Annotated in this window: 113 protein-coding genes, 3 tRNA genes and 2 pseudogenes (1 of these 118 running past the window's edge); 60 read left to right on the top strand and 58 right to left on the bottom strand. The window is 63.2% G+C overall.

From position 1 onward, the window contains the following. Positions 1 to 1151 carry the final stretch of an efflux RND transporter permease subunit gene (locus EHH60_RS00615; protein WP_124157607.1) on the top strand. 2002 nt of this gene lie to the left of the window's left edge, so only the last 1151 of its 3153 coding nucleotides appear in the window; its start codon lies beyond the left edge, outside the window; it ends in the stop codon at positions 1149 to 1151. A gap of 989 nt (positions 1152 to 2140) precedes the next feature. On the opposite strand, the gene EHH60_RS00610 is transcribed toward EHH60_RS00615, so the two are convergent. From EHH60_RS00610 to EHH60_RS00580, 7 genes are read right to left on the bottom strand one after another with little or no spacing between them, the layout of a single operon-like run. Next, positions 2141 to 3178, bottom strand: coding sequence for a tagatose 1,6-diphosphate aldolase (locus EHH60_RS00610; protein ID WP_124157606.1), 1038 nt, complete (start codon positions 3176 to 3178; stop codon positions 2141 to 2143). Then, a complete protein-coding gene (locus EHH60_RS00605; RefSeq protein ID WP_124157605.1) occupies positions 3175 to 4134 on the bottom strand; it encodes a sugar kinase in 960 nt (319 codons plus the stop codon). The genes EHH60_RS00610 and EHH60_RS00605 overlap by 4 nt, the downstream gene beginning before the upstream one ends. Beyond that, positions 4131 to 5204 carry an ABC transporter ATP-binding protein gene (locus EHH60_RS00600; protein WP_124157604.1) on the bottom strand — a complete coding sequence of 358 codons (1074 nt, stop codon included), beginning with the start codon at positions 5202 to 5204 and terminating at the stop codon, positions 4131 to 4133. The genes EHH60_RS00605 and EHH60_RS00600 overlap by 4 nt, the downstream gene beginning before the upstream one ends. Before the next feature lie 6 nt (positions 5205 to 5210). Beyond that, positions 5211 to 6215, bottom strand: a complete 1005-nt coding sequence (locus EHH60_RS00595) for a zinc-dependent alcohol dehydrogenase family protein (RefSeq protein ID WP_124157603.1) — start codon at positions 6213 to 6215, stop codon at positions 5211 to 5213. A 4-nt stretch (positions 6216 to 6219) separates the two neighbouring features. Next, on the bottom strand, positions 6220 to 7047 hold the full coding sequence (locus tag EHH60_RS00590) for a carbohydrate ABC transporter permease (protein ID WP_124157602.1): 828 nt from the start codon (positions 7045 to 7047) through the stop codon (positions 6220 to 6222). A 4-nt stretch (positions 7048 to 7051) separates the two neighbouring features. After that, positions 7052 to 7939, bottom strand: a complete 888-nt coding sequence (locus EHH60_RS00585; RefSeq protein WP_124157601.1) for a carbohydrate ABC transporter permease — start codon at positions 7937 to 7939, stop codon at positions 7052 to 7054. Positions 7940 to 7998: 59 nt separating this feature from the next. Continuing rightward, the gene (locus EHH60_RS00580; RefSeq protein ID WP_199751241.1) at positions 7999 to 9297 is read right to left on the bottom strand and encodes an ABC transporter substrate-binding protein; all 1299 of its coding nucleotides are present in this window, start codon (positions 9295 to 9297) and stop codon (positions 7999 to 8001) included. Between the two features lie 192 nt (positions 9298 to 9489). On the opposite strand from EHH60_RS00580, the gene EHH60_RS00575 reads away from it, so the two are divergent. From EHH60_RS00575 to EHH60_RS00530, 10 genes are all read left to right on the top strand, one after another. Next, positions 9490 to 10530, top strand: a complete 1041-nt coding sequence (locus EHH60_RS00575) for a LacI family DNA-binding transcriptional regulator (protein ID WP_199751240.1) — start codon at positions 9490 to 9492, stop codon at positions 10528 to 10530. A gap of 10 nt (positions 10531 to 10540) precedes the next feature. Next, the gene (locus tag EHH60_RS00570; protein ID WP_124157598.1) at positions 10541 to 11275 is read left to right on the top strand and encodes an SDR family NAD(P)-dependent oxidoreductase; all 735 of its coding nucleotides are present in this window, start codon (positions 10541 to 10543) and stop codon (positions 11273 to 11275) included. 222 nt (positions 11276 to 11497) lie between these two features. After that, positions 11498 to 12892: an ABC transporter substrate-binding protein gene (locus tag EHH60_RS00565; protein WP_158626697.1), complete on the top strand. Its 1395-nt coding sequence runs from the start codon at positions 11498 to 11500 to the stop codon at positions 12890 to 12892. 3 nt (positions 12893 to 12895) lie between these two features. Further along, positions 12896 to 13831: a carbohydrate ABC transporter permease gene (locus EHH60_RS00560; protein ID WP_124157596.1), complete on the top strand. Its 936-nt coding sequence runs from the start codon at positions 12896 to 12898 to the stop codon at positions 13829 to 13831. Then, entirely contained in the window at positions 13828 to 14667 is an 840-nt protein-coding gene (locus EHH60_RS00555) for a carbohydrate ABC transporter permease (protein ID WP_124157595.1), read from the top strand. The genes EHH60_RS00560 and EHH60_RS00555 overlap by 4 nt, the downstream gene beginning before the upstream one ends. Beyond that, positions 14664 to 15716, top strand: a complete 1053-nt coding sequence (locus EHH60_RS00550; protein WP_124157594.1) for an ABC transporter ATP-binding protein — start codon at positions 14664 to 14666, stop codon at positions 15714 to 15716. The genes EHH60_RS00555 and EHH60_RS00550 overlap by 4 nt, the downstream gene beginning before the upstream one ends. Beyond that, positions 15613 to 16494 carry a GntR family transcriptional regulator gene (locus EHH60_RS00545; RefSeq protein WP_124157593.1) on the top strand — a complete coding sequence of 294 codons (882 nt, stop codon included), beginning with the start codon at positions 15613 to 15615 and terminating at the stop codon, positions 16492 to 16494. Before EHH60_RS00550 ends, EHH60_RS00545 begins: the two co-directional genes overlap by 104 nt. A 31-nt stretch (positions 16495 to 16525) precedes the next feature. Further along, positions 16526 to 18169 (top strand): arylsulfatase, encoded by a 1644-nt coding sequence (locus tag EHH60_RS00540; protein WP_124157592.1) that lies wholly within the window; start codon positions 16526 to 16528, stop codon positions 18167 to 18169. Between the two features lie 3 nt (positions 18170 to 18172). Continuing rightward, on the top strand, positions 18173 to 19147 hold the full coding sequence (locus tag EHH60_RS00535; protein WP_124157591.1) for a formylglycine-generating enzyme family protein: 975 nt from the start codon (positions 18173 to 18175) through the stop codon (positions 19145 to 19147). A 1-nt stretch (position 19148) separates the two neighbouring features. Beyond that, complete coding sequence (locus EHH60_RS00530; RefSeq protein ID WP_124157590.1) at positions 19149 to 20939, top strand: chloride channel protein; 1791 nt, start codon at positions 19149 to 19151, stop codon at positions 20937 to 20939. Between the two features lie 6 nt (positions 20940 to 20945). Here the strand turns inward: EHH60_RS00530 and EHH60_RS00525 are convergent, their stop codons facing one another. Genes EHH60_RS00525 through EHH60_RS00515 form a run of 3 tightly spaced genes read right to left on the bottom strand, consistent with a single transcriptional unit; the run spans position 20946 to position 24329 of the window. Then, entirely contained in the window at positions 20946 to 21668 is a 723-nt protein-coding gene (locus EHH60_RS00525; protein WP_124157589.1) for a GntR family transcriptional regulator, read from the bottom strand. Between the two features lie 28 nt (positions 21669 to 21696). Further along, on the bottom strand, positions 21697 to 23292 hold the full coding sequence (locus tag EHH60_RS00520) for a GMC family oxidoreductase (RefSeq protein WP_124157588.1): 1596 nt from the start codon (positions 23290 to 23292) through the stop codon (positions 21697 to 21699). Continuing rightward, positions 23292 to 24329, bottom strand: coding sequence for a mandelate racemase/muconate lactonizing enzyme family protein (locus tag EHH60_RS00515; protein ID WP_349629047.1), 1038 nt, complete (start codon positions 24327 to 24329; stop codon positions 23292 to 23294). Before EHH60_RS00515 ends, EHH60_RS00520 begins: the two co-directional genes overlap by 1 nt. 210 nt (positions 24330 to 24539) lie before the next feature. Between EHH60_RS00515 and EHH60_RS00510 the strand changes: the two genes are divergently transcribed. The 5 genes and pseudogenes from EHH60_RS00510 (at position 24540) to EHH60_RS00490 (ending at position 28252) form a co-directional block, all read left to right on the top strand. Next, positions 24540 to 25295: an ABC transporter permease gene (locus EHH60_RS00510; RefSeq protein ID WP_502697391.1), complete on the top strand. Its 756-nt coding sequence runs from the start codon at positions 24540 to 24542 to the stop codon at positions 25293 to 25295. Next, positions 25292 to 26101, top strand: coding sequence for an ABC transporter ATP-binding protein (locus EHH60_RS00505; protein WP_124157585.1), 810 nt, complete (start codon positions 25292 to 25294; stop codon positions 26099 to 26101). Before EHH60_RS00510 ends, EHH60_RS00505 begins: the two co-directional genes overlap by 4 nt. A 22-nt stretch (positions 26102 to 26123) precedes the next feature. Then, positions 26124 to 27119: an ABC transporter substrate-binding protein gene (locus tag EHH60_RS00500; RefSeq protein WP_124157584.1), complete on the top strand. Its 996-nt coding sequence runs from the start codon at positions 26124 to 26126 to the stop codon at positions 27117 to 27119. Positions 27120 to 27508: 389 nt separating this feature from the next. After that, a pseudogene (locus EHH60_RS00495) lies at positions 27509 to 27800 on the top strand (transposase); the annotation flags it as partial. A 50-nt stretch (positions 27801 to 27850) separates the two neighbouring features. After that, the gene (locus EHH60_RS00490; RefSeq protein ID WP_124157583.1) at positions 27851 to 28252 is read left to right on the top strand and encodes a hypothetical protein; all 402 of its coding nucleotides are present in this window, start codon (positions 27851 to 27853) and stop codon (positions 28250 to 28252) included. Between the two features lie 1085 nt (positions 28253 to 29337). Here the strand turns inward: EHH60_RS00490 and EHH60_RS00485 are convergent. From EHH60_RS00485 to EHH60_RS00480, 3 genes are all read right to left on the bottom strand, one after another. Then, positions 29338 to 29919 carry a hypothetical protein gene (locus EHH60_RS00485; protein WP_124157582.1) on the bottom strand — a complete coding sequence of 194 codons (582 nt, stop codon included), beginning with the start codon at positions 29917 to 29919 and terminating at the stop codon, positions 29338 to 29340. A gap of 62 nt (positions 29920 to 29981) precedes the next feature. Beyond that, on the bottom strand, positions 29982 to 30152 hold the full coding sequence (locus tag EHH60_RS37020) for a hypothetical protein (RefSeq protein WP_158626695.1): 171 nt from the start codon (positions 30150 to 30152) through the stop codon (positions 29982 to 29984). A gap of 961 nt (positions 30153 to 31113) precedes the next feature. Further along, complete coding sequence (locus EHH60_RS00480) at positions 31114 to 31368, bottom strand: hypothetical protein (RefSeq protein ID WP_124157581.1); 255 nt, start codon at positions 31366 to 31368, stop codon at positions 31114 to 31116. A 454-nt stretch (positions 31369 to 31822) separates the two neighbouring features. On the opposite strand from EHH60_RS00480, the gene EHH60_RS00475 reads away from it, so the two are divergent. Then, positions 31823 to 32380, top strand: coding sequence for a hypothetical protein (locus EHH60_RS00475; protein WP_124157580.1), 558 nt, complete (start codon positions 31823 to 31825; stop codon positions 32378 to 32380). Positions 32381 to 33758: 1378 nt separating this feature from the next. On the opposite strand, the gene EHH60_RS00465 is transcribed toward EHH60_RS00475, so the two are convergent. Both EHH60_RS00465 and EHH60_RS00460 read right to left on the bottom strand, forming a co-directional pair. Next, complete coding sequence (locus tag EHH60_RS00465; protein WP_124157579.1) at positions 33759 to 35339, bottom strand: recombinase family protein; 1581 nt, start codon at positions 35337 to 35339, stop codon at positions 33759 to 33761. A gap of 36 nt (positions 35340 to 35375) precedes the next feature. Further along, positions 35376 to 35594, bottom strand: coding sequence for a hypothetical protein (locus EHH60_RS00460; RefSeq protein WP_124157578.1), 219 nt, complete (start codon positions 35592 to 35594; stop codon positions 35376 to 35378). 718 nt (positions 35595 to 36312) lie between these two features. On the opposite strand from EHH60_RS00460, the pseudogene EHH60_RS37925 reads away from it, so the two are divergent. The 3 genes and pseudogenes from EHH60_RS37925 to EHH60_RS00440 all read left to right on the top strand — a co-directional run bounded on the left by EHH60_RS37925 (position 36313) and on the right by EHH60_RS00440 (position 37642). Continuing rightward, positions 36313 to 36682 (top strand): annotated as a pseudogene (locus EHH60_RS37925) (hypothetical protein). Positions 36683 to 36713: 31 nt separating this feature from the next. Continuing rightward, positions 36714 to 37376, top strand: coding sequence for an SOS response-associated peptidase (locus EHH60_RS00445; RefSeq protein WP_124157576.1), 663 nt, complete (start codon positions 36714 to 36716; stop codon positions 37374 to 37376). Further along, positions 37373 to 37642, top strand: a complete 270-nt coding sequence (locus tag EHH60_RS00440) for a hypothetical protein (protein WP_124157575.1) — start codon at positions 37373 to 37375, stop codon at positions 37640 to 37642. Before EHH60_RS00445 ends, EHH60_RS00440 begins: the two co-directional genes overlap by 4 nt. Positions 37643 to 38072: 430 nt before the next feature. Here the strand turns inward: EHH60_RS00440 and EHH60_RS00435 are convergent, their stop codons facing one another. After that, on the bottom strand, positions 38073 to 38390 hold the full coding sequence (locus EHH60_RS00435) for a DUF3303 domain-containing protein (RefSeq protein ID WP_124157574.1): 318 nt from the start codon (positions 38388 to 38390) through the stop codon (positions 38073 to 38075). Positions 38391 to 38815: 425 nt separating this feature from the next. Here EHH60_RS00435 and EHH60_RS00430 point away from each other — a divergent pair, with 425 nt between their 5' ends. From EHH60_RS00430 to EHH60_RS00405, 6 genes are all read left to right on the top strand, one after another. Next, positions 38816 to 39292, top strand: coding sequence for a hypothetical protein (locus EHH60_RS00430; protein WP_124157573.1), 477 nt, complete (start codon positions 38816 to 38818; stop codon positions 39290 to 39292). 359 nt (positions 39293 to 39651) lie between these two features. Then, positions 39652 to 40206 (top strand): hypothetical protein, encoded by a 555-nt coding sequence (locus EHH60_RS00425; RefSeq protein WP_124157572.1) that lies wholly within the window; start codon positions 39652 to 39654, stop codon positions 40204 to 40206. 249 nt (positions 40207 to 40455) lie between these two features. Next, positions 40456 to 41478 carry an ABC transporter substrate-binding protein gene (locus EHH60_RS00420; protein ID WP_124157571.1) on the top strand — a complete coding sequence of 341 codons (1023 nt, stop codon included), beginning with the start codon at positions 40456 to 40458 and terminating at the stop codon, positions 41476 to 41478. 893 nt (positions 41479 to 42371) lie between these two features. Continuing rightward, positions 42372 to 42740 carry a hypothetical protein gene (locus tag EHH60_RS00415; RefSeq protein ID WP_124157570.1) on the top strand — a complete coding sequence of 123 codons (369 nt, stop codon included), beginning with the start codon at positions 42372 to 42374 and terminating at the stop codon, positions 42738 to 42740. Positions 42741 to 42833: 93 nt separating this feature from the next. After that, positions 42834 to 43124 (top strand): hypothetical protein, encoded by a 291-nt coding sequence (locus tag EHH60_RS00410; protein WP_124157569.1) that lies wholly within the window; start codon positions 42834 to 42836, stop codon positions 43122 to 43124. A gap of 698 nt (positions 43125 to 43822) precedes the next feature. Next, complete coding sequence (locus EHH60_RS00405; RefSeq protein WP_124157568.1) at positions 43823 to 44275, top strand: universal stress protein; 453 nt, start codon at positions 43823 to 43825, stop codon at positions 44273 to 44275. A 164-nt stretch (positions 44276 to 44439) separates the two neighbouring features. On the opposite strand, the gene sigJ is transcribed toward EHH60_RS00405, so the two are convergent. Next, positions 44440 to 45351, bottom strand: coding sequence for an RNA polymerase sigma factor SigJ (sigJ, locus tag EHH60_RS00400; protein ID WP_245454358.1), 912 nt, complete (start codon positions 45349 to 45351; stop codon positions 44440 to 44442). 201 nt (positions 45352 to 45552) lie between these two features. On the opposite strand from sigJ, the gene EHH60_RS00395 reads away from it, so the two are divergent. From EHH60_RS00395 to EHH60_RS00385, 3 genes are all read left to right on the top strand, one after another. After that, complete coding sequence (locus EHH60_RS00395) at positions 45553 to 46008, top strand: carboxymuconolactone decarboxylase family protein (RefSeq protein ID WP_124157567.1); 456 nt, start codon at positions 45553 to 45555, stop codon at positions 46006 to 46008. Between the two features lie 667 nt (positions 46009 to 46675). After that, positions 46676 to 47596 carry a non-homologous end-joining DNA ligase gene (gene ligD, locus EHH60_RS00390; RefSeq protein WP_124157566.1) on the top strand — a complete coding sequence of 307 codons (921 nt, stop codon included), beginning with the start codon at positions 46676 to 46678 and terminating at the stop codon, positions 47594 to 47596. A gap of 3 nt (positions 47597 to 47599) precedes the next feature. Continuing rightward, a complete protein-coding gene (locus tag EHH60_RS00385; protein WP_124157565.1) occupies positions 47600 to 47815 on the top strand; it encodes a hypothetical protein in 216 nt (71 codons plus the stop codon). A gap of 14 nt (positions 47816 to 47829) precedes the next feature. On the opposite strand, the gene EHH60_RS00380 is transcribed toward EHH60_RS00385, so the two are convergent. The 7 genes from EHH60_RS00380 to EHH60_RS00350 form a co-directional block, all read right to left on the bottom strand. Next, on the bottom strand, positions 47830 to 48738 hold the full coding sequence (locus tag EHH60_RS00380; protein ID WP_124157564.1) for a hypothetical protein: 909 nt from the start codon (positions 48736 to 48738) through the stop codon (positions 47830 to 47832). A 209-nt stretch (positions 48739 to 48947) separates the two neighbouring features. Continuing rightward, positions 48948 to 49166: a cold shock domain-containing protein gene (locus EHH60_RS00375; RefSeq protein WP_124157563.1), complete on the bottom strand. Its 219-nt coding sequence runs from the start codon at positions 49164 to 49166 to the stop codon at positions 48948 to 48950. Further along, a complete protein-coding gene (locus EHH60_RS00370; protein WP_124157562.1) occupies positions 49163 to 49342 on the bottom strand; it encodes a hypothetical protein in 180 nt (59 codons plus the stop codon). Before EHH60_RS00370 ends, EHH60_RS00375 begins: the two co-directional genes overlap by 4 nt. Before the next feature lie 6 nt (positions 49343 to 49348). Next, positions 49349 to 50218 carry a hypothetical protein gene (locus EHH60_RS00365; protein WP_124157561.1) on the bottom strand — a complete coding sequence of 290 codons (870 nt, stop codon included), beginning with the start codon at positions 50216 to 50218 and terminating at the stop codon, positions 49349 to 49351. Between the two features lie 234 nt (positions 50219 to 50452). Beyond that, positions 50453 to 50761, bottom strand: a complete 309-nt coding sequence (locus tag EHH60_RS00360) for a hypothetical protein (protein ID WP_124157560.1) — start codon at positions 50759 to 50761, stop codon at positions 50453 to 50455. Between the two features lie 503 nt (positions 50762 to 51264). Then, the gene (locus tag EHH60_RS00355) at positions 51265 to 51495 is read right to left on the bottom strand and encodes a hypothetical protein (RefSeq protein ID WP_124157559.1); all 231 of its coding nucleotides are present in this window, start codon (positions 51493 to 51495) and stop codon (positions 51265 to 51267) included. Between the two features lie 86 nt (positions 51496 to 51581). Then, entirely contained in the window at positions 51582 to 52043 is a 462-nt protein-coding gene (locus EHH60_RS00350; protein WP_124157558.1) for a hypothetical protein, read from the bottom strand. Positions 52044 to 52594: 551 nt separating this feature from the next. On the opposite strand from EHH60_RS00350, the gene EHH60_RS00340 reads away from it, so the two are divergent. Further along, positions 52595 to 52804: a hypothetical protein gene (locus tag EHH60_RS00340; protein WP_124157557.1), complete on the top strand. Its 210-nt coding sequence runs from the start codon at positions 52595 to 52597 to the stop codon at positions 52802 to 52804. Beyond that, complete coding sequence (locus EHH60_RS00335; protein ID WP_124157556.1) at positions 52801 to 54057, top strand: site-specific integrase; 1257 nt, start codon at positions 52801 to 52803, stop codon at positions 54055 to 54057. The genes EHH60_RS00340 and EHH60_RS00335 overlap by 4 nt, the downstream gene beginning before the upstream one ends. A gap of 57 nt (positions 54058 to 54114) precedes the next feature. On the opposite strand, the gene EHH60_RS00330 is transcribed toward EHH60_RS00335, so the two are convergent. The 3 genes from EHH60_RS00330 to EHH60_RS00320 all read right to left on the bottom strand — a co-directional run bounded on the left by EHH60_RS00330 (position 54115) and on the right by EHH60_RS00320 (position 54950). Beyond that, a tRNA-Gly gene (locus EHH60_RS00330) sits at positions 54115 to 54188 on the bottom strand. 344 nt (positions 54189 to 54532) lie between these two features. Next, entirely contained in the window at positions 54533 to 54736 is a 204-nt protein-coding gene (locus EHH60_RS00325) for a hypothetical protein (RefSeq protein ID WP_124157555.1), read from the bottom strand. Positions 54737 to 54764: 28 nt separating this feature from the next. Then, a complete protein-coding gene (locus EHH60_RS00320) occupies positions 54765 to 54950 on the bottom strand; it encodes a hypothetical protein (protein WP_124157554.1) in 186 nt (61 codons plus the stop codon). Between the two features lie 199 nt (positions 54951 to 55149). On the opposite strand from EHH60_RS00320, the gene EHH60_RS00315 reads away from it, so the two are divergent. Continuing rightward, the gene (locus tag EHH60_RS00315; RefSeq protein ID WP_124157553.1) at positions 55150 to 55530 is read left to right on the top strand and encodes a YciI family protein; all 381 of its coding nucleotides are present in this window, start codon (positions 55150 to 55152) and stop codon (positions 55528 to 55530) included. 3 nt (positions 55531 to 55533) lie between these two features. On the opposite strand, the gene EHH60_RS00310 is transcribed toward EHH60_RS00315, so the two are convergent. Continuing rightward, complete coding sequence (locus EHH60_RS00310; RefSeq protein WP_124157552.1) at positions 55534 to 56124, bottom strand: TMEM175 family protein; 591 nt, start codon at positions 56122 to 56124, stop codon at positions 55534 to 55536. 126 nt (positions 56125 to 56250) lie between these two features. On the opposite strand from EHH60_RS00310, the gene EHH60_RS00305 reads away from it, so the two are divergent. From EHH60_RS00305 to EHH60_RS00295, 3 genes are all read left to right on the top strand, one after another. Beyond that, a complete protein-coding gene (locus EHH60_RS00305) occupies positions 56251 to 58308 on the top strand; it encodes an ATP-dependent helicase (protein WP_124157551.1) in 2058 nt (685 codons plus the stop codon). Between the two features lie 56 nt (positions 58309 to 58364). Further along, on the top strand, positions 58365 to 59345 hold the full coding sequence (locus EHH60_RS00300; RefSeq protein WP_124157550.1) for an NADPH:quinone oxidoreductase family protein: 981 nt from the start codon (positions 58365 to 58367) through the stop codon (positions 59343 to 59345). 95 nt (positions 59346 to 59440) lie between these two features. Next, the gene (locus tag EHH60_RS00295) at positions 59441 to 60472 is read left to right on the top strand and encodes an LLM class flavin-dependent oxidoreductase (RefSeq protein ID WP_124157549.1); all 1032 of its coding nucleotides are present in this window, start codon (positions 59441 to 59443) and stop codon (positions 60470 to 60472) included. Positions 60473 to 60599: 127 nt separating this feature from the next. Here the strand turns inward: EHH60_RS00295 and EHH60_RS00290 are convergent. Then, positions 60600 to 60685, bottom strand: a tRNA-Tyr gene (locus EHH60_RS00290). 207 nt (positions 60686 to 60892) lie between these two features. Here EHH60_RS00290 and rlmB point away from each other — a divergent pair. After that, positions 60893 to 61723, top strand: a complete 831-nt coding sequence (gene rlmB / locus EHH60_RS00285; protein ID WP_199751239.1) for a 23S rRNA (guanosine(2251)-2'-O)-methyltransferase RlmB — start codon at positions 60893 to 60895, stop codon at positions 61721 to 61723. A 62-nt stretch (positions 61724 to 61785) separates the two neighbouring features. On the opposite strand, the gene EHH60_RS00280 is transcribed toward rlmB, so the two are convergent. Beyond that, complete coding sequence (locus EHH60_RS00280) at positions 61786 to 62304, bottom strand: hypothetical protein (protein WP_124157547.1); 519 nt, start codon at positions 62302 to 62304, stop codon at positions 61786 to 61788. Between the two features lie 41 nt (positions 62305 to 62345). Next, positions 62346 to 62825 carry a hypothetical protein gene (locus EHH60_RS00275; RefSeq protein ID WP_124157546.1) on the bottom strand — a complete coding sequence of 160 codons (480 nt, stop codon included), beginning with the start codon at positions 62823 to 62825 and terminating at the stop codon, positions 62346 to 62348. A gap of 282 nt (positions 62826 to 63107) precedes the next feature. Here EHH60_RS00275 and EHH60_RS00270 point away from each other — a divergent pair, with 282 nt between their 5' ends. Next, positions 63108 to 63581: a hypothetical protein gene (locus tag EHH60_RS00270; protein WP_124157545.1), complete on the top strand. Its 474-nt coding sequence runs from the start codon at positions 63108 to 63110 to the stop codon at positions 63579 to 63581. Between the two features lie 161 nt (positions 63582 to 63742). Next, positions 63743 to 63817: transfer RNA gene (locus EHH60_RS00265), tRNA-Thr, on the top strand. A gap of 507 nt (positions 63818 to 64324) precedes the next feature. On the opposite strand, the gene EHH60_RS00255 is transcribed toward EHH60_RS00265, so the two are convergent. Together EHH60_RS00255 and EHH60_RS00250 are read right to left on the bottom strand one after the other, a co-directional pair. Then, entirely contained in the window at positions 64325 to 65011 is a 687-nt protein-coding gene (locus EHH60_RS00255) for a class I SAM-dependent methyltransferase (protein WP_124157544.1), read from the bottom strand. Positions 65012 to 65084: 73 nt separating this feature from the next. Beyond that, positions 65085 to 65804, bottom strand: coding sequence for a class I SAM-dependent methyltransferase (locus tag EHH60_RS00250; RefSeq protein ID WP_124158308.1), 720 nt, complete (start codon positions 65802 to 65804; stop codon positions 65085 to 65087). Positions 65805 to 66168: 364 nt separating this feature from the next. On the opposite strand from EHH60_RS00250, the gene EHH60_RS00245 reads away from it, so the two are divergent. From EHH60_RS00245 to EHH60_RS00230, 3 genes are all read left to right on the top strand, one after another. Beyond that, positions 66169 to 66396, top strand: a complete 228-nt coding sequence (locus EHH60_RS00245; protein ID WP_124157543.1) for a hypothetical protein — start codon at positions 66169 to 66171, stop codon at positions 66394 to 66396. Between the two features lie 118 nt (positions 66397 to 66514). Beyond that, positions 66515 to 67039 (top strand): hypothetical protein, encoded by a 525-nt coding sequence (locus EHH60_RS00235; protein ID WP_349629040.1) that lies wholly within the window; start codon positions 66515 to 66517, stop codon positions 67037 to 67039. A gap of 300 nt (positions 67040 to 67339) precedes the next feature. Beyond that, complete coding sequence (locus EHH60_RS00230; protein ID WP_124157540.1) at positions 67340 to 67594, top strand: hypothetical protein; 255 nt, start codon at positions 67340 to 67342, stop codon at positions 67592 to 67594. A gap of 24 nt (positions 67595 to 67618) precedes the next feature. On the opposite strand, the gene EHH60_RS38650 is transcribed toward EHH60_RS00230, so the two are convergent. From EHH60_RS38650 to EHH60_RS00210, 4 genes are all read right to left on the bottom strand, one after another. Next, positions 67619 to 67861: a DUF6719 family protein gene (locus tag EHH60_RS38650; protein WP_124157539.1), complete on the bottom strand. Its 243-nt coding sequence runs from the start codon at positions 67859 to 67861 to the stop codon at positions 67619 to 67621. A 249-nt stretch (positions 67862 to 68110) separates the two neighbouring features. Continuing rightward, complete coding sequence (locus EHH60_RS00220) at positions 68111 to 68818, bottom strand: outer membrane protein (protein WP_199751238.1); 708 nt, start codon at positions 68816 to 68818, stop codon at positions 68111 to 68113. A gap of 285 nt (positions 68819 to 69103) precedes the next feature. After that, positions 69104 to 69499, bottom strand: coding sequence for a hypothetical protein (locus tag EHH60_RS00215; protein WP_124158307.1), 396 nt, complete (start codon positions 69497 to 69499; stop codon positions 69104 to 69106). A gap of 231 nt (positions 69500 to 69730) precedes the next feature. Beyond that, positions 69731 to 70099, bottom strand: a complete 369-nt coding sequence (locus EHH60_RS00210; RefSeq protein ID WP_124157537.1) for a His-rich protein BRANT — start codon at positions 70097 to 70099, stop codon at positions 69731 to 69733. Positions 70100 to 70358: 259 nt separating this feature from the next. On the opposite strand from EHH60_RS00210, the gene EHH60_RS00205 reads away from it, so the two are divergent. Both EHH60_RS00205 and EHH60_RS00200 read left to right on the top strand, forming a co-directional pair. Beyond that, positions 70359 to 70901, top strand: a complete 543-nt coding sequence (locus EHH60_RS00205) for a tetratricopeptide repeat protein (protein WP_124157536.1) — start codon at positions 70359 to 70361, stop codon at positions 70899 to 70901. Positions 70902 to 71006: 105 nt separating this feature from the next. Continuing rightward, positions 71007 to 72389 (top strand): serine hydrolase domain-containing protein, encoded by a 1383-nt coding sequence (locus EHH60_RS00200; RefSeq protein WP_199751236.1) that lies wholly within the window; start codon positions 71007 to 71009, stop codon positions 72387 to 72389. 50 nt (positions 72390 to 72439) lie between these two features. Here EHH60_RS00200 and EHH60_RS00195 read toward each other — a convergent pair whose 3' ends face one another. Then, complete coding sequence (locus EHH60_RS00195) at positions 72440 to 74008, bottom strand: S10 family peptidase (RefSeq protein WP_124157534.1); 1569 nt, start codon at positions 74006 to 74008, stop codon at positions 72440 to 72442. Between the two features lie 257 nt (positions 74009 to 74265). On the opposite strand from EHH60_RS00195, the gene EHH60_RS00190 reads away from it, so the two are divergent. The 3 genes from EHH60_RS00190 to EHH60_RS00180 all read left to right on the top strand — a co-directional run bounded on the left by EHH60_RS00190 (position 74266) and on the right by EHH60_RS00180 (position 76297). Beyond that, on the top strand, positions 74266 to 75045 hold the full coding sequence (locus EHH60_RS00190; RefSeq protein WP_124157533.1) for an NAD kinase: 780 nt from the start codon (positions 74266 to 74268) through the stop codon (positions 75043 to 75045). A gap of 99 nt (positions 75046 to 75144) precedes the next feature. Then, entirely contained in the window at positions 75145 to 75690 is a 546-nt protein-coding gene (locus tag EHH60_RS00185) for a response regulator (RefSeq protein ID WP_011088265.1), read from the top strand. A 28-nt stretch (positions 75691 to 75718) separates the two neighbouring features. Continuing rightward, a complete protein-coding gene (locus EHH60_RS00180; RefSeq protein WP_124157532.1) occupies positions 75719 to 76297 on the top strand; it encodes an Hpt domain-containing protein in 579 nt (192 codons plus the stop codon). Positions 76298 to 76411: 114 nt separating this feature from the next. On the opposite strand, the gene EHH60_RS00175 is transcribed toward EHH60_RS00180, so the two are convergent. The 4 genes from EHH60_RS00175 to folE form a co-directional block, all read right to left on the bottom strand. Beyond that, entirely contained in the window at positions 76412 to 77587 is a 1176-nt protein-coding gene (locus tag EHH60_RS00175; protein ID WP_124157531.1) for a DUF2336 domain-containing protein, read from the bottom strand. 274 nt (positions 77588 to 77861) lie between these two features. Continuing rightward, a complete protein-coding gene (locus EHH60_RS00170) occupies positions 77862 to 78860 on the bottom strand; it encodes a lytic transglycosylase domain-containing protein (RefSeq protein WP_245454356.1) in 999 nt (332 codons plus the stop codon). Between the two features lie 189 nt (positions 78861 to 79049). Further along, positions 79050 to 79472 carry a phosphoribosyl-AMP cyclohydrolase gene (gene hisI, locus EHH60_RS00165; RefSeq protein WP_124157529.1) on the bottom strand — a complete coding sequence of 141 codons (423 nt, stop codon included), beginning with the start codon at positions 79470 to 79472 and terminating at the stop codon, positions 79050 to 79052. Between the two features lie 27 nt (positions 79473 to 79499). Next, on the bottom strand, positions 79500 to 80192 hold the full coding sequence (gene folE, locus EHH60_RS00160) for a GTP cyclohydrolase I FolE (protein ID WP_124157528.1): 693 nt from the start codon (positions 80190 to 80192) through the stop codon (positions 79500 to 79502). A 253-nt stretch (positions 80193 to 80445) separates the two neighbouring features. Between folE and EHH60_RS00155 the strand changes: the two genes are divergently transcribed. Continuing rightward, a complete protein-coding gene (locus EHH60_RS00155; protein WP_124157527.1) occupies positions 80446 to 80901 on the top strand; it encodes an iron-sulfur cluster assembly scaffold protein in 456 nt (151 codons plus the stop codon). A 115-nt stretch (positions 80902 to 81016) separates the two neighbouring features. Here EHH60_RS00155 and EHH60_RS00150 read toward each other — a convergent pair whose 3' ends face one another. After that, complete coding sequence (locus EHH60_RS00150) at positions 81017 to 81910, bottom strand: COG3904 family protein (RefSeq protein WP_199751235.1); 894 nt, start codon at positions 81908 to 81910, stop codon at positions 81017 to 81019. Between the two features lie 240 nt (positions 81911 to 82150). On the opposite strand from EHH60_RS00150, the gene yidD reads away from it, so the two are divergent. Together yidD and EHH60_RS00140 are read left to right on the top strand one after the other, a co-directional pair. Then, positions 82151 to 82489, top strand: a complete 339-nt coding sequence (gene yidD / locus EHH60_RS00145; protein ID WP_124157526.1) for a membrane protein insertion efficiency factor YidD — start codon at positions 82151 to 82153, stop codon at positions 82487 to 82489. Between the two features lie 91 nt (positions 82490 to 82580). Next, the gene (locus tag EHH60_RS00140) at positions 82581 to 82787 is read left to right on the top strand and encodes a hypothetical protein (RefSeq protein WP_124157525.1); all 207 of its coding nucleotides are present in this window, start codon (positions 82581 to 82583) and stop codon (positions 82785 to 82787) included. A 1-nt stretch (position 82788) separates the two neighbouring features. Here EHH60_RS00140 and EHH60_RS00135 read toward each other — a convergent pair whose 3' ends face one another. The 3 genes from EHH60_RS00135 to EHH60_RS00125 are packed head-to-tail and all read right to left on the bottom strand — an operon-like array spanning position 82789 to position 85632. Next, on the bottom strand, positions 82789 to 83745 hold the full coding sequence (locus tag EHH60_RS00135; RefSeq protein ID WP_124157524.1) for a PDR/VanB family oxidoreductase: 957 nt from the start codon (positions 83743 to 83745) through the stop codon (positions 82789 to 82791). Next, positions 83742 to 84263: an MOSC domain-containing protein gene (locus EHH60_RS00130; RefSeq protein WP_124157523.1), complete on the bottom strand. Its 522-nt coding sequence runs from the start codon at positions 84261 to 84263 to the stop codon at positions 83742 to 83744. The genes EHH60_RS00135 and EHH60_RS00130 overlap by 4 nt, the downstream gene beginning before the upstream one ends. Before the next feature lie 55 nt (positions 84264 to 84318). Continuing rightward, on the bottom strand, positions 84319 to 85632 hold the full coding sequence (locus tag EHH60_RS00125) for an MFS transporter (protein ID WP_124157522.1): 1314 nt from the start codon (positions 85630 to 85632) through the stop codon (positions 84319 to 84321). Between the two features lie 357 nt (positions 85633 to 85989). On the opposite strand from EHH60_RS00125, the gene EHH60_RS00120 reads away from it, so the two are divergent. Then, complete coding sequence (locus EHH60_RS00120) at positions 85990 to 86547, top strand: helix-turn-helix domain-containing protein (RefSeq protein WP_124157521.1); 558 nt, start codon at positions 85990 to 85992, stop codon at positions 86545 to 86547. Positions 86548 to 86669: 122 nt separating this feature from the next. Here the strand turns inward: EHH60_RS00120 and EHH60_RS00115 are convergent, their stop codons facing one another. Continuing rightward, entirely contained in the window at positions 86670 to 87884 is a 1215-nt protein-coding gene (locus tag EHH60_RS00115; RefSeq protein WP_124157520.1) for a hypothetical protein, read from the bottom strand. 2 nt (positions 87885 to 87886) lie between these two features. Next, positions 87887 to 89254 carry an APC family permease gene (locus EHH60_RS00110; protein ID WP_124157519.1) on the bottom strand — a complete coding sequence of 456 codons (1368 nt, stop codon included), beginning with the start codon at positions 89252 to 89254 and terminating at the stop codon, positions 87887 to 87889. Positions 89255 to 89566: 312 nt separating this feature from the next. Between EHH60_RS00110 and EHH60_RS00105 the strand changes: the two genes are divergently transcribed. Further along, positions 89567 to 90880, top strand: coding sequence for an alpha/beta hydrolase family protein (locus EHH60_RS00105; RefSeq protein ID WP_199751234.1), 1314 nt, complete (start codon positions 89567 to 89569; stop codon positions 90878 to 90880). Between the two features lie 50 nt (positions 90881 to 90930). Here EHH60_RS00105 and EHH60_RS00100 read toward each other — a convergent pair whose 3' ends face one another. Together EHH60_RS00100 and EHH60_RS00095 are read right to left on the bottom strand one after the other, a co-directional pair. Next, a complete protein-coding gene (locus tag EHH60_RS00100; RefSeq protein WP_124157517.1) occupies positions 90931 to 91299 on the bottom strand; it encodes a hypothetical protein in 369 nt (122 codons plus the stop codon). Between the two features lie 90 nt (positions 91300 to 91389). Further along, complete coding sequence (locus tag EHH60_RS00095) at positions 91390 to 92562, bottom strand: MFS transporter (RefSeq protein ID WP_124157516.1); 1173 nt, start codon at positions 92560 to 92562, stop codon at positions 91390 to 91392. A gap of 185 nt (positions 92563 to 92747) precedes the next feature. On the opposite strand from EHH60_RS00095, the gene thrS reads away from it, so the two are divergent. The 3 genes from thrS to EHH60_RS00080 all read left to right on the top strand — a co-directional run bounded on the left by thrS (position 92748) and on the right by EHH60_RS00080 (position 96776). Continuing rightward, positions 92748 to 94790, top strand: a complete 2043-nt coding sequence (gene thrS / locus EHH60_RS00090; protein WP_124157515.1) for a threonine--tRNA ligase — start codon at positions 92748 to 92750, stop codon at positions 94788 to 94790. A 93-nt stretch (positions 94791 to 94883) separates the two neighbouring features. Next, positions 94884 to 95447, top strand: a complete 564-nt coding sequence (locus tag EHH60_RS00085; protein WP_199751233.1) for a nitroreductase family protein — start codon at positions 94884 to 94886, stop codon at positions 95445 to 95447. Positions 95448 to 95510: 63 nt separating this feature from the next. After that, on the top strand, positions 95511 to 96776 hold the full coding sequence (locus EHH60_RS00080; protein ID WP_124157513.1) for a serine hydrolase domain-containing protein: 1266 nt from the start codon (positions 95511 to 95513) through the stop codon (positions 96774 to 96776). On the opposite strand, the gene EHH60_RS00075 is transcribed toward EHH60_RS00080, so the two are convergent. From EHH60_RS00075 to EHH60_RS00060, 3 genes are all read right to left on the bottom strand, one after another. Beyond that, a complete protein-coding gene (locus EHH60_RS00075; RefSeq protein WP_124157512.1) occupies positions 96762 to 99224 on the bottom strand; it encodes a putative bifunctional diguanylate cyclase/phosphodiesterase in 2463 nt (820 codons plus the stop codon). The two genes, EHH60_RS00080 and EHH60_RS00075, sit on opposite strands and share 15 nt — an antisense overlap. A gap of 134 nt (positions 99225 to 99358) precedes the next feature. After that, positions 99359 to 99742: a hypothetical protein gene (locus EHH60_RS00070; protein ID WP_124157511.1), complete on the bottom strand. Its 384-nt coding sequence runs from the start codon at positions 99740 to 99742 to the stop codon at positions 99359 to 99361. Between the two features lie 460 nt (positions 99743 to 100202). Then, positions 100203 to 101063 carry a LysR family transcriptional regulator gene (locus EHH60_RS00060; RefSeq protein ID WP_124157510.1) on the bottom strand — a complete coding sequence of 287 codons (861 nt, stop codon included), beginning with the start codon at positions 101061 to 101063 and terminating at the stop codon, positions 100203 to 100205. Between the two features lie 100 nt (positions 101064 to 101163). Between EHH60_RS00060 and EHH60_RS00055 the strand changes: the two genes are divergently transcribed. Next, on the top strand, positions 101164 to 102156 hold the full coding sequence (locus EHH60_RS00055; protein ID WP_199751232.1) for a zinc-dependent alcohol dehydrogenase family protein: 993 nt from the start codon (positions 101164 to 101166) through the stop codon (positions 102154 to 102156). A gap of 139 nt (positions 102157 to 102295) precedes the next feature. Here the strand turns inward: EHH60_RS00055 and EHH60_RS37355 are convergent, their stop codons facing one another. After that, positions 102296 to 102535 (bottom strand): hypothetical protein, encoded by a 240-nt coding sequence (locus EHH60_RS37355; RefSeq protein WP_245454354.1) that lies wholly within the window; start codon positions 102533 to 102535, stop codon positions 102296 to 102298. Between the two features lie 323 nt (positions 102536 to 102858). Beyond that, on the bottom strand, positions 102859 to 103932 hold the full coding sequence (locus EHH60_RS00045; RefSeq protein ID WP_124157509.1) for an RgsD C-terminal domain-containing protein: 1074 nt from the start codon (positions 103930 to 103932) through the stop codon (positions 102859 to 102861). A gap of 248 nt (positions 103933 to 104180) precedes the next feature. Here EHH60_RS00045 and EHH60_RS00040 point away from each other — a divergent pair, with 248 nt between their 5' ends. After that, positions 104181 to 105200 carry a patatin-like phospholipase family protein gene (locus tag EHH60_RS00040; protein WP_124157508.1) on the top strand — a complete coding sequence of 340 codons (1020 nt, stop codon included), beginning with the start codon at positions 104181 to 104183 and terminating at the stop codon, positions 105198 to 105200. An 18-nt stretch (positions 105201 to 105218) separates the two neighbouring features. Here the strand turns inward: EHH60_RS00040 and EHH60_RS00035 are convergent, their stop codons facing one another. Together EHH60_RS00035 and EHH60_RS00030 are read right to left on the bottom strand one after the other, a co-directional pair. After that, a complete protein-coding gene (locus tag EHH60_RS00035) occupies positions 105219 to 105647 on the bottom strand; it encodes a CBS domain-containing protein (RefSeq protein ID WP_124157507.1) in 429 nt (142 codons plus the stop codon). Positions 105648 to 105838: 191 nt separating this feature from the next. Next, positions 105839 to 106615: a rhomboid family intramembrane serine protease gene (locus EHH60_RS00030; RefSeq protein ID WP_245454353.1), complete on the bottom strand. Its 777-nt coding sequence runs from the start codon at positions 106613 to 106615 to the stop codon at positions 105839 to 105841. Positions 106616 to 107099: 484 nt separating this feature from the next. On the opposite strand from EHH60_RS00030, the gene EHH60_RS00025 reads away from it, so the two are divergent. Then, positions 107100 to 107654 (top strand): PAS domain-containing protein, encoded by a 555-nt coding sequence (locus tag EHH60_RS00025; RefSeq protein WP_124157506.1) that lies wholly within the window; start codon positions 107100 to 107102, stop codon positions 107652 to 107654. Between the two features lie 128 nt (positions 107655 to 107782). After that, the gene (locus EHH60_RS00020) at positions 107783 to 108916 is read left to right on the top strand and encodes a DJ-1/PfpI family protein (RefSeq protein ID WP_124157505.1); all 1134 of its coding nucleotides are present in this window, start codon (positions 107783 to 107785) and stop codon (positions 108914 to 108916) included. A gap of 64 nt (positions 108917 to 108980) precedes the next feature. Here EHH60_RS00020 and EHH60_RS00015 read toward each other — a convergent pair whose 3' ends face one another. After that, the gene (locus EHH60_RS00015) at positions 108981 to 109367 is read right to left on the bottom strand and encodes a COG4315 family predicted lipoprotein (protein ID WP_199751230.1); all 387 of its coding nucleotides are present in this window, start codon (positions 109365 to 109367) and stop codon (positions 108981 to 108983) included. Positions 109368 to 109511: 144 nt separating this feature from the next. Here EHH60_RS00015 and EHH60_RS00010 point away from each other — a divergent pair, with 144 nt between their 5' ends. Together EHH60_RS00010 and EHH60_RS00005 are read left to right on the top strand one after the other, a co-directional pair. Next, positions 109512 to 110018 carry a GNAT family N-acetyltransferase gene (locus tag EHH60_RS00010; protein WP_124157503.1) on the top strand — a complete coding sequence of 169 codons (507 nt, stop codon included), beginning with the start codon at positions 109512 to 109514 and terminating at the stop codon, positions 110016 to 110018. A 129-nt stretch (positions 110019 to 110147) separates the two neighbouring features. Then, the coding region (locus EHH60_RS00005; RefSeq protein WP_124157502.1) for a hypothetical protein at positions 110148 to 110405 on the top strand (258 nt) is incomplete at its 3' end.

Raw genomic sequence — 110405 nt, 5'->3', positions numbered from 1 at the left:
TCATCGGCCTCTCCACCGGCGGGGGATTCGAGTACCAGCTTCAAGCTCTGGAAGGACAGAGCCCAGCCGCGATCTCCAGCGTGAGCAACGCTCTGATCGGCGCCGCCAACGCCGATCCGCGGCTCACGCGCGTGTTCTCGACTTTCACCGCGACCAACCCGTCGCTCCATCTCGACGTCGACCGCCGCAAGGCCCAAGCGCTGCGCGTCGGAGTCAATGACATCTTCACTGCGCTGCAGGCGACGCTCGGCGGCGTCTACGTCAACAACTTCAACCTGTTCGGACGCACCTGGCAGGTCAACGTTCAGGGCGAGGCATCCGATCGCGCCGACGTCTCGGATATCTGGCGGATCTACGTGCGCAACAACAGCGGCGAGATGGTGCCTATGCGGGCGCTGGCCGACATCCGGGTCGTGACCGGGCCGCAAGTCATCACCCGCTACAACAATCATCGTTCCGTGACGGTGAACGGCAGCCCTGCGCCGGGGACCTCCTCGGGCACCGCACTGTCCGCGATGGCGCAGATCTCCGACGCCGTGCTGCCGTCCGGCTACGACTTCGCCTGGACCGGCACCGCCTTTCAGGAGCAGGGAGCGGCAGGTCAGACCGGAATCGTGCTCGCGCTGGCCGTGTTGTTCGCCTATCTGTTCCTGGTCGCACTTTACGAGAGCACGGTGATCCCGATCCCGGTGCTGCTGTCAGTGGTCGTCGGTGTGCTCGGATCCTATCTCGGCATCATGATTGCGCGCCTCAATCTCGATCTTTATGGCCAGATCGGGCTCGTGGTGCTGATCGCTCTTGCCGCCAAGAATGGCATCCTGATTGTGGAGTTTGCCAAGGATCAGCGCGAGAGCGGAGTGGCGATTGGCGAAGCCGCGGTTCAGGCAGCCCATATGCGCTTTCGTGCGGTCATGATGACGTCACTTGCGTTCATCCTCGGCCTTCTGCCGCTGGTCTTTGCAACCGGAGCTGCCGCGCTCAGCCGCAGAGCAGTGGGCACCGCTGTCTTCGCCGGTATGCTCGCAGCAAGCTCGATCGGGATATTCCTGGTGCCAATGCTCTACGCCACCTTCCAACGCATGCGCGAGCGCGTGAAGGCGGCGTTCAAGCCAGGCCAGCGGCTGCCTCCGACCGACCGCAGCGAGACCTAAGACTGGCATCCGCAAGGGCTGGTTGGATCGGATTCTCTTGAGCAGAATGCACTCAATGAGGGCTGGCGAAAGCACCGGGACTCACGCAGACACAGCTCGTAAAACCGCTGGGCCGCTAACGATTCTTATGCGGCGATGAGTGAGGGCGACGAAGTTGTTTTTGAACTCTCGCTCCAATCCATCATGAGCAAGCGTCAGGTAGGTCCAGGCATTGTAAACCAACGCAACGAGCGTCGACCGATCATTATCCCTTATCGGCAAAGCTCTACTTTGGCCGGGGGTGAGAACGTCAAGGAAAAGTGAGAGTTATCCTCTACTCCGATCTCACTAGACCTTCGGAGTTTTTCGCCTCCCTCAACTGTCCCAGCACGCCTTATGTTTTCCTTATCTTCTGTTGAGTTCTTACCGAACGCCATGATTGGATAGTGCAGCGCTTTCTCAATGCCTGCCATTCCTCTCTGGTCGACTTCAACTCCACGGAGGCAGAAGGAGATCGAAGATGCCTCGCTCGGAACCTATTGCCTTGAGACGAACTATCCGGCGGCATCACCTGCGCGAGATGATTCCCACTCTATTAGTTGGAACGACATTTCGTCGTTGATTTGCAAGCAGATTTTTCAGGGCTGACGGACAAATGCCTCCAGCCTTGTGCTCTTGAATTCACAGAACAATTTGAGCCGATTGCGCTTTCGCAGATTTTCCCACCTGTCGAAGTCAATCGAGTGATCTGCGCTCCCGGCATCGTCAAGACTGCGTCAGCGCCCGAGTAGGGCGGATATTGAAATGCCGTCAGAGATTAGGAGCGCACTCGTCCGGTGGTTCGATGGCCTGCGAGATCAGGTTTTGCGGATGGCCGCAAATTCCACCCATTGCCTCCTAACGACCCTGCCGAGATCGAGCCGAGCGCTAGCGCGGCCAGAAGTTCGGTGGGGCGCCTGTATCTCGGGCCCGGCAATCTCGTCCGCAACCGAAGTGGAGCCGCCATCATCTTAGTAGGAACGCGCGAAGTCACCTTCCTGCTTGATGTCGGTAAACACCGGAAAGCGCGCCTTCCACGGCGTGCCCTTGGCGGTGGTCAGCCTGTTGAGGTGCTCCAGCACGCCGAGGCCATCCTTGCGCAGGCTCGCCGACACTGCCGCGCGGTCCGGGAAATTGTTCAGGACGGCGTCCAGCCAGATGGTGCGCCCGGCGAGAAAACCGCTTGCGCCTGCGGCGTAGGAGTACTCGAGGACGCGTTCAAACCTCTCCGGCGTGGCGCCGCCCGACAGCAGCACCCATGGAATGCTACGTTCGCGGCAGATGGCGCCGATCGCATCGAATTCCCTCTGCGCAGCCTCGGCTTCCGCGCTGCCATCGCGGGCCGGCAAGCTGTTGGCCGCGAGAGGGCTTTCCAGCTTGAGGAGGTCGACGCCATACTCCGGCTTGGCGAATTCGCGCACGCTGTCGATCACGAGGGCGGGCAGCTTGCCGGGCGATTCCACGTAGTCGGCAGTGTGGTTGACGCTGCCGAGGAACGGATAGACCAGCAGTTCGAGGACGTAGGGAATGTCGTGGCGGGCACAGTCCTCGCCGATCTCGCGCACGAATTTCTTCTGGTGCTCGTTCACCGCGGCATCGGCGTCCGGCCGGTACCAGGCCAGCACCTTGACGGCATCGCCGCCCATGGCGCGGATCTTGTCCACGCTCCAGTTGCTGATCGCACGCGACTTGCGGCCACCCGCGGTCTCCTCGACGCGGTGCTCTTCCAGCGTCATGATCAGGCCGCACCGTGGCGGCAGCAGATCGATTGCGGCGGGCACCGCAAAGTTCGGATCGAACAGCATCGAGCTGCAATGCGGCGCGAGATTCTCGACCAGGAGGCGCTTCGCCGCCGTCACATCGGAATATTCGACCTGGTCCCACGTGATGCCTTTCGCTTTGGCGATGGCATCGAACAAGGGCGGCCGCTGGTCCAGCGCGACCATGCGAAAGTGGCCATCCGCGTCAGCAAGCCGTGCCAGGCCGCGGTTCTTTCCAATCGTTCTCATGGCTTCGTCCTCATGAATACAAGACACTCGTTGATGGTGGGGATTCCATTGCGGCCGCCGGCGTGGCGGCATTTCATGGCGGCCGTGGCCGCCGAAAACGCCATGGCGGCGCGCACGTCGAGACCGGCGCCGATCGCCAGCGCATAGGCACCGTGGAAGACGTCGCCCGCGCCCGTGGTGTCGACGACGTCGACGGCATAGGCGGCCTGCCGATGCAGCTCGCGGTTCTCATACCAGCTCACACCGCCCTCGCCGCGCGTCACCGCGATGACGCGGCAGCCGAAGCGCGCGAGCGCTGCGAGAGATTCATCCTTGGCCGAACCGGCAAAGGCGGTGAGCGCGGGCTCGGAAAAGATCGCGTGGTCGGTCAACGGCAGCAGCCGCTCGAACACCTCGGCGTCGGCCATGTCGCCATCGAGCACCGTCGCAATGCCCTGCGCCCGCGCTTCGCGGAACAGCGTTGCGGCACCCTCGACCCAGCGTGGATCGGCCAGCACGGAGGACGCGCGCGCGACGGTTTTGAGCGGAAGCCAATCCGCGCCTTCGGGATAGAGGCCGCGGAAGTTGACGATCTGCCGTTCGCCACTGCTATCGACGATGATCCCGGAGACGGACGAGCGGCCCTCGGCAAACAGCCGGAAGTTCTCGACATCGACGCCTGCGGCGGTGAAGGCCGACTTCATCTCATGGCCGGCGGCGTCATTCCCGGCCCGCCCCCAGAATGCGACCGACGCGCCAAGCTTGGCCACCGCCACACTCGCATTGGCCGCCATGCCACCGCCGAGCGTGCCGTACTCGACAGCCTTGATCTTCTCGCTTCCACCCGCGAACGGCCGATCGACCCGCCAGACCTGGTCGAGCGCGGACAGTCCCAGGCAGATCACCTGCACAGGCTTCGCCCTGGATGCGACATCCGCCAGTGCCGAGAGATCGGCAATGTTGACCGGCGCGCTCACCGCAACACCTGTCCGTTGGCGGCATCGAACAGATGCGTCTTGCCGGGCTGCGGACGCAGATTGATGCGATCGCCGACCTTCGGCCGGAGCGACGGATCGACCCGCGCGATGGCCGAGACGCCGGCGAGATCGAAATGGATCAGCGTGTCCGAACCGAGCGGCTCGACCAGCCTGACGCTGATCGCGATGCCATCGGCGGCATCGGTCGCGACGGCAAAATGTTCGGGACGAATGCCCAGCACGGCATTGCCGGCCTTGCTCAGGCGGGTTGCGGGCTCGCCGTCCAGCGGCACCACCGTTCCACCTTGCGAGAGGACGGCACGCTTCTGGCGCCATTCGACCGGAAAGAAGTTCATGGCAGGCGAACCGATGAAGCCGGCGACGAACTGGTTGGCAGGCCGTTCGTAGACCGTCTCCGGAGTGTCGTATTGCTGGATCGTGCCGCTCTGGAGCACCACGATCCGGTCGGCCATGGTCATGGCCTCGATCTGGTCGTGGGTGACGAAGACCATGGTGGTCTTCAGCTCCTGCGACAGCGCCTTGATCTCGGCGCGAACCTGTCCGCGCAGCTTCGCGTCCAAGTTGGACAGCGGCTCGTCGAACAAAAAGGCCTTGGGATTGCGCACGATGGCGCGGCCCATGGCGACGCGCTGGCGCTGGCCGCCGGAGAGCTCCTTCGGCTTGCGATCGAGATAGGCCTCGATGTGCAGCAGCGCGGCGGCGCGCTTCACCCGGGCGTCGATCTCGGCCTTCGGCGTGCCCCGCAATTCCAGCGCAAATGACATGTTGTCGTAGACCTTCATGTGCGGATAGAGCGCGTAGTCCTGGAACACCATGGCGATGTCACGTTGCGCGGCCTGCACGCCATTGACGCGCTTGTCGCCGATGTAGAGGTCTCCCGACGAGATCGGCTCGAGGCCGGCGATGATGCGCAGCAAGGTCGACTTGCCGCAGCCGGACGGACCGACGAAGACGACGAATTCATGGTCCGCGATCTCGAGATTGAGATCGGGGATCACGGTGAAATTGCCATAGCGCTTAGTGAGATTGCGGATTGAGATCGAGGCCATGATCGCTCAGTCCAGCGCCAGCACGGGCTTGATCAGCTCGCCCTTGGCGAAACGGGCGAAATTATCAGGGAGAGCCGCCAGGCCGAATTCGCCGTCGACGAGGACGCGGTATTCGTCCTTGTACTTGCGCAGCAGCTCGACATTCGGCTCGAAATCCGAGACCGGGAAGTAGAAGGTCCGGATCATGTAGAAGTCCTTGCGGCGGAAGACCTTGCCTTCCTCGATGGTCCAGGGCGCGGCATTCTCGCCGACCAGCACCAAGGCGCCGCGCGGCAGCACGAGCTCGATACCGAGATTGCGCGCCACATGGGCGCCGGAGCATTCCATGATCAGCCCGAAGCGCTTCGAGGTATCGCCGACGGGGTGGGCCTTCGCGCCCAAGGATTGCGCGATTTCGAGCCGCGCCGCATTGGGATCGGCGACATGGACGTCGTCATAGCCGAGCGCGCGGAGCGCCAGCACGACACCGAGACCGACGGGCCCTGCCCCCATCACGAGCACCGGGCCGGATTCGCGTGGGGGGACGACGCGACTGACGAAGCGCACGGCGTGGCCCGAGGTGCCGATGGTGTCGAGCAGCAGCGGCGCGAGACTGTCCTCGATATCATCGGGCACCGGCAGCAGGCAGTTTTCCGGCACCGGCACATATTCGGCATAGCCGCCCGGCCTGTTCCAGCCGATCAAGCTGGAGACTTCCAGGCACATCTGGGTGTCGCCGCGCTTACATGCCGCGCAGCGGTCGCAATGCAGGGGGATGTAGACGGCGCAGCGGCGACCGTGCAGCCTGTGACCGGGCTGTTCGACGACACCGAAGATTTCGTGGCCGGCGGTAAACTCGGCGCCCTTGTGCCAGAGCTTGAAGTCCGAACCGCACAGAGCGGTGCGCGAGACGCGCACCAGCACCTCGCCGGTGCCAGTCTCGGGAATCGCCACGCGCTCGATGGTGATGCGGTCGTTGCCGTGGAAGACCGCGGCCTGCATGATCGAATTTGGACGGGAGAATACGTTCATCGGATCAGCCTTTCACCGCGCCGAGCGTCAGTCCGGACACCAGCCAGCGCTGAACCAGGGCCGCCAGCACTAGCGGCGGCAATGCGATCAGCGTCGCCGCGGCCATAAGAGCGCCCCATTGCGTCGAGCCTTCGCCTATGAAGTTGAAGGCCGCCGCGATCAGCGTCTTGGTGTCGCCGTTGGAGAGCACCAGCGCAAACAGGAAGTAGTTCCACGAAAACACGAAGGCGAGGATCGCCGAGACCGCGATCCCGGACGCGACCAGCGGCATCGCGATGCGCCAGAGGATCCGCGTGACGCTGCACCCATCGACCTGCGCGGCCTCGAAGACACTGCGCGGAATGGCGTCGAACGACGGCAACAGCACCCAGATCACGATCGGCAACGTGATTACGGCGTGGCTGAGGATCAGCGCGGTGTAGGAGCCGATCATGCCGATCTGCCGGAACATGACGTACCACGGCAGCAGGAACAGCGTGCCCGGCGCCATGCGCGCGGCGAGCGTCAGGATCGCCGGCCACGTGATCCTCGTCCAGGAAACGGCGAACGCGGCGGGAATTCCGAACAGAAGCCCGAGCGCGGTCGAGCCGACGGTGACGATGAGGCTGTTGAGCGCGTAGCTCAGGAACGGCGTGGTCCTGGTCAGCTCGACATAGTTCTCGAGCGTCGGCGAGAAGATCAAAGTCGGCGGATAGGCGGTGACCTCGAAGGACGGCTTGAACGACGACAACACCATCCACACCGTCGGCGCCATGATGAGCACGCCGGCGAGCACGAGCTGCAGCGTGTTGAGCCAGCGGATCCAGCGATCGGTGTTGGCGGCATCGCTCATGAGATCACCACGCCACCGCGCCGCGCAGGCGGTTGAAGGCGAGCACGGCGCCGAACACGATCGCCGTCAGCGTCAGCATCAGCGCGCTCGCATAACCGATGTTGAAGAACTCGAACCCAACCCGGAAGCCGTAGATGTTGAGCGTGTTCGAGGCGTTGCCGGGGCCGCCCTGGGTGGTGATATAGATGATGTCGAAGAAGCGCAGGAGATCGACGCTGCGCAGGATCGCCGCGGTGACGATGGTCGGCAGCAGCAAGGGCAATGTGATGCGCTGGAAGGTCTTGAACGCCGATGCACCATCGATCTGCGCGGCTTCGTAGACGCTCGGCGGCAGCGACTGCAGGCCGCCAAGCACGATCAGTGCGACGTAAGGCGTCCACTGCCAGCTATCGATCAGCGCCACGGTCGGAATCACCCATGTCGGCGAGGCCAGCCAGTCCGAGGGCGGCAGGCCGCACGATTGCAGGATGTAGTTGGCCGCGCCCAGCGAAGGGTCGAGGATCACCAGCCACATCATGCCGGCCACGACGGGCGGCATCATGAAGGGCGAAATGAACAGCGAGCGCACGATGCCCGGCAGCCGCTTGGCATGGAACAGCACCAGCGCGAGCCAGACGCCGAACACGAGCTGCAGCACGAGCGACAGTACGAACAGCGCGATCGTGATCCACAGCCCGTGCCAGAACTCGACGTCGGAGATCAGCTTGGAATAATTGGCGAGGCCTGCGAACGACTGCTTGCCCGTCGAGGTGAACGTCTGGAAGCCGAGCCAGATCGTATAGACGACTGGAAACGCGATCATCGCGACCGTGAACAGCACGGCCGGCGCCGAAAGCGCCGCCATCTCCAGCTTCTGCCGGTCCTGCGTGAGTGTCGCAGCCGCGTCCGACATGCGTCCTTGTCCCTGGGAGTGAAGAGCCGGCAGGCCGCAAGCCTGCCGGCGTGAGGCCGTTACTTCTGGGCGATCAACGCATCGAGCGCCTTGTCGGCGTCGGCGCAGGCCTGATCGATCGGCTTCTGCTTCAGGATGAGGTCCTGCACCGCCTGGCCGATGAATTCCCGCGATTCCGGATTGGCGACGATGGGATAACCGACCTCGGAGGACCCCTTGGTGGCGAGCACGTCGAGCGCGGCTTGCCATTCCTTGCGGACCGGCTCCTCGTCGATCCACTTGCGGTACTCCGCGTCTTTCGCCACCGATGGGCGCGGCGGGGCAATGCCCTGGAGCGCCATCTTCTTCTGCACCTCGGGACTCGTCGCCCACTGCACGAAATACCACGCCGCCTCGGGCTGCTTGCTGTGCGAGGACACCGCCATGCCCCAGCCGATCGTGGTCGGCACCTGACCGGCCTCACCCGCCGGGAACGGCAGCAGGCCGGTATCCTTCAGCCGCGCACCGCCGTCCATCACGGTGCGCAGCTCGTTGGAGGATTCGAAGGCCATGGCGGCACGGCCGCTGCGATATAGCGCCGAAATCTGCTGGAAGCTGTAATTGACGACGCCGGGCGGGCCGAAGTCGCGCAGCAGCCGGCTATAGGTGTCGAGCGCTTCCTTGCCCTTGGCCGAGCAGAGATTCGACTTGCCATTGGCGATGTACGCGCCGCCGAAATTGTGCAGCATGTTGCTGAACGTATAGGCCACCGCGGGCTTGAGGCCGCGCGAGACGAACGGCGTCACCGCGCTGTCGCAGGTCTTGATCTTCTCGGCGGCGACTTCGACGTCCTTGATAGTCTTGGGTGCTTCGAGGCCGCACTTCTTGAAAATATCGGTGCGGTAGTAGAAGATCGGGCCCTCGATGTTCATCGGCATGCTGGTCAGCTTGCCGCCGAAGGTCGCGGCCTTGAGCAAGGCCTGGCTCAGTCCGCTCGGATCATAGTCCTTGGCGACCTCGTTCTTGGCCATCGCGGTGAGATCGCCATACCACCCTGCAGCGGCGAACTGCTCGCCCTCGCGCGAGGGCAGCGTCATGAAGACGTCGACCTCGTCGCTGTTCGCGTTCATGACCGTGACCAGACGCTGGCGCATCTGCTGTTCCTGATAGGCGTCGACCTTCAGGGTCATGCCGGTCAGCTTCTCGAAATCGGCCTTGTAGGTCAGCAGCGCCTGGGACACCGGATTGTTGTTGGCGAGAAAGGTGACGGTCTTGCCCTTGAACTTCATCCAGTCGAAATCGGCAGCCTGCGCCTGCGCGCTGACGGCAATGACGAGAACGGGCAGCGCGACATGGGTCGCGAGCATCCTGGTCTTCATCGAACTCTCCTCCCGGCTGGCCGCCTTAAGCTGGCGGACCATTTTGAACGCGTTTGAGCACCACTTGAAAACGGTTACAAAATAGGCCTCACATCGGCCGTGTCAAGCGATGGACAAGTCGCACAATCTGCGGCAGATTTGCGATCTTATCGCTACCACGCCGCTCGCAGCACAGGATGTAACGTTACATTCATGGGGTTGACCAACGCCAAGTTTGTGAAACAGGGCATCCGCGCCGTGGCGGCCCGCGCCGGGGTCTCGACGGCATCGGTCTCGCGTGCGCTCAATAATCCCGATGCGGTGAGCCCGTCCTTGCGCGCGCGCATCGAGCAGGCCATCGACGCGCTCGGCTATATCCCGCATGCGCCGGCGCGCATCCTCTCGTCGCGCCGTTCACGTACCCTTGGCGCCATCGTGCCGACGATCGACAACACGATGTTTGCGCGCGGCATTGCCTCGCTCCAGCAATATCTGTCGTCGGTCGGATACATGCTGTTCCTCACCACCAGCGGTTACGATCTCGACGTCGAATTGCAGCAGGCGCGCAATCTGATCAGCCGCGGCGTAGACGGCCTGGTGCTGCGCGGCGATTGCCATCACGACGGATTGCGCAAGCTACTCGCGGACAACGCGGTGCCCTTCATCAATGTCGGCATCTACCAGCCTGACCGTCCTTACCCTTGCGTCGGCACCGACAACGAAGCGGCCGCCCATCGCGCCGCCGCGCATGTCATCGAGCTCGGTCATCGCCACATCGGGATCGTCTCGGCGCTCCAGCGCAACAATGATCGCGCCAGCGCCCGCGTCGCAGGCTTTCGGCGCGCGCTCGCAGAGAACGGGCTCGAGCTGCCACCGCAATGGCATGTCGAGGTGCCCTATACGCTGGACGACGCGCGCGAGGCGGCCCGCCATCTCCTCAACCTCAAGGACCGCCCGACGGCCGTGGTGTGCGGAAATGACGTCATCGCCTATGGCGTGCTGCTGGAGGCGGAGCGCGATGGCTTCTCCGTGCCGCGCGACCTGTCGGTGGTCGGCTTCGACGACCTCGACTGGAGCCGGCATCTGCGGCCGAGCCTGACCACGATCCACGTTCCGACCGGCGAGACCTGGCAGCGCGCCGGCGAATATCTGGTGCGCAGCCTGGCCGGCGAGCAGACCATCATGCACCGCGAGATCGATTTCTCGCTGGTGGTCCGTGAATCGACCGCCCCGCCGCCGAAATCCCTGCAGTGAGACAATCCCAATGACTTCGAATTTCTACCTCGCGCCCGGCTTTCATGCCGTCGTGATCGGCGGAGCCGGCGACATCGGCGCGGCGATCAGCAACCAGTTTTGCGACCTCGGCGCGACGGTCACGGCAACAGGCGCCAATGAGGTCGATCTCGCCCGCACCCTGCTCAAGCCGCGCGCTGGCCTCACGCTTGCGACTCTTGATGTCACCGACGATGCGGCGATCACGTCATTCGTCGGACAGCATAAGCGTGTCGACGCGCTGGTCAATTGCGCTGGCATTCTTGTACGCGACAAGGAATTCGAGATCGAGATCTTCATGAAGGTACTCGACGTCAACCTCACCGGCACGTTCCGGACCTGCAGGGCGTTCCATGCGCTGCTCGCGGAGACGAAGGGCTCGATCGTCAACATCGCCTCGATGAACGCGACGCTGGCGCTACCGCGAATCCCCGCCTATTGCGCGAGCAAGGGCGGGGTCGTGATGCTGACCAAGGCGCTGGCCTTGAAATGGGCCGAGGACGGCATTCGCGTCAATGCGGTTGCGCCCGGCTATATCGAAACCGCGATCAACGCCGCGGGCCGCACCGACCTTGCGCATTACCAGCGGATCGCCGACCGCACCGCGTTCAAGCGTTGGGGACGCCCGGAAGACATCGCCGGCGCGGTTGCGTTCCTCTGTATGCCGGCGTCGCAATATGCGACCGGCACTGTCGTTGCTGTCGATGGTGGATTTCTTGCCGGCTGACGTCGCGCGATCATCCGCGGCTGTAAGTCGGCTCACGCCTAGCGACGAATCGTCACCTTCGAACCACCCTCGTCGGGAACGCGCGCCCCGAGTTCCGGGCCTGCGCGATGACGCGTTCCAATGGCACGACGCGCGGCGACTTTGCCGCGGTTGACTTGTTATAACATTTCGGCAAATGTCCTAACTAACCGGAGCCAGAATCCGGATTTTCGGGAGGACAGCATGACGTCATTCAAGCCGACGCGACGAACGCTACTCAAAACCGGAACCGCAGCCGCGGCTCTGGCGACGTTTGGGCCTGGCATCCTGCGGCACGCGTCCGCACAGGACGCCGACCTCGCACCCTACAAATCCGCGCAAATCGACTGGCAGCAGGTCTCCGGCGAGACCATCACGGTTGCGGTCATCCCGGCGAGCTATTTCGAAAACCTGATCACGCTGGCGCCGCAGTTCAAGGCGCTCACCGGCGTCGACGTCCGTTTCGAGAAGATTCCGCCTGCGCAGATCCGGCAGAAGAGCGTCATCGACCTGACCTCGAAGACCGGCACCTACGCGACCCACGCCGCGGACCCCATGTATTACGCGCTCTACGCCGCGAACAAATGGGTCGAGCCGCTCGACACCTATCTCAACGACAAGACGCTGACCGATCAGGCCTGGTTCAAGCTCGACGACATCATCCCGGCCTGGCGCAGCGCCAACGGCATCGACGGCAAGCTCTACGGCATGCCCTATGATGGCGAAGTCACCATCCAGGTTTATCGCAAGGACCTCTACGACGCGAAGGGCCTGAAGCCGGCCGACACTTTAGAGGCCTATATGGCAAACGCTGCGGCGCTGAACGCGCCGAATGATCGCGTCTGGGGCGCAGCACTTCGCGGCGTCGCCGGCGCCGGCCAGAACATGTACATCTATCCGTCGATCTTCCGCGAGTTCGGCGGCGAGTGGATGAAGGGCGGCAAGCTCACCGTTAACGGCCCCGAGGCAAAGGCGGCGCTCGCCTGGTACGTCGACATCATGAAGAAGTACGCGCCGACGGCGGCAGCCAACTGGAACTGGCCGGATATCGCCGACGCATTCTCGCAAGGCACCGTCGCCAGCTACATCGACGCACACTCGTCGGCTTCGGTCATCAACAATCCCGAGAAGTCCAAAGTGATCGGCAAGGTCGCCTATGCGCGCTGGCCCAAGGGCCCCTCGGGCAAGCGCACCACGTCGATCTGGAACTGGGGCTTCCCGATCAATTCCGCGCTGCCAGAGAAGAAGCGGAAAGCGACCTGGCTGTTCATCCAGTGGGCCGCGAGCGCCGAGACCCAGGCGCGCACCGCGCACAAGTTCGCCGGTCCCACCAAACGCTCGGGCGTCAACCGAACCTCGGTGTGGAAGGATCCCGACTACATCAAGCTGATGAACGGCTTCGGCGAGAACTTCGTCGAGGCGACGATGGGCGCCCTGCAGGAGGACACCGACGTCGACTGGCGTCCGCGCGTGCCGCAATGGCCGGCGATCGGCGACACCATGGCGACCGCGATCCAGTCGGCCCTCTCCGGCCAGGCCACGGTCAAGGCCGCACTGGACGATGCGCAGCGCCGCATCGAACCCATGATGCGCGGCTGAGCCATGGCGACGACAGCGGTGACATCGGCCGGGATCGCGAGCGAGGCGCCTCGCAGCGATTTCGGCCGCGTCCTGGCGCAGCGCGAACGCCGGTTTGCAGCGGCCCTGCTTGCACCGGCGTTTCTCGCGCTGCTCGCCACGACGACGTTTCCGCTGCTCTTCCTGGTCTATACCAGCGCATTCCGGATGGACCTGGCGATGCCGTTCACCAACGGCTTCGTCGGATTCGAGAACTACCAGGTGCTCCTCTCCGACGAGCGCTTCTGGACCTCGCTGCTGGTGAGCCTCGTCTACACCGGCTCGACCGTCGCGCTGCAGGTCATCATTGGCCTCGCGCTCGCCTTGCTGGTCATGGACATGAAGCGCGGCCAGGGCTGCTTCAGGGTCATCGCCATCCTGCCCGTGGTGCTGTCGCCGGCCGTTGTGGGCATGATCTGGCGTACCTTCATGCTGGCACCGGAATTCGGCATCGTCGATTTCCTCGCCATCAACGCCGGCCTCGGCAGCAAGAACTGGCTCGGCGATCCCACGCTTGCGATGGTCTCGGTGATCGCGATCCACACCTGGCAGTGGACGCCGTTCGCGTTCATGGTGCTGCTAGCCTCGCTGGCCTCCTTGCCCGAGGACATCTACGAGGCCGCGCGGCTCGACCGCGCCTCGGCCTGGCAGCGCTTCCGCCGCATCACCCTGCCCCTGCTGCGCCCGGCGATCGTCATGGTCATCATCATGCGGACCATGGTGGCGCTAACCGCGTTCGCAGCGATCTTCACCGTCACCGCCGGCGGTCCCGGCACCGCGACCGAGATCCTCAATCTCTATGCCTACCGGAAATCCTTCACCGAATTGTCGATCGGCTACGGCTCGGCGCTCGCGGTCGCCCTCCTGATCGTGACCATCATCATTTCCGGCATCCTGTTCGCGATGCGGAGGGCGAAATGACCGCAAAGCGTCTTCGCATCTTCGCCCTGCTGGCGATCTCCATGATGTTCCTGCTAGCCTGGGCATTCCCGATCATCTGGAGCGTTTTGAACTCGCTCAAGACCGATTCCGACGTGCTGGCCTATCCGCCCAAGCTGGTGTTCGCGCCGACCCTGGAAGCCTATCGCGACGTGCTGTTCGGCTCCGGATCGATCCTGCCGAACCTCCTCTCCAGCGTCATCATCTCCGTGGGCACTACCATCGTCACGATGCTGATGGCGGTGCCCGCGGCCTACGCACTGGCGCGCCTGCGCTTTCGCGGCAAGAAGTTCGCGGGCTTCTACGTGCTCGCAACGCAGATGCTGCCGCCGGTCGGCATCATCATCCCCTACTTCCTGGTGCTGCGGAACATCGGCTGGATCGACACCTATCAGGGCATCATCTTGATCTATCTGTCGTTCTCCCTACCCTTTGCGATCTGGTTGCTGGTCTCCTATTTCGAGGACATTCCCTTCGAGATGGAGGAGGCCGCCTATCTCGACGGCGCCAGCCGGCTCAAAACCCTTTGGCGCATCATCATTCCGCAGGTCCGCGGCGGCATTGCCGTGACCGTGGTGTTCGTGTTCCTCAATGCGTGGAACGAATTCTTGTTCGCCGTAGTGCTCAGCGGCAACACAGTGCGTCCGGTTACGGTCGCCATGTTCAATTTCGTCTCCGTAGAGCAGACGCTGTGGGCCAAGCTCGCCGCGGTCTCGGTTCTCGCCATGCTTCCTGTCGTCGTCCTCGGCGTAGTCGCGCAGAAGCATATCGTGAAGGGCCTGACGGTCGGTGCAGTCAAGGGCGGAGGGCGCCGATGAGCAGCCAGGGTCAGGTCAGTTTTCGCAACATCGTCAAGATGCACGGCGAGTTCGCCGCGCTCAAGGGCGTCAATTTCGACATCAAGCCGGGTGAGTTCTTCGCCCTGCTTGGTCCGTCAGGCTCCGGCAAGAGTACGACGCTGCGCATCCTCGCCGGTTTGGACGCGCCGACCGCCGGCCGCGTGCTGATCGACGACAAGGACGTCACCTCGACCGACGCGCGCGACCGCGACATCGCCATGGTATTCCAGAGCTACGCGCTGTACCCGCACATGACGGTGGCCGAGAACATCGCCTTCCCGCTAGAGATGGCCAAGCTGCCGAAGTCCGAGATCGCGCCCACCGTGAAGGAAGCGGCGCGCAAGGTGAAGATCGACCATTTGCTCGATCGCAAGCCAGGCCAGCTCTCGGGCGGCCAGCAGCAGCGCTGCGCGCTGGCCCGCGCCATCGTGCGCAAGGCTCGCCTGTTCCTGCTCGACGAGCCGCTCTCGAACCTCGATGCAAAGCTGCGGCTGGAAACCCGCGCCGAGTTGAAGAAGCTTCAGCGCTCGCTCGGCATCACCGCGGTCTACGTCACCCACGACCAGGAAGAGGCCATGACTCTTGCGGACCGCATGGCGGTGTTCATGTCGGGCGAAATCCAGCAGGTCGGCACGCCCGCGGAGGTGTTCGCCCGCCCGAACTCGATCGACATTGCCGGCTTCATCGGCAATCCCCCGATGAACCTCGTCCCTGCCCGCTACGTGGATGGCGACGTCATCATCGCAGGCCATCGTCTCAAGACGACGGCCACGACCGCGGGTGAGCGCGACGTGGTGGTCGGGCTTCGACCCGGCGCCCTCCGCATGACGGAGGGGGGCCTCGGCGCGCGCGTCGACCTGATCGAGGATCTCGGCGATACCGCCGTGCTCGACCTCGACTGCGCCGGCACCATGATCCGCATGCGTGTCGCCGACGGCAACATTCCCGGCGAGGGCGACACGATCTCGATCACCGCCCGCCCGCAGGATATTCACCTGTTCGACCCAGCGACACGGATGCGGCTCTGACATCATGGCTGTTCAAACGCGCAAGAAGAAGCCCACACCGCTGGGCAGTGATGTGGCCGGGGAAAGCTCTACGCCCCTGCATATCCAGATCCGTGAATCCATCCGCAACCAGGTGCGTGACGGCAAGCTGATCGACGGAACCGGCCGCCTCATGACCGAAGCCGAACTGGGCCGTCATTTCGGCGTCAGCCGGATCACCATACGCAACGCCATCGCCCCCCTCGTGAACGAAGGCATGTTCGACCGCTCGCGCGGCCGCGGAACCTTCCTGCGCTCGAACCAGCCCGAGAACTGGGTCGGCCATCTCATGGGGTTCTCGGAAACCATCCGCGACGCCGGCTACCAAGCTGGCGCAAAAATCCTGCAGCAGGGCATGACCAACCGGCACGACGCCGCCGTCCGCGAGCAGCTTCGTGAACGTGCCGTCTGGCAGCTTCGGCGCCTCCGGCTCGCAGATGACACGCCGATCGCGATCGAGCACGCCTTCTATCCACCGGACATTGGTCTCGAACTGGAAAAGCGCGATCTGGTCTCGATCATCATGTATCGCGTCTTCGAGGACGAGCTTGGCCTCGCCATCAAGGACGCGCAGCAGACCATCAGCGCCGATCTCGCTGATGCCGGCAGCGCCAAGCTGCTCGGCGTGAAAGTCGGTTCGCCCCTGCTCGCCATCGAACGCGTCACCTTCGGCAAGGACGGACGGGCGCTCGAGCTGCTGCGCGCCGTCTATCTGCCGAAATATTTCCGCCTCAGCATCAGCCTGACGCGCCGCCACTAACAACGCCAACGTCAATAACGAGGACACCAGCATGCCGAATGGCGCAAAGACTTCCGACAGCCCCAACATCCTGCTCATCCTCAATGACGACATGGGCTTTTCGGACATCGGCTGTTACGGCGGCGAGATCCAGACGCCGAACCTGGATCGCCTTGCCGCCAATGGCTTACGCTATTCGCAGTTCTACAACACCGCACGCTGCAGCCCCTCGCGCGCCTCGCTGCTGACCGGCCTGCATCCGCACCAGACCGGCATCGGCATCCTCACCTACAGCAACGGCCCCGAGGGCTATGCCGGCAACCTAAACAAGAGCTGCGTGACGATCGCCGAGGCCCTGAAGAGCAAGAACTACACGTCTTACCTCAGCGGCAAATGGCACATCGCCAGCAGCCTGACGGAGCCGACCGACGCATGGCCGATGCAGCGTGGCTTCGATCATTTCTACGGCACCATCATCGGCGCCGGCAGCTTTTACCATCCCAACACGCTCACCCGTGGCAACGACAATATCGAGCACGAGGCGGAGAAGGATCCCTCGTTCTTTTACACCGACGCGATCAGCGACCAGGCCGCGGCCTTCATCCGCCAGCACAAGGCGCAGAAGCCAGACGCCCCGTTCTTCCAGTATGTCGCCTACACGGCGCCGCACTGGCCGCTACATGCCCATGACGAGGATATCGCGAAATACAAGGGCCGCTTCGACGCAGGCTGGGACCGACTGCGCGAAGAGCGCCTCAAGCGCCTCGTCGATGACGGCATCATCCATCCGAACTGGCGCCTGACCGATCGCGATCCGACCCAGCCGCCGTGGACCGACGCGGAGCAACGCGAATGGACGCTGCGCTGCATGGAGGTCTACGCGGCTCAGATCGATCGCATGGACCAGGGCATCGGCCGCATCCTGAAGGCGCTGGAAGAGACCGGCCAGATGGACAACACACTGATCATCTTCCTGTCCGACAACGGCGCCTGCGCCGAGGACATTCCGGCAGGGGTCACCGCGAAGGAATTGGTGGACCAGCTCATGATCGCCAAGGCCAGGACGCGCGACGGCAGGCCGGTGCGCTTCGGCAACGATCCGACGCTGATGCCCGGCGCCGAAGACACTTATCAGAGTTACGGCACGGCCTGGGCCAATCTCTCCAATACGCCGTTCCGGCTCTACAAGCACTGGATCCACGAAGGCGGTATCGCCACGCCGTTCATCGTGCACTGGCCGCGCGGCATCTCCGACAGAGGCGGCCTGCGGCACAACCCAAGCCAGCTCACCGACGTGATGGCGACCATCCTCGACGTCAGCGGCGCGACCTATCCCAAGGAGTATAACGGCAACGCCATCCTGCCCTGCGAAGGCGAGAGCCTGGTGCCGTCATTCGCCTCGGCCTATGGCAGCCGTGGCCCCCTGTTCTGGGAGCACGAGGGCAATGCGGCCGTCCGCGTCGGCAAGTGGAAGCTGGTGCGGAAGTATCCCGGCCCCTGGGAACTCTACGACATGGAGACGGACCGCACTGAGATGAACGATCTCGCCGTGCAACATCCGGACCGCGTCCGCGAGATGACGGCGCAGTATCAACAATGGGCAAATCGCTGCGGCGTGATCCCGCGCGAGAAGATTCTGGAGCTGATGAAGGCGGAAGGCGGCACAGCCTTCTGGGAGGAAGAGAAGCAGAAATAGGACATGACCGGGGATCGCTCACATTGTTGCACCCAGCGCGCCGCCGGCAGCGGGCCGGCGACGGGCGAGGATGCGCAAGCGGCGATCCGTCCCAGTCCAACTCCGATCTTGCGCCGCTGGAGCTCGCTGATCGGCGGAACTTTCCACATGGGATCTGCCGACATCGGCTTCGCCGAAGACGGCGAAGGCCCGGTGCGGCTCGTGACATTGTCGCCGTTTGCCATTGCCTGCCACGCGGTGAGCAATCTGCAATTCGGCGACTTCGTCCGTGCCACGGGCTATACGACGGACGCCGAACGTTACGGCTGGAGCTTTGTCTTCGACGGGCTATTGCCGGAAGAAGCACGTGCGGCCCGCAAGACGCGCGTTCAGGAAACGCCATGGTGGATCCCGGTGACGCGCGCCTATTGGGCGCAACCGGAAGGACCTACGAGCAGCATCCTCGACAGACTCGATCATCCCGTTGTCCACATCTCCTGGAACGACGCACAGGCCTATTGCCGATGGTGCGGTACGCGCCTGCCGACCGAGGCGGAATGGGAGATGGCCGCGCGCGGCGGGCTGGACCGGGCCACCTACCCTTGGGGCAACGAGCTGCAGCCCGGCGGCGAGCATCGCTGCAATATCTGGCAGGGCAACTTTCCCGACCGCAACACCGTCGATGATGGATATTTCGGTACGGCGCCGGTTCACAGTTTCGCGCCCAACGGATATGGCCTGCACAATGTCGCCGGAAACGTCTGGGAATGGTGCGAGGACTATTTTTCGCCGAGCTATCACGGCCTCACGCCATCGCGAGATCCCTTGAACCGCAAGCCTGCTCCCAACCGATCGATGCGCGGCGGATCCTTCCTCTGCCACGAATCCTACTGCAATCGCTACCGCGTCGCGGCGCGAAGCTCCAACACGCCCGACTCCGCGTCGAGCAATATCGGCTTCCGCGTCGTGCGCGCCGAACCGCTGCGAGATCCGGCGTAGGATGGCGCCGGCATCACATCCTGCGAAGCCGGCCGCTTCTCCCGGCATCCGCCTGCTGCCATTGTTCCTGCGCAACTTCGTGCGCAACCGCGAGACCGGCCTTGTGCTTGTCGCCATCGTCGTCGGGCTGCTCAGCGGCGTGCTCGTGGCTGCGATCTCGAGCCTCAGCCAGGTATCACACGCCCTGCTGTTCGACATTCCGTTCGACGCCCACCTCAGTGCCACCGGTGTGATCTCGTGGCAGCGCACGCTGCTGATCCCGGTGCTCGGTGGCCTGGTGCTTGCGCTGATCGGGCTTTTCTTCGCCCGGCGCGTCAAGGGACAGCAGCTCGCCGACGCCATCGAGGCCAATGCGCTCTATGGCGGACGGGTGTCGTTTCGAGGCAGCTTGCTGATCTCGATCCAGACACTGTTGTCCAACGGGTTCGGCGGATCAGTTGGACTGGAAGCCGGCTACACCCAGATCTGCTCGATGTTCGGCTCCCACGTCGGCCAGCGCCTGGCCGCCCGGCGCAACGACATGCGGCTCCTGGTGGCCTGCGGCGCTGCGGGAGCCATCAGCGCCGCGTTTTCGGCGCCGCTGGCAGGTGCCTTCTACGCCTTCGAGGTCGTGCTCGGCGCTTACACCTCTGCCGGTCTCGTGCCGGTCATCGCCAGCGCGGTCACCGCATGGCTCCTCGCGCGGCAATTGACGCATCAGTCCTTTCTGATGGTGCCTGGATTCCCCTCGCCGGTTTCCGTCGAAATGATCGGGCAGACGGTGCTGATCGGCATCATTTGCGCCTTCGTCAGCATTCTCGTCATGCTCGCTGTCGCATTCTCCGAGCGCTGCTTTCAGCGCATCACGGTGCTCAAGGGTTTGCTGCGGCCGATTCTCGGCGGTCTCCTTCTCGGTGGCCTCGCCCTGCTGACGCCGACCGTGCTCGGCGCCGGCCACGGCGCGATGCAGATTCTTCTGGTCAGCAATCCGACCTGGCTCCTGCTCACGACCACCATCGTGTTCAAGATCCTGGCCTCCGCCATCTCGCTCGGCTCGGGCTTTCGCGGCGGCCTGTTCTTCGCCTCGCTCCTGCTCGGCGCGCTGATCGGGCAGCTCTACAGCGTCGTGCTGACCGGCCCTCTTCCCACGATCGCGCTTCAGCCCGGCACTGCCGCGATCGCGGCGCTCGCCGCGCTCGGAACCGGCGTGCTCGGCGCGCCCTTCAGCATGGTCTGTCTCGCGCTCGAGATCACCGGCGATTTCTCGGTCACGGTTGGAGCGGTGGTCGCATCATCGGTCTGCGCGCTGATCGTCCGTGAACTCTTCGGCTACAGCTTCGCGACATGGCGCTTCCATCTGCGCGGCGAAGCGATCCGCGGCCCGCAGGACATCGGCTGGGTCCGGCAGATGAGCGCGGCATCCCTGATGCGCACCGACTTCGAGAATGCGCCGACGACGATGCCGATCGGCGAGGCGCAACGGCAGTTCTCGCCGGCGCTGGTCCGCCAGATCGTATTGCGCGATCCCAATGGCATCTATGCGGGCATCGTGCCCGCCGCCACGCTGCATTCCGTGGCCAGCCGGGACGAGGAGCTGCTCGGGTCGCTGGCGCAGCAACAGGACGAATACCTGCTCCCGACCACGCCGGTTCGCCAAATCCTGAAGGCCTTCGAACGCAGCGAGGCCGACGTGCTCGCGGTTGTCGACCGTCTCGACCATCGCGCCACGATCGGCACCCTCAGCGAAGCTCACGTTCTGCGCACTTACGGTGAAGAGCTCGAACGCCGGAACCAGGAACTGTTCTCGCGTTGATGGCCGCTAGGGCCGCAGATCCATGTCGATCCGCACGAAGTCGCCGCGATAGGTGACTTCGCCGAGATAGATCACGGTGCGGTCCGCGGTCGTGAAAATGCGGCGGACTTCTGCCACCGGAGAGTTCAGCGGCACGCGCAGCAGCCGCGCCGCCTCGATATCCGCGGTACCGATCGTCAGAGTTTGGCGCGCGCTGGCGATGGCGGGATCCCTGAGATCGTTCAGGATCGGGATCACGGTCTCGTTGCGAAAACGCTTCGGCGATCTGCGAAAGATCTTCTCGTCGAGATAGATGGAAATGACGCAGTATGGCTGCTTCTGCCGTGAATGCAGCCGGCGCATGAAGACGTACTTCTCGGCCGGCTTGCCATCGCCGGGAAGCAGCGGCGCATTGGTGCGGCTTTCCGAGATATTGATGATCTCGGGCGAAGTGTCGCGATACATGTCGGCGAGATCGGAGAGCGTCGTCTCGACCTTGAGCCAGCGATCCTGCCGCACGGTCCCCGTGACGAAGGTGCCGCGACCCTGCTGCGCCTCGATCACGCCGTCGCGGGCGAGCAGCTCCACCGCCTGCCTGATTGTGACGCGCGACACGCCGAACTCGGCCGCCAGCTCCTCGTTGGCCGGCAGGCGAAAGCCCTGGGTCCAGACGCCGCGCGCGATGCGCTGCCGGAAGATGTCGGCGATCTGCGCGTATTTGGGGACGTGACTGTCGGAACTCAATTCCATCTCGTCCTCCGGAATTCAGGCCGCGCGATCAGGCCATGACCAGCGCTGCACCGCGTTCGCCGATCATCAGGCTGGTCGCATTGGTGTTGGCCGAGGTGATCTGCGGCATCACCGAGGCATCGATCACACGCAGCCGCTCGACACCGCGCACACGCAGTTGAGGATCGAGCACGGCCTGCGCGTCGCTGCCCATGCGACAGGTCCCGACACAGTGAAATACTGTACCTCCCGTGTTGCGCGCAAAGTCCCACAGCCCGGCATCATCCTTTGCCGCCTCGCCTGGCACCATCTCGACATCCCAGAGCGGGCGAAACGCCTTCTGCTGATAGATCTCGCGCAAAATCTTCAGGCCAGCGATGATGGTCTTGCGGTCGATCTCCTCGGCGAAATAGTTTGGTGCGATCCGCGGCTGCTCGAACGGATCGGTCGAGCTGATCGCGAGCTGTCCGCGCGACTTTCCGTGGCATTGCCAGACCGAAGCGGTGAAGCCGGAATAGCTGTGCAAGGGCTCGCCTGGCTTGTCGACCGAGAGCGGCATCACGTTGAACTGCACGTCCGGCCGGCTGCCGACGGCGTATTCCGTGCAGGCCGCGCCGCCCACCTGCCCCGCGCCGACCGTCAACGGGCCGCTGCCTGCCAGCATCCACTGAAGGCCCATCTTGGCAAGGTCTAGGGGATTGCGGACCTGATCGTTGAGCGAAATTCGCTCCTTCAGGCGGACGATCAACCGGGCCTGATAATGGTCCTGAAGATTGGCGCCGACATCAGGAGAATCGGCAATGACGGGAATGCCGAGCTTGCGCAGCAGCTCGGCCGGACCGACGCCCGAAAGCTGAAGTATCTGCGGCGACTGCAGCGCGCCGCCGGACAGGATGACCTCACGTTCAGCCGTCGCTTTGTGGATCTGCCCCTTGCTGATCCACTCCACGCCGGTGGCGATGCGACCGTCGAAAACGACCCTGCTGACCTGCGCATGGGTGATGATGGTGAGGTTGGGACGGCTGGCAACGGGGCGCAGAAAAGCGGAGGCGGAACTGGTCCGCCAGTGCCGCCCGATGCCGAGCTGGTAGGTACCCACGCCCAGTGTGGTGGCGCCGTTGAAGTCGGGATTGCGCGGCAGGCCGAACTGCACACCCGCCTCGACCCAGGCCTTTGATGCCGGATTGTCGTTGCGCAGATCGGAGACCTCGAACTCCCCGAGCCCGCCATGAAACTGGCTCTCGCCGCCGCGGTAGCGTTCGTACCGCCGGAAATAAGGCAGCAGCTCGCGATAGCTCCAACCATCGGCGCCTAGGCGCTCCCAATCATCAAAGTCCTCGTGCTGGCCCCGGATGAAGATCAGCCCGTTGATCGACGAGGAACCGCCGAGCACGCGGCCACGCGGCCAGACGATGGCACGACCGCCGCTCCCTTTTGAAGGCTCGGTCCTGAACAGGCGCGAGTATCGCTCGTTGTAGATGGTCCGGTAGTAGCCGACCGGAAGCTTCAGCCAGAAATTCCGATCCGATCCGCCGGCCTCCAGCAGCAGAACGCGGCAGGAGGGATCGGCCGACAACCGGTTCGCAACGACGCAGCCGGCCGAGCCCGCGCCGACGATGATGTAGTCGTAGCCGCGTGCTGGCATCAGATCGTCCGGTAGTGTTCGATGGAGGCAAGATCGGGCGTGATGCCGAGGCCAGCCTCGTCACTGAGCGTGATCATGCCGTCGCGGACATCGAGCACGGGACCGCAGAAGCGGTCGCGCAGCGGGTTTTCATTGCAGTCGACTTCGAGCAGTCCGTCGCCGCCGACGCCGGCGAGAAGATGCGCGGATGCCAGAAGCCCGATGCCGGCCCCGAGATAGTGCGGGCAGAACATCTTCCCCGACGTTAGGATGTCGCGGGCAATGCCCGCGCACGCCGACAACCCGCCCCATTTGGCGATGTCGGGCTGGACGACACCGAGACACGGCTCGCGCACCACCTCGGCAAAGCCGGCGTGGCTTGCGATGTTCTCGCCGGCTGCGAGCGGAATGCGGATGGCTTCGAGCAATTGGGTCCATTCCTGGCGGGGGCGATCGGCGCGGATCGGCTCCTCCAGCCAGGCGAGACCGAAGCGCTCGAGCTGCGGTGCAAGTTCCAGCGCCTGCGCAATAGTCCAGCCCTGGTTGACGTCGGCTGCAAGCAAACCTTCGCCCACAAGGAGGCGCAGCGCGGCGAGATTGGCGCGGTCACCGGCCGGATCGAAGCCGATCTTCAGCTTCAACGCTCGGTAGCCGCGGTCCAGGGCCGCTCCGGCCGTCCGTTCGGACCCGACCGGATTGATGCCGCTGGCGTAGACCTTGATCTTCCGCTTCGCCCCACCGAGCAGCCGCCACAGCGCGACGTTCTGGCGGCGGGCGTGGAGATCCCAGACTGCCAGATCGATGCCGGCAATTGACTGCGCAAACGGGCCGGCTTCTCCTGATTGCAGCGCGAGCACAGAGGTTCCTTGCGTCAGACGCTCGAACGCTGCTGACGGCTCCAGCACGGTGAATCCGACAAGAGCCGGCGCAAGTACCTCGTTGACGAGCCGAACACGGTGTTCAGCACCTGGTGCTGGGAAATTGCACCACACTTCCCCCCAGCCAACTTGTCCGTCGGTGTCTTCGACGCGAACGAAGACGGCGGGCCGGTCCGTCATCCGCCCGAAGGACGTGATAACCGGCGTCGTCAACGGGTAGCGATAGCCAAAGGCCTGAACGCTTCGGAGGGTGAAAGGCGGCGGTGTCATGCGGGAAAGCCTGCGACGCCTACGACCAAAGGCGCCACTTGTATGGTCATCCTATTTATAATATGACCATGAAAACATCAACCGCAATGCGGGTGGACGCGTCGAATGAACGGAGCTGGCGTGAGACGCTTTGGTCTCGGATTGCTGCCGTGGCTCGGTGCGATCCTGCTCTGGTACGCGGTACGCTGGAGCGGCTTCGTCAACGTCTCGCTGATCCCAGCGCCCCACCAGGTCGCCGCAAAGTTCTTCGAGCTTCTCACCAGAGAAGGCCTGCTGATCGACATCTTCGCCTCGACCCGGCGCGTCTTTCTCGGCGTCGCGCTCGGCATCCTCGTGGCAGTGCCGGTCGGATTTCTGCTGGGGTGGTACCGCCCCGCCCGAACCTTCGCCGATCCCATGATCAACTTCTTTCGTGCGCTGCCGCCGATCGCACTGATTCCGCTGGTGATCGTCTATTTCGGCGTCGATGAGCTCGCAAAGCTCGTTATCCTGTTCTACGCCTCGTTCTTCTCCGGCGTGATCGTGATGTATGAGGGCGTGTCGCAAATCACGCCGCTCTATATCCGCGTCGCGCAAACGCTCGGAGCCAACCAGGCCGAGATCTTCCGCAAGGTCATCATTCCCCTCACAGTCCCGCACATCCTCACAGCGCTGCGCGTGTCGCTAGGCGTGGCCTGGGCGACCCTGGTCGCATCCGAGTTGATCGCGGCGCAGCGCGGGCTCGGCGCCATGATTCAGAATGCCTCGACCTACTTCCTGCTCGACGTCATCTATGTCGGCATCATCTGCATCGGCCTAATCGCGTTGATCATGGATTTGATCCTGCGCAAGATCACGGCCCGACTGCTGGTCTGGCAAGATCGAGCCATCGCATGAACAAGCGCGCACAGTTCGACAAGGTTTCGCTGTCGTTCGAAACGCCGAAAGGCCGCCTCAACGTCGTCGAGGACGTCAGCTACGACATCAACGACGGCGACTTCATTGCGGTGATCGGCCCGTCCGGCTGCGGCAAGACCACGATGATGAGCATGCTCGCCGGCTTTCAGAAGCCGACGACAGGCAAGGTTCTGTTCGATGGACGTCCCGTCGCCGGCCCCGGCCCCGAACGCGGCGTCATCTTCCAGGAGTATGGCGTATTCCCCTGGTTGACGGTGAAACAGAACATCGCCTTCGGCCTGACGCTCAACGCCAATCATGTCCCGACAGCCGAGCGTAATGCAATCTGCGATCACTATCTTGGCCTGATGGGCCTGTCCGACTTCGCCAATTCCTATCCGAAGCATCTATCCGGCGGCATGCGGCAACGACTTGCGATCGCACGTGCCTATGCGGTGAAGCCCCAATTCCTGCTGATGGACGAGCCGTTCGGCGCACTCGACGCCCAGACCCGCTCCAACATGCAGAATCTGCTGCTCAAGGTGCTGGAGACCGAAGGCAAAACCGTCATGCTGATCACCCATTCCGTTGAGGAGGCGATCTACCTCGCCTCCCGCATCGTGGTGGTGACCGCGCGGCCGGCACGGATCAAAGAGATCATCGACGTGCCGTTCGCCTATCCGCGCGATGAATCGATCCAGGAACGTCCGGAATTCGCCGAACTGCGAAGCCATATCAGGCAGCTCGTGATGGACGAATATCGCGCCCAGCAGGCGCAGATGCGTCCGGTCTCATTCTCGGAATAACAAGCAAAACGGAGGACACATCATGGATCGGCGGCAATTTCTGACGACGACGGCAGGCCTTGCACTCGGCACCGTCCCGGCCTCGGCACCGGCGATCGCGCAAGCGAAAACAAAAGTCCGCGTCGGCTATCTTCACACCGTCGCTGTTGACGGACAAATCTGGACCGGCATGGATCGCGGCTCCTTCGAAAAGCAGGGCCTCGATCTCGAGCTGAGACAGTTCAACACTGGCCTGGAGATCTTCCAGGCACTGATCGGCGGCAGCCTCGACGTGCTGGCGACCGGCGCCGTGCTCTCGAACTTCCCGGCGCGCGGCCAGGGCAAAGTCTTCCTTATCAACGACATCGAGGTCGCCACGGCGCAGCTCTGGGTTCGCGGCGATCAGGGCATCAAATCGTTCGAGGATCTAAAAGGCAAACGCATCGCGACTGCGACCGGCACAACGGCGCATGTATTCCTGGATACCGCGCTCCGTGCCAACAAGGTCGATCCCAAAGAGGTCGAGCTCGTCAACCAGACCATGCCGGCCGCTGTAACCGCCTTTATTTCCGGCGCGGTGCCTGCCGTCGCGCTCTGGGTGCCATTTAACGTGACGGTTCGAGACAAGGTGCTGGGCGCGATCAAGCTGGCCGATGCGTCAGCCTACTATCCAAAGGCGGCGATCATTGGCGGCTGGGCGGCCGCCAATGACTATTATGAGCCCAACAAGGAGACCCTGGCCAAGCTGATCCGCGGCTGGGCGGATGCCAATGACTATATCGTCGCGAACAGCGCTGAAGCGATGGAGAAGCTGCAGAAGAGTCATTACACTCAGACGCCGCTGTCGGACATCAACGAGTCATTCAAGGCCCAGAAGATGTTCACGTCCAAGGACTGGAAGCGGATGTACTCGGACGGGACTGTCACCAACTGGCTGCAGCAGTCGACAGACTTCTTCATGGCCAATGCGGGCATCAAGGACTTCACGCCGGCGAACAAATACTTCGATCCGAGTCTGTATTTGAAGACGATTGCCTAGATACCAAGGCACTGAGGGCCTCGGTGGTCGCGCCGGACGCATCACCTGTGCGGCACGCTCCAGTTGTCTTCATCCCGGCCGATGATCTGCTGACGTACCAAGCATATGTTGAGCACCGAAGCGAACACTCCGTCCCTTCCGCACGCTCAGGTGTGCTGCTGCACTCCCCTATTCCGAGCGTTGTGGATTGCCGCTCCAAACAGGCTAAGCTGGTCTCAGGGTCCTTTGGTCGCAGTCTCCTAGAGGCGAGAGACATCCTAGGACTACGCCATGCTACGCGATAGCTGCCTACAGCACTACTTCCACACCATTGTTCAAAGTGTCGCTATGAGCTGCTGCCGGTTTGATGGACACCGAGATCAGGTGTTTCATGAAGCCGGAGATGGGCGATGAAGAGACGGAAGTTCAGTCGCGAGTTCAAGATCGAGGCGGTCAAGCCGGTTAGGGAGCGTGGGGTGTCGGTGGCGCAGGCCAGGCGCGACCTGGATGTCCATGAGAACGTTCTGCGCAAATGGGTGAAAGAGTTCGGGTCCGATCGGTGCAGGCCTTTCCCGGCCACGGGCAGATGAAGCCGGAGCAGCAGGAGATCGAGCGGTTGCGCCGTGAGGTCGCCAAGTTAAAGGCCGAGCGGGATATCCTAAAAATGGCCGCAGCCTTCTTCGCGAAGCAAGCGAAAGGAAAGTGAACGCTTGTCAGAATGAAAATGCGCGGCTTGCCAGAATGGGAAGGCCTTGACGCGCTATGCCATTGAAATCATTGGAGCGGGTGAAGGGAATCGAACCCTCGTATTCAGCTTGGAAGGCTTTCAGCGGCTGAATACTTCCAATGTCCATTCGGACAAATATCCCCAAAACTCCTCATTGAGCGCAAACGGCTTTCTCTCCCTGTCCGAACACAAGACCGGTGTGGCCCGGGGCTATTTCCTTAAGCTGGGCATCAAGACCAACACATTCACCGCTGCTCGTACCCGAGCAGCACAACGAGCAACGCCCCCCGGTGCAAACGGGAGGCGTTGGAATTTGGGCGTCGAAATCTATGCAGGGTTCGATAATGCCATTCGTGTGCTAACAAATCAAGCGCACCGATCGCTGCCCAGGATAAAGGGGCCTCGATCATGGCCGAAGCATTCGTAGCAGCGCGGCCTAAGTCTGCCGCGCTGAAAATCGGCACACATTCGTCAGCGCCACAGCACTGACCGAGCAATCACGCGTTCGGTCGGCCGTGGCGCCATGTTGTGGTGCTCGGTGGTCCCGCCTCAACAAGCAACCCGGTCAGCCGTTCGCCAGCGACGGGTTTTGATCCTGCCTTTTCCCGTCGTCGGCCGCTGGGCCGCCGATAAACGACAGCACGGTGCCGGTCCTTCCACCGGCAGGTTGTCGATCACTTGGATCGACTAGTCCCACCCCGAGGCGAGCATATCGGGGTGACACGTTCGGCGGGATCTTTCTCCTGGGATCTGGCATCGCGCTCTTGATGCCGGAAGGTGACTCCTCAACTGGGACTTTCCGACCGCGCTTAGGCCGCCAAGCCGAGGCGAAAACCACGGCGCCGGTTAAATCCGGCAGAACCCCGCGACCCCAGCCATTGGGGAGGGAGAACGGCTGGCCCACCATCAAAGGGCACCGTGGCTAAACCGAACGGGAAGTGGGTGTTCTCGAGTCTGTGCCCCCGCTGCGCAGACGTGCCTCTTGGACAGGGAGGGAGGACAAGCGGAAAGCGGAACTATGCCCATTTAGTCCCAGTCTCGCCGCCTCCTCGAAGGCTGGCATTCCTGAAGAGCTCTCCAGCACCACCACAGGATTGGTGGCCGGATTTCTCGACACCGCAGCGATTCGGTGGCGGTCCCAAGCGTTCCCGCCCTATCCCACCGTAGCAAAATGGTAGCAAACCGCTTGCCAGGCGTTCTGCCTTGGGCGGTTCGCTCTATTGGAAATCCGCACGGGAGGAGCTGGATCTCTTGTGCTGCTCCCGATCAAGGGGTGCGCTCCCCTGAGACGCCCGAAAGACGCGGAGGGCGCCAGACACCGGGGAGTTTCCGCAGTGGGGTCTGACAACTACGACCCGCCGAAAGAGGCCGCCAACTGAGACCGGCTTATCCGCAGCACTTGCCGTTCTGCTGGATCGGGGGACAAGGCACAGTGCCGTAGGAGCAGAACACGCAGCGTCGGAGACAGGCCACCGCAGAGGGGAATTAGACAGTTGCGGAATGTGCAGCGCTCTACATCCAGTTGGGGCGGTACTGCTCAAATCTATCCGACATCATGTCGTGCACATTCAGCACTGGTATCCGCAATGCGGTTGCGACTACGTCAAAGCTGATTGTTTCGGCTTCTAGCGCCGTTCGGTATTCCAGACGCTTTTTCTCTGTGCAAAGCACAGCCAATGAACGCCAATAAGCCTTCGATTCCGCTCGGAATTGCGGCGTCAACGGTGCGGCGGGGTCCCCAAACCGGTGCATGAGGGCGTCAAACTGCTCTCTAGTGTGTGTCTTTTCATCTTCTTGGTCAAAGACGTGCATCAGCTCCTTTGCCAGCACCGCACGGCGCCAATGATCTCCCTGCGCACCGTCGCACATGGCTCGCGCCAGAACGATCAAGGCCTCGTTTGCCACCAGCGGAACCGGCCCGCCCTTCGGACCTTCAATATAGAAACCCCGGAGAACGTTTGCGTCTATGACGCCCGACCATTGCTCTTTGATCTTCGCTATATGCGAAAACTCAATAGCTCTTGCTCTCAGCCATTTAGTGCTGATCCTGTCCCCTTGAGTCTGAACTGCTTGATATAAATCGGAAAAAGACATCAAAAAGGCGCCGCATGGATATGGGCGCCTTGTATGACGTTTAGATAAATGCCCGTCAAGGTTTAGTCGGTGACGGTTTCCGTTGCTTCATCTGAATCGGCGAAAAACTTGTTGATTTCGCGCGCCATGTCCTCCGGGGACGCGTCGGCGTTGTGACCCGGGTAGAACTTGACGTTCCGAACCTTGTTATCGTCGAACAGATGCTTTTTTAGAGCTTCCATTTCAACTTGCATATCTCTACCTCCGGACCACCTGTTCCCCTAATTGCCCCGAGCTAACAGGTAGTTCTCTTGTGCTCCCGATCAGATAGGATGGTACCGTGGCGCGACTATGAGGTTCCCCAATTAACTTTTCGTAATAATCGGTTGACTTTTGCCGATTCTTAGGGCAGCGCGCTCGGAATCCATTTCCTCGTTACTTCTCCCTTAAAAGGGCCCTCCAAGTCAATGGCCTTGGGGTCCTGTCAAGAGTATTTGTTCCACTCTAGTTCGCGAAAGCGATATTTTTCGTTCGGCTGTTGCTTAACCGACTCTCCCCTTGGTTGTTCCTGCCTTCTGTATGGTTCAATCCGAGGGTGAGCTTTGACCTCCCTCAATTACTCGGAAGTACCGTTTTACCCCCCGGTCGGTTTTGGCTCTAGCGGCAGCACCGCGTCAATCGTCCAGACTCGATCCGCAACGCCGATCGCAACCGCTGGCGTGGTCCGCAGCGGTGCCTTTCTGGACGCAGCAGGGCGCCGGCGGGCTGCCCGCCCGCCTGGCCTAGCGCGATACTCGGTCCCTCGCCGACTTTAGGTCAGACTTCACCTCTGGGACTATCCCTTGGTCGGCTGGCTCCCGACTTGGCGGACGCTCGTTGAGGTCGCGAGCCCACGGTGCCCCGGACGGGCTCGCTGAAGATGGCTGCTGACTTGCGCATGCGGAGATCAGAAGACCGAGGACGGTCAGCGAGCCTGCCCATGTCATCGCCTGGATACGCATTTCGGTCCAACTGATTACCCCTCCTGATCGTTTCAAAGATGGGCCTCTCGGAGTGCCCAGACTGGCCTGCGCCATCGGCGCCCATGAAAAAAGCCCGGCGCTAGGCCCCTCGGAGGCCGACCGACTACCGCCCCAGTGGCCCGCTGCAACTTAGACAAAGAAAAAGCCCGCCGGCATGACCGACGGGCTCGCATCGCAGTCCAGCCTCGCGGCATCACGAGGCCGAGTCGATCTCCGCTCTACGCTTCGCGATCAGCCAGTCGACGCCTTCAAGACTGTCGTTGTGGCGGATGCCGCGTCCAAGCGGCTGGGGGATGTACCCCCGAGCTTGGCTATGGCGGTCCTCACGAAGGTGCGCCTCCAGCGCCCCCAGACCGGCCTGCGTAGTCGGCGCTGTGTCGACCAATTTCTTCTCAGTATCCAGAACGGCCCGGAGGGCGACCGCCGCCGGATGATCCGAGCCCACCATCCCGCACACCATGTTGCCGTTGAAAGGACAACAAATCTGCCGAGCTTCAACTTCAAGCTTGGCTGGACGGATTTTTCTCGGCTTATAACCTCGTCAGCGACGAACCCGATTTTCTTGCGCCCAAACCACAGCCTATTGCTTATTACGCCTGGATTGACAATTACTGCGCGCAGAACCCGCTCAACCCCGTTGCTCAAGCTGCCTTTGCGCTTCAGAAAGAACTGGTATCCCCCGCGCGGCGATGACGGAGCGACCATGTGAGCCGCCCGCGGCAAATTGAGTTTGTGATTGCCGCCGTGCTGCTTGCCGGTTGGGGGCTTTGTCGCTGGCTTGGCTGAGGAGAGCGCAGTCGCAATGTTGAAAGGCAGCGTCCGAGTCGGCGCTCCCACGGACAGGTCCCGAGATGAAGTCGTTTTCACACCTCCGCGCATTATCTCTGACACATTGAGGGACCATGGACGCACCGCAACAAACACCTGCACCTATATTGGGTTCGAAAGAAGCATTGGAGATGCGAGTTCGCGCGGCAGAGCGTGCTCACGACCAAGAGACTGTCTTCGGTAAGAGCGCAAATGACGCAGCCGTCAAATCGGGAGAAGAAGCCCTTAGAGCCATGATACTGATAAACGGCGGTAGTTCGGTTGCAATGCTGGCCTTCATCGGAACGATGGCTTCAAAGGATCTCGTGGCGCCGACGCAACTGGATATCATCAGTGCGCCGCTGATCTGTTTTGCCGGTGGACTCGTTGCGGCAATGATCGCGACAGCGGGAGCCTATTTCACAAATCTAATGATTGCTGGCTCATCGAATCGAAAGCAGCGTGAGTATGAGCAACCCTTCGTGCGGCCAACTAGATCTTCACGGATCCACAACTGGTTCGGCGAGGTCTTTCGCTACGTAGCGATTTTGGCCGCGGCCGGATCGATTGTCTGCTTTGCCTGGGGAGTAATCAAGGCCAATTCTGCCTTTGGCATGCTCTCGAAACCGAAGTCGGCGCAAGTGAGGTCGTGAGAGTTGGCACTCATAATTGACGAGATGGCTAATCCCCCCGGCGCCGATCGCGTCGTTCTCCGTGGCTTGGGCGTGGTCCGGCTGGTCACCCGACCAAGGCCCCCGAACTAGCGACCCTGTAAGCCGTCGCCCAGCGAGCGATTTACCGCCTCCAAAGGCCCCATTCATGCTGGGGCTACCACCCTAGCCTGGAGTTCGTTCTGACCTCCGCAAACTCTATTAAAATAGGCATTTCAGAGCGCCTCGTCAGCGACCGAGGATGGCGAATTTGCCCCCCCGCTTGCGCACGAAAATCCCCGGGCTGGCTAACGCATCGTGTTTTTGATCGGCCGCTCATCGCTTAGTATGACGCCCGAGCAGCCAGTCACAGTTTACCCGCTGGAGTGGCACCATGACGCATAACCTCGTAGCCGCGTGTGTCGTCGTGGCCTTAATTGTCATGGCCTCGATTGGCTTCGCCCAAAAGCACCATCAATGTTGGAACGGGCACGTGCTCAAAAATTGGCGGCACGGGCACGTGCTCATAACCCGAGAGCCCTGCGGGTCCGTTAGCCCCTCCATATAGAACCGGAACCCTCGGTGCTTTTCCAAACCCACGACGCGCAGTAGCTCGCGCGAGCTCCGAGGCCCAAGGGATTGATAATTTGACTCTCGGCGGTGCTGGGCTTCGATGCCGGCATGCCTCGCCCGATCCGACGCCACACCCCCACGCACGCCGACGGCCGGCCGCTCAAGATCACGTTCGGAGAGATGCGCGCGATGGGTCTGAGCGGTATCTTGGTCTCTTGCCACTGCGGGCACCATGTCGCCTTGGACGGCGCCCCGTGGCCAGACGAGGTGCGGCTGTCCGACATTGAGCCCCGCTTCGTATGTCAGGGCTGCGGCAGTCGAGGCGCCGACGTCCGGCCCGACTTCGATCGCGGAAATCCTCGGCTTGCAATCACGGGCAGCCAAGAGCGGTAGCCATCGCCTAGAGCCGCGGTCAAGGGAACTGCCGAATCGGGCGAACTTCTTCTGGGCGCTCCGTTTATGGATACACGCAGAGAAGAACAAAGCCGGATTGGTTATACTTTCAGTTGTTCTGGGCCGGAGAACGCCCGCTGACATGCAGCTTACCTAAGGGCGGACTAAGCTGGGCGGCAGCTGAGGCCGTTGGGTCTGCTCCGGCTTCAGGGGGGTCTTGGGGTACACCGGAGCAAGAAAGGAATGCGCCAGATTGCCACTTGTTCCCGATCTATAGCGATCGTGAAATCATATCTGCGAGCAGTGCTTGGGCTTATGGCCTCTGCCTAGCCGCCGTGCTCTGCCTCAGATCTCGCTGGATGACGGCTCCAGAAGCGTGCGCCCTACAACGGGGAGCTGTCCGAAAGACAATAACTCAGGCCAGCAAAGCTGCAGCCTTCTCCATGATAGCTCGCAAAACGTCATTCATTGTAGGGCAGCGATAGACGGCGAACCGAGACCGAGACGTCGCCGTGAGACCGATCACATGCCTGGCCATTTCGCTCAACGGTAGGAGGAAGTAGTCAACGACCTCCCTGTTTGTCTCTTTGTCCAAGCGCAGCGCAAGGATAAGCTCGGCCGGCTCGATCGTACGACGATGGACCAACCAACAAGGCGCGTGGCTCTTGCCGGCATAGTAGCGCGCAATCCGCACCGAAAGGGCGAGCTTGCCGGCAACTGTAAGTACCGCCGTTTGCCAATCGAAATGTGCGGTGACGCCACGGATTTTGATTTGAGCGACGAGAGTTTCTACCTGCCTTAGCAACTCAGCTTCCGACTGCTGTCGCGCGTCGGCGTAGTCGTAACTCCGCTCCGGATCAACATAGCCGACGCGACGAAAGGCTTCTCTTAAGCTGCCGAAGCGATGCGCGTACAGCGCAGGACTCGGCATGTCTTCGGTAGCAGTTAGAATTGAAGCACTTAGCTTTCCATTTGCCGAGAGCTTCTCTCGCAACTTCTTCAATAGCAGCTCATTTGATAACCTGCCTTGTCCCTCCTTCAGCATTTCCTGTGCTTTGAGGAAAATGCTCTTATCAACGACGGGCTCAAAAAGACCTGTAGCTCGAATCCATCGCTCCGGCGGATTTTGCTTTCTCGCCTGCTTCAACCGGCACGAACAACGATTGTAGACGCTATTGCCGATATAGGCCTCGTTGCTCAAAACTTGGCGGAGCATGGCATGTGACCAGGGCGCCGCCCTATGATTGGGAATTTGCTCGCTGTTCAGCCAGCGGATGATGGCCCCTCGAGACCGGCGATGAACCACAAACTCGCGGAAGATTCGGGCGACGGTGCGCTGCTCGTTTTCTGATCCAGGTCGGATTACGACCCGATCCGACTGCAGATACTTCCGTTGGCCTCTTAACAAGACCCCCTTCGAATGCCCGCCTTCATCGATCAACTCTCGTTGCAGGCCATACCCTGCGGTGCCGCCTTGCTTGAAGCCAAGGTTCGCGACGCGACATGCGCCGGCATGCACCTTGATCGAGAGTTCTCGTGAATATTCGGCCGCCATAACTCGTTTCAGGTTCTTCACGATGCTGGCGATAACGCTGCCGTCGTTGTCGAACTCCTCTGCACAGTAGCAAACCTTCATGCCGGCCTGACGGCAGGTGAACTCGTAGTAGGCGCTCTCGTCGATGTCCTGAAATCGACCCCAGCGACTCACGTCATAAACGAGAATGTGGTCGAAATCCGCTCGTCCCCTGCGAACGTCGTCGATCAGTTCAATCAGTCCGTCTCGTCGCTCTATACGAAGTCCGCTTCGCCCTTCGTCAGCATAGGTACGAACAATCACGAGGTCGTGCTGCGCGGCATAGACCGCAATGGCGGCCGCCTGGTTTTGCGTAGAGTAACGCTGGTTGTCCGTTGACATCCGGATATATTGCGCGGCCCTTCGCTCACTTGTCGGCGATGACAGATCAGAACCAGGATGAACGATGAGGACATTGGCCATGCGCGCCTCCGCTACAAAGCCGCCTACTCGCTGTGGTCACCAGAAAAATGGAAAGCCCTGCTTGATCAGCCATTCTAGCACTGCAGAGCAAGCGATGGAAAACAGGCCACCCCACAGCCAAGAACGCCCGCGCGCGGCACTGATGGATCTCAGATATAGGAATGCCCCAAGCAGGGTTCCGTAGTTTCTCCTGAAGTCACCGTTGAGCTTGGCGATCTTAGACAGTTCGTTCGGAGCTTCGATTTCATCAGCCATTGCGCTGGTCCTATCTTGACTGGAGCCAGCGCCCTATAAACTCCTGTTTTGCCCGACGGAGCAAGCGAAATTTCGGCATTTCAAAATTCAATTGAAGTTCGACCTGGTAATTTTCGGCTCAAGCGAGACCGAACCGCCATGGTCTTTGCTGCTCAGCAAAATGGCCCCCTTGACGTGCAGCGTTGCCCGGGAACTGTGGAGGGCATAGGTGTCGGGAGATCAGAGGACTGCACAACTACGTTCGTTCGAGCCGGAGTCGCACTGTCAATGGCCATTGCCGTCGTACGCGCGCTATCCAATTGAGCGCGACAGTTTACGTAGGCATCAGTGCCCGGCCGAGCCCCGTAGCCCTGACACTTCTGATCGTCTTTGGCATTGCGTTCCGCAATGAGTTGCTCGTTAGTGAGGCATCCCCCCAACGACAAGCCAAGCGCCAAGATGGCCATAACGCGCATTAAGATTCCCCCAGCCAGAATATCGCTCGCATACAATCGCAACCGCAGAGCGAAATCAACATGCCGCACCGATCAAATATGGTAGGACCGCAGCGCGAACCAGCCGACATCCCGTACGATAGTTGTAGCGGATAGGCTCAGTGTCGCGCTTGACCGAGTTGAGGTGTGCGGCCTCGGCTGCGTCGCGCAAAATCTAGCGGCTTGCCTCTTGGGCCTCTCCGCGGAATCTATCATCGCGAGAGGTCATCTGGGGCGGCCGGATCATGGGCGCGAAGATCCACGCTCAGGGAGCCCGTGAGCGCGCTCAGCAGGCCATCCGCGAGGCCGATCGGGCGGAGGCGGAAGCTTGGTCCGTCCGAATGGAGGGATATGGCGGCCGCGGCCAACCCTCCCCGACAATCGGCCAGTGCTTGAACGGCGGTGCTTGGCTGGCTGGAGGTCGAGTGCGCCCGCTGCAAGACACGCGCGAGCCTGCCACTCGACGCGATCCGCCGCTCTGGAAGCTGGAAGCTTCCCTGAAGTGCCGATCGTGCCGCACACCGCGATATGCGCCGCCCGCCCGCATGATTAAGCTAACCCGAGACGCGGCAGACCACACCTTACAATTGGGTTCATCCAACTGAAGAGCGTTAGGTTCTGCGGAGAATCAGGTTAGTCGGGTGTTATGTGCAATCTTTATTCGATCACTACCAACCAAGCCGCCATCCTGGCGCTGTTCCGTGTCGTGAACCAGTACGTCGGCAATTTAGCGGCGATGCCGTCTGTCTTTCCTGACTACCCGGCACCGGTCGTGCGCAACGCCGCCAATGGTCAACGCGAGTTGATTATGATGCGCTGGGGCATGCCACCGCCGCCGCGGGTCGGCGGGCCTCCGGTGACCAATGTGCGAAATACCAGTTCGCCGCACTGGCGCGCATGGCTGAAGCCGGAGAACCGCTGCCTGGTGCCGGCGAACAGCTTCTCGGAATACGCTCCGGAGCCGAATCCTGCGACCGGGAAGAAAGACGTGGTGTGGTTTGCTCTGGCTGACGAGCGGCCCCTGTTTTCCTTCGCGGGCATTTGGACGACGTTCAACGGTGACCGCGGCACGAAGTCGAAGCCGATCCCAGGGCCGCATCAGGTCTACGGATTCCTCACTACGACGCCAAATGCAGTTGTCGAGCCGATCCATCCCAAGGCCATGCCGGTAATTCTGACCACTGATGAGGAGCGCGATGTCTGGATGCGCGCTCCTTGGGATGAAGCCAAGGCTCTTCAGCGGCCCCTTCCCGACGACGCCCTTAAGATCGTCGCCCGCGGCGACTTGAAGGAAGATCCAGTCGTATGAAACACGTCGAAGGTCGCCCCTGCGCCGACCCGGAAGCCGCGGCGCGGCAGCTCGTCCAGCTCGCGGCGAGCATCGAACCGACCCAAGACGGCCGCATTCACGTCGAGAAGATCAACGCACCGTTTCTTTATACCCTAAGGGGCAGTGGCAGTGAGTTCGGCGCGGGCCTGGCCTGTGCGGTGGAGAAAGGCTGGCTGATGCTCCACGAGAGCGGCACTTATGTGAAGCTGCTGCCCCCAGGCAAGGATCTACTAGCCAATCGATAGGAACCACGCGACAGGCCGCGGCTTTTGCCTTGGTCCCTCCTGACTAGCCGGCGCCCAACTCTCCGAATGGAGGAATGCTCCATGAATTGCATGAACTGCGAAGACAGCGGCTGGGTTTGCGAGAACCATCGCGACCGCCCTTGGGAAGGGCCGCACGCGTGCACCTGGGGTGGTGCCGGCGCTCCTTGCCCCCGATGCAACGTTCCAGACTCCGGGGAGACGCCTCGCACGCCGCCGGGCTTCATTGTCGAGGTCGACGAGAAGACCAAGCTGCACTGATGCAGCCAACGGCGTGCACTCATAATGCCGGCTCCCCAACGTAAGGCGGAAGTCGCCCACCTTGAGCGTGGTCTGCGGCTTGTGACCCGCTGCGGACTTTTGGCTGCCGGGAGGATGCTCCAGGAATGCTCCCCCCGGCTTTTTTATGGGCTCAATTTTTCGACGCGTTTCGCGCCCACTCCAGAGAACCTGCGCCTGTGGCAGCAGCTTCCCTCACATCAATGACAGGAATTACCTCGGCATCATTCCAGTAGGAAAACTTAGAAACGAAAGAGACGATGACTGTTGGATCGTTCGTCTCAACCAACACGTATCCGCCGTCTCCCATCAAGTTAGAGACGAAGGCTTGGATTGTCAGTCCGTCCTCTGGTTTCCATTTACCGAATGCTGTGAGGAGAGCCTCGGCTGCTCCGAAATTCTGCTCGTAATGTTGCCCGTGACGAACCTTGTATTCAATCATGTACTTCATCGGACGCTCCCAATCATATGATTTTCAATATGCTTGTCCGCTGGCGCCGCATCCGGCGTTGCGGTCGCCCATCAGACACCAACGAACAGTAATCAGCAACGGGGAGCCGATCCGGTGCTATGCCATCATTTCAGTTGGGCAGGACTACGCCTTCGTCCCGCAGGTCCGGAAATGGCCCTTAGCCGAACCACGCCGATCCTGTTGTGATGTCGCCCATCGTCGGTACAGCGGACGCGAGGCCGCGCTCGCTTCGACCGCCGCTTGTGACCCAGAGCAGAAGCCGCGAGAGGCTCAATGAGCCGCAAAGCGCTTTTCTGCGTCATGGGGCCGCAGTCCATTCACGCAGAACGTTGCTTCAACGCAAACTCCTGATCATCCCCGTGCTCCTATCTGGCAAGAAATGAGATCAGATCGGAGAAACGTCCATGAATCTTCTGTCCAAGTCGCTCCTTCTCACAGTCGTCGTGCTTGGATTTGGCGGAGGTCTGCCTACCCTTGCTGCTGAGCCGCAGGCCCATGCAGGAGCGGCTGTCGCAATTCAGCTCCAGCTAGACCAGGGCAATAAATGGCAGACAGATGACATCCTGCGGCGCGGCATGAGCGAAATCCGCCTGGCCATGGCGGAGTCGCTGCCCCCCATTCACAACGACTCATTCACGCCTGCGCAATATGAAGCACTGGCGGGGCGTGTCGAGGCGCAGGTCGATTATGTGGTCGGAAACTGCACGCTGTCCGAGCGAGCCGACCAGCAACTCCACGTCGTCCTCGAGCAGATCATCGACGGCAGTGCCGCCATGAAGGCTGGGACCGGCCGCAATCAAGGTGCTGTGAAAATCGTGCAGGCGCTCGCCAAATACGGCGAATATTTCGACCACGCTGGCTGGCAGCCGCTCGAACATTGAACTCCTTTATTGGCAACTGAACTCGCTTGCAGATCAACCCAGAGCGGGGTGATAGCGCCAATTCCCGCGTTTCAGTTCGGGCTGCTGCCGAGCCGGCCTGACGCGTGCGCGAGAGTTGGCGAGACTTGTGCAAATCGAGTTGCAAGGGCTGCGCGGTTTGCTGGCGTCTGCTTCTGGCCATTGCTGGCCTCCGCTCGCGGCCTCGCACTGTCCGCTTCCGAAAGCTGAGCGGAATAGCGTCATGGAGCTGCCGAGCGCAGCCTTTGACCCATGGCGGACATTTTGGTCATCCCGCTGTGAAGAAATTGTAAATGGTGGTTCCGCTAGGGTACCACATCTCCTGCGGGATTCGAAAGAACATGAAGAACATCTTCGCGAAACCGGAAAACGTACTCACATTGTGCGGCCTTGCGCTTGCCGACATGGCGTTGCTCCTGTCGGTGCCGCAGTATGTGCCCACGCTCCATCTCGCCAAGACGTCCTTCTGGAACGGCACGAAAATTAACCAGCTTCGCTTCGGGTCTTATCCCGATGTGGGTTTGACAGAACTGGCGAGAGCCGAAGCCGCCAGGCACGCAGGGACGTGGGATGCTTGGGCCTTTGCCTGCATCGCTCTCCAGCCAAATGAAAAAGAAAAGCCTGTCCTTCTCGTGGATGCGGGAGAAGCGCCGGTCGCGAACAGCGTTCGTATCATCCAAGAGCTTCGCCTGCCCAATGATGGCCTCGGCTTGTACGGCAGACCACGGTTCAGCTTGAACGTCGACGGCCAAACCTTGCCACTGGATGAAGTGGAGACCCCGCGTTGGCATGCCTTCCTCCACAAGGGGATCAGCAAGCTGAAGGCCGCCGCCGAAAACTGGGAACGATGGAGCATCCCGTCATCCGATGAGACGGCGTTGCTTACGCCGAAGTGACGCCAAGGGCGGATATTATCCACCGCAACCCTATCCTCTGGTCTGGCGACGACTTCCGCTTGTGGCCCGTTGCCGACCTGCGCTCGAAGAGCCGAAACGTCGGCTTGCAGGACACGAGCCGAACAAGGTGAAGCAGCCTGCCAAGGGCAGCGTTGACCCAAAGCGGCCCTAGACGCCGTCAAGTTCGTCACGCAGGGGGATCGTGGTAGTCTCTGGTTCCCAACAGGCGTGGTCTTTCAAGGAGGGCACATGCGACGGCGGGATTTCATCGGAGGTTTCGGCGTCATTGGCGCGGCCGCATCAACACAGTTTGGTCGAGGCTCATACGCGCAGTCTGCGCAGAAACGGCCGATCATCGCATGGGCGGGAGCTCCGCCCGCAGGTGCGCCCGCGGGCGCAAACGTACCTCAGTTCATATTGGAGTTGACGTTCGGCAATTTTGTTAAGGGTCTCGCGGAGTTCGGTTACGTGCAAGGTCGGAATGTTGACCTCATCAAGCGATTTGACATGTTTAGTGACCGAGTAGCAACCATGGAAGAGCTGGTAGCTCTGGTCAAACCCGATATCATCGCCGCGCCTGCGACGTTGCAAGCCGTCGAGGCCCGAAAGGCGACATCGACGATACCGATTGTCTGTGGCGCGCTCGCAGACGCGGTTCATCTAGGATTGATTGCCAGCGAAGCTCGACCAGGAGGAAACGTAACGGGCATCGAGCCCTACATCTCGGGATTGCCGACCAAGCAAATTGAACTCGCGCGAGAAATCGCGCCGACGGCAGGGTGCATTGGACTGCTCACCAACATGAACGATCCCAAGGGCCCGCCTCAGGTCGGGGACTTGAAGGCAGCTTGCCAAGCTATAGGCCTCAGCGTCGTCGAAGCGGATGCTAACATGCCCAACGATATTCCGGGCGCGCTCGCTGCGCTTGCGAACGACAAGGCCGATGTCATCGTTGTCCTACAGACGAATCTGCTCCTTGTCCGTAGCGAGCAAATCGGCGCCACTGCTCTTTCAATGCGACTTCCGACCGTCTTCGGATATCGCGAGCATGTCATCCATGGAGGCCTGGTCAGCTACGGAGTCGATTTGCGCTGGTGTTATCGTCGTCTCGGCTACTTTGTGGACAAAATCCTCAGAGGTGCTCGACCGGGTGACCTACCTGTCGAATTTCCAACCGCATTTTGGTTGGCAGCCAATCTCAAGACCGCAAAGGCGCTCGGCGTGATCGTCCCGGCGGGCCTTCTAAGCCGAGCCGACGAGCTAATTGAGTAAGACCCTGTATGCTGCGGTCCATGAGTCCGCTCATGGCCCCATTGGAGAAGTTGCGCCTCGGCGGTCGGAAGTCCGCTAGTTGAGCCAGAGCGGACAGATTTGCTCAACCTGAGTTCTTCGTATTTTGACGCTAAGCTGCCTTCCGCTGCTGCGTTCGAAGGCGTCGGCCTCGTGTGAGGCAATGACCCTGACGTGTTGAAAGCCGATTTTTGGCCGTGGTAGATTACTACTTTATCCCGTTTGCATTGAAGCCGTCCTAGTAGTGCTTTTCTGTTTTGTGGAGGACATTTATGCGAAGCTCTCGCGCAATGCTTTATCTGCAACGACTTGGCGAGCTTGCCTCTCAGCTCTCAGAATTGGAAGATCTTCGAAGTCTAGTCGAAGATGCAGAACGCCTCGCCCGCGGTGCGCCTGCATTGCGCTCGAGACGCCATGCTTCGCGCCACCTTCGAGGTCGCGATCTCGGCGCCCTGTCTGTCCGTCGCCACACGCCACCAAGCAGAAATGCAGGAGGTCTCCGGCCCCCTCAGGACGACAACCAAATCGATTGGACGTTGGTTGAGCCATTTCCCGACAGTTGGTGGGCATCCCCCTAAATGCTCTTCAACGGCTGCTAGTGAAATCAAGTTTTGTCGTCTGCTTGTGGCCCGAAGGCGCCCAGTTCGAAGCTCGTCGAGACGTCGGCTGACGAGTGTAGATCGGAAGGCGCTTGCAGTGGCCCAAACGCCGGTTTTGACCCCAAGCAGACATGACGTCCGCCTTCACGGACTGCTGCGGCGCGGCACGGCGGCCTTGCTGTACCTTTCACGCCGAGGTGACCAAGAAATATATTTCCTGATAACCGGTCCGGTAACATAATGGGACACCGTAGGGCGTGGGTCAGGGGGACTCCAATGCACCGGTTTGTTTCCAAGGCCAACGTAGATCATTTTATCAACCTACTAAATGGCAGCGATCTCACGGCCGACCAGCGAGCGAACATCACCAAGCTATTGATCGATGAGCTCGATAAGCTCGCGCATGATCTTGAGCACCTCGAATTTGCCGAGAGAAAAGTGGCAGACGGGCGTGACCAGGTGAACCGTGTCAGAGACAAGCGAAATAGTCATCCCTTCGGCACTACGGAGCGCGAACAGGCCGAACGGCTCCTCGTAAGCTGCGAAAACTTGCAAACGACACTTGAAGATTTTTGTCATCGCCTGCGCACAAAGGTCTACAACTCGCCGGGCAAAACTATTTCTACAGCTCCGCGGCGAACCTGATATATTGGTTTGATCACTGGCCAGGCTCTGCCCGTAGGCGTCAGTGGCAGAGAGACCAATCGCGCTCCCGCCTGCAAAGAAGGGGAGCGAGCCATGTGGCAATCCGCAACAACGGCACCGTTTGATCGTGATCTGCAATTAGCGGTCATCGATAGCACCGGTGAACACGCGCTCGTCTTCCCCTGTCGAAGAGTGCTTCGTGGTTGGATAAACTCGCAGACAGGTTCACCGGTCCATGTATTCCCGACACATTGGCGCGAGTGGGATGGCCGTATAGAGGAAGCACCGATTGGCGAGCCAGAGCAGGAACGGTTAGCCATTGTCGAAGAGTACGCGGACGATCAGCGAGCGATCATCAAGAAGGATCGTGATGGTTTCAATTAGCCCCAGCTCCGCCCCGTGAGAATGCGCAGACCGCAAAAAAATTGCGGCACGCCAAGTTCTACCGTCTGGACTAGCCGTGAGTTCTGCTCGTGGCCCGTGGCTGACCTCCGCCTCGCACCTTCCGCTTCCAAGGGCTGAGCGGAAAGCCTTACGGAGACGCCGAGGGCAGCCTTTGACCCAGAACCGCTTCTTTAGGGCGCCTGACGATCCCATTACCGTAGCGATCACACGAAGTTCGGCTTCACGGGTCACGATGTCCAACATGAATGAAGTGCACCAGTTCCGCACGCTCGTCGAACTCAATTGACCCAAGCACGGTCATCACGGCTTGAACGCCATTGTCCGCCTCTGTCACCGTGGTGATGTCTCTGGTGTATCCTGATCCCATGCAATTCCGGGCCTGCGAAAGCAGACGCTGACCGTAAACCGCGGCATTCTCATTTCCTCGGTCTTCAGCTCTTGGGCGCGAGTTTGATCGGACATTCGCGCGTTTTTCAAGCTGAGCCTGAACCAATCCGCTATACTACAACCTTCGGTTTCGTGCGACTTTTGCACCTTTGGTGCCCGCCCAGGGCGGACAAATGTGGGCTATTTTCATAAAAGTGCACTGAGATGGCGAGGAGTGCCCGGGAGCGGACGGCCACCACACAACGGATAAAGTCGGTGCGATGATGAGCTCAACCCAAGAGGGATCCACAATGTACACCAATATTCTGTTGAGCACGGACGGTTCGGATGTCGCGGCCAAAGGCGTGAAGCACGGCATTCTCCTGGCGAAGGCCCTCGGCGCCAAGGTCACCATCATCACCGTCACCGAAGAGATGTACATCGACTATGGGAGCGGGCACGCGGGAGCGATTATCCCCTCTCAGGACGAGATGGATCGATTTGTGGCCGCCAACGAGGAGCAGGCCAGGAAGGTCCTCGACGCAGCTCGCGCAATGGCAACGCAACTCGCAGTTCCTGCAGAGCTCTTGCATATTGCAGATTCGCACCCGGCTACCGCGATCATCAACACCGCAGAATCTCGCGGTTGCGATTTGATCGTCATGTCCTCTCACGGTCGCCGCGGCCTCAGAAAGCTGTTCTTGGGAAGCCAGACATCTGAGGTCTTGGCCAGTGGAAGCGTGCCAGTGCTAGTCGTGCCGTAGCCTGAGAGGAGCGGAGAGTGAACGTCGGCTTCTGGCCCTCGGCCGACCATTGAGACCTCGCCCTCCGAGGATAGCTTTTGACCCGGAGCGGACGTCGACCGTGGGCGAGCCTCATATGCGGCCCATCGAACGATTCTCCACGTTGCCGCAGTCACTCGGGCAGTTCATGAAGCTGGCGGTATCGGCGAGATGCGAGCTGGAAAGTCCATTTCTGTCGCTAAGTGCGACAGCTTGTCCGGGTTTTTGACGATGTAGATCGCGGTGATCCCGTCCTCGCGGATGTCGAGCGCAGTCGTCTGCAGAACGCCGCGTCCATCGAGGCTAACGTAGCCTGGCAGGCCGTCGATGGTGACGACACGAAGCAGCTTCGGCGGTACGACGTATTTGCGCCGCTGCCTCGCAAAAAGGCGCAGGGCCCGCTCGACCCCCCGAATGACATTGCGGAAAGCAAGGACCTTGCCGCCGCCATCGGTATGGATCTCGACGTTCCTTGCCAGCAGCCCCGAAAGCGCCGCCACGTCCCCGTCGCGTGCTGCGGCGAAGAAAGCTCGGGTGATCCGATCCGCATCCGCGGGTTCGACGTCAAAGCGGGGACGTGCGGCCTGCACGTGCTTGCGGGCGCGCGCCGCGAGCTGACGAACAGCTGCCGGCTCGCGGCCGAGGGTGATGGCCACTTCGGTCAGCGGCACGTCAAAGACGTCGTGGAGAAGGAAAGCGGCCCGCTCAAGAGGCGACAGGCGCTCAAGGGCCAGCATCAACGTGACCGTGACGTCGTCGGCGACCGTCTCGTTCGGCTCCACGGAACCCACGAGAGGATCTGGCAGCCAGGGTCCGACGTAGGTTTCCCGGCGCGCCCGCGCGGAGCGGCGTCGGTCGAGGCACAGGCGTGTGACAATGCGGGTCAGATAGCCGGGAGGCGAATCGACGCCACCTTCCACCCCGACCCACCGTAGCCATGCGTCCTGAACGACGTCCTCCGCCTCGGTGAGCGAGCCCATCATCCGATAGGCCAGGCGTGTCAGGCGCCTGCGCTCCGCTTCGAACTCGGTGGTCCGCCGATCGTCCATCGCCTCCATCCGCCTAGTTTCCTCGCAGATCATATCCGCTGTCACCGTCGCTCGCGCATCCCGAACCCGAGAATAAGACGATCGGACCTGCCTGGATGTGACATCGGCCGCTTTGAATGGAACCGCCGAGTGCCATGTCACACCCTGACCGCTTGGCCCGTCATGGCTCCGAGCGTCGAATCTCCGGCGTTCCGAACAACGAGGCACGTCATGAGCGAGAACAAGCGGCTGGTCTGGAACGAAGTGGCACCCCACGGTGCAAAGGCGCTCTTCAGCATCCACCACTACATCACCACGGGTACCGACCTGCCCCACGAACTGATCCACCTCGTCTTCCTGCGGGTTTCGCAGATCAACGGCTGTGCGCACTGCATCGACCTGCACACCCGGGACCTCTTGGCCACCATGTCATTTGAAAAAGTCGCCCTCGTTCCGGTCTGGGCCGAGGTGCCCCACCTGTTTCCCGACAAGTACCGCGCTGCCCTCGCGTGGGCGGAGGAAGTCACGCTCGTCAGCGAGACGCACGCCTCCGACGAGGCCTATGCGGCCGCAAGCGCGGCTTTCGCGTCAAAGGATCTCGTGGACCTCACGATCACGATTGCGGCCATGAACGCGTTCAATCGGTTGGGGGCGCCCTTTCGGCTCCCGGTCAAGGCCAAGGCCTGATCCGCTTCTTTCGCATCGTCACGGAATGGCCCCAGGGCCGTTCCGATTCCACCATCAAAATCCAACCCATAGGTGCGAGCGTCGGGCTGCGAGACATTGTCCTAATCCTTCAGTCCACACGCGCTCCGCTGGCGTTATCGGAGAAGCCCGCATCATTCGGTAGGGTTCAGATCGCGTTGTGGCCCATAGCCGATCTTCCGCGATGTCCGTCGATTTGTCCGGTTGTGGCTCGTGGCTGGACCTGCCGCGACGTCCGCCAATCGTCAGCTTTTGGCCCATCTGCGACTTCGGAGGCCAGCTGCTCTTCGACCGATGTTGGCAGCAAACCGGAAGTCCAGGGACGGTTCACTAATGAGAACACGCCTTAGTTCCTTATTCGGAACAAGAATTTACGCGTCGACGACATACTCCTGAAACAAACCGCTGCTTTCATCCTCTTATCCGGGCGCGATGTTTGTATCCTTAGAAGTTTTATCCCGGGGCTGGCTTTGTGGACCTAATCTTTTGACTGGCGAATAGACTTTCCGACAGGGCCGCCGCGAAGGCGGCTCTCTTTTTGGCCGCTAGTGTCGACACCTGCGAGACTGGCCCGCTAGATGGTTCTCCGTCGGAACGATTCATCTTCGAAGGACTCGAATCCACGTGTTTTGTTGCGTGGAGTTGGTCAGTGGCGTTGCAGCGTCGGAAGCGGAAGGCGATCGGGACGAAGGCGCCCTTCCCCGGCTTCATCGAGCCCGTTCTCGCCGAGCAGGTCGAACGCGTGCCCCGTGGCGAGCGCTGGATCCACGAGATCAAATTCGACGGTTACCGCGGCCAGCTCCACATCGCCAACCACGAGGTCAGAATCTACACGCGCCGCGGCCTCGACTGGACCCGCCGCTTCCGCAAGGTGGCGCACGATGCCGACCTGATCAATGCCGGGTCCGCCATCATCGACGGAGAGATCGTGGTGCCCGGCGAAGGCGGCAAGACCGACTTCGCGACCCTGCAGAAGAGCCTCACCGGCAACGCCGACAACCTCGTAATGGTGGCATTCGACCTGCTCTATCACGACGGCCGCGACCTTCGGCAGTTGCCGCTGCTCGAGCGGAAGACCGCCCTCAAGGCGCTGCTCACCGGCACGCCTATCGAATACAGCGAGCATTTTGACCTGGACGGCGCCGAGCTCTATCGGCGCGTCTGCGCCGGCGAGCTCGAGGGTGTGGTCTCCAAGATCGCCGACTCCCCCTATGGCGGCCTGCGCGGCAATTACTGGGTCAAGACAACCTGCGCCCACCGCGAGACGCTGGCGATCGCCGGCTTCAAGATCAAGGACAACCGCTTCGACGGCATCTATGTCGGCCGGCAGCACGGCGACAGGCTGGTCTATGCCGGTAAGGTCGAGCACGGTTTCGAGGACACGGCAGTGAAGGATCTGCAGCGCAGGCTGAGCAAGCTGGTGCGCAAGACCCAGCCGTTCGCCAAGCGCATCCCCAACCGTGGGATCTGGGTCGAGCCGCGCCTCAACGCCGAGGTCGAGTACCGCGCCAAGTCAGCGAATGGCCACCTGCGGCATCCGTTTTTCAAAGGCCTGCGTGAGGATCTCTAGGCCATGGCACAGTTGACCCACGCCGAGCAGATCGAACAAAGCTACAACCTCGCCATGATGGCCCTAGCCGACTATCTCACGCACGAGCGTGATGCGGCGGCGACGGTCGAGAGGCTGATCCGCATCCTCGATCGAGATGCCCTCCGTGACGCGATTACTGAGGTACTCGTCGATTCCTGCGTGCATCCCCGGCCAGCGGCGGACACGCCAATAGCCTGATCGGGCGCAATCTGCTACTGCACCTCATCGCAGCAAGAACTGCGGCGTCTACCCGGTAAGCAGCGAGCGCGCACGATCTCGGCCCCGGTGACGCGCTCGCCGGCTAGGATCTTTGCCTCGAACTTCCGGCGAAGTGCCGGCGACGTCGCCGGAGACGACAGCTCAACCAGAGTCTGCCAACCGGCGTTGAACATCTCTTTCCGCTCGCCGTACAGCCGTGCCACCCTGAGCATCTCCGCGGCTCGCGGTTGCTCAACGTCGAATTGCTGCGCGCGCAATCCGCCGAATTTCTTGTTGCATGGCGTCATGTCACGAAGCGCGACCATCTGCCGGCCCATCTCGATATTTCGCTCGACCTGCGCGAGCCTGGCCGCGGCTGCATGTGCCTTGTGCGCGGCAATGCGCTCTTGCCGGGTTGGAGGCGGCGGCGAGGGCCTTTGCTCTGGGGCGAGGATGCGGCGCAGCTTATGCCTTAAGATCCGCTCCAGCGCGGATTGGGCCTCTTCTTCATAGAAGTATTCCAGCGCGCGCATCTGCTCGACGATGCCGAGCAGCGAGATTTGGTCGAACGCCTCTATGAGGCTGAGACCGCGATCGGTATACGGCCCGATCTCGGCAGAGACGGCCCTGATGTGCAACTCAGAAAGCGCGCCGGAGTTGGCCTCCGATTCCACAATGCACCTTAAGGTCATGACGACGTGCCCGGTGCGATCCTCGTTAAACAGGGTCGCGATATAGAGCTGGCGCTGCAAATAGAACCGCGAGCCCCCGTCGAGTGCGTCAATTTCGAGCGCGTCGAGGATGGCTTGCAGCTTCCCAGGCCACGGCTCGCGCCCCCACGCATGAACAGAGGCGGGTATCGGCCCAGACTCGCGGGCGCCATCGTCCTCGTCGGCGCTCTCCGATCGGCGACACTTTGCCATGACGATACCTCCTCCCCGGTGATGCGGCGGCTACCTACCTAGCCAGAACGTCGATCGGGCCTTCGCAGACACTGCAAAACAAGGGGTCGACAGCGGAGCCATCAGCCGAGGTCTGGCCCCCGGACGCGGTTACATCCGCCGTCGCCCGGGGGCCTTGCCGACAAGCGCGAGCGAGCCAGAAACTGGGAAGCCGACGCCGATCCGCATGGCTACGCTCCATCGCCGCGCGCCGGGAGCAACCGCCCTGCACGTCGGCGGCCGTCTCGCGTCGGCCATGGTTCGACCTGAAGGCGCATTCCTATCTCGGGGATGATACCGATCTGCTTGAAGGTCTTTGCATGGACGAACACATCGGAGCCGCCGTCGTCGGGCCTGATGAAACCGTAGCCCCGCAGGTCGTCGAACATTTTCAGGTTGCCACCGTTCATTTCGTCCTCGCGATGTACTCAATTTGATCAAGCAGCCGGTCGACTCTCTCTTCCGTTTCGAGCGCCATGTGATCTGCGGCGAGCGGATCTGGTGCGCTGGCATCGACATGAAGGCACGCGCGCAGCTCGCGCATTAACTCCCTGCGTAAGCCATCTGGCACCGAGCGCAGCACCATTGCCGCTCATGCGACCACCTCGTCGACCGTCGGCACGAGATGCAGCTCGATCTCGACGGGTCGCTCGCGCGGCTCGCTGGCGATTGCATCGCGCGCCAGCTCGGCAAGCACGGCGGCCGGGTAGTTGCACCTCGTGCCGTCGTACGCGAATCTTGGCCCGTCCGGCTGCGGCAGCCGCATCTGCCAGAGCGACTGCGGGCGCTCGGCCGGCGCGGCCGGATGATATTCAGTCTGCTCGAACAGCGCGAGTCTGCACAACTTCGTGTAGGCGCCCGTACCGATGCGACCGCGGCCCTCCCCACAGTCGGTGACGCTATCTTGGTCGCCGATGAGCATGCCGGTGTCCGCAAGCGTCCAGAGCCATACCCGCTCAGTCGCCAGATCCTTGCGAGCGAGGCCGGCGCGCGTGCGTGCAAGCACGTCCGCGGGCACCAGCGCCTCAAGGTCATCGGGCAGCGCGGCATTGACGGCGGCGTCCTCTGCGGCCGCCTCGGCAACATCGCGGACGAGAGCAAGCAGGATCGCGTTCGCCTTCTTGAGATCGGCCTGGATGCGGGACGCCAGCTTCTCGTTCGCTGCCTTGCGATCGGCATGGCGCTGGCGAAGCGCGGCGGCGTCCGCTGCGACCTTGGCGGCGGCGTCCTCGGCCTCGATCGCGTCGACCAGGGCGGCCAGACGCTCGCGCTCCGCCTGCTTCGCGTCGAAGTCTGCTTTCCACGTTGCGAATGATGCGGCGGTGCGGATCGCTGCGGCCTTGGCGGTGTCAAGTGCCGCCAACTCGGTATCGATCGCGGCTAGATCGGCGCGGGTTTGTTCTATGAGTGTCGGCTCCGACATTCGTTTACTTCCCTTTGAGTTGAGGCGCCGCGCGACCACCTAAGAGGATTCTGTAGGTCGCGCGGCGCAGGCGGGCGGCGGTGAGACCTCACCATCCGCCCGACGACTGATTCATTTCGCATGCTCCAGAAGGGCGGCAACGACGGGGTCTTCGTTGCCGCCCCCAGGTCCCGCAACAGGAGGATGCCGCCGCGTGTCTAATCGCGCCGGCAGTCGAAGAATCGCACGCGAGCGGCCTTTCATCCATCAATGAAACGCGCAAACGCGCATCCATCAGCGCCTGAAACGCGCATTGCCGCGCATTTCGGTGTACCGGACGCGCTCCACGAGCCAGCGCCCTCCTCCCTTCAGGCCAAAGCCGCCGGAGTCGATTGGGTTGAGCTCGCAGTCGCGACGGACCTGGGACTCACTGCGCCCACAGATTGCGGTCGCCTGCTTTGGCGTGATGTACACGGGCTCGTCGTCTGACGCCGTCGTGGCGCGAGCGCGATCACGCGCCCGAGCCTGGAGGTCGGCCTCGAGGATCTCGACCGCCCTGAGATGAACCTGGATTGCCACGACGATGTCGTCATCACTGGTCATCGCTCCTCCTCCCGTGGCGAGAGCTCGAAAACATCGCGGCGACGCTGGGATGAGCCGCGCCGGGCCCGGCCGCATTTCCTCACCTTGCCGGAAAGCACCAAGTGTCGAAGCGCTCGACGGGTTGCGACAACTTCAGACTCGCTCGGAATCCTCCAGCCGGGCCGTACCATCGGGCGGCCATGGCAATACGCGCAGCTCGCGATTTCGGCCGCTGTGAGGCTGGTGCGCTGCCCGAGGATAACGAGAACCGCGCGCCGCAGAGCCTTGGACCTATATGGGAATTTATTCCGGTGACGCGCGCCGTACATCAGGGGACCTCGGCTTGAAAAGAAAAGCTGGATTTCGAGCGGCCCGGCTACGCTGAAGTACTGCGCGCCGTAGGCCCGCGATGCTCAGACCTGCCGAAAGGTACCTTGGAAAAATCGCTCGCAATGCCCGATTGCCGGCCCTGGGGCGTCCCGTGGTGCGTCCGATCGTTTCTCGACAGCGGTGACGGGTACGGCTCATGGAGTCACGCAGCCCCTTGCGTCGAGACTGCCGCGCAGAACGCGAAACAAATCTTCAACTGGGACGCTGGTCGAGCGACCGTTTTTCAGCAGGCGGATTTCGCCTTCCTTTGCGAGTTCATAAAACCGCGTTTGGCCGATTCCCGCCAATTCCTTAAACCGGCGAACCGTTACGTTCGGCGGCAGGCTGTACAGCTTAACGAAGTCGGCAAAAGTCAGATCGGGCATCCGGGCATCTCCGTTGTTCGCCTTCAATCGTGCGAACAGAGATGAACCAAAGCACCGCTTCGAACATGTAATATAAAATCGGGCAGCTAAACTTTTTGCAGAACGATTGGCACCAAGCACCGTTCGCCAAATTCCCGCTCGCCGATGCTGGCAAGCAGATCAAGAAGCGGGGCAATGACCCGCCCGTCCTTCGCTTCAAGTGCATTCTTGCAGGCGGTCACGAGGACTGCGTGATGCAGGGCGTCCGCCTCGCTGATCGGCCGACTGACCTTGGTGATAAAGGCCGCAGCCCGGTTCTGTAGTGGGGTTGGCCCTACCCTGGTAACCCATCCCACGGCCTGAGTATCAGCGGGCTGGCGTCGGCGCCCCTTTTTATGTTCGACCTCGCGTCCGAAAAGACAACACACCGTCAGGTCAAAGGCGTCATTTTGCGAAAGACAAAAAACGATCTCTGCTGCCTGCGCAAATGCAAGGATGTATCGATCCGAATCTTGCTGGTACAGCTTGGGTGGCCGGCCTCGTGGCTTCCCAGTCTTGGGACTAGCCATTATGCGTCCTCGCGACGGAATACGATGCTAAGTTGAAGGGCCGCCACCGGCTCATTTCCCCTTCGCCTTCAGCCCCAGATCGACAAGCCGACGTATGGCTTCGGAACGGGATATATCATGGGTAGCTGCCCAAGCGTCTAGTCTCGCCAAGACGGTTGGCTCTAGCCGCGCGGGGATCGTCTCAGAATACCTCGTCCCGGCGGGTCGCCCGCGGCTTTTTTTGTGTACAGTTTTTGTTTGCTTCGTCATAAATATTTGTGTACATAAAAAGCGAGCCGAGGGGAAGCGGTAACCTTCCGCCCCGAATCCGGAGGCCATCCGGGCCACCTTGCGCTTCCATCGATGGTTCGATGAAATCCCGTCCAGAAGCGGCTCCTCGGAGCTCCAAGCTATTCTGCCATTGCCTCGCCATTGTTTCACTTTGAGTTCAATGGCGACTTCAACCCCGTGGCCAACGGGTAAGTGCGAAACAGATACCCGCTTTCATTGGGCCTCGGTTTCGCGAATTAGCGGACCACGACGCGCTTGTGGCTTGGCCGGCCGAGCGCCCAATGGAGACTGTTCGACTGATGTCCCGCGGCAGCCAGACGTTCAAGAATGGCGTCCTCGCCAAGGCGCTCAAGGAGGCGGCGGACGCAGGGTTGAGCGTCAATCGGTTCGAGATCGATCGTGACGGCAAGATTGTCGTGATCGCCGGCCAGCCGGATAAGAGCCATTCCGCCGGCGAGGAGACGTCGGCCGAGCTCCGGGCGCTGCTATGAGTCCTCCCCGCTCCGCCCTGCCGTTGCCGCGCTATGTCGAGCGCAAGCCGCTTCGCGCTGGTGTCTGGGCGTACTACTTCCATGTCCCGCGCTGGGCCAGGAAGGCCGGCTGTGCCGTCGAGAACAGCCCCCTCGGCACCGACTACGCTGCCGCGGTTGGGCGCGCCGAGAAGGTGCTCCTGCCGGCGTTTGACGCATGGCGCAAGGGCGACAGCTCGCTCGTCGAGTCGCCGGCCACCGTCGCGTTCGGGACGCTGGACTGGATGTTCGCCGAGTACCGCAGCGACCGCCGCTACACCAAGCTTAGCGGTAAGATGAAGCGTCTGCACGAGACGGGCTTCAAACTGGTCGGCGGCTACATCTTGAAGGATGGCAAGCGCCTTGGCGAGAAGCGCCTGACCGCGATCGACACCGCCATCGCGGACGATCTCTATGAAAAGTTGCTGGTGCTCAAGGTGGCCGGCAAAGATGGCGTGGTGGTTGAGCGAGAGCGCCGCACGACGGTCAACCATGCAATGAAGAGCTGTCGACGCGCCTGGAACGTCTGCGCGCGACGCAATCCGGGCAAGGTGCCGCTGGTCAATCCCTTCGCTAAAATGGGTCTGCAGGGCTCGACCCGAGAGACCCCGACCGCGACTTACGAGGAGTTGGTGTCGTTCCGCACGAAGGCCGCTGAGTTGGGCCTGTCGTCGCTGGCAACGGCCGCGTTGATCGCGTGGGAATGGCTACAGCGCGAAACCGACATCTTCGCAACGTTCGATGTCTCGCACTACCGGCCGAAAGAGCATCCGAACATGGTGCGGGTGGTCGACGAAAAGACCCGCGCAGAGAGCTGGATTCCACTCTTCGACGAAGCCGGCGCTGCTCTCTATCCCGAGCTGATGACCGAGCTCGACGCCATCAAGCGTAATCGGATCGGCGGGCTGATGTTGCGCAGGGATTGGGGTGAACGCGGACCGTGGCCGACTTGGCCGAAGCCGGACATGCCGGACTTCACCCATATGTCGCGGAAGACGAAAGAGATCATCCGTGCTGCCGACCTGCGCGAGGAACTGTCATTCGCATCGTTCCGGCATGGCGGTTTAACCGAGACCGGTGACGCTGAGCTAACCGACCGCGAGATCCTGGCGCAGAGTAGGCACACTACGGTCAAGGTGCTGCCGAAGTACGTCAAGCGCACCACGAAGCAGATCGCCACCGGCACCAAGAAGCGACGGGCCGTGCGAACGAAAGCCGGACATGTGTCCGAATGAGCACCAGCCCGCTTGTCCGAATGAAGCGTTTGGAGCACCGCAAGTGATTGAAAACACTGGAGCGGGTGAAGGGAATCGAACCCTCGTATTCAGCTTGGAAGGCTGCTGCTCTACCATTGAGCTACACCCGCATGACGGGCTCCCTAACACGGCCGGGCGGCGGTCTCAACTGCCGAGGAGGTCGCTTTCCCGGCTCTCACAGACTTTGCGGGCCGGCCCGGTTCCTCCGGACCCGTCTCCCCTTAACAGCGACGGCAAGGCTGCCTATATTGATGTTTCCCGAAACCAACGAAAGGAGGTGATCCAGTGTCTTATCCCAAGCGCTGTCACCTCGCTGGGATCGCCCGCTGAGCCTTGACTAAAGGCTTGGCATCGGGGCGCTCTCAGCCCTGGACCAGCGAGCAAGAAATCGGGCGCGACGGGGCCTCCCCGCCGCGCCTTTTCCTTGCGATGTCCTTGTAGCCGGAACGCCGGGTCAGCCGGCGCGAAGCCGCTCGCGCAGCGCGACGGCGGCGATCAGCAGGCCGAAGCACCAGGCCACGACGGCGCGGTGCGGCTCCCCGCCAAGCAGCATCGTGAAGAGGCTCATCCGAAGACACGGCGCGATGGCCTTTCCGGTCCGGCTCATCAGTGCGAGCAGGAACGGCATCGCCGCGATCGATATTTGCAGGACGTTCATTTTGAACGACCGGCTCGTCGAGGGGGGCTCAGACGCCGCAGATGTTCAGCGCGCGCGGCCGTTTGCCGCGCCGGCTCTCCGCGATCCGCTCGCCGCCGTTCTCGGCCGAAGTTCCATAGTAGCGGTGATGGCCGGCCTGGTCATGCAGGTCGGCCGGCTCCGACTGTCCCGCCCGCCGCGCGTCGCAGATGATCTTGATGGTGTGACCCGACATTGCCGCCTCCAGCAAAAAGCTTGTCGTTTGTGGTCCATCAGTCGCGACCAGTTCCGGCGGCGTTCACATGGCAAGGCCGCAATCGGGTTTCAGGACCGTTTCGCCGCTTGCCGGCCACGCAATATTTTGCTTCGGAATTGTCGGCACAGGCTGCCGTGCCACGTCCTTGGGACTTGCGCAGAAAGGAAACGAGGTGACGATGCTGTACGCCATCCTGGCCTATCACGTGGAAGACGAAGTCTTGTCCTGGACGCCGGAGCAGGACGCCGCGGTCGTCGCCAAAGTCATCGAGGTTCAGGCGCCCCTTCGGGCAAGCGGGCAGTTTGGGCCGGCGGCCCGTCTGGATGAGACCCGAAAGGCCCGCACCTTGCGGGGCCCCGGCGCGGGAATGGTGCTGGACGGGCCGTTTGCCGAGACCAAGGAACAGCTTCTGGGCTTCCACCTTATGGAATGCGCCACCGAGAATGAGGCGATCGCGGCGGCCCGAAAGCTGCGTGCCGTCAATCCGACGGCGGTCTACGAAATCCGCCCGGTCAAGCTTTACGTGCCAGCCGATGGGTTCGGCGCGACATCCGGATGAGTCCTACGCGCCCGGCCCGGTCCGCTTGGGAAGGAAGCGTTGGATCACGATGCCGCCGAAAGCGATGAACCACAGGAAGGGTGCGACCTGCGGCGCGAAGGCCGCAACGATCGTGCCCGGAATGAACACCAGCAGCGGAAACAGCGAGGCCATGATTTCGTTGCGCCAGCCGCCGAGGATCGTCCACCACAGCCAGGCGTTGAGGCCGGCGATCGCGGTCAAATGCAGGCCGTAGAGCACGGCGACGGCACTGCTCATGCCGTAATTGGTGTAGAGGCCGTTGGTGACCGGCAGCAGCACGATCGAGAGCAGAAAGAACAGGTTGAGGATCACGTCGCCGCGGCTGCCGACCGGCTGGCGCGCCAGCCGGCGGTGATGGCTGATCCAGAACACGCCGGCGATGATGAAGCTGAGCGCAAAGCCTATCAGCTTGCCCGAATAGACCCGGGCAAGATCGTTCCAGTCCGGCGCGCTGGTGAACACTGCGGCCTTGGGCAGATCATAGGCGAGAAGCGTCATGCCGACACCGAAAATGGTGTTGCTGAGCGATTCCAGCCGCCGCATCTCGAACTGGTCGGGCTTGAGCTCGGTCATGTCGGGAGCACGTTCTCGGGGTGGAACCTTGGACCGTCTTCCCCTAAATCCTAAACTCGCCCCCGTCCAGCTGCATTGCGATTTGCGCCGGGATCGCCGACTCTCACCCTTTCACCGGGGCGATTCGTGGCGACATATCTGGACACGCTCAATGCGGAGCAGCGCCGCGCCGTGGAGCATGGCGTGGCCGAGGGCTCGACCGTGGGCGGCCCCCTGCTCGTCATCGCCGGCGCAGGCTCCGGCAAGACCAACACGCTGGCCCACCGCGTTGCGCATCTGATCGTCGCTGGCAGCGATCCCCGCCGCATCCTGCTGATGACCTTTTCGCGCCGCGCTGCGGCGGAGATGGCCGGCCGCGTCGAGCGCATCTCCCGAAAGGTGCTCGGCGAGACCAACGCCGCGATCATGCGCGATGCCCTCACCTGGGCCGGCACCTTCCACGGCATCGGCGCGCGGCTCCTGCGCGAATATGCCGAGCGGATCGGCCTCGATCCCGCCTTCACCATCCACGACCGCGAGGACTCTGCCGACCTGATGAACCTGGTGCGGCACGAGCGCGGATTGTCGAAGACGGAGTCCCGCTTTCCGGCCAAGGGCACCTGCCTGTCGATCTATTCCCGCTGCGTCAATGCCGAGATGGAGATCGAGAAGGTGCTGGGAGTGCACTATCCCTGGTGCAGCGGCTGGGCGGCCGAGCTGAAGGGCCTGTTTGCCGCTTACGTCGAGGCCAAGCAGGCCCAGCACGTGCTCGATTACGACGATCTGCTGCTCTACTGGTCGCAGATGATGAGCGATGCGCTGATCGCGGAAGAGATCGGCGGCCGCTTCGATCACGTGCTGGTCGACGAATATCAGGACACCAACCGTCTGCAATCCTCGATCCTGCTGGCGCTCAAGCCCGACGGGCGCGGCCTCACCGTGGTCGGCGACGATGCCCAGTCGATCTATTCGTTCCGCGCCGCCACCGTGCGCAACATCCTGGACTTTCCGCAGAGCTTTTCGCCGCGCGCCGAGATGATCACGCTCGACCGCAACTACCGCTCGACGCAGGCGGTGCTGGCGGCGGCGAACGGCGTCATCGGCCTCGCCCGCGAGCGCTTCACGAAAAACCTCTGGACCGACCGCACCTCCGGGCAGAAGCCGCAGCTCGTCACCGTGCACGACGAGGCCGACCAGGCGCGCTACATCGTCGAAGCGGTGCTGGCGAACCGCGAGCAAGGCGCGCTGCTCAAGAAACAGGCGGTGCTGTTCCGCACCTCCTCGCATTCGGGTCCGCTGGAGATCGAGCTCACCCGCCGCAACATTCCCTTCGTCAAGTTCGGCGGGCTGAAATTCCTCGACGCCGCACACGTCAAGGACGTACTGGCCCTGTTGCGCTTTGTCGAAAATCCGCGCGACCGCGTCGCCGGCTTTCGCATACTGCATCTGTTGCCGGGCATCGGCCCCGCGACCGCGCAGCGCGTGCTCGACGGGATGGCGGAGAGCACCGATCCGCTCGCCGTGCTCGGCCGGCTCCCGGTGCCGGCGCGCACCGGCGACGACTGGACCGACTTCGTCCGCACGGTCGAAAATCTGCGCTATTCGGAATGGCCGGTCGACCTCGAACGCGTGCGGCTCTGGTACGAGCCGCATCTCGATCGCATCCATGAGGATTCCGAGACGCGCCGCGCCGATCTGATGCAGCTCGAGCAGATCGCGAGCGGCTATGTCAGCCGCGAGAAATTCCTGACCGAGCTCACGCTCGATCCGCCGGATGCGACCAGCGACAAATCCGGACCACCCCTGCGCGATGAGGACTACCTGATCCTCTCCACCATCCATTCCGCCAAGGGCCAGGAATGGAAATCGGTGTTCGTGCTCAACGTCGTCGACGGCTGCATGCCGTCCGATCTCGGCGCCGGCACCAGCGCCGAGCTCGAGGAGGAGCGCCGCCTGCTCTATGTCGCGATGACCCGTGCCAAGGACGATCTCCACCTGGTCGTACCACAGCGCTTCTTCGTCCACGGCCAGGCCGCCAAAGGCGACCGCCACGTCTACGCCTCGCGCACCCGCTTCATCCCGGAGCAGTTGGTCCACCTGTTCGAGCGCACCGCCTGGCCAAAAGCCGCTGCGGGCAAAGCGCGCACCGCGGCGCAGGGGCCGAAGATCGACATCGGCGCGAAGATGCGCGGGATGTGGCGGTAGACGCAAGAGGCTGGTCGCGGGACCTGTCAGGATAGCTGGAACAGCAGAGGTTCGACATGAAAGCCGTTGTCGTCGAGCAATACGCCCCCATCGATCAGATCGAGTTGAAGGAGGTCCCTCGCCCGGTAGTCGAGCCTGGGCAGCTACGCATCCGGGTGGAAGCTGCCGGGATCGGCTTCGTCGACGGCTTGAAGATCGAAGGACGCTACCAGACCAAGGACCCCCTGCCCTTCATTCCCGGGACCGAGTTCGCGGGCGTGGTGACGGACGCGCCCGGCGCACCCGGCGGTTATCACCCCGGCATGCGCGTGATGGGGATGACGCGCTCGGGCGCGCTTGCCGAGCAGATCGTCGTCAGCCCCGCAGCGCTCCATCCCCTGCCAGACGGCGTCGCGCCCGAGGTCGCCGCCTCGTTTCGCGCCAATTATCTCACCGCGCTCTATGCGCTCAGTGCACGCGCCTCGCTCTGCGCAGGCGAACAACTTCTCGTGCTTGGCGCGGCTGGCGGCACGGGAATCGCTGCCGTCCAGATCGGCAAGCTGCTCGGCGCCCGCGTGATCGCAGCCGCATCGACGCCGGACAAGCGCGAGTTCGCGCTGGCGCACGGCGCCGACGCCGTGATCGACTACACGCAGGCCGGCTGGCGCGACACGTTGAGGGACTTGACCGAAGGACACGGCGCCGACGTAATCTTCGACCCCGTGGGCGGCGATATTTCGGTGCAGGCCTTTCGCTCCATCGCTTGGCGCGGCCGTCATCTCGTGGTCGGGTTTGCCGCCGGCACCATCCCCGCGCTGCCATTCAATCTGCCGCTGCTGAAAGGCGGCGCCCTGCTCGGCGTCGACCTTGCGCAGATTCCAACGCGCGAGCCCGACGTGCAGAAGCGCCTGATGTCACAATTGACGGGCTGGCTCACCGACGGCCAGCTGAAGCCCGTGGTCGGCCAGGTCTTCGCCCTCGAGAATTTTCGCGAGGCATTCAAGACGATGCAGGCGCGCTCTGCGCTGGGCAAGATGGTGGTGCGGATCGCGCAATAGTATCCACAAACGGAAACCGAGCAATTCCGCCCGTGCGCTTGTGACCGGGCCGCGGTCCCTTAGATTTGGCCGATCCTCCCACAGAGACCTGATCGATGACCGCACCGCTTGAATTCGGACTGGATACCTTTGGCGACGTCACGAGAGATGCGTCCGGCGCCATGCTCCCGCATGCGCAGGTGATCCGCAACATCGTGGACGAAGCCGTGCTGGCCGACGAGCTCGGCCTCGACTTCATTGGCCTTGGCGAACACCACCGGGCTGACTTCGCGATTTCCTCGCCCGAGACGGTGCTCGCGGCGATCGCATCGCGCACGAAGCACATCCATCTCGGCTCGGCCGTGACGGTGCTCTCCTCGGACGATCCGATCCGCGTGTTCCAGCGCTTTGCCACGCTGGATGCGCTATCAAATGGTCGCGCCGAGGTGATCCTCGGCCGCGGCTCGTTCACCGAATCCTTTCCGCTGTTCGGCTTCGACCTGCGCAAATATGAGGAGCTGTTCGAGGAGAAGCTCGATTTGTTCGCCGCGCTCTTGTCGCAGCAGCCGGTGAGCTGGGAAGGCAAGCTGCGCCCGCCGCTGCGGGACCAGCTGGTCTATCCGCCGGTCGAGAACGGCACGCTCAAGACCTGGATGGGCGTTGGTGGCAGCCCGCAATCGGTGGTGCGCGCCGCGCATTACGATCTGCCCTTGATGCTCGCCATCATCGGCGGCGATCCCTCGCGCTTTGCGCCTTACGTCGAGCTCTATCATCGCGCATTCAAGGAATTCGGCCGCCCGGCCCAGCCGATCGGCGTGCATTCGCCGGGCTACGTCGCCGAGACCGATGCGCAGGCGCGCGAGGAGCTATGGCCCGACTATAAGGCCATGCGCGACCGCATCGGCAAGGAACGCGGCTGGCCGCCGATGGGACGCGACGAGTTCGTCAGCGAGGCCGAACATGGCTCGCTCTATGTCGGCTCGCCGGAAACGGTGGCGCGGAAGATCGCGAAGACGGCGAAGGCGCTCGGCATTTCACGGTTTCAGTTGAAGTACTCGGCGGGAGCTTTGTCGCATGAGAAGCTGATGCGGAGCATCGAGCTCTATGGGCGGAAGGTGGTGCCGATGGTGCGGGAGATGATGGGGTAGCGTGCTTTTGAGACCGTCTCGGTCCGCCTACGCCCTGCGGGCTACGGCGTGACAGCCTTCGCTCACTTCGCGCCACGAACACCTATTGCTGGCTTGCCAAGCCGAAGCTCGCGAAGCGAGCGAAGGCTGGTGGGGGAGGCAGGACTCGAACCTGCGAAGCCATGAGGCGGCTGATTTACAGTCAGCTCCCTTTGCCACTCGGGACACTCCCCCGCTCGACGGCAGCACAATCGGGCCGGACCTTGCCGGCGGACCGAAGACGGCCATGGAACGTGAAGGCCGCGACAACCCGGATCGGGGCGCGACCGGGCGCGTTTATGGGCGATGCGGTGGGGCAAAGTCAACCGAGGCAAGCAGCTAAAATCGCCCTCGCCGGCATCGAAATTGCCATATTCCGGAACCCGTGACAGAAGCGAGCCCATGAAGGATCGAAAATTCGGCCCCAAGGGGGCTCGCGGCGGAGCTAAGCCATTCAACAGGCCCGGAAAAGCGGCCGGACGCCCGGCTTGGCGCGACCGCGATTCGCAAGGTGACGGCCCCGTCATTCTCTACGGCTGGCACACCGTCACCATGGCCCTGGCCAACCCTCGGCGCCGGATCCGCAAGCTGACGCTGACCGAGAACGCCGCAAGGCGTCTAGCGGAAGAAAACATCGAAACCCGCGTGCCGCCAGAGATCGTGCGGCCGCAGGAGATCGACCGGCTGCTGTCGCCCGACGCGGTGCACCAGGGCCTCCTGGCCGAGGCCGATCCCCTGCCCTCGCCCGACATCGAGACCCTGGCGCAGGAAGGCATGGTGCTGGTGCTCGACCAGATCACCGATCCCCACAATGTCGGCGCCATCCTGCGTTCCGCCGCGGCGTTCGCGGTGAAGGCGATCGTCACCACGGCGCGGCACAGTCCGGAAGCGACCGGCGTTCTGGCCAAGGCCGCTTCGGGCGCGCTCGAGCTGGTCCCGATGGTCACGGTGCAAAACCTCGCCCGTGCGCTGACGGCGCTGAACGAGCGCGGCTTCCAGACCGTCGGCCTCGACAGCGAAGGCAGCGAGGACATCAGCGACGTCGCCTTGCGCCAGCCACTAGCATTGGTGCTGGGAGCCGAAGGCAAGGGCCTCAGGCAATTGACTCGCGAGACCTGCAGCGTCGTGGCCCGGCTCGACATGCCCGGCGAGATCAAGAGTCTCAACGTCTCGAACGCAGCCGTGCTCGCGCTCTATGTCGGCGCGAGCCGACTTGGGCTGATGAAGCGCTAGCACAACAAAACGCCCGCCCGCATCGCGCGGACGGGCGCCTCGTGGCTCTGGCCGATCAGAGATCAGTAATAGCGACGCGGCGCGCGGTGACCGCCATAGTAGTGCGGGGCGTGGCGATGGGCGTAGCCATAGCGCGGACCATGGCCGTAGTGCACGCGCGGCAGATAGCCGTAGCGGGGGCCGTAGCCATAGCGATACGGACGGTAGTACGGGCGGCGATAAGGATAAGCGGCCGGCGGCGCGACTGCAGCGGCACGATAGCCGTAGCCATAGCCGTAATTGGCGGGCGCGACGACCGCATCTTCACGATAGGTCGGATACGGCGCGAAGGCGCCCGGGCCGGTATAGGTCGGGCCCTGGTTGACGTAATAATACTGTGTGGTCGGGTCGGCGAGACGCTCAAAGCCGCCGTAGCCGTAGCCGTAGCCATACCCGTAGCCATAACCGCCGCAGCCGATGTTGCAGCCGGAATAGACCGGCGCAACCGGCGCGCAGGTGGTGAAGCCGCAGGCCGCGGCGGGCACGGTGGCGACGAACGTCACGGCAGCCGCCGCGACCAGTCCCGAAATCATCTGACGCATTACTCTCTCCTGTTGATTTCCGTTTTTTCGATTTACGTTTTTCAACCCGGCGGCCTGCCGGGCAGTTCTGTGTGCGGCAGCGGCCGAGGCGGCCGTGGACGCTCGTTGATCTCGGGCGCGTAGATCACCGGCGGAGGATCGACGGGCGGGTCCATCTGCACCGGCAGCGGCGCGGACGACGCACCCCAGCTCTCGTGGTAGCTCTCGGCTGGCTTCGGCAGTTTGCGGTTCGCGGGCGGCTCGACCTCGAGCCGGCCATAGCCAGGCCGCAAGCCCAGCGTCGGATAATAATGACCAACGTTATCGGGCTGCCGCTCTGCGATATAGCGTCCGCCATAGATCGTGGGCTGCACCTGCTGGTTTTTGCCCAGGCCCCAGACGCCCTCGACCACGGCGTAAGACGCATCGATGTTGTTGATGATGATCGGCACGCCGGGACGGCCCGGAACGACGATTTCGGAGTCGGCAAACGCCGTTGCAGGTAGTCCGATGAGAAAGGCGGCGAGCATCACAGCGCGCATGAGAGGATCCCGGTTGTCCGGCGCCACGCTATCTGATCGCAAAGCAGAGAGGGTTAAGGCCTGCTCACCAATTTCCGGTAAGCCTAATGCGTAAGGGTTGCGCGCCGCTCAAATGCTGCAAAGCAAGCTAGCGAAGTGTTAACGGCGCGGGCTCCGCCGCCGGAACAGCGCCGCCGAACTCACATCCGTTTGACTATCCAGCTGCGAAAATCCCAAGGTTGCATCGGAACGTCCTGCGCCGTCAGCGTTTAGCTCCCGTCAACAAAATGGGAGCGAAGAACCATGAACATCAAGCTTCTCGGGGCCACGGCGATTGCAGCTACCATGCTGGCAGGCTCCGCCATGGCGCAGGCGGTCGTCACCAATCCCGGCCGCTGCTCGGCGCAATTCCCCAACGCCAACTGCCAGAATCTCGGCCCCGGAAACCCCTACACCGATAGTGGCTATCGGCATCGCCGCGTGTCCTATCGCCAGACCAACGGTGATTGGAATAACGACTGGAACAGGAGCCGCACCGGCTTCTGGCCGACCGACGTCGCGGCGGGCGTCGCCGGCGCCGCGATCGGCACCGCCGGCGCGATTGCCACCGCCCCATTCCGCGCCTGGGACAATTCCTACGCCTATGACAATTCGTGGGACCGTGGCTGGAACAATCGTGGATGGGACACCCGCACCTACGCCCAGCGCAACGGCTTCGTCTGCACGCCAGGCACCTGGTTCAAGGGCGAAGACGGCCGCCGGCACATCTGCCAGTAGGGCAACGAAAGTGAGCGCGATGAATCAGGCGGCCTTCGGGCCGCCTGTTTCGTGCCTGCAACAATCATCGCGGGTTCTGGCACTTTCCAACCAAGTCTGATATTGCGACGCGCGGGCGGATAACCGACGCATATGCCGGCCCCGCCCCGCTTTCAAGCGTCGCCGGCTTAGCTCAGCGGTAGAGCAGCGGTTTTGTAAACCGAAGGTCGGGGGTTCAATCCCCTCAGCCGGCACCATGGATTTAGCCGAGACCGTGTCGTGCCCTGACGCAAGAACCAAGTTATCGGTCCGGCGTTATCCTTTGTCCACAGAGCCGTCTCGCGGAGGTCTGGCGATGGACCCGAATGATCGAGCAGCCTTAGCCCTGTCCGCTGTCGCCCTGGCCATCGCCATTGTGGTTGCATCGACAGTCACGTTGGAGCGCGTCAATACCCGTACCGCCAGCAACGACGCACCTCCCGGAACGGTAGGACTTGCGAGGCCTCACCCGCCGCTGGACCGTGCTCCCGGTGAACCGATACAGACAACAGGAACGCCGTCTAACGCAAGGCAGCGTCCCTGACCGAACACAGGCCGCGCCGGCGCCAGCGCTCGATGCTCCTGCCTCAGCCTGAACTCTTGCTGCGCTGCTCTGTTCGAAGTGCTCGACTCCCGAGCCGCCGATCTCGACCCAAGCATGTTTCGATTGCTCGAACACACTCCTTCAGCATACCAAACAGCGCCGCAACTGCATCTGGCATCGATCATCCGACATCCTCCAGCCGCCACAGCCCGAGGCTCTTGTCGCGCCAGCCACCACCGCCCTCCTCGCAGCGCTCGTTGATCAGCGCGTGCGGCGCGGGCCAGTTGAACGGCGCCTTCTCCATGTTGAGCGCCCGCCAGTCGCCGTCCTCGCAATCGCGATTGTCCTCCCATTCGGGAAAGGTGGTGACCAGCAGGAAGCGCGCGCCGCTCATCCGAAATTGCGCGAGGGCGCGACCTATGTTCGCAAGGCTCAGATGCACCAGGCAGTCCCGGCAGAGAATGATATCCGCACGCGGCAGCGCATCGCGCGTGATGTCGGCGACGAGAAACCGGCCCGGCGAGCCACCGCCTGCGACACGCCGGCGGTTGGCTTCGATCAGCGACGGCACGATGTCGATGCCGGTGTAGTCGATATCGAGCTCAAGCCGGCCAATCCATCCGGCATCACCGCAGGGCGCATCCAGCAGCGAGCGCGCGCCGAGCCGTCGCAGCAATGGAGGCAGCGCCTCGCAGACCGCGCTGGTCGCGGGGTCCTCCGAGCCGAGGCCGGACACCGAAGTGGCCGCGCCCCAAAGGTTGGTGCGCGCGATGCGTTCGAATCGTGCGGCAAGATCGAGACCCTCGAAATTCTTACGGTCGGCGAGGAAACGTTGGTGGGCCAGCACGGGAGGACGATTGGAGATCATCGGACGAGCCTCGATCCAAGTCGCGAGCCAGTGTACAGGCGATCCGTCGCCGCCGAAATCGCCTGCCTTACCCTCAAGCCGGCTTCTGCCACTCCATGACGTGGAAGAAGGGCACGCGGCGATGACGGGCGACCTGCTCGGGACTGCCGCCTGTCGGCTGCGGCTCGGCGAACAGACGCAACTGGAGACCGTGATCAAGCAACAGCGTCATGTAGGTGCTGAGCGGACGGTGCCAGTTCTGGATCCGGATGCCGTGCCAGGCGGCCCAGATCGGGCGCTCGTCCATGTAGTGGTCGATCGCGAAGCGCCAGGTGCCCTCCCCGTCACGCGTCCAGCCCTCCGGCTGGCCGGCGGTGTTGAAGCTCGTCAGGTTGGCGATCAGCAGCGTACCGCCGGGGCGCAGCGCCGCCACTATCCTGGCGATCGCCGCATCGAGATCGGGCATGTCGATCAGACTGAGATAACTGACGACCAGATCGAAACGCGCATCAATCTCCATCGTCTCGGCGCGGCCGAGGCGATAATCGCCGTCCGGGTCCAGCTCACGGGCTCGCACGAGCAACGCCTCGGTCGGATCGATACCGATGGTGCGGATGCCGGCGCGCTGCATGATGCGGCAGAAGCGTCCCTCCCCGCAGCCGACATCGAGCGCATTGCGAAAGCCGCGCCCTTCGATGCGCTCCTGCATCGGCGCGTCCAGCACGAAGCGGCGACCATAGTCGCCATCTTGTCCCTGCTCGATGATCCATGCAGCCGCGGACGCAGCCCAGCCGTCGCTGATATCCTCGCTCATAGGCAGATCTTCAGGAATGGATATTGGCCGCGCATCGCGTGGCGCGGCTACTGACCACAGATCGGATCGAAATTCAACATGAGGTAGCATGCGCAGAGGATGCGCTCCATCTCGTTCAAAGAGAAACCAGGATCGCCGCCGGTGCGGTTTCAGCCATCGTGATGACGGCCATGCGTTCGCAATCGAGATGGGATTCTGCTTGCGCCACGGATGGCATCGGCACCGCGGACCCGAGCCGCTGTGCGAGCCATCCAGCGCATGACGACGGTCGGAAATTTCGGACGTCATCGTTCAGGCAGTCGGAGACCGCTGATCCGATCAGGCCGGATCGGAACCAAAGACCTGCGTCACTCGTTCTTGCCCCATGCGGATCAGCGAAGAAAACCGAAATATAGTTCTGCTGGCGACAGTGATGATGTGCTGTGGCGCCGTGGCCGGCACGTTGACGCTGCTTGAGCCGGCGCTGGGGCCAGACCGTGAAGAGCGCGTCGCCGAGAGAGCCGTGATCGACGTTACCCGGACATCGATCCAGACCCAAGTCCGCGTGGTCGGCGCGCCGTTCGAACCCAACGTCAATCCGCGCGAGCGGTAGTGCTCACCGCGGCAAGGCCTCAGTGCCTTCAGCGGGCCGGCCGTGGACACGCGCCAATTCTTCCGCAAACGCGATCACCTCCGCCCGCTTGTCGGGCGGCAGAGACAGGAACGCGCGGATGAGCCTCAGCCCCTCCACTTCGTCCGACCGTTCTTCTTCTACAACCATTCGCTTAATGTCGGGCGATCGGGAAAAATATGCAATCCTTTTCGAACCTCCCTTGATCCGACGCAGCCGCTTTGCTGGAATGGCGCTGCTGAGGTGGATCATGAAATGGATCAGGGAGCGCGACGCACTGATTGCGCAGACACTGGCCTTCGTCCAATCGGTGACCGGCGGGAAGGATGACGTCCGTCAGCCGGATGCGCCCGCGGCTGGCTCGACCGTCGCTGTGGAGAGCGTCGCCGTGGAGGCGGTCGCCGTCGAGATCGAGTCGCCGCAAGACCCACTCCCGCCCCGGCCCGCACCTTTCCCGGCGCCAGGGGCAGGCGGCGATTTCCGCACCGAGATGCAGGCCCGCATTGCCGATTTCCGCAAGCATCAGGAGCGCTTCGAGCGCGAGCGTAAGGAATATTGTGCGGCGACCCTGACCAGATTGCGTGCAGCCATCCGCGACGTTTCCGGCCCGCCGGACCAAAAATAAGGCTGCCCGGTCAGGGGCTTACAGCCAGGACCACACCAGCAAGAGATTGGCCGCGCAGGCTCCGAACAGCCCCAGCGCCAGCGGCAGGAGCATGTGCCCGCAGGATGTCTTCAGGTCGCTCGTCATGGCGGAAAACATCCGCTGATTCCGGCCGACGAGTCCCAAGGATTCTTTTTTCCGGGATTCAGGACTCGTTAAGGACTCATAGCCGGCGGCACCCGATCACGCCGCCGTGATCGGGCGGCGGGCCGGAACCCGGACCTCGCAAGCTCGTTAACTGGGTTTCCTGGAGCGGGAAGAATGCCCTACGCCCTGTTCTGCAAAGAGGCCCAGATCAGCAAGGCCTATCCGAGTGAGTCGGACGTCTGGAAGCTCGCTCAACGGAGCGGTCTCGTCGTGGACGTGATGGCGGACGACGAGCGCCCGGGACCGCGCCGAGTGCTCGACAATGACTACGAGATCGCGCCGTGCCAGGCAGCTCAGGGCGAGGACCCCGCCAAGAACAAGGCTGAAGCCGACCAGCAGGCGAGGATGGAGCTTGAGCTGAACTCCTGAGTTCCGGCACGAAACCGGAGCGGCTTAGGGCGTGGCGGCCGCCAACGAGGCCTGCTCGCCCGGCATAGCCACGCAGGCCTTGCGGCGATGCAGCCCGCGGATGGCGCCGGTCACCTTCATGACCTTGCCCGACGGACAGGAAGCGTCCTTGACGAAGGCCACCTCATAAGGTGCCAGCATCAGAGGCTCGGATTTGAGGATTGTCTGTGCAGAGCACGGCAGGCAGGAGAAACACGAGAGCACCACTGCCGACACCAAGATACGCATGTCCGTCGTCCCACCAGCCCGTAATTGTCATATAACGCGTTCCGGAGCGCGAGTTCCGTAAATCGCAAAAATTATTTTTGCTTTACCCCGGCCCCATGACGCGCGCGAGAAGGCGCGCCAGCCACCGTTTGTAAGCAAATGACGCGCCAGATGGTTCACGCCAAGGAAACGGCTCACGAGCGGAAAGCCCGGCAAACCAAACGCCGGCTGAGCCGGCCTTTGGTGGGGACTTGGATCGCCCGCTGGGAGTCAGTAGCGGGAGCCTGACGGGCCGCCCCAGCCGAAGCGGTAGTTCACCCCGACCTTGACGGTATGCTCGTCCTCCCGGCCACGAACACCGACGATGTCGGCCGGGCCGGAGGTAAAGGTGGTGCTGCCGAAATTGTAGTACTGGTACTCGGCCTTGGCCGACCAGCTCGGCGCGAACATGTATTCGAGGCCGGCGCCGACGGTATAGCCGTCCTTGCTGTTGCCGGTGGTGGTGAAGGCCTGTGGCACCCCGGCGATGTTCACGCCAAGGCCGTTATTGCGCCAGGCATAACCACCCTTGGCGTAAAGCAGCGTCGGTCCCCAGGTGTAGCCGATGCGCCCCGTCACCGACCCGATCTGGTCGGTGTTGGAGGTCACCTGCGTGCCCAGCGGGAAGGTCACACCGTTGTTGTTGGTCGGCAGCCAGGAATACTGGGCCTCGATACCCACCACCCAGTTGGACGCGAACTGGTAGTCGAAGCCGCCCTGTACGCCGCCCATGAAGCGGGCGTCGCTGGATTGGAAGCTGCTGTCGCCGGCAAACGCTCCACCGACATGGCCGCCGATGTAAAAACCGGTCCAGTTATAAATGATCTGCGGCGGCGTATAGGCCGGAGCCTTGGTGTAGGTGCGCGGCTGCATGTCCGCGGCGGCTGCCGGCGCCGCCAGCGCAAGCACAGCGGCTGCACCCAGCAAAATCGACTTCATGATCATCCCCGTTCTTTCAATTCGACACTCAGGAAACAACGTGGCGTGAATTGGGTTGCTTCGCGGCGATGCCAGAACGTTGATCGTTCGCTACTGTGATGGGGTGGCAACAACGCGCTTTTGTTCCGTCACTTTGCCCTGAGCTAACTGTTTTTGTCGCGTGCGCAAGGCCTGGCGCAACGATTCGTCGCAAGGCAAAACCGCCCCGTTCAAAGCTCGCCGAAATGTGATCCAGCGGCTCCGGCTGCGTCTGTCTAACATCCGGCGATGAAGGCGGGCTTTGCGCTAACGCGTCATCTTTTCCAGTTCCGGAAAGGGAGCGTAAACCGCACCGGCGCAGAGATCGCTGGTGCGGTCGACCACACGGTCCGCTCGGCCGTTGACGAAGATCACAGCCCGCTCCCGCATGGCCTTGTAGCTGCCATCGGTCTCGCGCGGGGTGAAGTGCAGGCAGCTCACATAGAACTGCCGGCCGCCGACCTCGCGCTGCACCGGATCGGCCATGCTGGCGTCGCGCACGCCGACCGGATTGTTGAGGTAGGTCCGCATCAGAGCCAGCGTGTCGCTCCGGAAATTGTCGGGAAACGGCTGAGGCCCACCGGCCTGGGTCCCGCCCATCAGCGTTGGACGGTCACCGTCGCTGCCGAAACATGCCGCAAGCGCCAACGGCAATGCCAGTATCACCGCACATCTCGCCAATCGCCCCACAGGCCCCGCTCTCCGCTCGATCCAATCAGAAGCGTTCTAGCCCCAAGCCTGCACGAAGGGAATTCGCTTGCGGCGGCGCAAACAGCGCACCGGCCCGCCGCCGGCGCCTCGGGCTTTCGCACGAGACACTGCGAACGGACCGGGCCTGAAGTCCACGCGCTGCGGCAGGGCAATGCCAGGGATGCCGCCGCGCGGGATCAGCCGTCAGTTGCGCTTGTCTGAAGCCGTCGGCTTGGTCATGTCCGACTGCACCTTCTGCGATTCCTTGGAATGATGGCGATCCTTGTGCACGGTCTTGTGCTCGTCGGTCGTGGCCGCGGCGTTCGCGTTCATCGCCTTCGACTTGGCATCCACCTTGGCGTCGGTGGCCTTGACGTCAGCAGGCTTGAGATCGGTCTTCGCGTCGGCCTTGACGCCGGCGTCCGGTTTCGCGGCGGTGGTCGCCGCCTTGGTCTGGCTCTGGTCCGCCTTGATCACCGGGGCAGTCGTGGTGGTCTTGCCGGCCTCGGCAGCGAAGGCCGGGGCTGCGATCACGGAAGCTGCGAGCAAGGCTGCAGAAATGGTCTTCAACATGGTGGTCTCCTCTTGGAAGGATCTCGAGGCGGCGCCCTCTCGCCTACCCTTCGATCGTAGGTGGGAGCCTAGGCGGGGCACATTGAACCCAGTCTGAAGCCCCTTGCAGGCTTCCGTTCATCTCGATGACAAGTTTGTCATCAGCGGCCGGGCGAATAGATCGTGCGAAGCGGGAATGTTTTCGTGCGATGGGTGTTCCGGTCTTCGGGCAATCGTGTAGGATCGCCACGTTCCCCACGTTCCATACGGGAGAATTTCGATGCGTAAACTCTCAATGCTAGTTGTGCCGGGCCTCGTCGCCATGTCGCTGGCGGCGGCGCCGGTACTGTCGAGCGCCTACGCCGCAGGCAGCGACGAGCCGTCCTCGCCGCCGAAATCGGAAAGCTCGTCCAAGAAAGGCAAGAAGAAGAGCTCTTCCGTCAGCGATCCCAAATTCCTCGCGGCCTATCGCACAGCCTACGCCGCGATCTACGACAAGCACGATTACACGGGCGCGATCGGCCAGCTGAAGTCGCTCAAGCGCGACGACGTCGCCGACGTCGCCAATCTGATCGGCTATTCCTATCGCAAGCTCGGCGACTACCAGTCGTCGAAGGCTTATTACGAGCTGGCGCTGAAGGACGATCCGAACCACGTCCGCACCTGGCAGTATTACGGTCTTTGGCAGCTCGAGCAGGGCAACCGCGAACAGGCGCAGTATCATCTGAACAAGATCGCATCGCTTGCCGGCACCGACAGCTCGGAGTATCGCTCGCTTGCCGCAGCGCTCGACAAGCCGACCGGCGCGACGCTGGTCTACTGAGACATCACACGCTAAAACGAAGCCAGCGGGCGCAACCTTCCAGTTGTGCCCGTTCCGCTTTCTCGGCTAGCCTCCGCCACCGATCTTCCTGCAAATTGGTGCGCAATGGACACGTGGCTGCGATCCGCGATCGACTACATCGGCTCCTGGATCGAATTCCAACTGACGACAATCCAGCAGCCGGGTGTCATCGTGGCTTTCGCCCATCGCGGCGAAATCGTCGCCGAGCATGCGTTCGGCCTCGCCAATCTCGATACCGGCGAGAAGCTCACCCCGCGCCACCGCTTCCGCATCGCCTCGCACTCCAAGAGCTTCACCACGGCCGGCATCATGAAGCTGCGCGAGCAGCGCAAGATCCGGCTCGACGATCCCGTGGGCGATTATGTCGGCGGCCTGCATCCGCGCGTCGCCGAGACGACGATCGCGCAAGTGCTGTCGCACAGCGCGGGGCTGACGCGCGACGGCGCCGATTCCGGCCAGTTCATCGACAGTCGCCCCTATCTCGACACGAAACAGTTGCTCGCGGAATTGAAGCTACCGACCGCAATCGAGCCCGGCACGCGCTTCAAATATTCCAATCACGGCTTTGGGCTGATCGGCCTCGTGATTGAGGCCGTGACCAGGGATCCCTATCCGGTCTGGATCAAGCGCGAGATCATCGAACCCGCGGGCTTGCGCGAAACCGAGCCGAATGCGCCGCTTGCCAGGGGCACGCCGTTCGCGTGCGGTCATACGCGCAAAGTCCCGCTGGGCGAACGCTGCGTGATCCCCGGCGACAATCCCGCACATGCGATGGCATCCGCCGCAGGCTTCATCGCCACCGCCGCCGATACCGCCCGCTTCTTCGCGCAGCTTGCACCCAACGCGAGGAAGAGCGTGCTGTCGGTCGCGAGCCGTCGCGAGATGACGCGACACCATTGGCGCATCCCGCAAAGCTTAGAGACCTACTATGGCTTGGGCGTCAATGCCGGCAAGACCGACGGCTGGGACTGGTTCGGCCATGGCGGCGGGTTCCAGGGCTACATCTCCCGGACCTGCTCCATTCCCGCTTGCGAGCTCGCGATCAGCATCCTCAGCAACTCCATCGACGGCGCGGCCCCGTTCTGGATGGACGGCGCGATGCAGATTCTGCGCACCTTCAAGACCCGCGGCGCACCCGACCGCCGCGTGCGCGACTGGACCGGCCGATGGTGGACGATCTGGGGCGCGACGGATCTCGTCCCCGCAGGCAACCGCGTGCTCGTCGCCAATCCACAGTTCAACAACCCCTTCATGGATGCCGCGGAAATCGAGGTCACCGGCCGCGACACCGGCAGGCTCGCCTGGGCGGCCGGCTATTCCAGCCATGGCGAGCCGGTGCGCCGGATCCGTGACAAGCGCGGCAAGATCAGCGACATCTGGATCGCCGGCGCGAACGTGAAGCCGGCCAAAGTCGTCGCGCGCGAAATCGCGCGGAGATACAAGCCGCGCAAACGCCGGCCTCTTTAGTGCGAGCATGATCCTGTCGGAAGACCGCTATGCGCCTTTCCGGAGCGGCGCTATTCCCTGATCATCGCCTCGACCTCGCTGCGGAACGCCTGCCGAGATCCGTCGCGCGAATAGAACATGTGGCCGCCGGGATAGACGACGAACTTCACGCGTTGCGTCACGAAAGCCGGCAGCTGATCGAGCACCCGTTTCGTTCCGAAATAGGGCGTGGCGAGATCGAACAGCCCGTGGCCGACCAGAACGTTCAGCTTCGCATCTGTGGCGAGGATCTGGCGCAGTTCCGAGACGGATTGCGGCGGGGTGATGCCGCGGCCGAAATCCCAGTGGCCCTCCACGGCACCGTTCAGGACTTCATAGGAACCGTCGGGCCGCCAGTTGAGCTTGCGCGTCAGCACGTCGACAGCGGCACTCGTCAGCGGCGCCTGGAGCGCATCGCCGGAAGGATCGCCGAAGCGTGAGCTGCTGGAATCCGGATAGGGATCGAAGCCACGCACGGAGGCGTCGTAACGTCCTGTCACCTTGCCGTTCTTGCGGTCGAACTCGCGGCGGAATTCACCGACGTCGAAGCGGCCGGCGAGCCTGCGGCTCACCGCCTGGTCGATGCCGGTGAGCTCGGCAACCTTGTCGGCCAGGCGATTGGTGGCGTCCTTGTCCGCCTCGCCCTTGACGAGGTCGGCTAAGAATTCGCCGCGCGCGTAAGTCTCGACATCGGCGAGGTCGGCGCGCTTGACCGGCCCCTTGGCCTCGCGCGCCACCGCGACATAGCTCGGCAGCGTTGCGACATATTGAAGAAGGCTGGTGCCGCTGAACTCGCGAAAATCCAGCAACGGCGACACCATGATCAGTCCCCTGACGCCGACGCCGTGCTGAAGCTGCAACTGGCGCACCACCTTAGGCCCGCGGATGCCGCCATAGCTTTCGCCGGCGACGTATTTCGGCGAGGTCAGCCGATCGTGTTTCTCCAGCCAGCGGCGGATCACGAGCGCGATCGAATTGGCGTCACCATCGACGGAGTAAAAGGATTTTCGCGCGTCCTCGCTGCTGGCGACAAAACGGCTGTAGCCGGTGCTGACGGGATCGATGAAGACGAGATCTGTGAAGTCGAGCCACGTCTCCGCATTCGGCTTCACCTCGGGCGAGGCCGAGGGCGACAATGCTTCGCCATCGAGCGGCAGCCGCCATGGCCCGGCCGCGCCGAACTGAAGCCACGCCGAGGACGCGCCGGGACCGCCATTGAACAGGAACGTCACGGGGCGCGTCGCGCGGTCGGCACCTTCGAGTTCGTAGGACGCGTAGGCGATGTCGGCCAGCGGCTCGCCCTTGCCGTCGAACACGCGGATCGAGCCGGCGGTCGCGGCGAAATTGAGGGTTCGGCCGGGCAGATCGAGCGTCTGCTTCGTGGTCGAATCCGGCGGGAGACGGTGCAACTCGGCCGCCGACGGCGACGCCTGCGACGCGCTCTGCGTACCGCCGCCGCGACCACCCTTCTGCCCGGCCGGAGCAGCGGTCTCCGGGGGCGGCTTCGGCGGATCGTCCGCGCGCGCAAATCCAGCAAGCGCGAAAGCCGAGACCGCCAGCACCAGGACCGTTTGACGGAGCGCCGGCAAATTCGTGATCATGATCGCTCTCCCTGCCCGGCTGTGACAGCCGGTGCGGACAGAAAGGTTAGCCTGGAATTGCGACGCTTTGGGGAATCCTTGTCTGGCGAGGGCCTGAACGGGCCCCCGAGGGCTCAAATCACCCGCTTCTGCCCCCAAATCCGGAGCGACAGTCTCCGTTAGCTTTGGAGGGCGGTCCTCCTCGACAATACAGGCCCACCTCGTATAGACGAGCCCGGCGGAACTTACTCGAGCCAGCGGCACCTGCCTGGGAAGCCATGACCAAGCCCTCGCGATACGACCGGATCGCCTTCGTCGCCAGCCCGAGCAGCGAGGCGCAGGCCGCCTTCGGCCAGCTCACCAGGGACTATGGCAATTACGACCCGAAGGACGCCGACGTCGTCGTCGCGCTCGGCGGCGACGGGTTGATGCTCCAGACGCTGCACCAGAACATGCACACGGGAAAGCCGATCTACGGCATGCATCGCGGCACGGTCGGCTTCCTGATGAACGAGTACTCGACGCACGACCTGCGGGCGCGGCTCGAGGCCGCGCATGAATCCGAGATCAACCCGCTCCTGATGCGCGCGACCGACATGCATGACCGGGTGCATCTGCACCATGCCATCAACGAGGTTGCCCTGTTCCGGCAGACCTACCAGGCGGCGCGCTTGAGGATTCTGATCGACGAGCGCGAGCGCATGTCCGAGCTGATCGCCGACGGCATCATGGTGGCAACGCCGGCGGGCTCAACCGCCTATAATCTCTCCGCGCAGGGACCGATCCTGCCGATCAACGCCGCGCTGCTGGCATTGACGCCGATCAGCGCCTTCCGCCCCCGCCGCTGGCGCGGCGCGTTGCTGCCCAATACGGCCTATGTCGTGATCGAGGTGCTGGAGGGCGAGAAGCGTCCGGTAGCGGCCGTCGCCGACCACGACGAGGTCCGCGACGTCCGCCGCGTCGAGGTGCTCTCCGACAAGACCATCTCGATGCGAATGCTGTTCGACCCCGGCCACAGCCTTGAAGAACGTATCCTGCGCGAGCAGTTCGGCTACTGAGCCGCCTGCCGGCCACGCCTCCGCGAGCCCGGCCGCAACCCTTCGTTAACCCCCGGCACGATATGGTTAACGAAGGTTGACCGCTCTGGCCCGGACGTCATGTTTCGCATCGACTTCAACAAGCTGCGCTTCCTCGTCTGCGACGACAATCCGCACATGCGCCGCATCCTGCGGACGCTGCTGCATTCCTTCGGCGCGCGCGAGGTCTATGAAGCCGAGGACGGCGCCACGGCGCTCGAAATGTACAGCCATTACGTGCCCGACATCGTCATCACCGACTGGGCCATGCCGATCTTCGACGGGCTCGAGCTTGCGCAGATGATCCGGCAACCCGAATCGAAGGGCAATCCTTACGCACCGATCATCATGCTGACCGGCCATTCCGAGAAGCGCCGCGTCACGGTCGCGCGCGATGCCGGCGTCACCGAATTCCTGGCCAAGCCGATCTCGGCCAAGGGCCTCTACCAGCGCATCCTCAACGTGGTTGCCAATCCCCGCCCCTTCATTAAGACCAAGACCTATTTCGGGCCGGACCGGCGCCGCAACACCAATTCCGCCTATATGGGCCCGGAGCGCCGCGTCGGCGAAAAGCACGAGGTGCTGCAGCAGCCCTCGCTGCTCGACAAGGCCCGCTCCACCATCTAGCGCAACGTCTTCAGACGAGGCAGGCATCATGGCGAAGAACAGCGCAAAGGACATCGAGGTCAAGGCCTTCGCCACGCACCACGTCATCACGCAGCCCAACCCGCTGCGCAAGGTCCTGCGCCGCGTCGATGAAAAGGACATGGACGATCCGGTCGGCCGCGCCGAACAGGCGCTCGCGAGCCTCTCCGGCGAGTTCAAGGACTGGATGACGGTCGAGGTCCAGAGACTGTCCATCGCCTGGACTGCCGTGCAGAAGGATGGCTTCACGAAGAAGCTGCGCGACGAGCTGTTCCACGCCGCGCACGACATCAAAGGCGATGCGGCGACGTTCGGCTTTCCTTCGGCAGCGGTTATCGCCGAGAGCCTGTGCCGCGTCATCGAGCACGCACCTGATCTGGAAAAGGTGCCGGCCGAGCTGTTCACGCACCACATCAATGCCATTCTCGCCATCGTGCACGAGAACACCAGGCTCGACAGTATCAGCGTCTCCGCCGAGCTCAGCCGCCGCCTGCGCAAGGTCGCCGACGATTATCTCGCCAACGTCAACCGCGACCGGCCCGAACATCTCGAGGTCATCCTGGCCCCGAGCATCGCGCCGGTGGATTAGTAAGGCTCTCTCCTCTCGCCATTGCGAGCGCAGCGAAGCAAACTCGGACTGCCTCCGCGGCGCGATTCTGGATTGCTTCGCTACGCTCGCAATGACGGAGTCTGCGGGATCCGGCTAGGCCGCGATCAGATCGTCGTACACCGTATCGATCGCATCATCCGAAACGAGCTCGTCGCAGAACAGCCGAGCCTCTTCGCGCGCGGATTCGGTGGCAAAGCGGCGCAGCAGCACCATCAGCGGCTCAGTGGCGCCCCGGTCGGTCTCGCAATGGGTAAGCACGCGCTCGACCATGCGCCGGCGCAGCCGCGCCGCGCCGTCGTCGCTATTGACGAAGCCTTGCTCGTGACAGGCATCGAGCGCGACCTGGAAGGCCGCAAACGTCGCCTCCGGAAGCCCGGCGCGACGGAGCAGCGCGTGCAGGCTGTTGCCGCCGCGATCGTGCAGCAGCGCGGAGACGCGCGCCAGCGGCAGATCGGCGAGTTCGGCAAGGGCCGCGTCGAACAGATCGAGATTGCCCGAGAGCAGTGCACGCAGGATCAACCCCGCGGTAAGCTGGCCGGTGATGCGCAAATGCCTGACCAGGCCTTGCATGTCCTCGCCGCGGGAGCGCGCCGCGATGTTCATGGTGGAGCGGTCACGTGCCTCGATCGTGATGCGGTCCGCACGGTCGGCGGTGAGCCAGTTCCGCGCCACGACGAATTGCGCCAGCGTCTGCGAGAGCTTTGCCACCAGCGCCGCGCGCGTTGAGGACGGCAGATCCTCCAGCACCAGCATGGCCTCGCGGATCGCCGCGAGATGGCCGTGGCGCTCGACGATGCGGTCCCAGGAGAACGGAGCTAGCTCGGCGTGGGGATTCTCGATCAGCTCCAGTGCGGCAGCCGCGCAGCCGACCTCGGCGATCGCGGCGCAGACCGACACCGGCAACGCGATGCGGCGGGCCACCGCGCATTGCACCTCCTCGTTGCCGGTCGCGACGATGTCGACAAGGTCGGCGTCGATCAGCAGCGGGGAATGTTCGAGCACGGGCAGCGCAACGGTCGGCTGGTCTGCCGACAATGCCCTTACGATTGCGGGCGGCGCCTCGGTGCTGCGGGCAAAGGCCTCGGCCATCGCCTGCCGCACCAGCGACGAGGGATCGTCGAGCAGCATCAGAAGCGCGCCTTCAGCGGCGATGCGGTCGTTTGCAGAAAGGTCTGAGATCAGCCAGGCCCGGGCCAACGCCCGTGTTGCCTCGGCCCGCTCGCCTGCAGGCGCCGTCCTGATCCAATGAATGAAATGCCGAACAATCATCCTGCTTCCGGCTTACACAACAAACGAAAATGGTGACGGCTCGTCACCTGCAACACAAAATAAACCATGACACTTAACAAAGCGTTCACCATAACTGTCTGGTATTATTGACGTTTTGTTAATGGAACAAGACGCCGACCACACGTGCCGCGAGCGCAGCGCCCCGGCGATGCGCTGGTGAACCGGGCCCCCTTCGAGAGCGGCGCACGCGGCATGGGCGCGGCTACACGTTGCAGTGTTTCAGCTGCGGCGCGTCCGGGACATTGAGCGGAGATTAGCTCGAGAACATGCCGCTACGATCGCTGAAGAGATCGAGCGGCTGCGGCGGCCGCACGTCCGGCGTCGCTGACGCGACCGAGGTGAGCGAGGCGTTGTTGCCCCATAATTTCTGCACCGTGGTCGAGACCGGCTGCGTGGCATCCCCGGGCTGATAGATCGAACGAAACACCGGCGCGCTCGGCGCATTGTCCGCGAGCGTCGTCGGCGACGTCGCATTAACGGGGAAGGTCTGAAGATAGACGGCATTGTCGATCGCCGGTGCCGTCGGCTGCACGCCGATCGCGCTCGCGACCTCGGTGGTCGACGGCGTGTCGCCATACATCGCCATCGCGCTGCGCGTCACTTTCGAATTGGCTGCATTGGCGTAGCGCGCGTCGAGCACCGAATAGACTTCGGAGACACTGCGGGCGCGGCCGTCTTTGGCGTAGAAGATCGAGCGATTGGCGGACGCAGCGTTAGGGAACAGCCGCGCACCGACCGCCTGCGGATTGTCCTCGGCATTGGCGATCAGTCTGGCCGCACCGCCGATCCCCATGAAATGCGCCATGTAGAGTTCGCTGTCGGACGGCCTGCGGCCGAGCAGGCCGGTGAGCTTGAAGCTGTTCGACTGCGTCAGCGCCGCCGCCATGTTGGAGGCGGCTTCGGGGTCGTCGCGCAGCTTCATGATCGACCGCTTCATCACGGGATCATCGACGGTATAGGTGCCCGCCGAGGTCCTGGTGATGGCGTCGGCATAGCTGCCGTAGCCGAGCTGGGTACCGGCTTCCTTCACGGTGCCAAGCCAGGTCTGGTCGATGAACTGGTAGAGCCCGTGCGCGGACGAGGTGGTGGCGCCCGCCGTCGGATCGAAATCCGATTCCATCTTGGCCGTGGTCAGCATGTATTGGAAGCTGACGCCGGAGATGTTCGAGGCCTGCTTGATCGCACCGGCGACGCGCGCCCGCGACGGATCGAGGCCGACCGTCTGCGTGGCACTGGAATTGTCGACCGACATGATGAAGTGCTCACCCCCCACGGCGTTGAGCGACGCCGGCAATTCGGCGCCCGTCGTCTCACCGTGGGACAGTCATGGTTAATGCGGGGTTAATTGACGCTCCGCGTCATTCCGGGGCGCGCGACAGCGCGAACCCGGAATCTCGAGATTCCGGGTTCGGCTCTTCGAGCCGCCCCGGAATGACGGACGTCATGTCTTATAGACGTCGCTCGGATCGAACAGCCGATCCGCATTGGCGAAGACCAGCTTCGCTCCCCCGCCCTCCGCCTCGACCTTGCGATAGAAGCACGACCGCCGGCCGGTGTGGCAGGCGGCGCCGATCTGCTCGACGCGGATCCACACCGCGTCCTGATCGCAATCGGTGCGCATCTCAACGACACGCTGGGTCTGACCTGAGGTCTCACCTTTTCGCCACAAGGCATTGCGCGAGCGGCTGAAGTACCAGGCCTCGCCGGTCGCGATCGTCTTGCGCAGCGCCTCCTCGTTCATGTGCGCGACCATGAGCACGTCGCCGGTGGCGACGTCGGTCGCGACGCAGGTCACGAGGCCGCTGGCATCGAACCTGGGCAGGAAGGCGACACCTTCTTCGATCTCATGGGAGTGAGCGGACACAGGACCCTCGCGAGTTTACTTGCGAGGTCAGCGCGTCGTGCCTCGCACCAGGGACAGGAAACGGGCCTGCTCCGCGGGGTTGTCGCGGAACATGCCGGTGAAGCGGCTGGTGAAGGTGGAGGCGCCATGCTTGGCGACGCCACGCACCGACATGCAGGTATGCTCGGCCTCGATCAGCACCGCAACGCCGCGCGGTTTGAGGATCTCGTCGATGGCCGCTGCGATCTGCGCCGTCAGGTGCTCCTGGGTCTGGAGCCTGCGGGCGAAGATGTCGGTCAGGCGCGCAAGCTTGGACAGGCCGACGACGCGTTCCACCGGCGTATAGGCGATGTGCGCCTTGCCGTAGAACGGCATCATGTGATGCTCGCACTGCGAGGTGAATTCGATGTCGCGCACTAGGACGAAGTCGTCATAGCCGGCGGTCTCGCCAAAGGTGCGGTCGAGCACCTCGGCCGGGCACTGGTGGTAGCCCTGATAGAGTTCGTCGAAAGCTTCGACGACACGGCGCGGCGTGTCGAGCAGGCCCTCGCGCTCGGTGTTCTCGCCGATATAGGCGAGCAGCGTCTTCACCGCGGCTTCCGCCTCGGCGCGAGCCGGGCGTGGCTGGTCGGCGCGAACGGCGGCCGCGAGGAATTCGGCGGGATCAAGCTCGGCCGGGCGGCTCTCGGGCTGCCGGTCAGAGGGCTTGTTGGGGCGGATGGATTTGATTGCAGCGTCCATATCGACTCCGTTCGACGGCCTCGCGGCCGGAGTGTCACCGGCAGACGGGGCGGCCAAGCCGCCGGACGCCTGAGCAGAACAAATTTCGGCGGAAAGTCCTGAGGTCATAACGCCGGCGGCGCATATCTGGATCACCGCCACCGCACCGCTGGACTATTTTTCCACCAGTTCCGTCCCTATATAGGACCCTGGACGGCGCCCGCCAAGGCCGATCCGGCCCGGAAGTGGCTGTGGACGTGTTGGACTCCATCACATGCTGAACGACATCTACAACAAGCGGATCATCGAACTGGCCGGGAATATTCCGCGCCTCGGGCGGCTGACGGATCCCGATGCCTCTGCCACCGCCCACTCCAAACTGTGCGGATCGACCGTGAAGGTCGACCTCAAGATGAATGGGGACACCGTCACCGACTTCGCGCATGACGTGAAGGCGTGTGCTTTGGGCCAGGCCTCTTCATCCATCATGGCAAGTCACGTGGTCGGCTCGACTGCCAGCGAACTCCGTGAGTTACGCGAAACCGTTCGCAAAATGCTGAAGGAGAACGGTGCCCCTCCCGAAGGCAAATGGGAAGAGATCAAGTTCCTCGAGCCGGTCCGCGACTACAAGGCGCGTCATGCCTCGACGCTTCTCACCTTCGATGCCGTGGTTGATGCCATCGGCCAGATCGAGGCCAAGACCAAGGAGCCGGCCGCGGCGCAGGGCTGACACTCTGATCGTTCCGGGGCGTCGCAGAGCGACGAACCCGGAATCCCGCAGCGCGAGATTCTCGGGTGCGTTCGCGCTGACGGGCGCCCCGGAATGACTGCCGCGATTTAAGAGCTCACTTCTGCGCCGCCGCAGCCGGCGCTGCCGCGCTGCCGGTCGGCACCTGGGCTTCCGCCGTCTTGGTCGACTTGGCCGCCTGCTCCGGTTCCGCGCCGAACCTGGCCTGCGTCTTCGGTGCAAGCTCCGCCATTGCCGGCGCAGAGATGTTCACATGCGGCAGAACATCAGCCACGAGGTCAGTCGTGACCAGATTGGTGAGCTTGAGCTCACCGGCGTCGAGCTCGTGCAGGTCTTCCCAGGGCGGAACGCTGAGCGCAAGCGACAGCAAGTCGCCGGCGCCACCCATGTCGAACGTGTATTTGGCGAGCCGGCCGATGTCGCGCTCCACGATCATCAGATCTTGCGCGCTGTAGCTCGCCGCCTTGGCATCGTCGGCCCGGTCGCCCATCCAGATCTGGTGGACCCGGACATGGGCGGCTTCCGGCACGTAGCGCTTCTTGCCGGCAAGCAGCAGGAACACGCACATGGATTCGCAATAGGCCTCCGGCGCGACCGCCGGGCGAGCCGACTGCCCGCCGCGCAGGCTTACGCCAACCGTAGTCAAAAGCCCGAGATTGCGGAAGCGGCGGCCGAGCGTGATCGCGTCATTTACGGACCCGCCGCTCGAATCGAGGACGACGGTCGCGCCCCCGAGCTGGCGTCCGCGCGAGAACTCTTCGAAATCCCTGGGCGTATCAGCGGTGATGATGCCGACCGCACTGATCCAGCCGCGGCAATTCGGCTCGCAGGCGACCCAGCTGAACTTCATCGGCAGCTTGCGCTCTTCCAGGGTGTTACCTGCCCGGGCCGACGACCCGAAAGTCGCGACGGCGCCAGCCAGCGCGACTCCAAAGACGGCGGTTCCCACCAGCAACCAGCCGCGAAGATTGAGCGACGTCAGACGTTTCAAACTGGTCCCTTCCCAAGCCCCAAGCACTAAGCCAAAGCCGATTCAGGCAAGCCCCGTTTTGCGTTCAATGAGTCTACACATGAACGTCACAAAAATGGTATCCGGGGGAATACAGTTCGTCCATAGATACTTGCTGCACTGCTCCCAAAAAGCATGCAAAATATGACGCGTAAACAACAGCTTACGGTTCCCTGCGCCGGAACCGGGCAATACCCCGCTTAACGTTGCAGCAAGGCGCACATGAAGCATTCAGCCTGCGGGCATTGTTCCAGCTCCATCGACGGTGTGCTCCGGCTACCGCGCAGATTTGGCCGTGCGCTGATCTGGCTGTACCGCCACACGCTGTCGCCCCTGGTCGGTTACAACTGCCGGCATTTGCCGACCTGCTCCGTCTACGGCGACGAGGCCATCGAACGGTTCGGACTCTGGGCCGGCGGCTGGATGACGCTCGCGCGCCTGCTCCGCTGCAACCCTTTCGGCACGTCCGGCATCGACAACGTGCCCCTCACCGCGCCGCAAGGTGCGCGCTGGTATCTGCCCTGGCGTTACGGCCGCTGGCGCGGGGTCAATGCATCCTGATTTTGCTGCGGTGCTTTGAACATCGCTGTCCTGATCGGAACCGGCACTTTCCGCTCGCGTTGTTTTGATGCTCCCACGGGAGGAAACAACAATGCGCTGGAAAATCAGCCCTCGTTTTCACTTCAGGCCCGGTCCGAACTTCGGTCACGGGGGACACGATCCCAGAACCATCGACCTGCTCGCCATCATCGCCCTGCTCGCGCTCGTCCTCGGCTCAGGTTGGTATCTGGCGAGGAGTTTTGCGACACAGCCAGGAACGACGACGTTCATAGTGCCGAGCCAGAGCGTGCATTGGTAGCTCAGAGGTCCAGCACCAGCCGCTCGGCGTCCGAGCCCGCCACGCAAACCATGAGATAGCGCTCGCGTTCATAGGGCGACAGGATGCGGTCGCGGTGAATTGGCTTGCCTTCGATCCATCCGACCTTGCAGGCGCCGCAGATCCCGCCGCAGCAGGAGGTCGCAATGTCGATGCCTCCCTCCTGCAATGCGGCCAGCATGGTCTGGCCGGCCCGCACTTCGATCTCGGCGCCCGAGCGCGCCAGTGACAGTGTGAACGGTTTGGCGTCGGGATCGATGACCGGCGGCGGTGCGACGAACCGCTCGATATGGACACTCGTCGCGGGCCACGCTGCGGTCACCCGCTCGAAATCGTCGATCATGCTTTCCGGCCCGCAGCAGGCGACCATCGTCTCGGATCCGCCCTCTCCGACGAGCGCTGCGAGATCGGGACGGCCGGTCCGGGACGTCCGATGCACGATGACACGGCCCTCTTCGACCAGCGAACCGAGATGCGCGGCGAGCGGCACCTCCTCGCGCACGATCAGATGCAGCGCGAAGTCGGCTTGCTTGGTTCGTTCGAGATAACGCGCCATGGACAAGAACGGCGTCACACCGATGCCGCCAGCCAGGAACACGTAGCGCGCGATGGGAGCTTGGGGCCCAAGTCCGCCGCGTGGCAACGACACGCCGATGACATCGCCGATGCCGATTTCGTCGTGCAGGGCCCGCGAACCCCCGCGTCCACCTGCTTCGCGCTTGACCGCGATGACATAGCGCGTGTTGTCTGCGGGCTCGTTGCACAGCGAATAGGTGCGGACCAGCCCGTTCGGCAGATGCAGATCGATATGCGCGGCGGGCTTGAACGGCGGCAGTTCCCACCGGTCGGGATCGGCGAGCGTGAACAGTTTGATGCCTGCCCCCGCCTCCTCGATGCCGGTGACGACCGTCTTGACCGTCGTGATGGGTCGCACGCTCATGCCGCATTCCGCACGGTGTCGCCGACCCTGACGATGCCGCCTTGCAGGATCTTGCAGTTGAGGCCGGAACGATTGATCAGGGGATCGAAGATCGCCTTGCCGGTGATCTCCTCGATATGCCGGCACGGCACCGACAGCCGCGTCGCTTCCAGCAGGGTCTCGCCCAGCCAGAAGCGGCGGCCGACGAGATGATTCAGCGGCACGCCCTCCACCGTGACGTTACGCCGATGCTCCTCCGGGCCCAGTTCGATCCCGGCGTCGCGCTTCAGCGCAACCAGCGTCTCAAGTTCGAACAGGGTGACCTGCCGGCCCTCTTCCGGCTTGTGCGAGTAAAAACCCTCTTCGTTGCCGATCATGTAGCGGTCGCCCTCGATTCCCTTCCCGGCGACGAGGGTGATGGTCTCGGCCGCGCGCATCGGCAGGAACGCACGCGGGGTGAGATGGAGAAAGCGCACCACTCCGGTCCAACCGAGCTGTGCTGCTTTTTGCGCCGAGCCGGCACTGACGATATCGAGCATGACAGAATCCTTATCAGAAGCGATGGCGCGCCGCAGGCAGCGGCGCGCCGCGGGATCAGGTCAGTTCCTTGTTCGCCGTCTCCGGCGCGAACGTGGTCGCAGTCGCGGTGATGGCAGCGCAGGCGATCAGCAGCAGCGAGACCGGCCAGGTCGCGCCGCCGCTCCACGCCATCAGAGAGGCCGCGATCAGCGGCGTCAACCCGCCGCTGATCGCCGCGCCGACCTGGAATCCGAGGGAAGCGCCGCTATAGCGCAGCCGCGCGGTGAACAGCTCGGAGTACCACGGCGCTCCGATGCCGAACATCACCATCTGACCGAAGGTGATCGCGACCACCATGGTGCAGATGACGATGGTGGGATCGCGGGTGTCGAGCAGCCAGAACAGCGGGAAAGCAAACAACGCCGAGAACAGGCAGCTTGCATAGAACATGGTCTTGCGGCCGACGAGATCGGACAGCCAGCCGAACAGCGGAATGGCGAGCAGCGCGACCAGCGATGCGGCGAACGCACCGTTCAGCACCACCGCGCGCGGCAAGCCGAGATTGGCGGTGGCATAGGACATCACGAACACGCCGCCGATGCTGGCATAGGCGATCTCGGAGATCTTCAGACCGACCGCGGTGAAGAATGGCCGGCGGTGATGCCTGAAGATCTCGAGCAGTGGTAGGCTTGCGACTTCCTTTTTGGCCTGGACCTGACGGAAGGCCGCGGTCTCCTCCATGTTGAGGCGGATGTAGAGACCGACGCCGACCAGGAAGATCGAGATCAGGAATGGGATGCGCCAGCCGTAAGCCATGAAGTCGCTCTCCGGCAGGCTCGCCACCAGCGCGAACATGCCGATCGCGGCGAGATTGCCGATGGGATTGCCGACCTGCACCATGCTGCCGAGCAGGCCGCGGCGGTGCGTCGGACAATTCTCGACCACCATCAGGACGGCGCCGCCCCATTCGCCGCCGAGGCCGATACCCTGGAGAAAGCGCAATCCGATCAGCAGCACCGGCGCGGCAATGCCGATCTGCTGGTAGGTCGGAAGCAGGCCGATCAGGAAGGTGCCGATGCCCATCACCATGATCGTGATCGCGAGCATCGCCTTGCGGCCGACCCGGTCGCCGTAATGGCCAAAAATCGCAGCCCCGAGCGGCCGCGCCAGGAAGCCGACGGCATAAGTGCCGAAGGCCGCGATGGTGGCGAGCGTGGCGTTGCCGGCGGCGAAGAAGACCTTGTTGAACACGAGCGCGGTCGCCGTGCCATAGATGAGGAAGTCATACCATTCGACTGCGGTGCCGATCACGCTCGACCACACGATCCGTCGCAAGCTCGCCGCCTCGTCTGGCGCTACGTTCAGGGTTACGTCGTCTGCTACGGTCATCGATCTCTCCAAAAGGTACCGGCGCCAGGGAAAAGCAGTTGGTTTGGTCCGTGGCGCCCGTCGGCAACCACGGCGGTAAAAATCGATCATGTTTACTGTTGGAAATCAACGCATCGGAACGCGGCAAATGCCGACGATCGCGGCAATGCGGACGAATTGCACCAATATTCGGCAATTTTTTGCGTTATACCAATTCACCTGCTCACAATATCCGCGCCTCTGCCTGAAATTTCTGCCCATAAGTTTTCTTTTGGAATACACTTGGCGGCGACCGGCGCGGCGCCTCGCCGGCGGCCGGGCTGGCAGTCGGGCGCCATCTGTTGCAAAACAGGCCCGAGCAGTTCGGGAGATTCATGCGTGCTTGACGTCAGCAAAGCCACGGCGGTCGGGGCCAATATTCGCCAGGCGCGGATTGCGAAGGGCCTGACGCTGGACCAGCTTGCGAGGCAAAGCGACCTCACCCGCGGCTACATCTCGCTGGTCGAGCGTAACCTCAAGATCCCATCGCTGGCCGCGCTGCTGCGAATGGCCGCCGCCCTCGAGGTCAATGTCGCGAACTTCTTCGACCCGAACGCCGAGCCGACACCGCGCTACACGCTGTTCCGCCGCCAGGACGGCAATGTGCCGCTGTTTCAGGACACGTTCGGCGTGGTCCCGCTGGCGACCGGTCGCACCCGCAAGATGATGGAGCCTTTTCTGCTGAGCCCGCCGCACAAAGCGGCGACGCGCGCCTCGCATGCGGGCGAGGAGCTTCTGTTCGTCGTCAACGGCAAGATCGCGATCAAGTTCGACGGCGAAGAGCTCGTCCTCGGCAAGGGGGACTGCCTGTATTTTTCGGGCGAGACGCCGCACGAGGTCAGGAGCCTCGGCCGGCACAAGGCCGAAGTGCTGGTCGTCGTGGCCCAGAGCTCTTGACGCCCAACCTTCGCAAATCCCCTAAAGCGCGATGAGATTAGGATGAATCGTCATCGCGCTTTAGGTTATTGTTTGAGCACGATCTTTTCGGAAAACCGCTGCACACTTTTCCGGATCATGCTCTAGCGAAACCAGAAAAAACGTCCCTGTGACGGTGGGACCGACTCCGGCGGCCGCAGCCGCTTCGGGCGCGGCGGCTTCGGCGGCGGCTCGGCGGCCGAACTGGTCTCCGCAGCCGGCGCGGTCTCGCTGCCCGGCACCTTCACCGACAGCAGCAAATTCGATTCGTGCGTCCGCCAGCGGTAGCCGACGCCGAAATCGATCGGCTGGGCGCGCGTAAACAGTTCGGCGTAGCGCTCCTGGTAGCGGCCGGGGAATTCGTCGATCGGCCCGAGATAGCGGCCGAACGGGAAGAACCGCCACTGCCGCGCATTGTAGTTCGCGAGCGGAATGCCGGAATCGTCCTGGATGATGGTGGCACTGTTGGCGAGCAACCAGTCGCGAACGACGGTGAAGTTGCCGGAGTGCAGCAGATAGGACGCACTCTTGAGCAGGCTGTTGCCGGGCCCGAGTGTCTGGCAGAACTTCAGGAAGCCTGCGGCGCGAGCCCCGGAATTGGAGAGATCGGTCGAGAAGTAATACAACGTACGCGCTTCCCCATCGCTGCCCACAAAGGTGATGCGAATGCCGCGCGTGGCGTTTCGTCCCGGATTGTCGTCGCCGACATGCACGCCGCCCCTGTCGTCGAGCGCGATCATCTCGACATTGCGGATAGCCTTGCCGGAGCGGGCGAGGAAGACATAGAGGATCGGCAAGGTGCCGTTGACCTGGTTGGCGTTCAGGTCGACCTTCATCTGCTTGGTAATGAAAAAGGAGAAGCTCAGGATCGAGCCGAGCGAACGCTCGACGTTGTAGAGCGCGGCGGCTACAGAACCTCGCGGCAGCCGCGTCAGGTCGGGCACGGCGCCGACCGGCTCCAGCGCGCCGAGCACGTAGGTGCCGGCCTTGGAATAGAATGCATTGGCGTAGAGGAAATCCGGGCCGCTGAACATGTAGAACATGGTCGGCCGGGGCGCGGCCAAATTGGCGTCGGCCCAGCTGCGGATCTTCGACAGCTGTCGCTTTTCGAGCTGAGCGAAGGCGTTGTCTAAGAACTTTGCATGGCGCTGCCAGCCCGGATCCTTTGTGAGCGGTACCAGTGGCGAGTCGGCCGAGGGCTCCATGCCCGCAAGAAAGCGCGCGGTGTCATCGAAGCCGGCGTCGGCAGCATGCGCGGACGAGACGACCGCAGCCAGCAGGGCGATGGCGACGGCCGCAATTCTCATGAACTGAAACATCTCTATTCGCGGTGTGATGAATTGCCAGCGGCAACCGGCCGCCTGCGGAAGACAGCATAAATCAACAGGCCCGCGAGCATGACAAGCATCCCCGAAATCGACTGCACCGGCCGTTCAGTCAACAGGTAGTACATCATGAACGCGGTCACGAGCAGGAAAACGAGCGGCGTGAACGGGTATCCCCAGGCGCGATAGGGCCGCGGCAGGTCGGGATCGGTGATGCGCAGCTTGATGACGCCGGCGACCGTGAAGAACGAGCAGAACAGCAGCGCAAACTGGATGAAGTCGAGCACCGCCTCGAAGCTGCGCGTGAACAACAATAGATTGGCGACGGCGAGCTGGAACAGGACGGCATAGGCCGGCGCGCCGCTCACCGATCGCTTCGAGAACACGCGCAGGACCGGAATGTCCTCCCCCATCGTCATCATCACGCGCGGCCCGATCCACATCATCGCGCTGATCGACGAGATCAGGCCGACGCAAATCATGGCGCCGACGATCCGGCCGCCGAGGCTGCCGAAGATGGCGCTGCCAGCGACGCTGGCGACGTCGAGCTGGCCGGCGAGCGCACTCACCGGCGTGGAAAAGAGAAATACCGCGTTCAGCGCGACGTACAACACGAGCACGATCAGCGTGCCCGCAAGCAGCGCGCGCGGCAGGCTCTGCTGCGGCGTGTTCATCTCGCCGATGATATAGGTCGCGGCGTTCCAACCCGAGAACGAATACATCACGAAGACGAGCCCGATCGCGAAGGGCGCGCTGACGATGTGGGCGATGTCACCCGGCTGCGGCGTGAAGGCGATCGGCTGCGGTACGCCGATGACGAAGCCGGCGACCAGGAAGGCGACGATCAGCACGACTTTCAGGATGGTCGAGATCAGCTGGAAGGCCGAGGAGTGCCGGACGCCGGTCAGTTGCACGAGCGAGACCAGCCACACCACGCCGATGGCCAGCGGAATCGGCGGCAGATCCGGGACAACCGATCTGGCGTATTCGCCGAACGCCATCGCTGCGAGCGCAACCGGCGCCGCGAAGCCGACCGTCGCCGATACCCAGCCGGCGAGAAAGCCGAAGGCCGGATGATAGGCGCGGCCGAGGAAATTGTACTCGCCGCTCGAGCGCGGAAACATCGCGCCCAACTCGCTGTACGCGAACACCCCGCACAGCGCGACGATGCCGCCGACGGTCCAGAGCAGCAGGATCGAGAAACCGGACGGGATATCCTTGACCTGAAAGCCGAGGCTGGTGAAGACACCGACCCCGATCATGTCGGCCACGACGATGGCGGTTGCGACCGGAACGGAGATCCCGGCCGCGCCGCCGATCAGCCGGCCCGTCCAGGCTGCGGTTCCCGCATGTGATGCCGTCATCGCGGTCCTTAACCTCAGGCGTCTCGCCTCGTAGGCCGATCGTGCAGTTCGGCCCAGTCAATTCAAGCAGGGTTAACAAGGGTTAAATGAGGCAACGGCAGCGGGTACCAAAACACCGACTAATCGCGCTTTTGGAAGACGACGCCTGGATTTGCCGGATTTCCCGTTCTCCCTCCCCACAATCAGGACACGATTGCATGGTCCTTTTGAGCGTTCCGGATGTGGGGAAGTTACTCCGGACACTTAACGTCGCCTAAACGCCAGTCGGCTCAATTGTCTTAAACATTGCCGCTGGATTGGGGTCATGGCTGGATGGTCGGGGCCGTTCCGAATGTGAGAGCTGACATTCGTGTCGATCGGACGTCGTCCGGTCGGCACGGTCGTGTGCTCCGGGTCGGCCTGATCTCAGTGCCGCTGTCACTTGCGCTGGTTCAATGCGGCAAGGCGCCCGATCCGGCGGCGCTGGCGGCGAACTCGCAAGCGAATGTTCAGGTGGTCGCCAAGACCAACACCCGACAAGTTGCCAGCGCCGACACGTTCGAGGATCGCTTCCCTGCCCCGCAGTTCAGGGAGCGCTTCCCCTCGGCGAGCGAGAGCTTCCTGCAACGGCAGATGTCGGACTTCTCACCCAAACGCGCCGTGCAGCAGCAGCCAGAGCAGGCGCCCTATAAGGTCGCCTCGCTCGCGCCGCAGGTGCCGTACCAGCGCCCACCGCGCGACGACCTGACGACACTGGTCAGCATGAAGTCGTCGGCCTTTCCTTACTTCGGCAACAACCCCGCCTCCGACGCGCCCTTCCTCAACATTTCCAAGGGCGACCGCCGCGGCCACCGCAGCTTTTCCGGTCGCGTGTTCTGGCAGGACGAGACCTACAATGACAGCCGGGTGCTGGTGCACGTGCCGGAGCATTTCGACGTGCGCAAGCCGGGCGTGATCGTGGTGTTCTTCCACGGCAATGGCGCAACGCTCGAGCGCGACGTGCGCGACCGCCAGCTGGTGCCCAAGCAGATCACCGATTCCGGCGCCAATGCCATCCTGCTTGCGCCGCAGATGGCGGTCGACGCCGCCGATTCCAGCGCCGGCAAGTTCTGGCAACCGGGCGGGTTCAAGCGCTTCATGGCGGAATCGGCCGATCATCTCGCCCGCCTCACCGGCGATCCCAACAGTGCGCGCGCTTTCGCCGACATGCCGATCGTGATCGTCGGCTACAGCGGCGGCTTCCTGCCGACGGCTTGGAGCCTGGAGGTTGGCGGCATCAGCGACCGCGTCCGCGGCGTGGTGCTGCTCGACGCCATCTACGGCGAACTGGACAAGTTCGCCTCCTGGATCGAGAGCCATCGTTCCGGCTTCTTCGTCAGTTCCTACACCCGCTACACGGCGCGGCGCGACCGCGAGCTGATGAGCATGCTGCGCCAGAAGGGCATCAGCGTCGCCGAGAACATGGACGGGCCGATTCGTCCCGGCAGCGTGGTGTTCGTCGAGACCGGCGACGGCATCACCCATCGCGATTACGTGACGCGCGCCTGGACGCGGGATCCGCTCAAGGACGTGCTGGTGAAGATGTCGGCAACGCCGTCGCTCGCGCTCACGCGCGTCGCCTCGACCAGTCGATCACCGAGCCGCTAAGCCTGTATTGCTTAAGCCCAATCGGCAGCCGAGCCTTCGCCCGGTCACTATCAGTTCTTGGGCAGCTTCGGAATGCTCTCGGCAAAGCCGTTGAAGCAGGCCAGCCGCTCGTCCTCTTCCTTCAAGAATCGGCAATCGGCGTAGCCCTTGGCCTTCGCCGGCTTCGGCTTCGGCGCCGGCGGGATCACGGCGTCATAGCAGTTGAGGCGATCCTTGGTGCCGTCGTCGATCTCGAGGCAGGCCTGGAGCCGCACGGCGATCGACTGCGGCTTGCCCTTCGCTGCCGCAGCGGGCTTGGCCGCGGCCTCTTTGGGTTTGACCTGCACCAGCGGCTTATCCCCGACCATCGGTGGCTTCTCGGTTTGCGCAAATGCGGAGGCCGAATAGAGCACCGCGGCAACCGCCAGAATCATCCTCATCTCAGTCAACTCTCTTTGGTCCCCATGACCGGCGTTCTAGCGCCCTCGCGCGCGGTTTGCCAAGCGCCTTGCGCAGACCAAACACGGACGTCAGGCCGTGGCAGCGACCGGACGGGGCCGGGTCAGCACCACCAGGATCAGTGCCAGCACGACGAAACCGACCGCGACGAAGCCAAGCGTGTGCAGGAACTCGTGGGCAAACAGCAGCCCACCGATGGCGGAGCCGACGGCCTGGCCGATATAGAGGACCGAGGTATTGAGTGCGACGGTCGCCGATGCCAGCGGCGGCGCAGCCGTGACCAGCCGCACCTGCTGCATCGAATTGGTGGAGGCGAAGCCAAGGCCCCAGGTCGCGACCGCGCCCGTAATCAAGACGAGCGAGCCGGCGCCGAGCGCCCAGCCGGTCATCCCGGCAAGCAGCAGGCAGGTGAACAGCAGCGAGGTGCGATAGGGCCCCGAGGTGTCGACGATGCGGGTCGCGATGACAACGCCAAGCAAACCGCAGACGCCGTAAAGCGCGAACACCATGCCGATCGTATCGGCACCGGCGCCGGTGAGTTTGTTGAGCAGCGGCCCCATGTAGGTGAACACGACGAACTGCCCCGACATCTGCAACATCGTGATCGCAAGCAGCAGCAGGATCGTCCTGCTCCGGCCGACTGCGGCCCATGTCTTCAGATCGACGGGTGCCCCCTTCAGCCCCGCCGGAAGACGCAGCAGCAACAGCAGCAAGCTGATGCAGCCGAGCGCGCCGATCCCGCCATAGGCCGCGCGCCAGCCATAGCGGCTGGCGATGATGGTGATCAGCGGCAGGCCGACGGCGGCTGCCAGCGACCAGCCAAGGAAAATGTACGCAATGGTGCTGCCGCGCCGTTCCGCCGGCACGATCAGCGCTGCCGTGCCGGCGGCCTGCGGCGTGTAGAGCGCGCCGACTGCGAGCATCGCGAGGCGAATGACGAGGAGGCTGGCGTAGTCGGGCGCAAAGGCCGACGCGAGATTGCCGAAGGCGAGCACCGCAAGGGTCGTCGCGAGCAGCGTCCGCCGTTCGACGCGGCTGGTCAGCCAGGCCGTCAGCGGCGAGCCGATGCACAACGTGACCGCGCCGAAGGTGATCAGGAGCCCGGCCGCATAGATGCTGACCTCGAGTCCCGCCGCCAATTCCGTCAGCATGCCCGCCGGCGCCAGCACCGAGCAGCCGGTGACGAGATTGCCGAGCATCAGGGCAGTTGGCGCAAAACGGCCGGCGGCGGGGGCTTTTTCCATGCAAGTGCATGTAGAGCAGGCTTGCGGCCAGTTGAAGGGCATTGCTCGAAATAGTTGGTGCAATGTCCCGGCTTTTGCGCATCACTTTCTTGGATTTGCCGGATTGCGCAGGCCGAATCGCCTGATATATCGCTCGTTCCCGCTTACCTGCGCTCGTTCGCAGGAGTGAGCCTCAGGAGAAAAGCATGACCGACCAGCCCAAATCCGAGTCCGGCTTCCAGTACAGCCTGTCAAATCTGAAGCCCGTGACCCCTGCGGCCAAAGTCACCCTCACCTTCCCCGATGGCGCCCAGCGCCAATTCGACAAGAGCATCACCGGCCTCGAGATCGTCAAGGGCATCTCGCCGTCGCTGGCCAAGCGCACGGTTGCGATGGCGCTCGATGGCGTGGTCGCCGATCTCAACGACCCGATCGAGGATGACGCAAAGATCGAGTTCGTCAATCGCGACGATCCGCGCGCGCTCGAATTGATCCGCCACGACTGCGCACACGTGCTGGCCGAAGCCGTGCAGACGCTGTGGCCTGGCACCCAGGTCACCATCGGTCCCGTGATCGAGAATGGCTTTTACTACGACTTCTTCCGCAACGAGCCGTTCACGCCGGAAGACTTTGCCGCCATCGAGAAGAAGATGCGCGAGATCATCGCGCGCGACAAACCCTTCACCAAGGAAGTCTGGGATCGCGAAAAGACCAAGCAGGTGTTCCGCGACAAGGGCGAGGCATTCAAGGTCGAACTGGTCGACGCCATTCCCGGCAACGAGCCGATCAAGATCTATTACCAGGGCGACTGGTTCGATCTCTGCCGCGGCCCGCACATGACCTCGACCGGCAAGGTTGGCAACGCCTTCAAGCTGATGAAGGTGGCCGGCGCCTATTGGCGCGGCGACAGCAACAACCCGATGCTGACCCGCATCTACGGCACGGCCTTCGCCAAGCAGGAGGACCTCGACGCCTACTTCAAGCAGATCGAGGAAGCCGAGAAGCGCGACCATCGCAAGCTCGGGCGCGAGCTCGACCTTTTCCATTTCCAGGAGGAAGGCCCGGGCGTCGTGTTCTGGCACCCGAAGGGTTGGACCATCTTCCAGCAGCTGATCGCCTACATGCGCCGCCGTCTGACCGGCGACTACAACGAGGTCAATGCACCGCAGATCCTCGACAAGGTGCTGTGGGAGACCTCGGGCCATTGGGGCTGGTATCGCGAGAACATGTTCGCGGCGCAGTCGGCCGGCGACGAGGCCGAGGACAAGCGCTGGTTTGCGCTGAAGCCGATGAACTGCCCCGGCCACGTGCAGATCTTCAAGCACGGCTTGAAGAGCTACCGCGACCTCCCCTTGCGCCTCGCCGAGTTCGGCGTGGTGCATCGCTACGAGCCGTCGGGCGCCATGCACGGGTTGATGCGCGTGCGCGGCTTCACCCAGGACGATGCGCACATCTTCTGCACCGAGGATCAGCTCGCCGAAGAGTGCCTGAAGATCAACGATCTCATTCTGTCGACCTATGCGGACTTCGGCTTCACCGGCGATCTCACGGTGAAGCTCTCGACCCGGCCGGAAAAACGTGTCGGCACCGATGCGATGTGGGATCATGCCGAGCGCGTGATGGCCACCGTGCTCCGCGAGATCCAGTCGCAGAACAATCACATCAAGACCGAGATCAATCCCGGCGAAGGCGCCTTCTACGGGCCGAAGTTCGAATACGTTCTGCGCGATGCCATCGGCCGCGACTGGCAGTGCGGCACCACGCAGGTCGACTTCAACCTGCCGGAGCGGTTCGGCGCGTTCTACATCGACCATGACGGCGGCAAGAAGCCCCCCGTGATGGTGCACCGCGCGATCTGCGGCTCGATGGAACGCTACATCGGCATCCTGATCGAGCACTATGCCGGCAATTTCCCGCTCTGGCTCTCGCCGGTGCAGGCGGTGGTCACGACCATCACCTCCGAAGGCGACGAGTACGCCAAGGTGGTACTGGAGCAGGCGCGCCGCGCGGGGCTTCGGGTCGAGATCGACCTGCGCAACGAAAAGATCAACTACAAGGTCCGCGAGCACTCGCTGGCCAAGATCCCGGCGCTGCTCGTCGTCGGCAAGAAGGAAGCCGAGACGCATTCGGTCTCGGTCCGCCGCCTCGGCAGCGACGGTCAGAAGGTCATGAGCACGGCGGAAGCGATCGCCGCGCTCGTCGACGAGGCGACCCCGCCGGATGTCCGGCGGGCGCGCAGCGGCGTCTGATCCCTGAAATCGATCTAAATTCGCTTCCGGTTGCGGGCGTGCATGCCTATCTCGGCATGGCACGCCCGACGACCAGCCGAAGAGGATATCGCAGTGCCCGACGCCATCGAACTCCTGAAGACCCGCCGCTCTGTCAAGCCGCGCGAAATGACCGGGCCCGGCCCTTCGGCGGCCGAGCTCGAGACGATCCTGACCATCGGCGCGCGCGTGCCCGATCACGGCAAGCTCGCGCCCTGGCGCTTCATCATCTTCGAGGGAGATGCCCGCCAGCGCGCCGGCGAGGTGATCGCGAGGGTCTTCGCCCGCAAGAATCCGGGCGCGCCGGCGGCCGACGTCGAGATCGAGCGCAAGCGCCTCACCGATGCGCCATTGGTGATCGGCATCGTCAGCTTCACCAAGCCGCATCCGAAAGTGCCGGCGTTCGAGCAGGAATTGTCGGCAGGCGCCAGCGCCATGAACATCGTCACGGCCGCCACCGCGCTCGGCTACGGCGCCTGCTGGCTGACCGGCTGGTTCGCCTTCGACCGCGACGTGCTTGATGGGCTCGGCCTCAAGCCAGACGAGAAGCTCGCCGGCCTCGTCCATATCGGCACGCCGACCAAACCGAGCGAGGACCGTCCGCGACCGTGCCTTTCGGAAATTGTGACGCGTTTTTAATCGAGGGCTTGTTGACGCCCCAAACGTTGTACGGCTTTGATCCCGGCGAGGGAGGAAGCCTGGATGCGACGGCGCGAATTTCTTATCGGGGCCATGCTCGCCGGCTCGATGGTGCGAAGCCGGGCCGGCGATATTCCCGCCCCCTCGTCCGAGGGGCTCGACCGCATCACGGCGTATTTCGACAACGAGGTGACGAGCGGCCGACTGCCTGGCGCGGTGATCCTCATCCAGCAGCACGGCAAGCCGGTCTATCTGAAGACCTTCGGCGTGCGCGACACCAGGACCGGCCTCGCCATGACGCCGGACACGATCTTCGCCATCCACTCCATGACCAAGCCGATCACGTGCCTTGGCGCGATGATGCTGATCGACGAGGGCAAGCTTGCGCTCACCGACCCCGTATCCAAATACGTTTCCCTCTTTGCCAAGACCAAGGTGGGCCTCCAGACCACCGATCCGCACGGCGAACTGGAACTTGACTTTGTGCCGCCGGTCCGTCCCGTCAACATCGAGGATCTGCTGCGGCAAACCTCGGGCATCAGCTACGACTATATCGGAGCCGAGTGGGTCGAGCATGCCTACAAGGCGGCCAACATCTTCGAAGGTCATTTCAACAACAGGGAATTCGCTGACCGGATCGCCAGGCTGCCGCTGGCACGGCAGCCTGGAACGCTGTGGCGCTACGGCCATTCCACGGACGTCCTCGGCAGCATCATCGAGATCATCTCGGGCCAGACGCTGTATCAGTTCCTGAAGCAGCGCCTCTTCGACCCGCTCGGCATGAACAGCACAAAGTTCGTGCTCGCGACCGAGGACGAGCTTGCGCGGATGGCGCGGCCACTGCCGAACGATTTCATCCTGCTTGCCGGCGAACGCGAGCGCCTCGACCATCCCGAATGGCAATCCGGAGGCGGCGGCCTGCTCTCGACCATCACCGACTATCAACGCTTCTCGCAGATGCTGCTCAATGGCGGCGAGTTCGCGGGCAGGCGCTATCTCAGCCCGGCCGCATTCAAGTCCATGACGACCGATCACATCGGGCCGGGCTCCGGCGTCGCACGCGACTATTTCTATTTCCCTGGCGACGGCTTCGGCTATGGCTACGGCCTTGCGGTGCGGACCGATCCCGGCAACGCAAAACCGCCGCCGCCGGGCTCGTTCGGCGAACTGAAATGGGACTCCGGCAGCGGTACCTATTTCGGTGTCGATCCCAAGCTCGACATGGTCTACCTCATGATGCAACAGACCCAGAACGAGCGCAGCCGCATCACACCGGCGTTCAAGGCGCTCGTCTACGACTGCTACCCGCCCGCACTACGCCGCCCGTGAGGTGCGCTCACCGAAATCGGCGAGGAGCTTTCCGATTTCGGCCGCGGGCCGCGCGGCACTGAACAGAAATCCCTGCACCTCGTTGCAGCCTTCGGCGCGCAGCCAGTCGAGCTGGTCTTCGGTCTCCACGCCCTCAGCGGTCGTGGTGATGTTGAGACTGCGGCCGAGCCCGGAAATCGCGCGCACGATCGCGCCGCAGTCTGGCCGCTGCGCCAGATCCTTGACGAAGGAGCGGTCGATCTTGATCTTGTCGAAGGGAAAGCTGCGGAGATAGCTCAGGCTGGAATAGCCGGTGCCGAAATCGTCCATGGAAATGCCGACGCCGAGCTCGCGCAACTGATGCAGGATCGCGAGATTGGCATCGGTCTCGGCCAAAAAGATCGACTCCGTGATCTCGAGCTCGAGCCGCTTCGGCGACAGGCCGGACTGCGCCAGGGCCGAGATCACGACCTGAACCAGGTTGCGGCTGCGGAACTGCGCCGGCGACAGATTGACCGCGACCTTGACCTCGGCAGGCCATTTGACGGCCTCGGCGCAGGCTTCGCGCAGCACCCACTCGCCGAGCTGGATGATGAGGCCGATGTCCTCGGCAACAGGGATGAACTCCGCCGGCGAGATCATGCCTTTGTCCGGGTGACGCCACCGCAGCAGCGACTCGAAGCCGGAGATGCGGTCGGAGGCGATCGCCACCAGCGGCTGATAGTGCAGCTCGAACTCGCCATTGGCGAACGCTCGACGAAGGTCGAGCTCCATGTCGCGGCGCCGTTGCGCCTGGAGGTCCATCTCACGCTCGAAGAAGTGGTGCACGCCACCGCCTTCGGATTTCGCCCGGTACAGCGCCATGTCGGCATTGCGCATCAACTCTTCCGGCGTCGTGCCGTCGCCCGGCGACAGCGCGATGCCGATGCTGGCGCCGATCACCATCTCCTGTCCGTCGACATCATAAGGTGCCTTCACCATGTCGATCAGCAGGGACGCGCAGGCGCTGGCCTCGTTCGGCGAGACGTCGGCCGCCAAAATGACGGCGAACTCGTCACCGCCGAGCCGCGCCGCGAGATTGGCGCCGCGGACCACGGTGGTCAGGCGCTCGGCGACCTGCTTCAGCAGGCGGTCGCCCACCGGATGACCGAAGGAATCGTTGATGTTCTTGAACAGGTCGAGATCCATGTAGAGCACGCCGACCCGTTTTCCATCGGCCTGGCCCAGCGCCTGCTTCAGGCGCTCCTGGAAGTATTCACGGTTCGGCAGGTCGGTCAGTCCGTCATGGTGCGCCATATGGGCGATGCGGGCCTCGGCCTTGCGCCGCTCGGTGATGTCGACCACCGCCACCAGGTAGCCGTCGCGATCGTCGAAGGCGACGCGGCGGCCGAAGGTGAGCACCTCGATCTCGCTGCCGTCGGCGCGCAGATGCCGCCAGTTGCGCGAGGAGCGATAGGCGTCGCCGACGTGCTCCAGCGCCTCGGCGTGGCTGTCCCACTCGTCCTCCGGCCAGATCTCGTGCAGCTTCATGCGCAGGAAGGTGGCACGGCTGTAGCCGTAATGCTGAACAGCGGCGTCGTTGACGCCCAGGAACTCCTTGGTCTGCGCATCGAACACCCACATCGGCATCGGGTTGTTGTCGAACAGCAGGCGGAACGAGGCGTCTCGCCGCTTCAGCGCGGTGACATCGGAGATCGTCAGCGAAACCACGTCGGCGAAGGCGGTGGCGCTGAGCCTGAGGTAGCGTCCCTCGCTCTCGATTTCGAGCTGTTCGCCGCGACCGCCCAAAACGACCTTGAAAAGGAATTCCATCACCTCGGGCAAGGCCAGCAGCGTGTCGCCCTCGCCGATCCGTCGCCACAACAGGCTTCCGCTCGCAACCTCCAGCATCGCGCCCGCGCTCTTGTTGTGATGCACGACCTGAAGATCGAACGGCCTGCCGTCCGCATCGCGCAGCATCGCCAGGGAGACCACCGCGTCGTCGGTCGAGGAAAAGATCGCGTCGAGGAGATTGTATTGCGCGCCGCGCTCGTTGACATAGGCGCCGACCAGCGTTGCGCCCCAGCGCGAGGACGTCGGCAGCGCCAGCACGTCGTAGGTCCTGACCATGCCGTCGCGCACGCAATGCGCGCTCCCCTGGTGCGGCCGTCCGGTCGCAAGCGCGCTCGCCGCTGCTTCCGACAGCGCCGTGGCACAATCGGGCGACAGTTCGGCGACGGGAATGTCCCAGGCTTCCTCACCGAGCCATGTCTGCACGTAACGTCCGCTACGCGACAGTTCGAGCACGCCGTCGTTCTTCAGCAGCGCAATGTGGTCGGCGAGCCGTCCGAGGCTGCCGAGCATCACGTCCTCGTAGCGCGGCAGCCGCTCGCCCGGTTTCAAAGCCGCATGCCATTTGCGCAGAAGCACCGGTATGTCGTCAAACATTTCGGTGGCCGGCTTTTCCGACAACCTCTTCGCGGCTTTCATGGCAGTCCCCAACGCACTTTGCCGGCGCATCCAATGCAGACGCGCTTAATGACGTGTAAAAAGCGCGCGGGCGCGGGTTCCATTCAGCGATTATGACAGTTTTAAGTCAGGCGTTGGTTAGTGGTCGTTAGAGACTATGACAGTTGTGCAAAGGCGATGCTCACGTGTCCCGGACGCGACGCAATGCCGCAACGCGCTGCGCGCAACTGCATCAACAGCGTCATTGAGCGCAGCGAAGCAATCCAGAATCCTTCCGTTGAGACGGCCTGAATTGCTTTGCTGCGCTCGCAATGACGGAGTGTGTGGGTGGCAGCGCCGCCCTCCAATTCGCAGTTCAATCGCAGACACAGCTGCGCATCCTCGCGGCGCATCTCGCCCGAGCTTTGCTTCGATTTCTCACCCTCTGAAATGAAAAGGGCGCAGGGAAGACCGGGAGCCCGCTGGCACCCGAGGTCCACTGTGCGAAATCCTGCGTGAACAAGAAGCTGCACAGCGGCATACAGGTGTAGCCAGGACATCCCGGCCTTCCCTGCGCAGTGGTTTTACGGCTTATGTCGTGCTCTCCCCGGGGAGCGATGCACTATTGCCCCCGTCGCCTTGCGGATGACTGATGCGCGAACCCGGTCGGGCCGCCACATCACCGCAACACTTGGCGCACAGACCCCGGGCGCCAGGACCACACGATTTTGCCGTACGCCGATCACACCGGTCGTGTGCGCGACGCCTCCGCTCACGGTCGCCCGCCCTGCGAAAGCCATTCGCGCCGATGTCACCTGCGTCCACCGCCGTCCGGCCCGCGTTCGTGACGATCGCGATACGCCCCTCTTCCTTGGGCCGGGTTGCGGCGATACATACGCCGTTTCCGAATTTCGGCAAAGCGGAATATTTTCGGCGAGGCGTCTTGACCGATGGCTTGGGTGTTTCGCCTGTCAGGCAACGCAAGGGATTGTAGCCCTGTCGTCGGCTTCGGCCGGGCTGCTACGGGTGCGCGCCCGCCAACCGCTCGATCACCAGATCAAGCAGCGCGCGCAGGCGAGCCAGGCGCTTGAGGTCGCGGTGATAGCCGACGAAGGTATCGCGGCCGGGCGGCGACGTACCGATGTCAAGCGCGACGAGGCGGCGATCGCGGTCGCCCAGCGGACGCGGCAGCACCGCCAATCCGCCGCCGCTCGCGCAGAGCTCGGCCTGCGCCTGCCTGTTGTTGCTGCGCGAAGCGACTTCCGCATTGGGCAGCGCGCGTTTCAGCCAGGCGGCATCGGGCATGTCGGCGAATTCGACGTTCATGGTCACGACACGGACGCCACGCCCGTCGCCGGCGCGCGGCGGCTTGCTGCCCTTCTTGCCATAGAGCGCGTAGGGAATGTGCAGCAGCTTCCTGGAAATAATCTCCGGCTCGCTGAACGGCTTGATGCGGAAGACGAGATCGGCTTCGCGGCGCGGCAGGCTGTAGAGGCGCGCATCGGTCAGCAGCTCGACGGTCACCCTCGGATGACGCTTGCCGAAGGCGGCGATCACCGGAGAGAGCATCACCGTCCCGAACCAGTCCGACGAAGACAGGCGCAAAAGGCCATCGAGCTGCGTCTCCGCGCCGGAGGCGTGACGTTGAAGCGCGAGCGCTTCCTCCTCGATCCGCTCGGCGTGGCGCAGCACCGCGGTACCCTCGTCCGTGAGGACGAAGCCGTCGGTGGTGCGCTGGAACAGCGTCTGTCCCAACGCCTGTTCGAGCGCGCGAAGCCGCCGGCCCATGGTCGGCTGAGTCTGGCCGATCTTTCGCGCCGCAGCCCCGAGCGTGCCTTCGCGCGCGATCGCCAGGAAGATGCGCAGATCGCTCCAGTCCATCGGAATCCTCATGCAATAATGCACGACGATCGTACATTGCTGTTGCTTTCCATGCAAAAATTCATGGGCGTATTGGGGAAACAACCGGAGCAGAACGATCATGACCAAACCATCGACAATGCGTGCAACCGTGCTGGAGGCGCACAAGGCGCCGCTGCGGCTCTCGACCATCTCCACGCCCGGAATCGGCCCGCGCGAGGTGCTGGTCAGGGTGCGCGCGAGCGGAGTCAATCCGCTCGACACCAAGATCCATGCCGGCGCGGCCCCGCACGCGTGGCATCCGCTGCCTGCAATTCCCGGGATCGATCTCGCCGGCGTGGTCGAGCAGGCCGGACACGAGGTGACCCGGTTCAAGCCGGGCGAGGACGTCTATGGCATGACCGGAGGCGTCGGCGGCGTGCAGGGATCGCTGGCCGAGTTCGCCGCGGTCGATGCCGACCTGCTGGCGCCGAAGCCCGCCAATCTCAGCATGCGGGAAGCGGCAGCCCTGCCCCTGATCTTCATCACGGCCTGGGAAGGCCTGATCGACCGCGCCTCGCTAGGGGCCGGCCAGAAGGTGTTGATTCATGGCGGCGCCGGCGGCGTCGGCCATGTCGCGATCCAGATCTCGCGCGCCTTCGGAGCCGACGTGTTCGCAACCGGCTCGGCGTCGCAGCGCGCCACGATCGAAGGTTTTGGCGCGGTGTTCATCGACCGCAACACGCCGGTCGAAACCTATGTTGCGCAGCATGCCGGCGGCCGCGGCTTCGACGTCGTCTACGACACCGTCGGCGGCAAGGTGCTCGACGCCTCCTTTGAAGCGGTCCGCCGCTTCGGCCATGTTGTGAGTGCGCTCGGCTGGGGGACGCACGCGCTTGCGCCGCTGTCGTTCCGCGCCGCAACCTATTCCGGCGTGTTCACGCTGCTGCCGCTGCTCTCGGGCGAAGGGCGCGCGCATCATGGGGAGATCATGATGGAGGCGACGCGCCTGGTGGAGGCAGGCAAGTTGGTGCCGCGGCTCGATCCCAGGCGCTTTACGCTGGAGAATGTCGGCGACGCCTATGCGCTGATCCGCGATCACGCGGCGAAGGGAAAGCTGGTGGTCGATGTCTGAAGCGCGGTGCGATCGGGATGGATCGTCATCGCGCTTCAGGTTGTCGTTCAAGCATGATCTTTTCGGAAAACCGCTGCACACTTTTCCAGATCATGCTTCAGGCGAGCCTGCAGCCCGAGCCGGCTCACGAAGCTGTGCGCTAGTCCTCGCTGGACGCGGCCGAGCGGTTGCGCAGATGGGCCTGCGACAACAGGAAGAACAACGCGCGCTCGCCTTGATACTTGGCAGACGGCCGGGTGCGCTCGAAGCCATCGGCAAATATCTTGCCGGACTGGTCGCACACCTGCCACCGCCAGCCAAACCGCTTGCGCCTGGTAAGGATCACTTCGAACATGCCGACGGGCTTGGTCCCTGCTCCTTGCCGGTCTCGCAGACGCACAAGTCTGCTCCGGCTCCCCCCATGAGATGCATGCCCGACATATAACCCAGCGCGGTGGAAAGAGAATAAAATTGATCATCGGAAATTCGTATCGTGCACCGCGGTGTGATGAAGCCGCGAGGTGCGGGAATAAGCCCTGATCAACGGTGTATCCTCTGTCCCCAAGAGGCCATTCTGGTCAAAAATGCGGGCTGCGGCGGCGAAGAGCGGTTGCTCCCGACACCTGGAGCGATCTGGCGGTAACAAGGGATGCACGCCCGTGCGCTGGATGAGAACCATCGTGCGGTGCATCAACTCAGGCCGCAGGCAGCGCCGCCCGGGTTCTACCGCGCGACGACTTCGACTTCGCCGTCGACGCCGTTGACGACGTTGAAACCGCGCTCGTAGACCTTGCCCTCGTTCTTGGCGATGGCGCGGTATTCGCCTTCGGAGAGCACGACGCGCGGGAACGCGCCGATCGATTCCTTGATGACGTCGCCGCCGGGGGTCAGCACCGACCAGGCGGTGTTGGCGAGCGCCTCGCCGCCCCTGTCGCTGACGAGCTTGAGGGTGATGACCGCGGCGCGGTGGGTGATGGTCACGTCGGTAAGCTTGCCGGCCTGGACGCGGATGTCCGAGCGCACCACCGAATTTGCATCACCGTAATTGGAGACGATGTAGTAGGTGCCCTCCGGGATCAGGACGACGTCGCCAGCGGCGACGTTGGGCACCAGCGAGGCGCGTTCGCCGGCTTCGAACTGGCTGCCCTTGTAGATTGCGAACGAGATCTGGTTCTGCGGAATGCGGCTGGTGCCGACGCGGCCCTCGATGCGCAGGCCGCCGGCCGGCAGCACGAAGGATTCGCGGTCGGTCTCGGCCTTCAGGCTGACGGTGCGCACTGCGCTGACGAGGCCGAAGGCGACGTGCACGACGTAGTTGCCCGGCGGCAGCACGATGTTGGGGGCGGCATTGCGATCCTCGCGGATCAGCTTGAAGGTGCCGTTCTCGTCGGGACGGTCGGCGAACACGCGCCAGACCAGGCCGCTGGTAATGGAGGCCGAATCCTTGCCGTATTTCGCGGTCAGCGACAGCACGCCCTGTCCGGGCACGGCCGCGCTCAGCGGGGCGGCCGGCGGCACGGTCGTGAACGCGGGCGGCGGCATGCTGGGCGTAGTAGGCTGCATCAGCGTCGGCGGCAGGCTCGGAGGTCCGGCACCCGGCCCGGAGGGCGGTGCCAGGTTAACGGCGCCGCCGGGGTCGGGCACCGATGCCGGCGGCACCGGCGGCGGACGATCGGAGAAAAGCTGCGCCTGCGCGGCATTTTGGCCGGATTCGACGAGGCACGCGGCAAGGATCAGCGCCGGCAGCAGCCTGCCGCTGCGCCGCCATCCGATGATGCCGTCACCCCCGCGTGTCATGCCCCCTGCTTTCACCGAAAACGCGGCAAATTCAAGCCTCTGAAACCCCGGCAAATACGGCCGCGCGCACGATCGCTGGAACCCGACTGACGCTTACGTGATTACCCAGAGCAGACCATCCCTCGCCATACTCCTGCCCAGTGCCCTTCGCAAAGCGGCATAAACCATGCTTCACCCCTGATATGGCGGAGCGCAAAAGCGGTGCCTAGTCTGGTGATGCGGGCGGGCCTCGGCGTAGGAGGGTTTCGGTGCTGGATAGATTGAAGGGTCGAGGCTCCAATGGCGAGAAAGTGGGGCTCGGCAGCATTCGCCGGCCGGTCATCGGCCTTGCCCTCGGCGGCGGCGCGGCGCGCGGCTTCGCCCATATCGGCATCATCAAGACCCTGCTCGCCAACGGCATCGTGCCCGACGTCGTGGTCGGCACCTCGATCGGCGCCGTGGTCGGCGGCCTCTATGCGGCCGGCCAGCTCGACACGCTGGAAGAATGGGGCCGCAGCCTGCAAGGCATGCGCAATATCCTCGGTTATCTCGACATCCGTCTCAACGGCTCCGGGCTGATCGGCGGCGAGAAGCTCGCAACCCGGCTCGAGGAGGCCTGCGGCCAAATCCAGATCGAGGACCTTCCGATCAAGTTCGCGGCCGTGGCGACCGAGGTCCGCACCGGCCACGAGATCTGGCTGACGCGCGGCCGCGTGGTCAACGCGATGCGCGCCTCCTATGCGCTGCCCGGCATCTTCGCGCCGGTGCTGATCGGCGACCGCTGGCTGGTCGACGGCGCGCTGGTCAATCCGGTGCCGGTTTCGGCCGCCCGGGCGCTCGGCGCCGAAATCGTCATCGCCGCAAATCTTTCCAGCGACATCTTCACCCATTCCACGACGATCTATTCGCACGGCGCGATGCCGGAGACGGTGGCACCCGTGGCCGGGGAGACGGCGGTCAAGCGGCGCTTTCCGCGATTGTTCTCGCCGGAGAAAACCGTGAAGCGCGAGTTCTTCGGCGGCGGCGGCCGGCCCGGCATCTCCTCGGTGATGGTCGATGCCTTCAACATCATGCAGGACCGCATCACCCGCGCCCGCCTTGCCGGCGACCCGCCTGACATGCTGATCACGCCGCGCGTAGGCCAGATCGGCTGGTTCGACTTCCACCGCGCCGATGATCTCATCGCCTTCGGCACCCGCGCCGCCGAGCGCGCGCTGGATTCGATCCAGGAGGCCATCCATGTGCTGGCGCCGGCGCCCGAAGGCACCGCGCCGAAAGCGCAGGAATGAGTCCAGCTGTGAGGCCGATCAGGCCGTCTTGATGTAGTCGCGCAGGGCTTCCTGCTCCGACTCGTATTCCTGGACCCGGCGCTTGACGATATCGCCGATCGAGATCAGGCCAACCACCTTGCCGTTGTCGATCACGGGCAGATGGCGGAATTTGCCCGACGTCATCGTCTCCATGAGCTCGGCCACGGTATCGGTCTCCTTGCAGGTCACGACCTTGCGCGTCATGACCTCTGAGACCGGAGCCTCCAGCACGCCGGCGCCGCGCTCTCCGAGCACGCGCACGATGTCGCGCTCCGACAGGATACCCTCGAGCCGGCTCTGGTTCATCACCAGCACCGCGCCGATCTTCTTTTCACCGAGCAGCCTGATCGCGGCGGCCAGCTTGGCGTCGGGCTCGACGCTCACGATCTGGTGCCCCTTGGTGTTCAGAATGGAACGTACCGTCATTGTAGCCTCCCTGAATCGGAGCCGTCCGCCCTTGAGGCGATCCGAACTTGTTCTTCGAGTCTTCAACTAACAGTTTTGGCGCCGGTTTTACGCTCAGGCGCGTTGCGAAGCATCGCCGCTGGCAGCTTGCGGCTTCGGAACATTGTTCTCGGAGATGATGGATGAATTCGGGCCGCGCCGCAAGCGCCGCTTCAAATACGATTTGAAATGTCCTGTGATGACGCATCCGCAGCATCGCCTCGGATGCGCGGCACGGGATCGAACAATGCGAACAGCAACAGGCCGGCAAAGAAGCCGCCGATATGCGCCTGCCAGGCGACGCTCGTGGTTTCGGAATCGATCCCGATCGCGCCGACGCCGAAGATGATGTTGACGCCGAACCAAACGCTGAGGAAGCCGATCACCCGTCCGTCGCGCAGCGCGCGCGACAGCGGCAGCGCCGGAACTTTTGCGGCGGTATCGGCGTCCGAGCGGCTGAACGACAGGAAGCTGCCGCGGACGAAGGCGAAGCGGATTGCGGCAGCCATCGCACCCGACACCGAGGCCGAAGCGCCGATCATCGGGGCCACTGCATGCTCGTGGGTGATGAGATGGGCCAGCGCGCCGGCCGCCGCCGTCACCGCCAGGAAGACGAAGAACCTGACCGCGCCGAAGCGCCGCGCCAGCGCGCTGCCGAACGGCAGCAGCCACAGCACGTTGAAGCCGAGATGGGTCAGATTGGCGTGCAGCAGCGAATAGGTGACGAAAGTCCAGACCTTCGCACCCGCCCCGCCCGGGATCTGCAGATTGAGCAGCGAGGAATCGTAGCGCTTCGGAATGAAGCCGAATACGTCGATGGTCCAGTTCTCGAGCTCCGGCGGCAGCAGCACCCGCAGATGGATCACCGCCAAAAGTAGGATATAGGCGGTCAGCGCGGCGGGCAGCGTCAGGATCGGCTCGCGCGGAGCCTCTTCGACGACGGCAGGCACGTCCGGTGACGAATCTTGCGGGGAATCCAAGGCAGCTTCGCTTTCACGCGCGATCGGAGCAGTAGGCTTGGAGATAGTCGCCTTTACCGTCCCTGCGCAAGTGCACAAACGGAAAAGGCAGGGCCCTGGGAAAGCCCTGCCTGTCCGTGTCGGCCTTCCGGTGGCCGGAGAGATAAGGAGTATCCCCACCCCTCCCCGCGGCCCGTGACCAAACTGTCTGACGCCCTGTGTACAGGCCTTGCCGAGAACCTGGAGAAAGCGGCAAGGCTTGCGACCGCATTCACCATAGCAGGCACGCGGCCGGCGCAAAGCGCATAGTTAATTTAACGTTAACGACGCAAAGGCCGGCACAAGCTGGCCGAAAGCGCCGCTGCGGCATGGACGCTGCAAATCCCCTCCTGCACAACAAGAGAAGGGATCGCGGGTGCGCTGAAGCGGGACAGGTCTGTCCCGTGAGGTCGCGCCCGGAGGTTAGCGTTCAGACATGAAACATCCGTCGAGCCGCGCGTTCTTCGCGTACTGGAACAAGAAGCGCGGCACTGCGCGAGCCCCTGACCGGGCCGACATCGATCCGGCTGCGGTCCGCGGCCTGCTCGGCGACATCTTCGTGCTGTCCTGCGAGCCGAACCTCGGCTTCCCGTTTCGCGTCGCCGGCACGCGCGTCTGCGCGCTCGCAGGAACAGACCTCAAGGACCAGAGCTTTGCGGCGCTGTTCACTGACGCGAGCCGCAGCGAGATCGAGGAGATCGCGACAATCGTCGCCGACGAGACGCTCGGCGCGATCGCCGGCGTCACCGCGGTGCGCGAGGACGGCAGCAAGGCGCATCTCGAACTGCTGCTGCTCCCCTTCAACGCCCGCCCGCACACGCCGATCAGCGTGACAGGCGTGCTCGCGCCGTTCGACGACGAATGCGGCACGCTCTCCGCCTTCACCCTCACCTCCTGGCGCTATCTGCACCAGCCGGAGAAACTCGTGCCGCGCGCCATCCGCAAATTGCAGATCGCGCGCGGGCTGATGGTGTATGAGGGGCTGAGATAGTCTCCGCCGCGCGAGGCATGAACGCGCCTGCGGATGACCGTTTTTGCCGGATCTGCGTCATTCCTGATGTCGTTGCCGAAGGTTAGCTTCCGCCTCGCGTGACGCAACGAGGATCGGGCGACATCATCATGATATGGCGCATTCTGGCATGGAGCGCTCTCGGCTGCGTGGCGTTGCTCGCAGTCATCGGCGGAACCTGGCTGTTGCTGCTGCCCGGCGCGCCGGCTCCGGGAACCCCAGCTGCGATATCCAAGGACGAGAGCGAGGCGACGCTTGCGGCGTTGAAGCCGCCAAAACGCAAACGTCCCCTGATCGCGATCGTCGGTATCAACGACATGAGCGAGACCACCGACTATCTGATGCCGTACGGCATCCTCGCGCGCGCCGATGTCGCCGACGTCCTCACACTGGGCACGCGGCCCGGACCCGTCACACTCTATCCCGCGTTGAAAGTGCAGCCGCACGCGACGATCGCCGAGTTCGATGCTGCTCATCCCGACGGCGCGGATTACGTCATCGTGCCGGCGATGAGCCGCGAAGACGATGCCGTGGTCCTGCAGTGGATCAACAGCCAGGCCCGCAAGGGCGCGATCGTCATCGGCGTTTGCGTCGGCGCCAAGGTCGTTGCCAATACCGGGCTGCTCGACGGCCGCCGGGCCACCACGCACTGGTATTCCGTGCGCGATCTGCAAAAGCATCCCGCGATCCGCTATGTCGCGGACCGCAGGCTGGTGGTCGACCGCGGCGTCGCGACGACGACCGGCATCACCGCGTCCATGCCGATGGCCCTGACCCTGGTCGAGGCCATTGCCGGCCGCGCCAAGGCGCTAGCCGTCGCCCGCGACATCGGACTTGCGGACTGGGATGCACGCCACCGCAGCGAGGCCTTCCGGTTCACACGCCCCTTTGCGATGACGGCGATCGCCAACACGCTCGCATTCTGGAACCGCGAGCAACTCGGCATCGCGCTGACGCCTGACATCGACGAGGTGTCACTTGCGCTGATCGCCGATGCGTGGTCACGCACCTATCGCTCGCACGCGCTCACCTTCGCCGCCACGGCGGAGGCGCGGACGAGCCGCGGCGGCCTCCGCATCCTGCCGGACAAGATCGCGGCCGACTGGCCGGCAAAGCAGACGCCGCCGGCCGCCGTCGACCTGCCGCCGGCGCGAGCGCTGGACCAGACGTTGCAATCCATCGATGCGCGCTACGGGCCGCGCACGGCCGACTTCGTCGCGATGCAGCTCGAATATCCGAGATGACGGCGCGGCGACGCGCCGGCTGTCGCGTGCAACGGCCGACGCGCCGTGTTTGCGCAGAGCGCCGTTACGGCATCGCCAGATGCCAGGCGCCGTTCAGGAAGCCGTCGCCGGTGATGTCGCCGGGCTTCTGGTCCTTGGCGAAGGTGTAGAGCGGCTTGCCCTTGTAGGCCCACTGCTTCGAGCCGTCGTCGCGGGTGATGATGGTGTAGCCGTCGCCGGCGGCGTCGCCCGCCTCGGCCTTCAGCACCGGCCAGTTCGTCGCACATGGACCGTTGCAGGCCGACTTGCCGTCCGCATCCTTGTCGAAAGTGTAGAGCGTCATGCCCTTGGCATCGGTAAGCACATTGCCCTTCTCGGTCTTGCCCGACTTGGTCGGCGGTGCGGCCAGGGCGGCGGGAACGATCGCGAGCGATATTGCCAGCGCGAGCGCGAGGCGGATCGAGGACGTCATGATATCTCCTGTCATGCAATTGGCTTGCATGGTTAGGACGCCGCGCGCGGGCTCGTATTCCTCGATGGCAGGAAGATTTTTTTCGCTGCGCGCGTCAACGCAGCGGAATAAACTGAATCAACCGAGACGGAACGACGAAGTGACATGAGCAAGCCGCATTGGCGACCAGCGCACCCATCCGATCTGCCCGCGATCGGCGCCATCGCGGCGCGGATTCATCCTGATCTCCCGGAGAGCCCCGAGGTGTTCGCGGAGAAGATGCGGCTCTATCCTGACGGATGCCGCGTGCTTGTCGCCGGCGATGAGATCGCCGGCTACGGGCTCGCGCATCCCTGGAAGCAGCATCAGATTCCGCCGCTCGACGGTTTCCTCGAACGACTTCCCGCAGATGCAGACTGTCTCTACTTGCACGATATCGCCGTGCTGCCCGATCGGCGCGGCGGCGTTGCGCGCGCCTTTATGACCGCCATCGCGGAGCTGGCGCGCGCATCCGGCATCGCGACGCTCGCACTGGTCTCGGTCTACACCACGCGGCCGTTGTGGGAACGTCTCGGCTTCCGTCCCGTGGCGGCGGATGCGGCGCTGCGCGCGAAGCTAGCCTGCTACGGAGAGGGAGCGACCTATATGTTGCGCGACCTCGGTGCGACGTAACATCCCTCTCCGACCGCCCCCCGACTCACGCGGGCGTGAAACCGCCTTCTCGAACCGTGAGAGATCAGCCTCCGTCGAAGGTGTATGCGAGCCCTTCCGGTCTCGCCGAACCGAGGCTCGAGAATATCCATGAAGCTCACATTGTCGAAAGTTGCTTTAATTGCATGCGTCGGGACGGCCGCGCTCACCGCGACCGGCGCCAGCGCGGCGCAGTACCGGACCTATGGCTGCGACACCGCCTTCTTCGAAGGCTGCGGCTTCCTGATCGAGACACCGGGAGGCAAAACCCGCCCCACCACCATCCATCGCGACACCTCGCCCACCTACATGAAGCAGACCGATCCCGGCTACAGCTCGTCGATGCGTGATGCCGGCGGTGGAGGCGGA

Source organism: Bradyrhizobium sp. RP6 (assembly GCF_003837805.1).
Taxonomy (GTDB): Bacteria; Pseudomonadota; Alphaproteobacteria; order Rhizobiales; family Xanthobacteraceae; genus Bradyrhizobium.
This window is presented reverse-complemented; position numbering and strand designations above follow the sequence as displayed.

What these genes read in the sequence shown, in the direction of transcription:
- EHH60_RS00610 (WP_124157606.1), bottom strand. Translation starts at nt 3,178, where the DNA reads ATGAGAACGATTGGAAAGAACCGCGGCCTGGCACGGCTTGCTGACGCG.
- EHH60_RS00600 (WP_124157604.1), bottom strand. Translation starts at nt 5,204, where the DNA reads ATGGCCTCGATCTCAATCCGCAATCTCACTAAGCGCTATGGCAATTTC.
- EHH60_RS00595 (WP_124157603.1), bottom strand. Translation starts at nt 6,215, where the DNA reads ATGAACGTATTCTCCCGTCCAAATTCGATCATGCAGGCCGCGGTCTTC.
- EHH60_RS00590 (WP_124157602.1), bottom strand. Translation starts at nt 7,047, where the DNA reads ATGAGCGATGCCGCCAACACCGATCGCTGGATCCGCTGGCTCAACACG.
- EHH60_RS00585 (WP_124157601.1), bottom strand. Translation starts at nt 7,939, where the DNA reads ATGTCGGACGCGGCTGCGACACTCACGCAGGACCGGCAGAAGCTGGAG.
- EHH60_RS00580 (WP_199751241.1), bottom strand. Translation starts at nt 9,297, where the DNA reads ATGAAGACCAGGATGCTCGCGACCCATGTCGCGCTGCCCGTTCTCGTC.
- EHH60_RS00575 (WP_199751240.1), top strand. Translation starts at nt 9,490, where the DNA reads ATGGGGTTGACCAACGCCAAGTTTGTGAAACAGGGCATCCGCGCCGTG.
- EHH60_RS00570 (WP_124157598.1), top strand. Translation starts at nt 10,541, where the DNA reads ATGACTTCGAATTTCTACCTCGCGCCCGGCTTTCATGCCGTCGTGATC.
- EHH60_RS00565 (WP_158626697.1), top strand. Translation starts at nt 11,498, where the DNA reads ATGACGTCATTCAAGCCGACGCGACGAACGCTACTCAAAACCGGAACC.
- EHH60_RS00560 (WP_124157596.1), top strand. Translation starts at nt 12,896, where the DNA reads ATGGCGACGACAGCGGTGACATCGGCCGGGATCGCGAGCGAGGCGCCT.
- EHH60_RS00555 (WP_124157595.1), top strand. Translation starts at nt 13,828, where the DNA reads ATGACCGCAAAGCGTCTTCGCATCTTCGCCCTGCTGGCGATCTCCATG.
- EHH60_RS00550 (WP_124157594.1), top strand. Translation starts at nt 14,664, where the DNA reads ATGAGCAGCCAGGGTCAGGTCAGTTTTCGCAACATCGTCAAGATGCAC.
- EHH60_RS00540 (WP_124157592.1), top strand. Translation starts at nt 16,526, where the DNA reads ATGCCGAATGGCGCAAAGACTTCCGACAGCCCCAACATCCTGCTCATC.
- EHH60_RS00535 (WP_124157591.1), top strand. Translation starts at nt 18,173, where the DNA reads ATGACCGGGGATCGCTCACATTGTTGCACCCAGCGCGCCGCCGGCAGC.
- EHH60_RS00530 (WP_124157590.1), top strand. Translation starts at nt 19,149, where the DNA reads ATGGCGCCGGCATCACATCCTGCGAAGCCGGCCGCTTCTCCCGGCATC.
- EHH60_RS00525 (WP_124157589.1), bottom strand. Translation starts at nt 21,668, where the DNA reads ATGGAATTGAGTTCCGACAGTCACGTCCCCAAATACGCGCAGATCGCC.
- EHH60_RS00520 (WP_124157588.1), bottom strand. Translation starts at nt 23,292, where the DNA reads ATGCCAGCACGCGGCTACGACTACATCATCGTCGGCGCGGGCTCGGCC.
- EHH60_RS00515 (WP_349629047.1), bottom strand. Translation starts at nt 24,329, where the DNA reads ATGACGGACCGGCCCGCCGTCTTCGTTCGCGTCGAAGACACCGACGGA.
- EHH60_RS00505 (WP_124157585.1), top strand. Translation starts at nt 25,292, where the DNA reads ATGAACAAGCGCGCACAGTTCGACAAGGTTTCGCTGTCGTTCGAAACG.
- EHH60_RS00500 (WP_124157584.1), top strand. Translation starts at nt 26,124, where the DNA reads ATGGATCGGCGGCAATTTCTGACGACGACGGCAGGCCTTGCACTCGGC.
- EHH60_RS00485 (WP_124157582.1), bottom strand. Translation starts at nt 29,919, where the DNA reads ATGTCTTTTTCCGATTTATATCAAGCAGTTCAGACTCAAGGGGACAGG.
- EHH60_RS37020 (WP_158626695.1), bottom strand. Translation starts at nt 30,152, where the DNA reads ATGCAAGTTGAAATGGAAGCTCTAAAAAAGCATCTGTTCGACGATAAC.
- EHH60_RS00480 (WP_124157581.1), bottom strand. Translation starts at nt 31,368, where the DNA reads ATGGTGGGCTCGGATCATCCGGCGGCGGTCGCCCTCCGGGCCGTTCTG.
- EHH60_RS00475 (WP_124157580.1), top strand. Translation starts at nt 31,823, where the DNA reads ATGGACGCACCGCAACAAACACCTGCACCTATATTGGGTTCGAAAGAA.
- EHH60_RS00465 (WP_124157579.1), bottom strand. Translation starts at nt 35,339, where the DNA reads ATGGCCAATGTCCTCATCGTTCATCCTGGTTCTGATCTGTCATCGCCG.
- EHH60_RS00460 (WP_124157578.1), bottom strand. Translation starts at nt 35,594, where the DNA reads ATGGCTGATGAAATCGAAGCTCCGAACGAACTGTCTAAGATCGCCAAG.
- EHH60_RS00445 (WP_124157576.1), top strand. Translation starts at nt 36,714, where the DNA reads ATGTGCAATCTTTATTCGATCACTACCAACCAAGCCGCCATCCTGGCG.
- EHH60_RS00440 (WP_124157575.1), top strand. Translation starts at nt 37,373, where the DNA reads ATGAAACACGTCGAAGGTCGCCCCTGCGCCGACCCGGAAGCCGCGGCG.
- EHH60_RS00435 (WP_124157574.1), bottom strand. Translation starts at nt 38,390, where the DNA reads ATGAAGTACATGATTGAATACAAGGTTCGTCACGGGCAACATTACGAG.
- EHH60_RS00430 (WP_124157573.1), top strand. Translation starts at nt 38,816, where the DNA reads ATGAATCTTCTGTCCAAGTCGCTCCTTCTCACAGTCGTCGTGCTTGGA.
- EHH60_RS00425 (WP_124157572.1), top strand. Translation starts at nt 39,652, where the DNA reads ATGAAGAACATCTTCGCGAAACCGGAAAACGTACTCACATTGTGCGGC.
- EHH60_RS00420 (WP_124157571.1), top strand. Translation starts at nt 40,456, where the DNA reads ATGCGACGGCGGGATTTCATCGGAGGTTTCGGCGTCATTGGCGCGGCC.
- EHH60_RS00415 (WP_124157570.1), top strand. Translation starts at nt 42,372, where the DNA reads ATGCACCGGTTTGTTTCCAAGGCCAACGTAGATCATTTTATCAACCTA.
- EHH60_RS00410 (WP_124157569.1), top strand. Translation starts at nt 42,834, where the DNA reads ATGTGGCAATCCGCAACAACGGCACCGTTTGATCGTGATCTGCAATTA.
- EHH60_RS00405 (WP_124157568.1), top strand. Translation starts at nt 43,823, where the DNA reads ATGTACACCAATATTCTGTTGAGCACGGACGGTTCGGATGTCGCGGCC.
- sigJ (WP_245454358.1), bottom strand. Translation starts at nt 45,351, where the DNA reads ATGGAGGCGATGGACGATCGGCGGACCACCGAGTTCGAAGCGGAGCGC.
- EHH60_RS00395 (WP_124157567.1), top strand. Translation starts at nt 45,553, where the DNA reads ATGAGCGAGAACAAGCGGCTGGTCTGGAACGAAGTGGCACCCCACGGT.
- EHH60_RS00385 (WP_124157565.1), top strand. Translation starts at nt 47,600, where the DNA reads ATGGCACAGTTGACCCACGCCGAGCAGATCGAACAAAGCTACAACCTC.
- EHH60_RS00380 (WP_124157564.1), bottom strand. Translation starts at nt 48,738, where the DNA reads ATGGCAAAGTGTCGCCGATCGGAGAGCGCCGACGAGGACGATGGCGCC.
- EHH60_RS00375 (WP_124157563.1), bottom strand. Translation starts at nt 49,166, where the DNA reads ATGAACGGTGGCAACCTGAAAATGTTCGACGACCTGCGGGGCTACGGT.
- EHH60_RS00370 (WP_124157562.1), bottom strand. Translation starts at nt 49,342, where the DNA reads ATGGTGCTGCGCTCGGTGCCAGATGGCTTACGCAGGGAGTTAATGCGC.
- EHH60_RS00360 (WP_124157560.1), bottom strand. Translation starts at nt 50,761, where the DNA reads ATGACCAGTGATGACGACATCGTCGTGGCAATCCAGGTTCATCTCAGG.
- EHH60_RS00355 (WP_124157559.1), bottom strand. Translation starts at nt 51,495, where the DNA reads ATGCCCGATCTGACTTTTGCCGACTTCGTTAAGCTGTACAGCCTGCCG.
- EHH60_RS00350 (WP_124157558.1), bottom strand. Translation starts at nt 52,043, where the DNA reads ATGGCTAGTCCCAAGACTGGGAAGCCACGAGGCCGGCCACCCAAGCTG.
- EHH60_RS00340 (WP_124157557.1), top strand. Translation starts at nt 52,595, where the DNA reads ATGGAGACTGTTCGACTGATGTCCCGCGGCAGCCAGACGTTCAAGAAT.
- EHH60_RS00335 (WP_124157556.1), top strand. Translation starts at nt 52,801, where the DNA reads ATGAGTCCTCCCCGCTCCGCCCTGCCGTTGCCGCGCTATGTCGAGCGC.
- EHH60_RS00325 (WP_124157555.1), bottom strand. Translation starts at nt 54,736, where the DNA reads ATGAACGTCCTGCAAATATCGATCGCGGCGATGCCGTTCCTGCTCGCA.
- EHH60_RS00320 (WP_124157554.1), bottom strand. Translation starts at nt 54,950, where the DNA reads ATGTCGGGTCACACCATCAAGATCATCTGCGACGCGCGGCGGGCGGGA.
- EHH60_RS00315 (WP_124157553.1), top strand. Translation starts at nt 55,150, where the DNA reads ATGCTGTACGCCATCCTGGCCTATCACGTGGAAGACGAAGTCTTGTCC.
- EHH60_RS00310 (WP_124157552.1), bottom strand. Translation starts at nt 56,124, where the DNA reads ATGACCGAGCTCAAGCCCGACCAGTTCGAGATGCGGCGGCTGGAATCG.
- EHH60_RS00300 (WP_124157550.1), top strand. Translation starts at nt 58,365, where the DNA reads ATGAAAGCCGTTGTCGTCGAGCAATACGCCCCCATCGATCAGATCGAG.
- EHH60_RS00295 (WP_124157549.1), top strand. Translation starts at nt 59,441, where the DNA reads ATGACCGCACCGCTTGAATTCGGACTGGATACCTTTGGCGACGTCACG.
- rlmB (WP_199751239.1), top strand. Translation starts at nt 60,893, where the DNA reads ATGAAGGATCGAAAATTCGGCCCCAAGGGGGCTCGCGGCGGAGCTAAG.
- EHH60_RS00280 (WP_124157547.1), bottom strand. Translation starts at nt 62,304, where the DNA reads ATGCGTCAGATGATTTCGGGACTGGTCGCGGCGGCTGCCGTGACGTTC.
- EHH60_RS00275 (WP_124157546.1), bottom strand. Translation starts at nt 62,825, where the DNA reads ATGCGCGCTGTGATGCTCGCCGCCTTTCTCATCGGACTACCTGCAACG.
- EHH60_RS00270 (WP_124157545.1), top strand. Translation starts at nt 63,108, where the DNA reads ATGAACATCAAGCTTCTCGGGGCCACGGCGATTGCAGCTACCATGCTG.
- EHH60_RS00255 (WP_124157544.1), bottom strand. Translation starts at nt 65,011, where the DNA reads ATGATCTCCAATCGTCCTCCCGTGCTGGCCCACCAACGTTTCCTCGCC.
- EHH60_RS00250 (WP_124158308.1), bottom strand. Translation starts at nt 65,804, where the DNA reads ATGAGCGAGGATATCAGCGACGGCTGGGCTGCGTCCGCGGCTGCATGG.
- EHH60_RS00245 (WP_124157543.1), top strand. Translation starts at nt 66,169, where the DNA reads ATGCGGATCAGCGAAGAAAACCGAAATATAGTTCTGCTGGCGACAGTG.
- EHH60_RS00235 (WP_349629040.1), top strand. Translation starts at nt 66,515, where the DNA reads ATGAGCCTCAGCCCCTCCACTTCGTCCGACCGTTCTTCTTCTACAACC.
- EHH60_RS00230 (WP_124157540.1), top strand. Translation starts at nt 67,340, where the DNA reads ATGCCCTACGCCCTGTTCTGCAAAGAGGCCCAGATCAGCAAGGCCTAT.
- EHH60_RS38650 (WP_124157539.1), bottom strand. Translation starts at nt 67,861, where the DNA reads ATGCGTATCTTGGTGTCGGCAGTGGTGCTCTCGTGTTTCTCCTGCCTG.
- EHH60_RS00220 (WP_199751238.1), bottom strand. Translation starts at nt 68,818, where the DNA reads ATGAAGTCGATTTTGCTGGGTGCAGCCGCTGTGCTTGCGCTGGCGGCG.
- EHH60_RS00210 (WP_124157537.1), bottom strand. Translation starts at nt 70,099, where the DNA reads ATGTTGAAGACCATTTCTGCAGCCTTGCTCGCAGCTTCCGTGATCGCA.
- EHH60_RS00205 (WP_124157536.1), top strand. Translation starts at nt 70,359, where the DNA reads ATGCGTAAACTCTCAATGCTAGTTGTGCCGGGCCTCGTCGCCATGTCG.
- EHH60_RS00200 (WP_199751236.1), top strand. Translation starts at nt 71,007, where the DNA reads ATGGACACGTGGCTGCGATCCGCGATCGACTACATCGGCTCCTGGATC.
- EHH60_RS00195 (WP_124157534.1), bottom strand. Translation starts at nt 74,008, where the DNA reads ATGATCACGAATTTGCCGGCGCTCCGTCAAACGGTCCTGGTGCTGGCG.
- EHH60_RS00190 (WP_124157533.1), top strand. Translation starts at nt 74,266, where the DNA reads ATGACCAAGCCCTCGCGATACGACCGGATCGCCTTCGTCGCCAGCCCG.
- EHH60_RS00185 (WP_011088265.1), top strand. Translation starts at nt 75,145, where the DNA reads ATGTTTCGCATCGACTTCAACAAGCTGCGCTTCCTCGTCTGCGACGAC.
- EHH60_RS00180 (WP_124157532.1), top strand. Translation starts at nt 75,719, where the DNA reads ATGGCGAAGAACAGCGCAAAGGACATCGAGGTCAAGGCCTTCGCCACG.
- EHH60_RS00175 (WP_124157531.1), bottom strand. Translation starts at nt 77,587, where the DNA reads ATGATTGTTCGGCATTTCATTCATTGGATCAGGACGGCGCCTGCAGGC.
- EHH60_RS00170 (WP_245454356.1), bottom strand. Translation starts at nt 78,860, where the DNA reads ATGTCGGTCGACAATTCCAGTGCCACGCAGACGGTCGGCCTCGATCCG.
- folE (WP_124157528.1), bottom strand. Translation starts at nt 80,192, where the DNA reads ATGGACGCTGCAATCAAATCCATCCGCCCCAACAAGCCCTCTGACCGG.
- EHH60_RS00155 (WP_124157527.1), top strand. Translation starts at nt 80,446, where the DNA reads ATGCTGAACGACATCTACAACAAGCGGATCATCGAACTGGCCGGGAAT.
- yidD (WP_124157526.1), top strand. Translation starts at nt 82,151, where the DNA reads ATGAAGCATTCAGCCTGCGGGCATTGTTCCAGCTCCATCGACGGTGTG.
- EHH60_RS00140 (WP_124157525.1), top strand. Translation starts at nt 82,581, where the DNA reads ATGCGCTGGAAAATCAGCCCTCGTTTTCACTTCAGGCCCGGTCCGAAC.
- EHH60_RS00135 (WP_124157524.1), bottom strand. Translation starts at nt 83,745, where the DNA reads ATGAGCGTGCGACCCATCACGACGGTCAAGACGGTCGTCACCGGCATC.
- EHH60_RS00130 (WP_124157523.1), bottom strand. Translation starts at nt 84,263, where the DNA reads ATGCTCGATATCGTCAGTGCCGGCTCGGCGCAAAAAGCAGCACAGCTC.
- EHH60_RS00125 (WP_124157522.1), bottom strand. Translation starts at nt 85,632, where the DNA reads ATGACCGTAGCAGACGACGTAACCCTGAACGTAGCGCCAGACGAGGCG.
- EHH60_RS00115 (WP_124157520.1), bottom strand. Translation starts at nt 87,884, where the DNA reads ATGTTTCAGTTCATGAGAATTGCGGCCGTCGCCATCGCCCTGCTGGCT.
- EHH60_RS00110 (WP_124157519.1), bottom strand. Translation starts at nt 89,254, where the DNA reads ATGACGGCATCACATGCGGGAACCGCAGCCTGGACGGGCCGGCTGATC.
- EHH60_RS00105 (WP_199751234.1), top strand. Translation starts at nt 89,567, where the DNA reads ATGGTCGGGGCCGTTCCGAATGTGAGAGCTGACATTCGTGTCGATCGG.
- EHH60_RS00100 (WP_124157517.1), bottom strand. Translation starts at nt 91,299, where the DNA reads ATGAGGATGATTCTGGCGGTTGCCGCGGTGCTCTATTCGGCCTCCGCA.
- EHH60_RS00095 (WP_124157516.1), bottom strand. Translation starts at nt 92,562, where the DNA reads ATGGAAAAAGCCCCCGCCGCCGGCCGTTTTGCGCCAACTGCCCTGATG.
- thrS (WP_124157515.1), top strand. Translation starts at nt 92,748, where the DNA reads ATGACCGACCAGCCCAAATCCGAGTCCGGCTTCCAGTACAGCCTGTCA.
- EHH60_RS00080 (WP_124157513.1), top strand. Translation starts at nt 95,511, where the DNA reads ATGCGACGGCGCGAATTTCTTATCGGGGCCATGCTCGCCGGCTCGATG.
- EHH60_RS00075 (WP_124157512.1), bottom strand. Translation starts at nt 99,224, where the DNA reads ATGAAAGCCGCGAAGAGGTTGTCGGAAAAGCCGGCCACCGAAATGTTT.
- EHH60_RS00070 (WP_124157511.1), bottom strand. Translation starts at nt 99,742, where the DNA reads ATGTCCTGGCTACACCTGTATGCCGCTGTGCAGCTTCTTGTTCACGCA.
- EHH60_RS00060 (WP_124157510.1), bottom strand. Translation starts at nt 101,063, where the DNA reads ATGGACTGGAGCGATCTGCGCATCTTCCTGGCGATCGCGCGCGAAGGC.
- EHH60_RS00055 (WP_199751232.1), top strand. Translation starts at nt 101,164, where the DNA reads ATGACCAAACCATCGACAATGCGTGCAACCGTGCTGGAGGCGCACAAG.
- EHH60_RS00045 (WP_124157509.1), bottom strand. Translation starts at nt 103,932, where the DNA reads ATGACACGCGGGGGTGACGGCATCATCGGATGGCGGCGCAGCGGCAGG.
- EHH60_RS00035 (WP_124157507.1), bottom strand. Translation starts at nt 105,647, where the DNA reads ATGACGGTACGTTCCATTCTGAACACCAAGGGGCACCAGATCGTGAGC.
- EHH60_RS00025 (WP_124157506.1), top strand. Translation starts at nt 107,100, where the DNA reads ATGAAACATCCGTCGAGCCGCGCGTTCTTCGCGTACTGGAACAAGAAG.
- EHH60_RS00020 (WP_124157505.1), top strand. Translation starts at nt 107,783, where the DNA reads ATGATATGGCGCATTCTGGCATGGAGCGCTCTCGGCTGCGTGGCGTTG.
- EHH60_RS00015 (WP_199751230.1), bottom strand. Translation starts at nt 109,367, where the DNA reads ATGACGTCCTCGATCCGCCTCGCGCTCGCGCTGGCAATATCGCTCGCG.
- EHH60_RS00010 (WP_124157503.1), top strand. Translation starts at nt 109,512, where the DNA reads ATGAGCAAGCCGCATTGGCGACCAGCGCACCCATCCGATCTGCCCGCG.